The sequence below is a fragment of the Idiomarina sp. A28L genome, assembly GCF_000218785.1.
Classification (GTDB): Bacteria; Pseudomonadota; Gammaproteobacteria; order Enterobacterales; family Alteromonadaceae; genus Aliidiomarina.
The window spans coordinates 1-115,343 of sequence record NZ_AFPO01000002.1; the positions used below are offsets into that span (position 1 = coordinate 1).

The 115,343-nt window shown below is 45.1% G+C and carries 109 protein-coding genes, 2 tRNA genes and 1 pseudogene (1 of these 112 running past the window's edge); 36 read left to right on the forward strand and 76 right to left on the reverse strand.

All coding sequences use genetic code 11. The features are described from left to right. Positions 1-541 precede the first annotated feature (541 nt). From A28LD_RS01090 to dusA, 33 genes are all read right to left on the reverse strand, one after another. On the reverse strand, positions 542-1,027 hold the full coding sequence (locus A28LD_RS01090; RefSeq protein WP_007419206.1) for a YajQ family cyclic di-GMP-binding protein: 486 nt from the start codon (positions 1,025-1,027) through the stop codon (positions 542-544). Between the two features lie 175 nt (positions 1,028-1,202). After that, on the reverse strand, positions 1,203-1,604 hold the full coding sequence (rplQ, locus tag A28LD_RS01095; RefSeq protein WP_007419207.1) for a 50S ribosomal protein L17: 402 nt from the start codon (positions 1,602-1,604) through the stop codon (positions 1,203-1,205). 39 nt (positions 1,605-1,643) lie between these two features. Next, the gene (locus A28LD_RS01100; RefSeq protein ID WP_007419208.1) at positions 1,644-2,633 is read right to left on the reverse strand and encodes a DNA-directed RNA polymerase subunit alpha; all 990 of its coding nucleotides are present in this window, start codon (positions 2,631-2,633) and stop codon (positions 1,644-1,646) included. A 25-nt stretch (positions 2,634-2,658) separates the two neighbouring features. Further along, entirely contained in the window at positions 2,659-3,279 is a 621-nt protein-coding gene (rpsD, locus tag A28LD_RS01105) for a 30S ribosomal protein S4 (protein WP_007419209.1), read from the reverse strand. Between the two features lie 30 nt (positions 3,280-3,309). Beyond that, positions 3,310-3,699: a 30S ribosomal protein S11 gene (rpsK, locus tag A28LD_RS01110; RefSeq protein WP_007419210.1), complete on the reverse strand. Its 390-nt coding sequence runs from the start codon at positions 3,697-3,699 to the stop codon at positions 3,310-3,312. 12 nt (positions 3,700-3,711) lie between these two features. After that, the gene (rpsM, locus tag A28LD_RS01115) at positions 3,712-4,068 is read right to left on the reverse strand and encodes a 30S ribosomal protein S13 (RefSeq protein ID WP_040486798.1); all 357 of its coding nucleotides are present in this window, start codon (positions 4,066-4,068) and stop codon (positions 3,712-3,714) included. A 121-nt stretch (positions 4,069-4,189) separates the two neighbouring features. After that, a complete protein-coding gene (rpmJ, locus tag A28LD_RS12115; RefSeq protein WP_072155090.1) occupies positions 4,190-4,303 on the reverse strand; it encodes a 50S ribosomal protein L36 in 114 nt (37 codons plus the stop codon). A gap of 24 nt (positions 4,304-4,327) precedes the next feature. Continuing rightward, positions 4,328-5,656: a preprotein translocase subunit SecY gene (secY, locus tag A28LD_RS01120; protein WP_007419211.1), complete on the reverse strand. Its 1,329-nt coding sequence runs from the start codon at positions 5,654-5,656 to the stop codon at positions 4,328-4,330. 7 nt (positions 5,657-5,663) lie between these two features. After that, positions 5,664-6,098 (reverse strand): 50S ribosomal protein L15, encoded by a 435-nt coding sequence (gene rplO, locus A28LD_RS01125; RefSeq protein ID WP_007419212.1) that lies wholly within the window; start codon positions 6,096-6,098, stop codon positions 5,664-5,666. A 3-nt stretch (positions 6,099-6,101) separates the two neighbouring features. Further along, complete coding sequence (gene rpmD / locus A28LD_RS01130; RefSeq protein ID WP_007419213.1) at positions 6,102-6,284, reverse strand: 50S ribosomal protein L30; 183 nt, start codon at positions 6,282-6,284, stop codon at positions 6,102-6,104. Between the two features lie 6 nt (positions 6,285-6,290). Then, positions 6,291-6,791, reverse strand: a complete 501-nt coding sequence (gene rpsE / locus A28LD_RS01135) for a 30S ribosomal protein S5 (protein WP_007419214.1) — start codon at positions 6,789-6,791, stop codon at positions 6,291-6,293. Positions 6,792-6,800: 9 nt separating this feature from the next. Then, on the reverse strand, positions 6,801-7,154 hold the full coding sequence (gene rplR / locus A28LD_RS01140) for a 50S ribosomal protein L18 (protein WP_007419215.1): 354 nt from the start codon (positions 7,152-7,154) through the stop codon (positions 6,801-6,803). 9 nt (positions 7,155-7,163) lie between these two features. Then, on the reverse strand, positions 7,164-7,697 hold the full coding sequence (rplF, locus tag A28LD_RS01145; RefSeq protein ID WP_007419216.1) for a 50S ribosomal protein L6: 534 nt from the start codon (positions 7,695-7,697) through the stop codon (positions 7,164-7,166). A 13-nt stretch (positions 7,698-7,710) separates the two neighbouring features. Further along, complete coding sequence (gene rpsH / locus A28LD_RS01150) at positions 7,711-8,103, reverse strand: 30S ribosomal protein S8 (RefSeq protein ID WP_007419217.1); 393 nt, start codon at positions 8,101-8,103, stop codon at positions 7,711-7,713. Positions 8,104-8,129: 26 nt separating this feature from the next. After that, a complete protein-coding gene (gene rpsN, locus A28LD_RS01155; RefSeq protein WP_007419218.1) occupies positions 8,130-8,435 on the reverse strand; it encodes a 30S ribosomal protein S14 in 306 nt (101 codons plus the stop codon). 11 nt (positions 8,436-8,446) lie between these two features. Beyond that, on the reverse strand, positions 8,447-8,986 hold the full coding sequence (gene rplE, locus A28LD_RS01160; protein WP_007419219.1) for a 50S ribosomal protein L5: 540 nt from the start codon (positions 8,984-8,986) through the stop codon (positions 8,447-8,449). 19 nt (positions 8,987-9,005) lie between these two features. Continuing rightward, positions 9,006-9,320, reverse strand: a complete 315-nt coding sequence (rplX, locus tag A28LD_RS01165; protein ID WP_007419220.1) for a 50S ribosomal protein L24 — start codon at positions 9,318-9,320, stop codon at positions 9,006-9,008. 10 nt (positions 9,321-9,330) lie between these two features. Beyond that, on the reverse strand, positions 9,331-9,699 hold the full coding sequence (gene rplN / locus A28LD_RS01170; protein ID WP_007419221.1) for a 50S ribosomal protein L14: 369 nt from the start codon (positions 9,697-9,699) through the stop codon (positions 9,331-9,333). A gap of 194 nt (positions 9,700-9,893) precedes the next feature. After that, positions 9,894-11,174 carry a hypothetical protein gene (locus A28LD_RS01175; protein WP_007419222.1) on the reverse strand — a complete coding sequence of 427 codons (1,281 nt, stop codon included), beginning with the start codon at positions 11,172-11,174 and terminating at the stop codon, positions 9,894-9,896. Between the two features lie 141 nt (positions 11,175-11,315). Further along, the gene (gene rpsQ / locus A28LD_RS01180; protein WP_007419223.1) at positions 11,316-11,579 is read right to left on the reverse strand and encodes a 30S ribosomal protein S17; all 264 of its coding nucleotides are present in this window, start codon (positions 11,577-11,579) and stop codon (positions 11,316-11,318) included. Further along, the gene (rpmC, locus tag A28LD_RS01185; RefSeq protein ID WP_007419224.1) at positions 11,579-11,770 is read right to left on the reverse strand and encodes a 50S ribosomal protein L29; all 192 of its coding nucleotides are present in this window, start codon (positions 11,768-11,770) and stop codon (positions 11,579-11,581) included. The genes rpsQ and rpmC overlap by 1 nt, the downstream gene beginning before the upstream one ends. Further along, positions 11,770-12,183: a 50S ribosomal protein L16 gene (gene rplP / locus A28LD_RS01190; protein WP_007419225.1), complete on the reverse strand. Its 414-nt coding sequence runs from the start codon at positions 12,181-12,183 to the stop codon at positions 11,770-11,772. Before rplP ends, rpmC begins: the two co-directional genes overlap by 1 nt. A gap of 11 nt (positions 12,184-12,194) precedes the next feature. Next, positions 12,195-12,884 (reverse strand): 30S ribosomal protein S3, encoded by a 690-nt coding sequence (gene rpsC / locus A28LD_RS01195; RefSeq protein ID WP_007419226.1) that lies wholly within the window; start codon positions 12,882-12,884, stop codon positions 12,195-12,197. 10 nt (positions 12,885-12,894) lie between these two features. Continuing rightward, positions 12,895-13,227 carry a 50S ribosomal protein L22 gene (gene rplV / locus A28LD_RS01200; protein ID WP_007419227.1) on the reverse strand — a complete coding sequence of 111 codons (333 nt, stop codon included), beginning with the start codon at positions 13,225-13,227 and terminating at the stop codon, positions 12,895-12,897. A 12-nt stretch (positions 13,228-13,239) separates the two neighbouring features. Further along, positions 13,240-13,518 carry a 30S ribosomal protein S19 gene (gene rpsS / locus A28LD_RS01205; RefSeq protein WP_007419228.1) on the reverse strand — a complete coding sequence of 93 codons (279 nt, stop codon included), beginning with the start codon at positions 13,516-13,518 and terminating at the stop codon, positions 13,240-13,242. Between the two features lie 18 nt (positions 13,519-13,536). Beyond that, positions 13,537-14,361, reverse strand: coding sequence for a 50S ribosomal protein L2 (gene rplB / locus A28LD_RS01210; RefSeq protein WP_007419229.1), 825 nt, complete (start codon positions 14,359-14,361; stop codon positions 13,537-13,539). A gap of 17 nt (positions 14,362-14,378) precedes the next feature. Further along, a complete protein-coding gene (gene rplW, locus A28LD_RS01215) occupies positions 14,379-14,681 on the reverse strand; it encodes a 50S ribosomal protein L23 (protein WP_007419230.1) in 303 nt (100 codons plus the stop codon). Then, positions 14,678-15,283 carry a 50S ribosomal protein L4 gene (rplD, locus tag A28LD_RS01220; protein ID WP_007419231.1) on the reverse strand — a complete coding sequence of 202 codons (606 nt, stop codon included), beginning with the start codon at positions 15,281-15,283 and terminating at the stop codon, positions 14,678-14,680. The genes rplW and rplD overlap by 4 nt, the downstream gene beginning before the upstream one ends. 18 nt (positions 15,284-15,301) lie before the next feature. After that, on the reverse strand, positions 15,302-15,940 hold the full coding sequence (gene rplC / locus A28LD_RS01225) for a 50S ribosomal protein L3 (RefSeq protein ID WP_007419232.1): 639 nt from the start codon (positions 15,938-15,940) through the stop codon (positions 15,302-15,304). Between the two features lie 35 nt (positions 15,941-15,975). Further along, entirely contained in the window at positions 15,976-16,287 is a 312-nt protein-coding gene (gene rpsJ, locus A28LD_RS01230) for a 30S ribosomal protein S10 (protein ID WP_007419233.1), read from the reverse strand. A 506-nt stretch (positions 16,288-16,793) separates the two neighbouring features. Beyond that, a complete protein-coding gene (locus A28LD_RS01235; protein ID WP_007419234.1) occupies positions 16,794-18,002 on the reverse strand; it encodes a dipeptidase in 1,209 nt (402 codons plus the stop codon). A gap of 137 nt (positions 18,003-18,139) precedes the next feature. Continuing rightward, positions 18,140-18,559, reverse strand: a complete 420-nt coding sequence (locus A28LD_RS01240; protein WP_007419235.1) for a VOC family protein — start codon at positions 18,557-18,559, stop codon at positions 18,140-18,142. Between the two features lie 65 nt (positions 18,560-18,624). Then, the gene (dusA, locus tag A28LD_RS01245) at positions 18,625-19,608 is read right to left on the reverse strand and encodes a tRNA dihydrouridine(20/20a) synthase DusA (protein WP_007419236.1); all 984 of its coding nucleotides are present in this window, start codon (positions 19,606-19,608) and stop codon (positions 18,625-18,627) included. Between the two features lie 192 nt (positions 19,609-19,800). Here dusA and zur point away from each other — a divergent pair, with 192 nt between their 5' ends. After that, entirely contained in the window at positions 19,801-20,250 is a 450-nt protein-coding gene (gene zur, locus A28LD_RS01250; RefSeq protein ID WP_007419237.1) for a zinc uptake transcriptional repressor Zur, read from the forward strand. 79 nt (positions 20,251-20,329) lie between these two features. Here the strand turns inward: zur and alr are convergent, their stop codons facing one another. The 9 genes from alr to rnr form a co-directional block, all read right to left on the reverse strand. Then, positions 20,330-21,424 carry an alanine racemase gene (alr, locus tag A28LD_RS01255; RefSeq protein WP_007419238.1) on the reverse strand — a complete coding sequence of 365 codons (1,095 nt, stop codon included), beginning with the start codon at positions 21,422-21,424 and terminating at the stop codon, positions 20,330-20,332. Positions 21,425-21,456: 32 nt separating this feature from the next. After that, on the reverse strand, positions 21,457-22,854 hold the full coding sequence (gene dnaB, locus A28LD_RS01260) for a replicative DNA helicase (RefSeq protein ID WP_007419239.1): 1,398 nt from the start codon (positions 22,852-22,854) through the stop codon (positions 21,457-21,459). Between the two features lie 107 nt (positions 22,855-22,961). Continuing rightward, positions 22,962-23,414, reverse strand: a complete 453-nt coding sequence (rplI, locus tag A28LD_RS01265; RefSeq protein WP_007419240.1) for a 50S ribosomal protein L9 — start codon at positions 23,412-23,414, stop codon at positions 22,962-22,964. 14 nt (positions 23,415-23,428) lie between these two features. After that, complete coding sequence (gene rpsR / locus A28LD_RS01270) at positions 23,429-23,656, reverse strand: 30S ribosomal protein S18 (RefSeq protein ID WP_007419241.1); 228 nt, start codon at positions 23,654-23,656, stop codon at positions 23,429-23,431. Between the two features lie 12 nt (positions 23,657-23,668). Then, entirely contained in the window at positions 23,669-23,998 is a 330-nt protein-coding gene (gene priB, locus A28LD_RS01275) for a primosomal replication protein N (RefSeq protein WP_007419242.1), read from the reverse strand. Further along, the gene (rpsF, locus tag A28LD_RS01280; protein WP_007419243.1) at positions 23,998-24,369 is read right to left on the reverse strand and encodes a 30S ribosomal protein S6; all 372 of its coding nucleotides are present in this window, start codon (positions 24,367-24,369) and stop codon (positions 23,998-24,000) included. The genes priB and rpsF overlap by 1 nt, the downstream gene beginning before the upstream one ends. Positions 24,370-24,490: 121 nt before the next feature. Continuing rightward, a complete protein-coding gene (locus A28LD_RS01285) occupies positions 24,491-24,901 on the reverse strand; it encodes a hypothetical protein (RefSeq protein WP_007419244.1) in 411 nt (136 codons plus the stop codon). Next, positions 24,898-25,647 carry a 23S rRNA (guanosine(2251)-2'-O)-methyltransferase RlmB gene (gene rlmB / locus A28LD_RS01290; RefSeq protein ID WP_007419245.1) on the reverse strand — a complete coding sequence of 250 codons (750 nt, stop codon included), beginning with the start codon at positions 25,645-25,647 and terminating at the stop codon, positions 24,898-24,900. The genes A28LD_RS01285 and rlmB overlap by 4 nt, the downstream gene beginning before the upstream one ends. Then, positions 25,644-28,013 carry a ribonuclease R gene (gene rnr / locus A28LD_RS01295; protein WP_007419246.1) on the reverse strand — a complete coding sequence of 790 codons (2,370 nt, stop codon included), beginning with the start codon at positions 28,011-28,013 and terminating at the stop codon, positions 25,644-25,646. The genes rlmB and rnr overlap by 4 nt, the downstream gene beginning before the upstream one ends. A 259-nt stretch (positions 28,014-28,272) precedes the next feature. On the opposite strand from rnr, the gene A28LD_RS01300 reads away from it, so the two are divergent. Beyond that, on the forward strand, positions 28,273-30,111 hold the full coding sequence (locus A28LD_RS01300) for a DUF885 domain-containing protein (RefSeq protein ID WP_007419247.1): 1,839 nt from the start codon (positions 28,273-28,275) through the stop codon (positions 30,109-30,111). Positions 30,112-30,233: 122 nt separating this feature from the next. Here A28LD_RS01300 and A28LD_RS01305 read toward each other — a convergent pair whose 3' ends face one another. The 4 genes from A28LD_RS01305 to A28LD_RS11790 are packed head-to-tail and all read right to left on the reverse strand — an operon-like array spanning position 30,234 to position 38,447. After that, positions 30,234-31,928 carry a diguanylate cyclase gene (locus tag A28LD_RS01305; RefSeq protein ID WP_007419248.1) on the reverse strand — a complete coding sequence of 565 codons (1,695 nt, stop codon included), beginning with the start codon at positions 31,926-31,928 and terminating at the stop codon, positions 30,234-30,236. Next, entirely contained in the window at positions 31,925-32,308 is a 384-nt protein-coding gene (locus A28LD_RS01310; protein ID WP_007419249.1) for a response regulator, read from the reverse strand. The genes A28LD_RS01305 and A28LD_RS01310 overlap by 4 nt, the downstream gene beginning before the upstream one ends. A gap of 24 nt (positions 32,309-32,332) precedes the next feature. After that, a complete protein-coding gene (locus A28LD_RS01315; RefSeq protein ID WP_007419250.1) occupies positions 32,333-35,197 on the reverse strand; it encodes an ATP-binding protein in 2,865 nt (954 codons plus the stop codon). After that, entirely contained in the window at positions 35,190-38,447 is a 3,258-nt protein-coding gene (locus A28LD_RS11790) for a PAS domain S-box protein (protein ID WP_007419251.1), read from the reverse strand. The genes A28LD_RS01315 and A28LD_RS11790 overlap by 8 nt, the downstream gene beginning before the upstream one ends. Before the next feature lie 189 nt (positions 38,448-38,636). Between A28LD_RS11790 and A28LD_RS01325 the strand changes: the two genes are divergently transcribed. From A28LD_RS01325 to A28LD_RS01335, 3 genes and pseudogenes are all read left to right on the forward strand, one after another. Then, the gene (locus A28LD_RS01325) at positions 38,637-40,634 is read left to right on the forward strand and encodes an acetyl-CoA hydrolase/transferase C-terminal domain-containing protein (protein WP_007419252.1); all 1,998 of its coding nucleotides are present in this window, start codon (positions 38,637-38,639) and stop codon (positions 40,632-40,634) included. 95 nt (positions 40,635-40,729) lie between these two features. Then, complete coding sequence (locus tag A28LD_RS01330) at positions 40,730-41,734, forward strand: branched-chain amino acid aminotransferase (protein WP_007419253.1); 1,005 nt, start codon at positions 40,730-40,732, stop codon at positions 41,732-41,734. 13 nt (positions 41,735-41,747) lie between these two features. Next, positions 41,748-42,113, forward strand: a pseudogene (locus tag A28LD_RS01335) (DUF3047 domain-containing protein); the annotation flags it as partial. A 109-nt stretch (positions 42,114-42,222) separates the two neighbouring features. On the opposite strand, the gene A28LD_RS01340 reads toward A28LD_RS01335, so the two are convergent. Beyond that, positions 42,223-42,309 (reverse strand) — tRNA-Leu (locus A28LD_RS01340). 137 nt (positions 42,310-42,446) lie between these two features. Here A28LD_RS01340 and A28LD_RS01345 point away from each other — a divergent pair. Continuing rightward, positions 42,447-42,986 (forward strand): RDD family protein, encoded by a 540-nt coding sequence (locus A28LD_RS01345; RefSeq protein ID WP_007419255.1) that lies wholly within the window; start codon positions 42,447-42,449, stop codon positions 42,984-42,986. On the opposite strand, the gene lptG is transcribed toward A28LD_RS01345, so the two are convergent. After that, positions 42,987-44,054 (reverse strand): LPS export ABC transporter permease LptG, encoded by a 1,068-nt coding sequence (lptG, locus tag A28LD_RS01350; protein WP_007419256.1) that lies wholly within the window; start codon positions 44,052-44,054, stop codon positions 42,987-42,989. After that, positions 44,054-45,166 carry an LPS export ABC transporter permease LptF gene (lptF, locus tag A28LD_RS01355; protein ID WP_007419257.1) on the reverse strand — a complete coding sequence of 371 codons (1,113 nt, stop codon included), beginning with the start codon at positions 45,164-45,166 and terminating at the stop codon, positions 44,054-44,056. Before lptF ends, lptG begins: the two co-directional genes overlap by 1 nt. Before the next feature lie 222 nt (positions 45,167-45,388). Here lptF and pepA point away from each other — a divergent pair, with 222 nt between their 5' ends. Genes pepA through A28LD_RS01370 form a run of 3 tightly spaced genes read left to right on the forward strand, consistent with a single transcriptional unit; the run spans position 45,389 to position 50,191 of the window. Further along, positions 45,389-46,894, forward strand: a complete 1,506-nt coding sequence (gene pepA / locus A28LD_RS01360) for a leucyl aminopeptidase (protein WP_007419258.1) — start codon at positions 45,389-45,391, stop codon at positions 46,892-46,894. 3 nt (positions 46,895-46,897) lie between these two features. Continuing rightward, on the forward strand, positions 46,898-47,338 hold the full coding sequence (locus A28LD_RS01365; RefSeq protein ID WP_007419259.1) for a DNA polymerase III subunit chi: 441 nt from the start codon (positions 46,898-46,900) through the stop codon (positions 47,336-47,338). 12 nt (positions 47,339-47,350) lie between these two features. Beyond that, on the forward strand, positions 47,351-50,191 hold the full coding sequence (locus A28LD_RS01370) for a valine--tRNA ligase (protein WP_007419260.1): 2,841 nt from the start codon (positions 47,351-47,353) through the stop codon (positions 50,189-50,191). A 146-nt stretch (positions 50,192-50,337) separates the two neighbouring features. Here the strand turns inward: A28LD_RS01370 and rraB are convergent, their stop codons facing one another. From rraB to nudF, 6 genes are all read right to left on the reverse strand, one after another. Continuing rightward, on the reverse strand, positions 50,338-50,760 hold the full coding sequence (gene rraB, locus A28LD_RS01375) for a ribonuclease E inhibitor RraB (protein WP_007419261.1): 423 nt from the start codon (positions 50,758-50,760) through the stop codon (positions 50,338-50,340). Positions 50,761-50,797: 37 nt separating this feature from the next. Next, on the reverse strand, positions 50,798-51,538 hold the full coding sequence (locus A28LD_RS01380; RefSeq protein ID WP_007419262.1) for a 1-acylglycerol-3-phosphate O-acyltransferase: 741 nt from the start codon (positions 51,536-51,538) through the stop codon (positions 50,798-50,800). A 123-nt stretch (positions 51,539-51,661) separates the two neighbouring features. Then, the gene (parC, locus tag A28LD_RS01385; RefSeq protein WP_007419263.1) at positions 51,662-53,959 is read right to left on the reverse strand and encodes a DNA topoisomerase IV subunit A; all 2,298 of its coding nucleotides are present in this window, start codon (positions 53,957-53,959) and stop codon (positions 51,662-51,664) included. A 49-nt stretch (positions 53,960-54,008) separates the two neighbouring features. Continuing rightward, complete coding sequence (parE, locus tag A28LD_RS01390) at positions 54,009-55,895, reverse strand: DNA topoisomerase IV subunit B (RefSeq protein ID WP_007419264.1); 1,887 nt, start codon at positions 55,893-55,895, stop codon at positions 54,009-54,011. A 167-nt stretch (positions 55,896-56,062) separates the two neighbouring features. Then, positions 56,063-56,518 (reverse strand): DUF1249 domain-containing protein, encoded by a 456-nt coding sequence (locus tag A28LD_RS01395; protein ID WP_007419265.1) that lies wholly within the window; start codon positions 56,516-56,518, stop codon positions 56,063-56,065. Further along, positions 56,515-57,138 (reverse strand): ADP-ribose diphosphatase, encoded by a 624-nt coding sequence (nudF, locus tag A28LD_RS01400; RefSeq protein ID WP_237704235.1) that lies wholly within the window; start codon positions 57,136-57,138, stop codon positions 56,515-56,517. The genes A28LD_RS01395 and nudF overlap by 4 nt, the downstream gene beginning before the upstream one ends. Before the next feature lie 246 nt (positions 57,139-57,384). On the opposite strand from nudF, the gene tolC reads away from it, so the two are divergent. Next, positions 57,385-58,740 carry an outer membrane channel protein TolC gene (gene tolC / locus A28LD_RS01405; RefSeq protein WP_007419267.1) on the forward strand — a complete coding sequence of 452 codons (1,356 nt, stop codon included), beginning with the start codon at positions 57,385-57,387 and terminating at the stop codon, positions 58,738-58,740. Positions 58,741-58,872: 132 nt separating this feature from the next. Next, positions 58,873-59,841: an LpxL/LpxP family Kdo(2)-lipid IV(A) lauroyl/palmitoleoyl acyltransferase gene (gene lpxL, locus A28LD_RS01410; RefSeq protein WP_007419268.1), complete on the forward strand. Its 969-nt coding sequence runs from the start codon at positions 58,873-58,875 to the stop codon at positions 59,839-59,841. Positions 59,842-59,872: 31 nt separating this feature from the next. On the opposite strand, the gene glnE is transcribed toward lpxL, so the two are convergent. Both glnE and A28LD_RS01420 read right to left on the reverse strand, forming a co-directional pair. Next, a complete protein-coding gene (glnE, locus tag A28LD_RS01415) occupies positions 59,873-62,752 on the reverse strand; it encodes a bifunctional [glutamate--ammonia ligase]-adenylyl-L-tyrosine phosphorylase/[glutamate--ammonia-ligase] adenylyltransferase (RefSeq protein WP_007419269.1) in 2,880 nt (959 codons plus the stop codon). 92 nt (positions 62,753-62,844) lie between these two features. Further along, positions 62,845-63,492, reverse strand: a complete 648-nt coding sequence (locus A28LD_RS01420) for a CYTH domain-containing protein (RefSeq protein WP_007419270.1) — start codon at positions 63,490-63,492, stop codon at positions 62,845-62,847. A gap of 229 nt (positions 63,493-63,721) precedes the next feature. On the opposite strand from A28LD_RS01420, the gene putA reads away from it, so the two are divergent. Further along, positions 63,722-66,886, forward strand: coding sequence for a bifunctional proline dehydrogenase/L-glutamate gamma-semialdehyde dehydrogenase PutA (gene putA / locus A28LD_RS01425; protein ID WP_007419271.1), 3,165 nt, complete (start codon positions 63,722-63,724; stop codon positions 66,884-66,886). A gap of 70 nt (positions 66,887-66,956) precedes the next feature. On the opposite strand, the gene A28LD_RS01430 is transcribed toward putA, so the two are convergent. Further along, complete coding sequence (locus A28LD_RS01430) at positions 66,957-67,124, reverse strand: PLD nuclease N-terminal domain-containing protein (RefSeq protein ID WP_007419272.1); 168 nt, start codon at positions 67,122-67,124, stop codon at positions 66,957-66,959. 152 nt (positions 67,125-67,276) lie between these two features. Here A28LD_RS01430 and rlmD point away from each other — a divergent pair, with 152 nt between their 5' ends. Continuing rightward, a complete protein-coding gene (gene rlmD / locus A28LD_RS01435; RefSeq protein WP_007419273.1) occupies positions 67,277-68,764 on the forward strand; it encodes a 23S rRNA (uracil(1939)-C(5))-methyltransferase RlmD in 1,488 nt (495 codons plus the stop codon). Here the strand turns inward: rlmD and A28LD_RS01440 are convergent. Both A28LD_RS01440 and A28LD_RS11795 read right to left on the reverse strand, forming a co-directional pair. Next, on the reverse strand, positions 68,761-69,207 hold the full coding sequence (locus A28LD_RS01440) for a YaiI/YqxD family protein (RefSeq protein WP_007419274.1): 447 nt from the start codon (positions 69,205-69,207) through the stop codon (positions 68,761-68,763). The genes rlmD and A28LD_RS01440 overlap by 4 nt on opposite strands. After that, complete coding sequence (locus A28LD_RS11795; RefSeq protein WP_007419275.1) at positions 69,207-70,904, reverse strand: S1C family serine protease; 1,698 nt, start codon at positions 70,902-70,904, stop codon at positions 69,207-69,209. The genes A28LD_RS01440 and A28LD_RS11795 overlap by 1 nt, the downstream gene beginning before the upstream one ends. Positions 70,905-71,053: 149 nt before the next feature. On the opposite strand from A28LD_RS11795, the gene A28LD_RS11800 reads away from it, so the two are divergent. Then, positions 71,054-73,411, forward strand: a complete 2,358-nt coding sequence (locus tag A28LD_RS11800; RefSeq protein ID WP_158091777.1) for a sensor domain-containing phosphodiesterase — start codon at positions 71,054-71,056, stop codon at positions 73,409-73,411. On the opposite strand, the gene A28LD_RS01455 is transcribed toward A28LD_RS11800, so the two are convergent. The 3 genes from A28LD_RS01455 to A28LD_RS11805 all read right to left on the reverse strand — a co-directional run bounded on the left by A28LD_RS01455 (position 73,395) and on the right by A28LD_RS11805 (position 79,145). Further along, positions 73,395-74,810, reverse strand: a complete 1,416-nt coding sequence (locus A28LD_RS01455) for a sensor domain-containing diguanylate cyclase (protein WP_158091778.1) — start codon at positions 74,808-74,810, stop codon at positions 73,395-73,397. The genes A28LD_RS11800 and A28LD_RS01455 overlap by 17 nt on opposite strands. Positions 74,811-75,051: 241 nt before the next feature. Further along, positions 75,052-76,830, reverse strand: coding sequence for an acyl-CoA dehydrogenase C-terminal domain-containing protein (locus A28LD_RS01460; RefSeq protein WP_007419278.1), 1,779 nt, complete (start codon positions 76,828-76,830; stop codon positions 75,052-75,054). A gap of 158 nt (positions 76,831-76,988) precedes the next feature. Then, entirely contained in the window at positions 76,989-79,145 is a 2,157-nt protein-coding gene (locus A28LD_RS11805; RefSeq protein WP_007419279.1) for an AAA family ATPase, read from the reverse strand. A gap of 197 nt (positions 79,146-79,342) precedes the next feature. Here A28LD_RS11805 and A28LD_RS01470 point away from each other — a divergent pair, with 197 nt between their 5' ends. Then, complete coding sequence (locus tag A28LD_RS01470) at positions 79,343-80,602, forward strand: tRNA nucleotidyltransferase/poly(A) polymerase (RefSeq protein WP_007419280.1); 1,260 nt, start codon at positions 79,343-79,345, stop codon at positions 80,600-80,602. Here A28LD_RS01470 and folK read toward each other — a convergent pair. Further along, entirely contained in the window at positions 80,577-81,095 is a 519-nt protein-coding gene (gene folK, locus A28LD_RS01475; RefSeq protein ID WP_007419281.1) for a 2-amino-4-hydroxy-6-hydroxymethyldihydropteridine diphosphokinase, read from the reverse strand. The genes A28LD_RS01470 and folK overlap by 26 nt on opposite strands. A 21-nt stretch (positions 81,096-81,116) precedes the next feature. After that, a complete protein-coding gene (folB, locus tag A28LD_RS01480; protein WP_007419282.1) occupies positions 81,117-81,476 on the reverse strand; it encodes a dihydroneopterin aldolase in 360 nt (119 codons plus the stop codon). Between the two features lie 173 nt (positions 81,477-81,649). Between folB and plsY the strand changes: the two genes are divergently transcribed. Beyond that, positions 81,650-82,276 carry a glycerol-3-phosphate 1-O-acyltransferase PlsY gene (plsY, locus tag A28LD_RS01485; protein WP_007419283.1) on the forward strand — a complete coding sequence of 209 codons (627 nt, stop codon included), beginning with the start codon at positions 81,650-81,652 and terminating at the stop codon, positions 82,274-82,276. 68 nt (positions 82,277-82,344) lie between these two features. Here the strand turns inward: plsY and tsaD are convergent, their stop codons facing one another. Both tsaD and A28LD_RS01495 read right to left on the reverse strand, forming a co-directional pair. Further along, positions 82,345-83,358 (reverse strand): tRNA (adenosine(37)-N6)-threonylcarbamoyltransferase complex transferase subunit TsaD, encoded by a 1,014-nt coding sequence (gene tsaD / locus A28LD_RS01490; protein ID WP_007419284.1) that lies wholly within the window; start codon positions 83,356-83,358, stop codon positions 82,345-82,347. Positions 83,359-83,508: 150 nt separating this feature from the next. Further along, complete coding sequence (locus A28LD_RS01495; RefSeq protein ID WP_007419285.1) at positions 83,509-84,537, reverse strand: type IV pilus twitching motility protein PilT; 1,029 nt, start codon at positions 84,535-84,537, stop codon at positions 83,509-83,511. A 46-nt stretch (positions 84,538-84,583) separates the two neighbouring features. On the opposite strand from A28LD_RS01495, the gene A28LD_RS01500 reads away from it, so the two are divergent. From A28LD_RS01500 to A28LD_RS01515, 4 genes are all read left to right on the forward strand, one after another. Further along, entirely contained in the window at positions 84,584-85,297 is a 714-nt protein-coding gene (locus A28LD_RS01500) for a YggS family pyridoxal phosphate-dependent enzyme (protein WP_007419286.1), read from the forward strand. A gap of 61 nt (positions 85,298-85,358) precedes the next feature. Beyond that, complete coding sequence (gene proC, locus A28LD_RS01505; RefSeq protein WP_007419287.1) at positions 85,359-86,186, forward strand: pyrroline-5-carboxylate reductase; 828 nt, start codon at positions 85,359-85,361, stop codon at positions 86,184-86,186. Between the two features lie 64 nt (positions 86,187-86,250). Further along, entirely contained in the window at positions 86,251-86,781 is a 531-nt protein-coding gene (locus tag A28LD_RS01510) for a YggT family protein (protein ID WP_007419288.1), read from the forward strand. A gap of 76 nt (positions 86,782-86,857) precedes the next feature. Beyond that, positions 86,858-87,328 (forward strand): DUF4426 domain-containing protein, encoded by a 471-nt coding sequence (locus A28LD_RS01515; RefSeq protein ID WP_007419289.1) that lies wholly within the window; start codon positions 86,858-86,860, stop codon positions 87,326-87,328. Between the two features lie 37 nt (positions 87,329-87,365). Here A28LD_RS01515 and A28LD_RS01520 read toward each other — a convergent pair whose 3' ends face one another. After that, positions 87,366-89,096, reverse strand: a complete 1,731-nt coding sequence (locus A28LD_RS01520; protein WP_007419290.1) for a potassium/proton antiporter — start codon at positions 89,094-89,096, stop codon at positions 87,366-87,368. A 173-nt stretch (positions 89,097-89,269) separates the two neighbouring features. Between A28LD_RS01520 and rdgB the strand changes: the two genes are divergently transcribed. Next, a complete protein-coding gene (gene rdgB / locus A28LD_RS01525; RefSeq protein WP_007419291.1) occupies positions 89,270-89,872 on the forward strand; it encodes an RdgB/HAM1 family non-canonical purine NTP pyrophosphatase in 603 nt (200 codons plus the stop codon). Between the two features lie 41 nt (positions 89,873-89,913). Next, complete coding sequence (gene hemW, locus A28LD_RS01530; protein ID WP_007419292.1) at positions 89,914-91,077, forward strand: radical SAM family heme chaperone HemW; 1,164 nt, start codon at positions 89,914-89,916, stop codon at positions 91,075-91,077. Here the strand turns inward: hemW and trmB are convergent. After that, positions 91,074-91,811, reverse strand: a complete 738-nt coding sequence (gene trmB, locus A28LD_RS01535) for a tRNA (guanosine(46)-N7)-methyltransferase TrmB (protein WP_007419293.1) — start codon at positions 91,809-91,811, stop codon at positions 91,074-91,076. The genes hemW and trmB overlap by 4 nt on opposite strands. A gap of 118 nt (positions 91,812-91,929) precedes the next feature. Between trmB and mutY the strand changes: the two genes are divergently transcribed. The 5 genes from mutY (at position 91,930) to A28LD_RS01560 (ending at position 96,333) form a co-directional block, all read left to right on the forward strand. Then, entirely contained in the window at positions 91,930-93,021 is a 1,092-nt protein-coding gene (gene mutY, locus A28LD_RS01540; protein ID WP_007419294.1) for an A/G-specific adenine glycosylase, read from the forward strand. Between the two features lie 116 nt (positions 93,022-93,137). Further along, positions 93,138-93,413 carry an oxidative damage protection protein gene (locus A28LD_RS01545; protein ID WP_007419295.1) on the forward strand — a complete coding sequence of 92 codons (276 nt, stop codon included), beginning with the start codon at positions 93,138-93,140 and terminating at the stop codon, positions 93,411-93,413. 279 nt (positions 93,414-93,692) lie between these two features. Continuing rightward, on the forward strand, positions 93,693-94,811 hold the full coding sequence (gene proB / locus A28LD_RS01550) for a glutamate 5-kinase (RefSeq protein ID WP_007419297.1): 1,119 nt from the start codon (positions 93,693-93,695) through the stop codon (positions 94,809-94,811). After that, complete coding sequence (locus A28LD_RS01555; protein ID WP_007419298.1) at positions 94,804-96,072, forward strand: glutamate-5-semialdehyde dehydrogenase; 1,269 nt, start codon at positions 94,804-94,806, stop codon at positions 96,070-96,072. The genes proB and A28LD_RS01555 overlap by 8 nt, the downstream gene beginning before the upstream one ends. A gap of 185 nt (positions 96,073-96,257) precedes the next feature. Next, positions 96,258-96,333: transfer RNA gene (locus A28LD_RS01560), tRNA-Phe, on the forward strand. Between the two features lie 172 nt (positions 96,334-96,505). Here the strand turns inward: A28LD_RS01560 and A28LD_RS01565 are convergent. After that, positions 96,506-96,976, reverse strand: a complete 471-nt coding sequence (locus A28LD_RS01565) for a methyltransferase family protein (protein ID WP_007419299.1) — start codon at positions 96,974-96,976, stop codon at positions 96,506-96,508. A 139-nt stretch (positions 96,977-97,115) separates the two neighbouring features. Between A28LD_RS01565 and A28LD_RS01570 the strand changes: the two genes are divergently transcribed. Further along, the gene (locus tag A28LD_RS01570; RefSeq protein WP_007419300.1) at positions 97,116-99,584 is read left to right on the forward strand and encodes a heavy metal translocating P-type ATPase; all 2,469 of its coding nucleotides are present in this window, start codon (positions 97,116-97,118) and stop codon (positions 99,582-99,584) included. A 22-nt stretch (positions 99,585-99,606) separates the two neighbouring features. On the opposite strand, the gene A28LD_RS01575 is transcribed toward A28LD_RS01570, so the two are convergent. Next, a complete protein-coding gene (locus A28LD_RS01575) occupies positions 99,607-100,032 on the reverse strand; it encodes a VOC family protein (protein WP_007419301.1) in 426 nt (141 codons plus the stop codon). Next, complete coding sequence (locus tag A28LD_RS01580; protein WP_007419302.1) at positions 100,025-100,741, reverse strand: SGNH/GDSL hydrolase family protein; 717 nt, start codon at positions 100,739-100,741, stop codon at positions 100,025-100,027. Before A28LD_RS01580 ends, A28LD_RS01575 begins: the two co-directional genes overlap by 8 nt. 158 nt (positions 100,742-100,899) lie before the next feature. On the opposite strand from A28LD_RS01580, the gene A28LD_RS01585 reads away from it, so the two are divergent. Both A28LD_RS01585 and A28LD_RS01590 read left to right on the forward strand, forming a co-directional pair. After that, positions 100,900-102,549 carry an FAD-binding dehydrogenase gene (locus A28LD_RS01585; protein ID WP_007419303.1) on the forward strand — a complete coding sequence of 550 codons (1,650 nt, stop codon included), beginning with the start codon at positions 100,900-100,902 and terminating at the stop codon, positions 102,547-102,549. Beyond that, positions 102,546-104,276: a thiamine pyrophosphate-binding protein gene (locus A28LD_RS01590; RefSeq protein ID WP_007419304.1), complete on the forward strand. Its 1,731-nt coding sequence runs from the start codon at positions 102,546-102,548 to the stop codon at positions 104,274-104,276. The genes A28LD_RS01585 and A28LD_RS01590 overlap by 4 nt, the downstream gene beginning before the upstream one ends. Positions 104,277-104,353: 77 nt before the next feature. Here A28LD_RS01590 and A28LD_RS01595 read toward each other — a convergent pair whose 3' ends face one another. Together A28LD_RS01595 and A28LD_RS01600 are read right to left on the reverse strand one after the other, a co-directional pair. Further along, positions 104,354-105,361, reverse strand: coding sequence for a helix-turn-helix transcriptional regulator (locus A28LD_RS01595; RefSeq protein WP_007419305.1), 1,008 nt, complete (start codon positions 105,359-105,361; stop codon positions 104,354-104,356). Between the two features lie 243 nt (positions 105,362-105,604). Further along, positions 105,605-106,519 (reverse strand): LysR family transcriptional regulator, encoded by a 915-nt coding sequence (locus A28LD_RS01600; RefSeq protein ID WP_007419306.1) that lies wholly within the window; start codon positions 106,517-106,519, stop codon positions 105,605-105,607. 117 nt (positions 106,520-106,636) lie between these two features. Between A28LD_RS01600 and A28LD_RS01605 the strand changes: the two genes are divergently transcribed. From A28LD_RS01605 to A28LD_RS01620, 4 genes are all read left to right on the forward strand, one after another. Further along, positions 106,637-107,212: a cytochrome b gene (locus A28LD_RS01605; protein ID WP_007419307.1), complete on the forward strand. Its 576-nt coding sequence runs from the start codon at positions 106,637-106,639 to the stop codon at positions 107,210-107,212. A gap of 74 nt (positions 107,213-107,286) precedes the next feature. Continuing rightward, on the forward strand, positions 107,287-107,877 hold the full coding sequence (locus A28LD_RS01610; RefSeq protein ID WP_007419308.1) for a YceI family protein: 591 nt from the start codon (positions 107,287-107,289) through the stop codon (positions 107,875-107,877). 16 nt (positions 107,878-107,893) lie between these two features. Continuing rightward, complete coding sequence (locus tag A28LD_RS01615) at positions 107,894-108,361, forward strand: GNAT family N-acetyltransferase (protein WP_007419309.1); 468 nt, start codon at positions 107,894-107,896, stop codon at positions 108,359-108,361. A gap of 42 nt (positions 108,362-108,403) precedes the next feature. Next, the gene (locus A28LD_RS01620; RefSeq protein ID WP_007419310.1) at positions 108,404-109,687 is read left to right on the forward strand and encodes an anti-phage deoxyguanosine triphosphatase; all 1,284 of its coding nucleotides are present in this window, start codon (positions 108,404-108,406) and stop codon (positions 109,685-109,687) included. 90 nt (positions 109,688-109,777) lie between these two features. Here A28LD_RS01620 and A28LD_RS01625 read toward each other — a convergent pair whose 3' ends face one another. Further along, entirely contained in the window at positions 109,778-112,252 is a 2,475-nt protein-coding gene (locus A28LD_RS01625; RefSeq protein WP_007419311.1) for a DUF305 domain-containing protein, read from the reverse strand. A 245-nt stretch (positions 112,253-112,497) separates the two neighbouring features. Then, on the reverse strand, positions 112,498-113,148 hold the full coding sequence (locus A28LD_RS01630; protein WP_237704236.1) for a pseudouridine synthase: 651 nt from the start codon (positions 113,146-113,148) through the stop codon (positions 112,498-112,500). Positions 113,149-113,286: 138 nt separating this feature from the next. Between A28LD_RS01630 and A28LD_RS01635 the strand changes: the two genes are divergently transcribed. After that, positions 113,287-114,864: a cryptochrome/photolyase family protein gene (locus tag A28LD_RS01635; protein WP_007419313.1), complete on the forward strand. Its 1,578-nt coding sequence runs from the start codon at positions 113,287-113,289 to the stop codon at positions 114,862-114,864. A gap of 94 nt (positions 114,865-114,958) precedes the next feature. After that, positions 114,959-115,343, forward strand: the 5' portion of a protein-coding gene (locus A28LD_RS01640) for a lipocalin family protein (RefSeq protein ID WP_007419314.1). 155 nt of this gene lie beyond the right edge of the window; only the first 385 of its 540 coding nucleotides appear in the window; its start codon is at positions 114,959-114,961; the stop codon falls past the right edge of the window.

Sequence of the window (115,343 nt, forward strand, 5' to 3'; positions counted from 1 at the left end):
TTATTACAAAACAAAGCTGCTCAACTTTATGAATTTCTGGTTACTTATATATAAGCAACTTGTCACTCGAAAGCTGAACCTTGTTATAAAAGTAAACTTTCATAACTGCCACCGAAGTGGCGTTTGGTTGATGCTTTTCTTGCGCAAGTGCCCACACAGATTACTTGGCTTGATATATTGTTAAAGAACGTTTGCTCGGCTCAGTGGAGCTCGTAGCAGGGAAGCGAATTTTACGCGACCCGGTGAAGAAGTCAAGCACCATTTGATCTTTTTCGATCTGCCTAATGGCCGGTGTTTATCTTGCTCTTCGCGTTGCAAGGTTTGCCTGTCAACGGAGGCGCATTATAGAGATCCCGTTCACTTGATCAAGATCTTTTTTCAATAAAGTGCGTGTTCGCACACTTTTTAATCTGATCGCTGTAAATTCATTCTAAAATAAGTATTTATTCTACGGTTCTTGCTCTAACCTTGTACCCATGAATCTAATAACTCACTACGAAAATACGTCACAGAAACGATATAAACTTCCGAATTCTAGGTTTTAATCCCTAAAGTTTTCGAATTGTAGCGGTAGTTCAATCTCAGATTTCTTTAATAACGCAATTGCTTCTTGTAAATCATCGCGCTTTTTACCAGTAACTCGAACCTTTTCACCTTGAATCGACGCTTGCACTTTAATTTTGCTTTCTTTTAAAAGCTTAATAATGTCTTTAGCCAAAGGTTGATCTATACCTTGTTTAAATGTGACTAAAAAACTAAATGTCTTTCCACTATGAATAGGTGTGTCCGAAACATCTGCACCGGCCATCGAAATCCCACGTTTTGTACATTGATTTCGTAAAATATCTAATAATTGGCGAGCCTGAAAGTCAGATTCGGATTTTAGCGTTACTGTTAGTTCTTTCAACTCGATGTCTGCTTCTACACCACGAAAATCAAATCGAGTTGTAAGTTCTCGGTTGGCATTGTCAACGGTATTACGCAATTCAACCTTGTCGATTTCCGATACTATGTCAAAACTTGGCATGATGTTTATCCTTTACTATATGGCTAACTCGAAACATAAGTGAAAGTGAGTATGTATTCGTAAGCTGCAGAATATTACCACAACAAAAAAACGTTGAGCACCGATTAAGAATTTCAAATTTCCAAATAAAAACGGGACCCTAAGGTCCCGTTTCTAAATATTGAAGGATTACCACTTATTCTTCAGTAGCAAATTCTTCAACTTTTTCTTCTGCATTTACAGGTCGATCAATCAACTCGATGTATGCCATTGGTGCGTTATCACCAGCGCGGAAACCACATTTAAGAATCCGGGTGTATCCACCTGGACGCTCTGAAAAACGTGGACCAAGCTCGTTAAATAGCTTACCAACGACTTCTTTATCACGAGTGCGTGCAAACGCTAAACGACGGTTTGCAACGCTATCCTCTTTAGCCAAAGTAATCAAAGGTTCGATTACCCGGCGCAGCTCTTTCGCTTTTGGTACAGTGGTTTTGATCACTTCGTGACGAACCAATGAACTAGCCATGTTACGGAACATAGCCTGACGATGGCTGCTGTTACGGTTAAGTTGACGACCACTCTTACGATGGCGCATACCAATACCCTTCTCAGTAAATCTTCTACTCAGGCGACCTTAGTCGTTATCCATCAAGCTTGCTGGAGGCCAGTTTTCTAGGCGCATACCCAGAGACAAGCCACGTGATGCGAGAACGTCTTTAATTTCGGTCAGTGATTTTTTACCGAGGTTAGGAGTTTTCAATAACTCAACCTCAGTACGCTGAACGAGATCGCCAATATACTGAATCGCTTCTGCTTTCAAACAGTTTGCAGAACGGACAGTCAGCTCAAGATCATCCACTGGACGAAGAAGAATCGGATCAAATTCCGGTTTTTCTTCTTTCTCTTCTGGTTCGCTTACATCACGTAATTCAACAAACGCTTCTAACTGTTCAGCTAGAATAGTTGCTGCGCGACGAATTGCTTCTTCTGGGTCGATAGTACCATTGGTTTCCATATCGATAACCAGTTTGTCCAAGTCAGTGCGCTGTTCTACACGCGCCGCATCAACTGTATAAGCAATGCGTTCAACTGGACTGAAAGAAGCGTCTACCAAAAGACGTCCAATCACACGATCTTCATCTTCGTTCTGCTGACGAACATTTGCAGGGACGTAACCACGACCACGTTCAACTTTAATGCGCATTGAAAAATCAATGTCACCAGTCAAAGTACAGATTAGGTGGTCTGGATTGCATATTTCAACATCACCATCGGTGGTGATATCTCCTGCAACTACCGGGCCTGCACCCGACTTACTTAAAGTTAATGTAGCTTCGTCTTTGCCGTTCAGTTTGACAGCCAGACCTTTCAAGTTGAGCAAGATTTCAATGATATCTTCCTGCACACCTTCTTTCGTGCTGTATTCATGCTGCACGCCATCAATTTCTGCTTCAGTTACGGCACAACCCGGCATTGAAGACAGAAGGATACGACGCAGTGCATTACCCAGCGTATGACCAAATCCACGCTCCAACGGCTCAAGTGTAACCTTGGTGCGATTGGTGCTGATTTGCTCGATATCAACGAGCCGCGGTTTCAGAAATTCGGTTACAGAACCCTGCATTGTGTCCTCTCTTTATGCTGAGGCCTTACTTAGAGTAAAGCTCTACGATCAACTGTTCGTTAATTTCTGCAGACAGATCAGTCCGTTCTGGGAGACGTTTAAAGGTGCCTTGTAATTCTTTGGCATCTACTTCTACCCATAATGGTTTTTCGCGCTGTTCTGCAAGCTCTAGTGCAGCACCAATACGTGCTTGCTTTTTAGCTTTTTCACGAATGCTGACCACGTCTTCAGGCTTAACCTGAAATGATGGGATGTTCACAACACGACCGTTTACAACAATCGCCTTATGACTTACCAACTGACGCGCCTCAGCACGAGTTGACGCAAAGCCCATCCGGTAAACTACGTTGTCAAGGCGAGCCTCAAGCAACTGCAATAAGTTTTCACCGGTGTTGCCTTTTAACCGCGCAGCTTCTTTGTAATAGTTGCGGAATTGCTTTTCAAGAATGCCGAATATACGGCGAACTTTTTGCTTTTCACGCAGCTGCAGACCGTAATCAGATAAACGACCGCGACGAGCGCCGTGTTGACCTGGTGCGTTCTCCAACTTACATTTTGAATCTATCGCCCGAACGCCACTCTTTAGAAAGAGGTCTGTTCCTTCGCGACGACTCAGTTTGAGTTTTGGACCCAAATATCTAGCCATGTTCTTTCTCCAACTATCGTTTCACGCCAATTAAACGCGACGTTTTTTAGGCGGACGACAACCGTTGTGAGGAATCGGTGTCACATCGGTAATGTTTGTGATTTTGTAACCGACCGCATTCAGAGCGCGAATCGAAGATTCACGACCTGGACCAGGTCCTTTCACGAACACTTCCAGATTTTTCAACCCATATTCCTTCGCCATTTCACCAGCTCGTTCTGCCGCTACCTGAGCTGCGAACGGAGTGGATTTACGTGAGCCACGAAAACCTGAACCACCTGCGGTGGCCCAAGACAATGCGTTGCCTTGGCGATCGGTGATTGTCACGATCGTGTTGTTGAAAGACGCATGAATGTGCGCCATCCCATCGGTCACTTGCTTTTTAACGCGTTTCCGAGCGCGAGTAGGTGTTTTAGCCATTAGCCTGTCTCCTTACTTCTTGATCGGTTTACGCGGACCTTTACGAGTACGCGCATTAGTTTTAGTGCGCTGTCCACGTAGAGGTAAGCTGCGACGATGGCGTAGTCCACGGTAACAACCGAGGTCCATCAAACGCTTAATGTTCATTGATACTTCACGACGCAAATCACCTTCTACAGTGTATTTGGCAACTTGCTCACGAATTACGTCGATTTGTTCCTCTGACAACGAGCTGAGCTTTGTATCTTCAGCGAGACCACAGGCAGCCAAAATCGCTTGAGAGCGAGTAAGGCCAACACCGTAGATCGATGTTAATGCAATAACAGCATGTTTATTGTCAGGGACGTTAATGCCAGCTATACGGGCCACTAACATATCTCCTATAGTTTAATGGGCACCAGTTGAAAAGCCCGTTAGGATACTCAACCGGTATACTATTTGCAAATAGCAAATACCACAGCCCGGGAACATCCCGGACTGCGAATCTTTCTTAACCCTGCCGCTGCTTATGCTTAGGGTCAGTACAAATCACCCGGACTACTCCGTGGCGTTTGATGACCTTGCAGTTGCGGCAGATCTTCTTAACGGAAGCACGTACTTTCATTGCTAATCTCCGTAACCAACGGCCTTATCGGCCGTAGCCTTTAAGGTTCGCCTTTTTAAGTACAGACTCATATTGATGAGACATCAAGTGGGTCTGTACCTGAGCCATGAAATCCATGATCACGATGACGATAATCAATAACGATGTACCGCCGAAGTAGAACTGAACGTTCCAAGCGATCATCATGAATTCAGGAACCAAACAGATAAATGTTATATACAGAGCACCAGCTAAAGTCAGCCGTGTCATTACCTTGTCAATGTAGCGAGAGGTTTGTTCACCTGGACGAATACCAGGAATGAACGCACCAGACTTCTTCAAGTTATCTGCTGTATCGCGAGGATTAAAAACCAACGCGGTATAGAAGAAACAGAAAAAGATAATCGCTGTTGCATATAGCATAACATATAAAGGTTGCCCTGGTGAAAGGGTCAACGCTACGTTTTGCAATACTTCTGCAACACCGCCTTCACCTTGTCCAAACCAAGTAGCAATTGTACCTGGGAACAAAATGATACTCGACGCAAATATAGGTGGAATTACACCTGCCATATTAACTTTCAATGGCAAATGCGAACTCTGTGCAGCAAATACCTTACGCCCTTGTTGGCGTTTGGCATAGTTTACCACAATCCTACGTTGTCCGCGCTCTACAAATACAACAAAATAAGTAACAGCAAAAACAATGACCGCGATTAACAACAGAAGCAGCATTGGCAAGTTGCCCTGACGTGCTTGTTCTGCTGTTTGACCGACCGCTGAAGGCAAGCCTGCAACAATCCCGGCGAAGATGATTATTGAAATACCATTACCGATTCCACGTTCAGTGATTTGTTCACCTAGCCACATGAGGAACATTGTCCCCGTAACCAAACTCACAACTGCAGTGAAATAGAATGCAAACCCTGGGTTTTCTACCAAACCTGGTATCAGGTTAGGTAGGCCCGTTGCAATACCAATGGATTGCATGGTTGCCAGCACTAGGGTACCCCAACGCGTATATTGACTTATCTTGCGTCGCCCTGCTTCACCTTCTTTCTTAAGCTCTGCTAACTTTGGATGAACCACAGATAACAGCTGCATAATAATCGATGAGGTAATATAAGGCATAATACCTAACGCAAGAATCGAAGCTCGCTCCAAAGCACCACCACTAAACATGTTAAACATGGAAACAATGGTGCCCTGTTGCTGTTCGAACAACTGAGCCAATACGCTTGCATCTATCCCAGGAATCGGCACAAAAGACGCGGCACGAAACACAATGATCGCACCGAGAACGAAAAGCAAACGAGCCTTAAGTTCTGAGAGTCCGCCTTTCGCACTGTTTTTTTCCAATCCTGGTCTAGCCATGGGTCAATTATCCTTCGACTTTGCCGCCAGCGGCTTCGAGTAACTCGAGCGCGCCTTTAGTAACTTTAATGCCCTGTACAGTAATGGCACGATTGATCTCGCCAGATTTGATCACTTTCACGAACAAAATGTTCTTCTTGATCAAACCTGCTTCTTTCAACGTGTCTACAGTCGCGGTGTCACCAGCTAATTTAGCTAGTTCACTCAACGTAACTTCTGCTGTTTGCATAGCTTTACGCGAAGTAAAACCAAACTTAGGCAGACGACGTTGAAGTGGCATTTGACCACCTTCGAAACCAGGTCTGACGCTTCCGCCTGAACGAGATTTCTGACCTTTATGACCACGACCACCTGTTTTGCCTAGACCAGAACCAATACCACGTCCGCGACGCTTCTTGTCTGTCTTTGCACCAGGAGCAGGAGAGAGAGAATTCAAAAACATGTCTTACTCCTCTACCTTAACCATGTAGTTAACCCGGTTAACCATACCGCGAACTGAAGGAGTATCTTCCAGTTCAACTGTGTGGTTAATCCGGCGCAGACCCAAACCTACTAATGTTGCACGGTGCTTTGGTAAGCGGCCAATTGCACTTTTGGTTTGAGTTACTTTAATTGTCTTTTTAGCCATTGTTCACTACCCCGCAATTTCAGCAACAGATAGACCGCGCTTAGCTGCAATTTGCTCTGGTGAGTTCATAGACTCAAGAGCTTTAATTGTTGCACGAACTACGTTGATTGGGTTGGTTGAACCGTAAGCTTTTGACAGAACGTTATGAACGCCAGCTACTTCCAATACTGCACGCATCGCACCACCGGCGATGATACCAGTACCTTCAGAGGCAGGTTTCATAAATACGTTCGAGCCAGAGTGACGACCTTTAACAGGGTGTTGCAACGTGCCATGAGTTAACTCTACAGTTACCATATTGCGACGTGCTTTTTCCATCGCTTTCTGGATAGCAGCAGGCACTTCACGTGCTTTACCGTAACCAAAACCGATTTTACCTTGGCCATCACCTACCACAGTTAGCGCCGTGAAGCTAAAGATACGACCACCTTTAACAACTTTAGAGACGCGGTTTACTGTGATGAGCTTTTCCATCATTTCACCGTTTTGAGCTTCATGATTTGCCATTTTCGTCTCCTAGAACTGCAGTCCTGCTTCACGAGCAGCATCTGCCAGTGCAGCAACACGACCATGGTATTTGAAGCCGCTACGATCGAAAGAAACGGTTTCAACACCTTTTTCTTTACCACGTTCAGCAATCAATTTACCGACGAATTTAGCGGCTTCCACGTTACCCGTGTTTTTCACCTGCTCACGAATCGAACTTTCAGCTGTAGAAGCTGTAGCTAGCACTTGCGCGCCGCCAGTTGCGATCAGTTGAGCATAGATGTGCCGCGGGGTACGGTGGACCACCAGACGGGTTCCACCCAACTCTTCAATTTTCTTACGTGCGCGAGTAGCACGACGTAAGCGAGCTGCTTTCTTGTCCATCGTATTACCCTATTTTTTCTTGGCTTCTTTACGGCGCACTTGCTCGTCGCTGTAACGTACACCTTTACCTTTATAAGGTTCTGGTTTCCGATACGCACGAATATTAGCAGCAACCTGACCTACTAGTTGCTTATCAGCGCCCTTCACTACAACCTCAGTTTGAGTTGGAGTTTCAACAGAAATACCTGCTGGAACATCGAACACTACTGGGTGTGAGAAGCCTAGGCTTAGATTCAGTTTGCTACCTTGAGCTTGTGCACGGTAACCAACACCAACGAGTGTTAGTTTACGTACGAAACCTTCGGTAACCCCGACTACCATGTTATTTAACAGGGCACGTGCGGTACCAGCTTGTGCAAGAGCATTAGCTATACCTTCACGAGGAACTGTGCGCAATTCTTGATCTGCAGAAGTAATCTCTACAGCATCGTTGAAAGTGCGTACTAAAGTTCCTTGAGTACCCTTAATTGTTACTTCCTGGCCGTTTAATGCAACATCAACGCCGGCAGGGATTGCAACTGGTGCCTTAGCAACGCGTGACATATCCTACCCTCCGTTACGCTACGTACCCGATGATTTCGCCACCAAGGCCAGCACTACGTGCAGCTCGGTCGGTCATCAGGCCTTTCGACGTGGAAACAACTGCGATTCCGAGTCCGCCCATTACTTTAGGCAGTTCGTTACGCTTCTTATAAATCCGCAGACCTGGACGGCTCACGCGTTGAATAGATTCGATGACAGGTTTGCCTTCGAAATATTTCAAGGTGATTTCCAGCTCTGGTTTAACGCCAGATTCTGTTTTAAACCCGCTGATGTAACCTTCGTCTTGCAGAACTTTAGCTATCGCTTGTTTCTGCTTAGAACCCGGCATTACCACAGCAACTTTATTCGCAGACTGAGCGTTGCGAATGCGAGTAAACATATCCGCAATTGGATCTTGCATGCTCATTTTTGCTTTCTCCCGTGATTGGTGGCTTACCAGCTAGCTTTTTTCAAGCCAGGAATTTCACCGCGCATAGCTTTTTCACGAACCTTAATACGGCTCATGCCAAACTTACGCAGCACACCATGTGGACGACCAGTCACTCGGCAGCGGTTACGCTGACGTGAACGACTGGAATCACGAGGAAGCTTCTGCAATTCCAGAACTGCTTCCCAGCGCTGTTCATCACTGGACGCTGGATTGCTAATAGTAGCTTTAAGTGCGCGGCGTTTCTCAGCGAATTTAGCAGCAAGCTGCTGACGCTTGAGTTCGCGCATTTTCATAGAAACTTTTGCCATAACTCTACACCTTACTTTTTAAACGGGAAGTTAAAGGCAGACAACAGCGCGCGAGCTTCATCATCGCTCTTTGCACTGGTAGTGATCGTGATATCCAAGCCACGTACCCGATCAACTTTGTCATAGTCAATTTCTGGGAAAATGATTTGTTCACGAACGCCCATGCTGTAGTTCCCACGACCGTCAAAAGACTTCGGGTTTAAACCACGAAAGTCGCGAATCCGAGGAATCGCAATAGAGATCAGTCTCTGCAGGAAGTCCCACATGTGCTCACCGCGTAAAGTTACTTTGCAACCAATCGGGAAGCCTTCACGGATCTTGAAGCCTGCAACAGATTTTCGAGCATTAGTGCGGATAACTTTTTGACCAGAAATTGCTTCCAAGTCAGCTACCGCATTGTCGAGAATCTTTTTGTCAGTTAACGCTTCACCAACACCCATATTGAGTGTGATTTTTTCAATCCGAGGGACTTGCATGACACTGGTGTAGCTGAACTGTTTCATCAGTTCAGGAACTACAGTCTCTTTGTAAAAATCATGCAGTTTCGCCATCGTATTCTCCAAATTTCAATTAGATGATTTCATTATTTGATTTAAAGACACGTACTTTCTTGCCTTCTTCAAACTTGAAACCAACTCGATCTGCTGTGCCAGTCGCAGAGTTGAAGATTGCTACGTTAGAAACATGAATAGAGGCTTCTTTTTCAATAATGCCACCTGGTTCATTCAGAGACGGATTAGGCTTCTGATGTTTCTTAATTACGTTAACGCCTTCTACAACTACACGATTATTGTCAGTCAGGACAGAGAGCACTTTACCGCGCTTACCTTTGTCTTTACCTGCTAACACAACCACTTCGTCATCACGTCTGATTTTTGCCGCCATTGTGGACTCCTTATAGTACTTCTGGCGCCAGTGAAATAATCTTCATAAATTGCTCACCGCGCAATTCACGAGTCACTGGTCCAAAGATACGGGTGCCAATTGGCTGTGAGTTGTTGTTCAAAATCACAGCTGCATTGCGGTCAAAACGGATAACAGAGCCGTCTTGCCGACGGACGCCTTTCCGGGTGCGAACGACCACCGCATTGTAAACATCGCCTTTCTTCACCTTGCCGCGAGGAATTGCTTCCTTCACTGACACTTTGATGATGTCACCGATGTTTGCGTAACGGCGGTGCGAACCACCTAGAACCTTAATACATTGTACGCTGCGTGCGCCGGAGTTGTCGGCCACGTCCAGCATAGTTTGCATCTGGATCATCTCAGTGCTCCGCTTGAGTTAGTAAACCAGACTCTCCCGAGTCCAAATAACTTCTTTCGAATATAAGAAAGAAGACCCCATATTAAAAGGGCGCGAAATTGTAACAGATAGATTTGGTAAATGATAGGGGAATTTAGATTAAATAGAGGGTGTAGGCTGCTTAGAGAAAAGGCTTAAGCAGCCTACTGGCTTCTTTAAAAATAATAACCAAAGTTTATATTAAAACGGGTGTTAGTACTACCCCCGTCAGCGCCAGTTGACCCGCCCACGAATGGTTGATTCTGTGCTGTCACTAAATCAACATAGGTGTACATCCCTCCGGCAGTTACCGCCATTCCGAGTACGTTCATTACGGTATCATCGTTTAGGCTGCGCTTATTCGTCATAACGCTCAGGTTATTATAGAACGTTAGGTTGCTGATTGGCCCAATTTCTACAGGCATACTATACGCAATATTGGCAGTATAGAGATCTGCCTTCGACGGCATGGTATCGAAATAAGCATAAGCGCCAACTACTACACCAGCATTTTCGATATCGAAGTCATAATCGTAAGTGCTGTACTGAGCCTGAAATTGCCAAGGGCCAGTATTATATAATGCGTGGATACCGATGTTCTTTCGTTCTCCAACGTTACTTATCCCGTCATTAAATTTACCAAACTGGCCGGAAAAACCAACTTCTACGAGACGATCGTTGCCTAAATCCCATTTATGAGCGATACGCGTCATGAGAGTGTTGTTTTCACCCGCAAGCGCCGTAGGGTCATCATAAATACCTTCCCCAGGTAAACGAATTCCTACCACATCGTAATTATAACGATCTGCGGAACTCCGCACTGAGCCAGTAGCACCTCCTAGCTCGTCGTTCATAATAAATGCGAAATCGAAATCCCAAGTATCCGTTCGTTTTAAAAAGCGTAGCCCAGCGCCCGGATTATCTTCTAGCCCTACGTAAAAATTTGTACTGAAAAAATAACTTTGCGAGTTGTATGGCATTATTCCGAATGGTTGGATAACGATACCAACCTGCCCTTGCCACTCATCTGTGAAGTTGTAACCAAAATACGCATGGCGCAGCGCATCCATGTATTCAAACCACCGATACTGGGCAGAAAGAATTACATCGCCCATCTTGCCATTGAAATCCAAGCGGAAAATATCAAAATCTAAATCGCCACCACGGTTGCGTTGTTCACTATCGTAATCAGTTACCACATATTGAAATCTAACTGCACCACCAAGTGTTATACCATCTTCGCTGGCTTCGTCCGTATCAATGTCAGCCTCAGCCTCTGATATTTCATTTAACGCTTGGTTTTCTCGTTTAACAACTCTGATTTCCTCTTCCAGAGCTGCAATTCTCTCCTCTAACGACTTATCCTGATTTTCACCTTCTTGGGCATATGCCAAACCAATGTTGGACAAACCTAGAATGGCGATTGAAAGTACGCTCAGTGATTGTTTTAAATGCATAAATACTCCTGTAAGAAAAGAAATCGTGAAGATTCATATATATAACTATAGTAACACATCGGCTATTGAGCAAAAACCATGAAAAATCGGAAAAAAAAACGGCCCCTAAGGGCCGTTTTTTATGACGTTTCCGCCTACGGATTAAATTTCTGAGCTACGTTCAAGAACCTCAACCAAAGCCCATGATTTAGTTTTAGATACCGGACGAGTTTCCCGGATAGATACTAAATCACCTTCTTTGCTTGTGTTTTCTTCATCGTGAGCATGAACTTTAGTAGTCCGCTTGATGTACTTACCGTATAACGGATGCTTAACCTTACGTTCGATAGCAACAACAATAGATTTATCCATTTTGTCGCTAACTACGCGGCCTTGCAAAGTACGGATAGTATTTGCTTCACTCATTACGCATCTGCCTTCTCATTAAGCACTGTTTTCACACGTGCGATATCTTTGCGCACTTGTCTCAACAGGTGAGTCTGATTCATTTGGCCTGTAGCTGATTGCATGCGCAAATTAAATTGCTCACGCAACAAGCCCAACAACTCCTGATTCAGCTCTTCAACGCTTTTTGCTTTCAGTTCGCTTGCTTTCATCACATCACCGTCCGAATAACAAAGGTTGTTTTGAATGGCAGTTTGGCAGCCGCTAATTTGAATGCCTCCCGTGCCAGCTCTTCTGATACACCATCAATCTCGTATAAAACGCGACCTGGCTGAACCAGAGCAACCCAGTACTCAACGTTACCCTTACCTTTACCCATCCGCACTTCTAGAGGCTTCTTAGTAATTGGCTTATCAGGGAAAACGCGAATCCAGATTTTACCTTGACGTTTAACATGACGTGTCATCGCACGACGGGCAGCTTCGATCTGACGCGCGGTCATACGACCACGTTCAGTAGCCTTAAGGCCATAAGTACCGAAGCTAACTTTGTTACCCGATTGCGCTAGACCGCGGTTACGGCCTGTATGTACCTTACGAAATTTCGTACGCTTAGGTTGTAACATGGTGCTTCTCCTTACTTACGACCTTTGCCGCGCTTGTTAGCCGCCGGCTTTTCTTCAGCTACAACTGGCATACCGCCCAGTACTTCACCTTTGAAAACCCAAACCTTCACGCCAATGATACCGTAAGTAGTTGCTGCTTCTGCAGTAGCATAATCGATATCGGCACGTAATGTGTGCAATGGCACACGGCCTTCACGATACCACTCGGTACGTGCGATTTCTGCACCACCAAGACGGCCGCTAACTTCTACTTTGATACCTTTGGCACCTAGGCGCATTGCGTTTTGTACTGCGCGCTTCATAGCACGACGGAACATTACACGACGCTCCAGCTGACCTGCGATGTTTTCAGCAACTAGCTGAGCATCAAGCTCAGGCTTACGCACTTCAGAAATGTTAATCTGAGCAGGAACACCTGTCAGCTTAGCTATTTCTTGACGCAGCTTCTCAACATCTTCGCCTTTCTTACCGATCACCACGCCTGGACGAGCTGTGTGAATCGTCACACGCACACTTTTGGCTGGTCGCTCGATAACGATACGTGATACTGACGCACCTTTCAGTTTCTCTTTAAGGAACAAACGTACCTTGTGATCACTGTGTAGGTTGTCAGCGAAATCCTTGGACTCCGCGAACCAGGTAGCATTATATGGCTTGGTGATACCTAGGCGAATACCATTAGGATGTACTTTCTGACCCATAACTTATCTCCTAGCTATCCGAAACAACCACGGTAATGTGGCTGGTGCGCTTCAAGATACGATCCGCACGGCCTTTGGCCCGCGGCTTGATTCGCTTCATCGTTGGACCTTCGTCGATCATGATAGCTGAAACTTTCAACTCATCAATATCGGCACCTTCGTTGTGCTCTGCATTTGCAATTGCTGACTCAAGAACTTTCTTGATCAGCGTAGCAGCTTTCTTCGGGCTATAAGCCAGAGTTTCAAGCGCTTTTGCAACAGACTCGCCACGAATCTGGTCAGCAACCAGACGACCTTTCTGTGGAGAAAGGCGGGCAAATTTATGTTTAGCAATAGCTTCCATTGTATTCACCTCTTACCGTTTTTTCGTTTTCTTATCAGCAGCATGGCCGCGATAAGTGCGAGTTGGAGCGAATTCGCCAAGCTTGTGTCCGATCATTTCTTCTGAAACGAATACTGGAACATGCTGACGACCGTTATGAACAGCGATGGTCAAACCAATCATATCTGGAATGATCATTGAACGACGGGACCAAGTCTTAATTGGTTTCTTTTCCCCGCTTTCCATCGCTTTCTCCACCTTCTTGAGTAGGTGAAGGTCAATAAATGGACCTTTTTTAAGAGAACGTGGCATTTTAAAACCCCTTGCCTATTACTTAGTGCGACGACGCACGATGTACTTGCTAGTACGCTTATTCTTACGAGTTTTGTAACCTTTCGTAGGAACACCCCATGGAGTAACCGGATGACGGCCTCCTGAAGTCCGGCCTTCACCACCACCATGTGGGTGATCAACCGGGTTCATTGCAACACCACGAACTGTTGGACGAACACCACGCCACCGAGTAGCACCGGCTTTACCGAGCTGCTTAAGCATGTGTTCAGCGTTACCAACTTCGCCGATGGTTGCGCGACATTCTGCAAGTATCTTACGTACTTCACCTGAGCGAAGACGAACAGTTACGTACATGCCATCACGCGCTAGAAGCTGAACAGAAGCACCTGCTGAACGAGCCAGCTGAGCGCCTTTACCAGGCTTCATTTCGATTGCATGAATCACAGAACCTACTGGAATGTTGCGTAATGGTAATGTGTTACCTGGTTTAATCGGAGCATCAGAACCTGAAGCTACTTTATCACCAGCAGTTAGGCCTTTAGGGGCCAAGATGTAACGACGTTCACCATCTGCATACAAAACTAAAGCAATATTGGCAGACCGGTTAGGATCGTATTCAATACGCTCTACAGTTGCTGGAATACCGTCTTTGGTGCGTTTGAAATCAACCAAACGATAGTGATGCTTATGACCACCACCAATGTGACGAACGGTAATCCGGCCATTATTGTTACGGCCACCATTCTTGCTGTTTTTTTCCAGCAAAGGGGCATAAGGCTTGCCTTTGTACAGGTCTTGGCCAACGACTTTTACGACGTGACGACGACCCGGGGACGTAGGCTTACATTTAACAACAGCCATCTTGATAATCCTCCTGTTTACTCAGCGCCGCCGACGAAATCGATGTCAGCACCTTCACCCAAGGACACGTAAGCTTTTTTCCAATCGCTCCGTTTACCTGTGCGCGCACCGAAACGCTTAGTTTTACCCTTCACGTTAAGAGTACGTACGCCGGTTACTTCGACTTCGAACAGTTTTTCAACTGCAGCTTTAATTTCTGATTTAGTTGCGTCTGTAGCTACTTTGAAAACCACTGTGTTTTGGTTTTCAGCTGCCATAGTTGCTTTCTCAGAAACGTGAGGTGCCAGAATTACTTTCAGCAAACGTTCTTCGCGCATCATAATAATGTCTCCTCAAGCTGCTTAACTGCGTCCGCAGTGAACAGAACTTTATCAAACGCGATCAAACTGACCGGATCGATACCCTGTACATCACGAACATCAACTTTATGCAGGTTGCGTGAAGCTAGAAACAAATTCTCATCAAGATCTTTAGTGATGATAAGAACGTCGTTCAACTCCATGTCTTTCAACTTAGCAACCAACTGCTTGGTTTTTGGCGAATCAATACCGAAACTTTCAACCACGATCAAACGATCTTGGCGAACTAGTTCAGAAAGGATGCTCTTAAGCGCTCCACGGTACATCTTCTTGTTAACTTTTTGTGCATGGTCCTGTGGCTTCGCTGCGAAAGTTACACCACCAGAACGCCAGATTGGGCTACGAATCGTACCCGCACGAGCACGGCCAGTACCCTTCTGGCGCCATGGCTTTTTGCCACCACCAGAAACTTCTGAACGTGTTTTCTGCGCTTTACTACCTTGACGTGCGCCTGCTGCATAGGCAACTACTACCTGATGCACCAAAGCTTCATTGTATTCACGTCCAAAGGTAGCTTCGGAAACTTCAAGAGCGCCTTTCGCGTCTTTTAATGCTAATTCCATCACTAATCTCCTCAGACGTTACGCTTTGACCGCAGGCTTAACGATTACGTTGCCACCGGAAGCTCCAGGGACAGCACCTTTAACCAGAATCAAGTTGCGCTCAGCGTCAACACGGACGACTTCCAGGGACTGAACAGTAATCTGTTTGTTACCCATTTGGCCGGCCATTTTCTTGCCTTTAAATACTTTACCAGGTGACTGGTTTTGACCGATAGAACCTGGAGCACGATGCGACAAAGAGTTACCATGCGTCGCGTCTTGCATGCTGAAATTCCAGCGTTTTACGGTACCAGCGAAACCTTTACCTTTTGACGTGCCAGTGACGTCAACGAGTTTTGTGTCCGCGAAGATATCTACAGTCAGCTCAGATCCAACCCCAAATTCAGCGCCTTCATTTTCATTCAGACGGAATTCCCATACACCGCGACCGGCTTCTACGCCAGCTTTAGCGAAGTGACCAGCCATAGGCTTGGTTACACGGTTGGTTTTCTTGCTGCCAGTAGTCACTTGAAGTGCTTGGTAACCATCTGTGTCTAAAGTTTTCACTTGAGTAACACGGTTTGCCAACACTTCGATCACAGTCACAGGAACTGAAGCGCCATCTTCTTGAAAGATGCGAGTCATTCCTACTTTCCGACCGACTAGACCAATAGCCATTGTTAAAACCTCTTATCTAGAATCTTGTTTCTCACTTAGCCCAGGCTGATTTGTACGTCAACACCAGCAGCCAAGTCCAAACGCATCAAAGCATCAACAGTTTTTTCTGTTGGCTCGATAATATCGATAAGACGCTTGTGGGTGCGGATCTCGTACTGATCACGGGCGTCTTTGTTCACGTGCGGAGAAATAAGCACGGTGAAACGTTCTTTGCGCGTAGGTAGTGGAATTGGACCACGAACCTGTGCACCGGTACGTTTCGCTGTATCTACGATTTCCGCTGTAGACTGATCGATCAATCGGTGATCGAAAGCTTTTAAGCGAATTCGAATTCTTTGACCAGACATAAATCAAAGCCTCATATAAAGAGCATTTAAAAAAGAGCATAAAAAAACTCGCCTCTTGAACAACCCTTGGGTTGAAAGAGGAAGTGATTTTAACCACCATTCGGCCCCCAATCGGGACCGCTGTTGAAGTGCCTTAAACTATCTACTTAGTTCCTAAAACAAACTAAGCTTCCCGCTTAAGATACTTAATCGCACTAACTACGTACTGCGCCCAAAAAGACGTGTGCAAGATTATACGGATTTATTAGGGAGAGTCAACTAGAACGAGCGATAAGTAATAACTACACTCGTTGTTTTTAGTACTAGTACAGATTGAACAGAAGTTCGATATAGATATTAAAAAGTGTATCAGCACCCAAACAAAACGCCTTTGTAGATTCTTTAGTTTAAAAACATTAACTTAAAGGATGCTCTACAAAAGCGTTTATACAATTGTTATGGTTTAACTACTGTTATGGTTTAACTACTGTTATGGTTTAACTACTGTTATCGCTAACTAATTAAATTTAATTGGCCTGCGCTGCAAATGCCTCCGCTGCACGCCATACGCGAATAGTATTGCCAAAAAGAATTTTATCGATATCTTCTTCTGAATAGTTTCGGTCGAGCAAGCCTTGAATCAAGTTCGGAAAGGTTCGAACATCTTTCAAGCCAACGGGTAAAGTATCGCCTACACCATCGTAATCAGAACCAATACCCACGTGATTTATTCCTACCAAGTCAACGATATGGTCGATGTGGTCAAGAACATCTTTCAACGTGGCAAATGGATATGGGTTTTCTTCACGTATTTTTGCAATTTCAGCTTGAGCTCGTGTTGTACCCTCACCTAAACGCTCGTTAATTTCACGCACTAAACGCTGAATACGAGCCCGATGCTGATTAGCACGCGTGGTTACGAAAGTTGAGCCGAATGTCACTTGAATCACGCCATCATTTTCGGCTAAAGCCTTAATCATGTCGTCGTTCATATTCCGCTGCCAACCTGGCGTAAATTTACGCGCCGAAGAATGGGTGGCTATTACTGGAACCTCGGTAATTTCTAAAACATCATAGAATGCTTTATCAGAGATATGTGATACATCCACCATCATGCCTACACGGTTCATCTCTACAACTAATTCTTTACCGAAAGGGCTTAAGCCACCCCAGGTGCCGCGAATATCATACGAGGAATCGGAAATATGGTTATCTTCCGAATGCGCTAACGTGATGTAGCGCACACCGCGCTCGAAGAAGTGATGCAAATTATCTATTTCACCTTCGATAGGCGCGCCGTTCTCCATACCCATCGCCAACGACATCAAACCCGCTTCTTTGTGCGCGAATAGATCATCTGCTGAATGCGGAATAGCAAACTTTTCCGGAGCCCGATAAACCAAAGCCTCCATGAAATCGATTAGGTGGTTAGCAAGCGTATAAGCACCGTTATCTTCGTAGCTAGAAGGAATATAAATAGCCATAAAAGGCGCATTCAAGCCACCCGAGACAGCACGTTCGTAATCGAAATCGCCGCGTTCGGTTGCTTTACTTACATCTTCCCAATCATTAATTAAGCGGTAAGGCACATCAATATGTGTATCGATAATCATCGATTCTTGAGCTATACGAATAGCCCGATCGCTTGCAGTTATTTCTGTAGCTTGAGCGCTTAAGCCCAAACTGAACATGGCTAACGTTAAAGCCGTAAACGAAAAACGTGTTACTTTTTTCATGATACCTAATCCGTATGTAATTATTGTTCGAGTATTCAATCGACAATAGCAAAGAAGCATTTATGGTGCTAGTTAGTTACTGCGGCTTCAGCTGATTTGCCATACTGTTGGCCGAAAGCGCCCTGTTACTTAAAGAATCACCAACTACCTGTGTTCTCCATTGATGCCCATGGCTCACTTGGCTTTAGAGCATCACCTTTTTGCAGCAGCTCGATTGAAATACCATCTGGTGAACGAACAAATGCCATATAGCCATCACGAGGAGGCCTATTGATAGTAACGCCCATATCCTGCAAGTGAGCACAAGCCTGATAAATATCATCCACTCGAAAGGCTAAATGACCAAAATTTCTGCCGCCAGCGTAGGTTTCAGGATCCCAATTATAGGTAAGCTCAAGTTCGGCTTCTGGGCTTTCCGGCGCAGCCAGAAACACCAGAGTGAATCTGCCTTGGGGCACCTCTTTTCGGCGAACTTCTTTTAAGCCTAAACCATCGCAGTAAAAGCGTAACGAATCATCTAAATCATTTACACGAACCATAGTATGTAGATATTTCATTACCAAGCCTTCCTTTTAAGATGCCGCTATTCATATACTTACAGCGAATAAATTAATTAATAACTCTATACAAGCTGTTCTCGTTCAGCTGCCCGTACCTTTTCCGAATCAATAATGCCCTTCGCAATTAAAAGCGGTGAACAATCATTCGCTCGTGGGCCAAGCTCACTTAGCGTTCTACGCCACTGCCGTGCGCCTGGGCAATTCTGATATAAACCCAGCATGTGTCGAGCTACATGCCAAAAGCGGCCACCCGCTTCTATATGCTGTTCAATGTAGGCGATCATTTGCTGGATAACCTGCTCTTTCACCGGCGCAGTTTCAGCCGCGCCAAACAAGGTATCAACTTCCGCTAAGAGCCACGGGTTAGAGTATGCAGCTCTACCGAGCATTACACCATCTACTAACTGCAAGTGTTCTTGCGCTTCCGCTAAAGAATTCACGCCACCATTTAAGTGCACCTGAAGAGCAGGATAATCACGCTTAACCTGATAAACACGTTCATAGTTTAATGGTGGTACTTCGCGGTTCTCTTTTGGGCTCAAACCGTTAAGCCAAGCTTTGCGAGCATGCAAAATAACCCGTGGGCAATCAATAGCAATCAATGGTTCTATTAACGCTTGAAGGAATTCGTAGCTATCAAAGTCATCAATACCTAAACGTGTTTTTACCGTAACTGGAATATTTGGCGCTGCATCTTGCATAGCTTTGATACAATCAGCCACTAATAGCGGCTCGGCCATTAAACATGCACCAAAACTACCATTTTGCACTCTATCTGAAGGGCAACCAACATTCAGATTTACCTCATCATAACCCCGTTCTGCAGCCAGTTTGGCACACGCGGCCAGATCGCTTGGGTTACTACCACCGAGTTGCAATGCCACTGGATGTTCAGCTTCGTTGTACGCCAAAAAATCTTGTTTGCCATGAATAATGGCGCCGGTTGTAACCATTTCGGTATACAGCAACGCTTGTTGAGATATTTGCCGATGAAAAAATCGACAATGCCGATCGGTCCAATCCAGCATTGGGGCAACAGATATCATGGTGTACTCCTAAAATTTGAGCTTGCATTTTACGTTAATTAAGGGAAAAACTACAGCGAGCCGATATCAAAAAGCGAGTTACGCTTCCCTGTTTGAAAAAGAAAACGTATGCTCTACTTATAAGTAGTTTTTAACCCTGAAATATTTTCCGGTTTCAATGAAACTATCGGGGTGTAATTGATAGGTAACACAATGCATAAACAAGCAACGGAACAATTACTGAAACGAGCAGAAATAATGTGTCAACGGCGTGGTGTTCGAATGACACCAACGCGTCGTGAAGTGTTCGCAATACTTACCGAGCAAGAGGGTGCCGTTGGTGCCTATGATCTGCTCGATCTTTTGAAGGCCGAGGTGCCAAACGCGAAGCCCCCTACGATTTATCGAGCGCTCGAATTTTTACAAAGCCAAGGCTTCGTGCATAAGGTTTCTTCATCGAACAGCTACGTTTTGTGCTCGCATTTTGAGAAACAGCATCCGGTACAAATGCTAATTTGCACCCATTGTGGCAATGTTCAAGAAATTCACTCTTCCGGCGTGCATCAAGCATTTGTTGAGCAGGCAGAAAACCAAGGGTTTACAGTACAACAACAAACGGTTGAGGCACTTGGTATTTGTAGCAACTGCCAACATAGCCAGTAGTTCGAGCAACAACGCAAAAAAACAAAGGCTCAGTATAGGTTTTCTATACTGAGCCTTTTACGTTCTTAAACTCTGCACATTAATCGAGGTAATCGAGCTGCACCCTGCGAGCCACGTTACATAACAACTCGTATGGAATAGTACCAACCGCTGCAGCTACTTTTTCAACCGGCAGCTCTCTACCCCAAAGCTGGGCTGTATCGCCTAACTCAACGTTCAGCTGCGCTCCTAAATCAACCGTAATCATATCCATAGCCACTCGCCCTACTAATGGGTAGCAGCGCCCGCCAATCCAAACTGGCGTACCCTGTGGTGCATGCCGTGGATAACCATCACCATACCCAATAGCCACAATACCGATATAAGTATCTTCAGCCGGCGCCCAAGCTGCACCATAACCTACCGGCTCTCCGGCTTTAATTTTGCGCACCGATATCATGCTCGCCTGCAAATTCATAACCGCTTGCAGCGCATAATCGCTGCCTACAGTGCCGGCGAATGGGCTCACACCATACAATGATAATCCAGGCCGCACCCAATCATATTCGCTGCCAATACCAGCAAACAGAGCGGCACTGTTCGCCATCGAGGTTACTGAATCTTGATAAGGGTGAACCAACTCGGCGAACTTATTAAGCTGCTTAACATTTTGTGCGTGCTCGGGTTCATCAGCGCAAGCAAGGTGAGTCATTAAAATCGGTGGGCCATTCACCTGCGGCATATTTGCTAACTGTTGGTAGCAAGCACTTACTTGCGAAGGCTCAATACCAAGGCGATGCATACCAGTATCTATTTTCAGCCACACACGCATTGGGTCTGAAACATGCTCCGCAGCAGCAAGCTGTTCTAATTGATGCAAATTGTGAATCACAGGTTGAATGTTACTTGCAGCTAAAATAGGAATTTGTTCCGCTGCAAAAAAGCCTTCGAGTAAAACAATCGGCCGAGTGATGCCAAAATTACGAAGCTGCAAGGCTTCATCTACCCGAGCCACGCCAATTGCATCAATATCGGCAAGTGCTTGAGCAATGCGCGTAAGGCCGTGGCCATAAGCATTGGCTTTTAAAATGCCAAGAATACGGCGATTGCCCGCCAGTTTACGAATAACTTGCGTATTGTGTTGTAATGCTTGCAGATCTATTGCTGCCCAAGCCGGACGCATCGCATTAGCCATTTATGTCTACCACAGCGTTTCCGCCTAGAGCTTTAATAATCATCATCTAATTGCTCACCAGTATAATTATCAAAACGTGAGTACTGGCCATGAAACATAAGTTTCAGGCGGCCAATTGGCCCGTTCCGTTGTTTACCGATAATGATTTCACCGAGGCCCTGGTCGTTCGAATCAGGGTGATAAACTTCATCGCGATAAATAAACATAATCAAATCGGCATCCTGCTCAATTGAACCTGATTCACGTAAATCTGAATTCACTGGCCGTTTATCAGAGCGTTGCTCTAGTGAGCGGTTTAACTGTGAGAGAGCAACAACAGGAACTTTTAATTCTTTTGCGAGCGCTTTTAGTGAACGGGAAATTTCCGCAATTTCTAATGTTCTATTTTCCGATAAGCCAGGCACCGTCATTAACTGTAAATAATCCACCATAATCATGCTAATACCATCGTGCTCCCGCGCAATGCGCCGGGCTCTTGAACGCACTTCAGTAGGCGTTAACCCTGAGCTATCATCAACAAATAATTTAGCCCGTTCTTTTAGCACGATCATGGTTGAGGTAATACGATCCCAATCTTTATCATCAAGCTGGCCTGTTCGTACTTTGGTTTGATCTACCCGGCTTAGTGAAGCGAGCATCCGCATCATAATTTGCTCGGCAGGCATCTCGAGGCTGAATACCACAACCGGCTTTTCTTCATGCATCATGGCATGCTCAACCAAATTCATAGCGAAGGTGGTTTTACCCATTGAAGGCCGTGCGGCTACTATAATCAAATCTGAAGGCTGTAAACCGGCTGTTTTTTTATCTAAATCGTGAAACCCGGTAGATACGCCAGTAACACCACTGAAATTCGCTTGTTTACTTAGATACTCGATGCGATCGAGTGTTTTATCTAATATACCAATTAAACCTTGCGGGCCTTCATCGCTGCTACTGCGCTTTTCAGCAATTTGGAATACATGTTGCTCAGCAAAATCTAGCAGCTCTTTGCTATCTCGGCCTTGCGGATCAAAACCTGCTTCTGCGATTTTATTGGCAACGCCAATCATTTCCCGCACCAATGCGCGTTCACGAACGATATCGGCATAAGCTAATATATTCGCAGAGCTAGGAGTGTTTTTCTGAATTTCTAATAGGTAAGCTGCGCCGCCAGAACGTTCAAGCTCGTCATTTTGCTCTAAGCGCTCTGAGAGCGTTACAAAATCAACCGGCTTCCCTTCTTCACTTAAGCGAGCCATGGCACCAAAAATAAAGCGATGAGAAAGCAAATAGAAATCGTCTTGAATTACGCGCTCAGAAACATTATCCCACGCTTGGTTATCAAGCATTAAGCCGCCCAAAACTGATTGTTCCGCTTCAATAGAATGCGGGGGTGTTTTTAGCGCATCGAGCTTTGCATCAGATGATTTTTTATTATTAGTTGCCACAGTATTCCATCAGCATTATTGGTAATAAGAATCTTTGATGATACACAGACCATAAAAAAAAAGCAGCACCTAAGGTGCTGCTTTTCATTTAAAGAGATTGTAATCCCTTACTCGCCAGCTTCTACCTTCAAGGTAATAGCTGCAAGTACGTCTGCATGTAATTGCAGTTCGATTTCAAATTCGCCAACTTCACGAATAGTGCCATGTGGCATTAAAATCTCGCTCTTTTGAACAGCAGCGCCAGCAGCAGTAACTGCATCAGCGATATCGCGAGTACCAATTGAACCGAACAATTTACCTTCATCACCTGCTTTAGAGGTAATAACGATAGCGTCCAGTGCATTGATAGCTTCTGCACGTTCTTCAGCAGCTTTCAGATCTGACGCTAATTTAGCTTCAAGTTCTGCACGGCGCTGTTCGAACATTTCGATATTTACTTTGTTCGCTGGAACGGCTTTGCCTTTAGGGAACAAGAAGTTCCGAGCATAGCCAGATTTCACGTTTACCTGGTCGCCCAGGCTGCCCAAATTTGCAACTTTATCTAGTAAGATAATATTCATCGTTCAAGTCTCCTTTACTTGTGGCCATCAGTGTATGGCAGCAAGCTCAGGTAACGGGCACGCTTAATTGCGCGAGCCAGCTGACGCTGATACTTTGCTGAAGTACCGGTAATACGGCTTGGAACAATCTTACCAGTTTCAGTAATATAATTTTTCAGCGTAGCGATATCTTTGTAATCGATCTCTTTTACGCCTTCTGCCTTAAAGCGGCAGAACTTACGACGACGGAAAAAACGAGCCATGGTGTTCTCCTGTTAAACCTGTTTTATGTTCTGAGCGTGAAGTACTAAGCGTGGAATTCCATTTGCGTTTTCATGACGCTGAATAAAACCCGATACTTCAATTTCACTACCCAGAGAAAGTTTCGTTGACCAAGATTCTGCCCAATCACCGCTAACCACTACCTGAATTCTTACATAACACTGCCGTGTTAAATCTGCTTCTTGCTGCAAAGAACGATGTTCTAACGCTAGAAGGAGATGAGAAATGCCGGCTGGGCTGCGTTTCATTCGTGGCGGCTTAACTATGCTACCGCGAATAATTAACTGGTTAATGGCAGAGCCTTGAGCTGTTGTAGCCGACATCACTCAGCAGATTCGGTCTCTTCAGCTCGCGAATCACGACGTTCTTCACGCTCTTTTGGCTTACCAAAAGGTGAAGGTTCGCTGATCGCTTCGTCTTTACGCATAACCAGGCTGCGTAGAACCGCATCGTTGTAGCGGAAAGTAGTTTCTAACTCATCAATCACTTCTGTTGTAGCTTCTACGTTCAAAAGAACATAGTGAGCTTTATGCAGCTTGTTGATTGGATAAGCTAGTTGGCGACGGCCCCAATCTTCTACACGGTTAATAGTGCCACCGTTAGAAGTAATAGTTTCGCTGTAACGCTCAACCATACCTGGAACCTGTTCACTCTGGTCCGGATGAACCATAAATACGATTTCATAATGACGCATAATTGCTCCTTATGGATTAAAGCCTAAGTTCAGCTCAGCCCGGCTGACATGTAAGCAAGGAACTTGAAATTAACTTTAAATAGTTAGTTGGGCTGATTCAAGCCGGCGAATTGTACGCGAACTAACCAGCGATAACAAGCTCTGAAAGTGCATTATTCACGAGGGAAAACATTTTTGCGGAAAGGCTTAAAGCAACTTCAGCCGGGCCTTCTACTATAATAGGTTGGCCATTCACATTAGCAGTGATTTTAATTTCATCATTCCCTAAGCGCTCAATATTGATCTGCACACTTGCTACCGGATCACCGGTTTGTGATGTTGCCAAGCGGTATTCATGGTGCGTTTGCATACGATACAAAATATCGTCCGCCACCCGCTTCTGCATACGATCATTCTCGGTGTATTCCATTTCTAACCCGATAGGCGGGCGAAACTGGTTCACCGTTGAATCCGATGAACCGAGCCATGACATTACTGCAAAAAGCATTACCGCCACACCAATTAACAATAGCGGTAATATTTTTTTCATCATTTACCGGCACTCCGCTGCCGCACTACTTCAAATAAACATACACCCGCAGCTACAGAAACGTTCAAGCTACTTACGGAACCCGCTAACGGAATCGAAATTAAATCATCGCAAAGCTCACGAGTAAGCCGACGCATGCCCGCTCCCTCAGCGCCCATAACAAGTGCAACTGGGCCAACAAATTTATTCTGATATAGGGTTGCATCAGCTTCGCCAGCAGTGCCGGTAACCCACACGCCTTCATCTTTTAGTATGCGAATTGCACGTGCTAAGTTTGTAGCGGTAACTAAAGGCACTATTTCAGCTGCCCCACTTGCTACCTTACGAACCGTTGCGTTCAAGCCAGCCGCTTTATCTTTCGGCACAATAACCGCAGTAACAGCGGCCGCATCGGCGGTACGCAAACACGCACCTAAATTGTGCGGGTCGGTTACTTGATCAAGAATCAGAAACAACGCCTTTTGCCCAGCGTTTTGCGCAAGCTCTGGCAGATCATTTTCTTGATATACACGCCCTGGCGTTACGATAAGCAATACACCTTGGTGGTTGCCCTCTTGCACTCTATCATCGAGCGTTTTGCGTTGGCAAAACTGTGGGCGAACACCGGCAATACGAGCTGCTTTCACAATCTCTTGAATTGCGGGATCATCTCTATCTTTCTGTACAAATAATTCTAATGCTCTCTCGGGAGCATGTTGCAATAGCGCGCTAACCGAATGAATGCCAAATACTGTTTCACTTTTACTCATCGCGAACGTTTCTTCCTAGTTGAATTTTTCTTGCCTGCCTTTGCAGCGCCTGGGGATGCAGCTTTAGGTTTCGTACCTGAGGTTTTTTTATCACCCCTAGCTTTACTTGAGCCTTTGCCTCTTCCCTTGCTTGGTCCGCGCTTTTCTGAATGCTTCTGCTTAACTCTGCGCTTCGGTGCCAATGCATCCGAGGTTTGTTCTACATGCAATAGTTCAAAATCAATTTTGCGCTCATCTAAGTTAACCGCAGCTACTTTTACGCGAGCCTTATCACCAAGCCGGTATACACTGCCACTCGATTCACCGATTAATAAGTGGCGTTCCGCATCAAAGTGGTAATACTCACTTTTCAGGTTCGATATGTGCACTAAGCCATCAATCATGTAATCGGTTAACCGCACGAACAAACCAAAGTTCGTAACCGCTGAAATTACGCCTTCAAATTCATCACCAACGTGATCTTGCATGAACTCACACTTCAGCCATTCATCAACCTGGCGGGTGGCATCATCTGCACGGCGCTCAGTTTGTGAGCAATGCGGGCCAAGCTCTGCAAGTTGTTTAGGCTCATAATGATGTGCGCCTTCCAAACCCGGCATACCACGATGCTGTTCAGCAAGAATGCGCTTAATTTCTCGATGTAAAACCAAATCTGGATAACGGCGAATTGGCGATGTGAAATGCGCGTAGGCTTTCAACGCCAAGCCAAAGTGCCCACGATTTTCAACCGTGTAAATGGCTTGCTGCAATGAACGCAACAGCATGGTTTGAATCAGTTCCCGATCTGGCCGATCTGCTACTTGTTTTAACACTTCGCCAAAATCAGCTGGGGCTGGTTCATCACGAAGCGGCATAGTTAAGCCCATTTCGCCCAACACCATACGGAACGCCATCAGGCGATCTTCATCAGGTAAATCATGCACACGGAACAGTGCTGCGCCTTTGTTCTTTTCAACAAAATTAGCAGCGGCCACGTTGGCCATAATCATACATTCTTCAATCAGCATGTGCGCTTGATTGCGGTGCACCGGTTCTATACGCTCAATTTTGCGTTCTGCATTGAAAATAAAGCGTGTTTCCACAGTATCAAAATCAATAGCGCCACGGCGTTCGCGGCTTCCGCGTAAAATTTTATACAATCCCTGCAAATTCTCGATGTGTGGAACCACCGCCTGATATTGGCTACGGAGTTCTTTATCACCATCTAAAATAGCCGCCACCTTGGTATAGGTTAACCGCGCATGAGAGTTCATCAATGCCGGGTAAAAGCTCGATTCCAGTAGCTTGCCGCGCGGCCCAATTACCATTTCGGCAACCATACACAAACGATCTACTTGCGGGTTTAATGAACACAGGCCATTTGATAATGCCTCTGGGAGCATTGGAATTACATGATTTGGAAAATATACCGAATTACCACGGCTGAGCGCTTCTTTATCGAGGCCGTTTCCCGGGCGAACATAATGGCTTACATCAGCAATGGCTACCCATAACCGAAATCCTTTATCGTCTGGCTGGCAGAAAACCGCATCATCGAAATCTCGCGCATCTTCACCATCAATCGTTACCAACGGCAAACGGCGCAGATCTACTCGGCCTTTTTTATCTGAATCAGGCACTTCTGCTGGAATTGATTTCGATTCTTGCTCTACTGCCGCTGGCCATTCGTGTGGAATATTGTGTTCGCGAATCGCTACTTCAATTTCCATACCCGGCGCCATATGATCGCCGATAATTTCAACTACTTTAGCCAATGGCGATGAACGCCGGCTTGGCCGCGACATAATTTCCGCAACTACAATTTGGCCATGCCGAGCACCATTAGTGTGCTCTGGTTGGATAATTAAATCTTGGCTTACGCGGGTATCATCTGGCACCACTAAAGCAATACCATCTTCGAAGAAATAGCGGCCTACTATCTGCCGAACCTCATCATTTAGTGTTCGTACTATTCGGCCTTCTTTGCGCCCTTTGGCATCGGCGGCGCCAGCTTTCACTAACACTCGATCGCCGTGCATAACGGTTTGCATTTGATGAAACGGTAAAAATAAATCAGGCCCGCCTTCATCTAAACGCACAAACCCGAAGCCATCTCGGTGGCCAATTACAACGCCTTTCTGCAAATCCATGCGCTCAGGCATGCCATAGGAATCATTGCGTGTATAAACCAGTTGGCCATCGCGCTCCATAGCGCGCAAACGCCTCTTCACCCCAATATGCTGGCGCTCATCGGTTAACTTAAAATGGCTCAAGATATCTTGGTAAGCTACCGGCTTGAGCGCATTTTTCACCACCTCTAACATGGCCTCCCGCGAAGGGATTTCCACATCATGCTGCGGTTGTTCTGGAGTTGTTTTGTCATTCATATCGATAATAACTTTTTCTCTTGTTTTGCTGGCTTTAAAGCCGTTTAGGTATGGCTGTAGTATATCACTGTGTTGTAATTTTAGATAATAGCGGTATTTGATCTTTATTTGGCTAATATCACTGACTAACTCGAGCCGTAGTCAGCATGTAAAAACGTGCTAGGATATTATTTAGTAAACCACCAATATTTTTGTGCGCCGTTCTGGCAACGTAGTTTCGCCCCGGCATATTTCAATTGAATGATAGAGGTTATCTCCAATGCGTAAATTACTATTTGCTGGGGCGCTTATAGCCCTACTCAGCGCGTGCAGCGATGCACCACCTTCGCAGCCTGACGCCGAGTTAACGGAATCAGAGCGCTTAAACCTATGGCTTGATGAGAAGTTTGAAGAACGGCTGCAGATGACACCCATGCAACTCACGATGCTGGGGCGTAAAGAGCAATATGATCGCTTAAACGATGTAAGCGAAGCAGGCCAACGGGAAATGGTAGATTGGTCTCAGGCCACTGTTACTGAGATGGAACAGAATTTCGATTATGGCAGCCTTGATCAAGAAGCAAAAACTTCCTACGACCTTTGGGCTTACCAAGTAGAACGCGATACTCGGGCTTTTGAGTATCGTGATATGGCATACATCTTCCACCAAATGTCGAGTATTCACTCTGCTCTTCCGCAATTCTTAATTTCATTTCATGCGGTAGATAATGAAGATGATATGCGCGCTTATATTGCACGTTTACAACACCTCGAAGTATCTATTGATACGCTCTTACAGATGGCGCAAGAGCGTGCTGAGAATGGTATTCGTGTACCTGATTTTGGCTACCGCGGCGCTTTACGGCAAGCACGCGCATTAATCGATGGCACCCCCTTCACTGAAGGCAATGAATCAGCACCCTTATTTGAAGATGCAGGAAATAAGATTGCTGAATTATTAGAATCAAATGCTATCGATAGCCAGATAGCTGAATCGCTTGAGAATGAAGTTCGTAGTGCGCTCATCAATCATGTTGGCCCCGCTTACCAGCGCTTAGTGGATTGGTTAGAAGAGGATATGGTGAATGCGGATAGCAATCCTACCGGTGTAGCCAAATATGAAGGTGGGCGTGATTACTACAACTTTATGCTGTGGTTCCATACCACCACCGATTTAACAGCGGAAGAAGTTCACCAAATTGGTGTTGATGAAGTAGCTCGAATTCAAGAAGAAATGCGCGTAATTCAGGAGCGTGTTGGTTTTGCTGGTACCTTGCAAGAATTCTTTGATTTTGTGCGTACTGATGAGCAATTCCTATACCCCAATACTGATGAAGGCCGCCAAGCTTACATAGATGATTCAACGGCTTATCTTGATGGTATTGCCGATCGCCTTCCTGATTTCTTTGGTATTTTGCCAAAAGCTGATTTAGTGGTGCGCCGCGTTGAAGCCTTTCGCGAAGAAGATGGCGCACCGCAACATTACTTTCCTGGCACTCCCGATGGTTCGCGCCCAGGTATCTATTACGCACACCTTTCCGATATGAGTTCGATGCCAAAAGTAGATATGGAAGCCGTTGCTTATCATGAAGGTAATCCTGGCCATCACATGCAAATATCAATTGCTCAAGAATTGGAAAACATTCCACAGTTTCGCACTCAAGATCGGCATACGGTATATGTAGAGGGCTGGGCGCTGTATTCTGAGTTACTTGCCAAAGAAATGGGTGGTTATCGCGATGATTATTCTGATTTTGGCCGTTTAACCGCTGAGATTTGGCGTGCAGTTCGCTTGGTAGTTGATACGGGCATGCATGCCCTTGGCTGGAATGAAGATGAAGCCGTAGCTTATTTCCTTGAAAACACCCCGATTACTGAAGGTTCAGTTCGCGCCGAGGTTCAGCGCTATTTAGTTTGGCCTGGCCAGGCTACCGCATACAAAATTGGTATGCTACGCATTCAAGAATTGCGCGCACAAGCTGAAGAAGAGCTCGGTGATCGCTTTGATATTCGCGGCTTCCACGATACGGTTTTAGGCGGAGGTTCATTGCCTTTACCGATATTAGAACAACGTGTGCAGCAATGGATTGAAACCGTAAATAATGGATTCACAAACTAGTTCGAAGTAAATTAGCTTTTAACTAAGAAAATAAGCACCGCTCGGATTCTAGAAATAAAATTGAGCGGTGCGATGAAAAATTCTTATTAATGAACATCCATGCTAAATGGCGCTCTTGCTCGTCAATCAAGATCACTTCTTGCTGTAACTCGGTTTCGCCCGTTGTTTTTGCTACTGTAGAGCGCTTCATCTGCAGCTTCGATTAATTCAGACAAATCACTATCCGCGAATAAGGAAGATTCCACGCATCCTGCGGACAGAGAACAACTAAATTGTACGTCCTGATATCTAAATTGCATCTCATTAAACGCAAGGCGAACTTCATTAATAATTTCGCAAGCTGAACGTTCCGTTGTTTGAGGGAGGATAACGAGAAACTCCTCTCCTCCATATCGTCCAATCAAATCGGTTTGCCGAAGTCGATGGCGTAAGAGTGTAGCCAACGAAGAAATAACCACATCACCAGTTGAGTGACCATATGTATCGTTAACCTTCTTAAAATGATCAATGTCGAGCATAACAATAGATACAGGGTACGATTCTCTTCTTCCCCTTTGTAATTCACGGGCTCCTGAATCTTTGATTGAGCCGTGCTTCAGCAAGCCGGTTAAGCTATCTTTACTAATTAATTTGTCTAGCGATCTTGCTCTTTGGACCCTTGAACGAATTGACGATATCAATCTTGGTTTTGATATCGGTTTAGTTAAGAAGTCATCAGCGTCAAACGACAACGCTTCTGATTGCTTACCTAAATCTTGTTCGGCAGATAAATATACAATTGGAATACTCTCAAATTGAGGGTGCTGCCGAATTAAAACCGCTATATCTATGCCAGAGTAATCAGGCATCTCCATATCGAGTAATATTAACTCTGGTCGAAAATCATTCATTACATCTACAATTTCATTAATCTGAGTTAATACTTTTACTTCAATTCCTTCTGATTTCAACATGATCTCAAGAAATGCTCGCAACTCGTGGTCATCGTCCACCAACAGCACCCGCTCATAGCTAGCCTGCGCACTTTCTAGATATTTTTCAATATGATGAATGAGAGTCGGAATATTTATCGGCTTGGATACAAAGGCAGTAGCGCGGAGCTTTGCCGCATATGCCCGTTTCTCAAAGCTGTCGTCATTTGATAGTGCGATTAGTCGCCGAGGCCTATAATCCCCAGCGGTTAAAGTCAAACGCATATTATTCTTTCTGCCTAACTCTCCTCCATCTAAATCAATCATAGTTACCGGTGGCCATCCACTTGTATTTGCGATAGCCAATGCATCACTTAAATTTAAGGTGCGAATATGAAAATTAAAGTTACTGATATGTTCAGAGAGCTGATTGGCTAATTCTTCGTCCTCTTCAATCAACCAAACTTCTGTCGTACTTCCAGTTTCTTCTGATTTATCAATAATTGGTGCCAGTAAGTCTTCAGGATGCCGCTCCGATAGAGCCTTTAAATCACTATTTTGAAACATCTCATCTAAAAAGTTACAAAACGCAATAACTGAAGTTCGCAGATGAATATTGCTAAAATCTTTGCTCTCTTGTTCAAGCGCATTAAAAGATGAAATAACAATCTCATCAGCTTTTTGTGCTTCCTCACTAGCTTGGTGAAGCCCGAACGTTCCCGCGGAGCCAATAATAGAGTGCAAAATCCGGTGAATATCCTCAATAACTGTTTTATCAATCCGGGAGGCTAGATCTGAAACAAGCCTACGTAACTTTGATTCATCACTTCTTAGGCGCAGTAAATACTGTGCGCGTATTTGCGCAATTTCTGTATCAAGATTCATATCCAACGCTTTATTGCTCATTGGCTTCTTCTCCAGATATCTTCAAGTATCGACGGTAACTTCATTGGATCAAAAGGCTTAGAGATAACATCGAAAGCTCCACAGCTATGTAACTCCTCAATTTCTTTATCAAGCACTTTTGCCGTAAAAAAAACTACAGGAATGTTGGTTACTAACCCCTTCTCTTTCAATATGCTTAGTGTTGCGGGTCCATCTAGGCCTGGCATCATAACGTCGAGTAAGATAATGTTCGGAGCAAATACCTGCACTTTATCAATTGCCTCTCTACCAGATGAACATATCAAGGTTTCTAATCCCCCAACACGCTCCAATGATAGCTTTGCGATAGCTTGAATATCTTGTTCATCATCAACCACAAGCACTCGTTCTAATTTTGTCATGTAAATTTCCCTGCGCTCATTTTTTTAGCACATTAAGCTCTGAATCAAATCTATAAGCTTCTTTTGAGTAAATTGTGCTTTACCTAATACAGCATCAACTCGAGGAAAGTCGACGTTTGAAAAATCGTAATCCGAAACTACGATAATTTTGATGTTAGAGTTCAACAACTTCACTTCGTTTAAAACCTCCAAGCCAGAACCATCAGGCAAGGCGATATCTAGCACCATCAGTTCATATTGAGTCTTTTCCAATTTGGCTCTTGCTTCGTGAACTGTTGAGGCACAGTCAATCCGATATTTATTTTTCAAGCTGGTAGAAACGATCGTAGCAAAATCAGCGTTATCCTCGACATGAAGAATCTTCGGCTTTCGCTCTAGCTTTTTGTCTTCGTTTTTATCACCCGCCAGTAACTCCTCTGGTTCTGCAACTTGTTTAGGGGCAACCACAATAGGAAATGAAAACCAGAATATAGTTCCTTCATCTGATTCGCTATCAAACCCGATCTCCCCATTCATTTGCTGAACGATAGCTCGGGTAATTGACAATCCTAGCCCAGTACCACCTTTCTGTTTGCTATCCGAAGAATCAGCCTGAGCAAAGGGTTGAAAGATTCGATTCTTGAATGTTTCCGGTATTCCTGCGCCTTGGTCTATAACTTTAATGACAACAATTGAATCTCGGACTTCAACTGCTACCTGAATAGATGTTCCATGAGGAGCATATTTTGCAGCATTCGAGAGCAAGTTACTCATAATTTGCATGAAACGAAGTTCATCAACACTTATTAATGTTCTCTCGTCTATCGAGCACTTAAGTGTAATACCAACATTATATTTCTTTGCATAATTTGAGTTGTCAGCGATAGCTTTCTCAATAAGTTCACTAACAACGAAATTCTTCATATTTAGCGATAGGCTTCCGGAAGTAGTCTTTTCCATATCTAACAAGTCATTAATAAGTAGCGTTAACCGCTGGCTATTTCGAGTCGCTAAATTTAGAACACTTTTCGTATCGTCAGAAAAATCAGTTTGATCTAGCGATATTAGAGAGAGTGCACCCGAAATAACAGAAAGCGGAGTTCTCAGCTCATGGCTTACGGTAGATAAAAACTCAGATTTTAGCTTTTCAGCTTTCTCAGCTGCCTCACGCGCAAATACTAAACCTGAAATATCAATCATAGTCCCTAGCATTGATACTGGAACTCCTATTTCATCACACTTAATAATTGCGTGACCTTTCATCCATCTTAATTCACCACTGTTCTCTTTTATAATCTGGAATGTGGTTTTTAATGGAACGGGAGGGTTTTCTATTGGCAGATGTTGATTCGTTTTCTCAATTAATTTGTACAAATACAAATTAAAGGGTTCAAGATAATCAGAAGTTAATAAGCGCTCGATGTTTTCATAGCTGCCAGTAAAATCAGAGCTTGAAACGCCGGTTAACTCAAACATTTGCTCATTCCAGAGCATTTTCTTGCTAGACAGATCAAGCTCCCAAACCCCTACCTGAGCTACTGCAGTGGCCGCTTCTAATCGTTCTTTTAATTCGCGAGTTATATTTTGATTGTGCAAACGCTCACTAACATCTGCCGCCAAAGCTAAATAGCCACTGGCATTTCCATTGCTATCAAATTCTTTAGTTACAGTTAATTCTACAGGGATACGAGCTCCTGATTTGGTGATATACGTCCATACACGCTTTTCTGAACCCTTCAAATCTGGAATAACTGTAAAAACAGAAAAACCGGACACATTTCGCGATAATGCTCGGCTTAGCTCTTCGGCTCTTTCATCAATTTCACTTGCCTCATGAAAGAGACCAGGACTCTCGTTACCAATCAAATCAGCCGCGCTATAGCCCAACATTCGTTCAGCGCCTTTATTGAAAACGTTTATAATACCCTGATTGTCGGTTGCAATAATTGCCGTTTCACTTGCTGCTTGTAAAACATTATCGAGCTTTCGAAAGGCTTTTAGTGATTCGTTCGTTTTTTCTTCAACTTCACTTGCAAGTACTGCCACTAACTTATTTTGATACAGATATCGAGTCACGTAAGAAAGCCCTGAAACACCCAGCAAAATTAATACCCAGGCTACTATTCTAGCTGGCCAAACATTAGCAACCTCAAACTCTGCAGCTACAGCAAGTTCCCACTGCCCCCCAGGAATATTAACAAGAGCGAGAGTGCTTCCTGGCGCAAAAGCCGAAGGCGCTCCAAAAAACGCCTCTCCATACTCCGAGTTTTCTTCTATTTTTCTGAGTCCCACAGATAGCCTCTGCCCAGCTAAATTTGCTTCTTGTTCTATAGACGAGAATAAACTTTCTGCATCGATAACAGCACTTACCATTCCCCAATAGAGATCATCAATGTATAACGGAGAGCGGTAAATTAAGCCCATATTGCCTTGAACTAACTCTACAGGCCCGATTAACTTAGCTGCGCGTGAATCTATTACTGTTTTAATATCAGCCCACTGCCCGGGTAGCTCCTCATAACGAATACCTATTGCTAATTCGTTACCTTCTAGAGGGAAAACCCAACGCAACTCATTTCCCGGAGCAATTCCAATATTCCGAAAATAAGCACTAAATGTATAAACTTGATTCAGTATTGATTTGATCTCGCTTGGGACAACCTCCCCATTACGCGCTAACACATACGCTTCAATGCCGTGAGTTAGAAAAATAAGGCCATTCAACTCAGATTCTAATTGCGACTTTGTTCTTGTCACGTACTCCGTTACGGTTTGTTCAGCTTGGTATTTTTCATATCGTTGGTAATCCCAAATCAAATATTCGGCAACGGCAACAAAAAAAACAAAAACAAGAGCAGCAATCCACTTCAAGTGCTGCCCTGATGCACTATAATACTCTGACCTATCCATTATTTTCCCCTAAAGTTTTGTTTCTGTAGGGGAAAGTAATATTAAATACCGTACCGCCGGGATTCGATTCGAAATCAATAGTTCCACCTAATTGTTCAACGATTTCCTTGCAGATTGATAAACCAAGGCCAGTACCACCCGTTTTTCTAGTGTTGCTGGCATTTGCCTGAGCAAACTTTTCAAAAACGCGCGGGTGAAATTCTTCGGGAATACCCTCACCTCGATCGATAATCGAGATCCGAACCCCTAACTCTTCTTTTTTAGCATTTAGCGTGACAATATCTCCTGAAGAAGAAAATTTCACAGCATTTGAGAGTAGGTTAGTAATTACTTGCTCAAATCGTTGAGCATCAACATCAATCTCCAGAGCAGGATCTATATCCTCCACGCTAAGGGTTACATTATGCCGTTTCGCAAACGGTTCATTTCTCTCAATAATATCTTTAAACAATGAGTGTACGGATAACGTTTCTATGCTCCACTCAATTCTACCCGCTAATAGTTTTTCCAAATCTAAAATATCATCGATTAATAAGCTTAAACGACTACTATTCTTGAGTGCTATGGCTATCATCTCAACGGCTGATTTTGGCAGCTCTCCGGTAGCGCCACCTAACAAAAGCTGAAGTGAGCCAGTAATAGAGCTAATGGGAGTTCGCAATTCATGGCTTACGGTTGAAACAAATTGATTCTTGATCTCGTCATTCCGTTTACGTTCAGAAATATCCTCAATAATCGACCAAATAAGCTTACGACCTGAATTGTCTTCAACAAGCATCCCATGTAAACAAACAGGATATCTACTGCCGTCTTTTCGTATGTACTCCTTTTCAAAAGGCCCATACCTCGATGTCGTATCCAACATCTTAAGTTGCTTAAACTCCTCAGCTTCATATTCTCGCGGGGTAACATCCCAATAACTTAGGGATATAAATTCATCTCTTGTGTATCCGGTGGATAAAAGGAGCGCCGCATTCAGATCAACAAACGCCCCTGTTTCATAATCATTCAACGCTATTCCGATCGGAGATAGCTCAAACAAACCTCGAAGCCTCTGCTCGCTTCTTTCAAGGGTGGCCTGTTGGTTTTTCAATTCAAGCGTTGTAGATACCCACCGAGCCATCAATCGTATAAATTGCTTCTCAGTTTCTCTGAACGAATTCTCTCGCGACGTTGTTGAAGAGAAGCTTAATGTTCCGAAGCGCTTACCCTCAACATATAAAGGAACACCGATGTAAGACTCTAAAGTAAACGACTGATAACAAGGGTGTCCTCGATATTCTGAACTTTTCATTTCATCGATAGTAATAACATCGTTAGCGTTTAGGGTGATATCACAGTAGGTATTGCTAAGCGCAAAAGTTTGTCCATTTTTCAATTCAGCATTTTCGGGGGCGGTAAAAGCAACTACTTTGTATTCAGATTCTTGGATTTGACTCACTATACCTAATTCTAATCCAAGATATGATGAGCCCAAAGCCAGAGCTAAGTTCAAGCGCTCCAAAGTTTCGGTTCCCGCTATTGATGAGATATCGTTTAAAGCTTTAAAAGCTGACAACTGGTTTTCAAGTTCAATTCGATTAGATTTATCATCAGTAACGTTTAGGATAAATCCATCAAGATGCTCAACGTCACCATTCTTATCGTAAACTGGCCGCCCCTTTTCTTTTGCCCATTGAACTGAGCCATCACGGTGAAGTACTCTGTATTCTATGAGCCAATCCGTGTGTTCCTCAATCGCTTTTTCTACTGCAATACTCGCCATTTTTTTGTCGTCAGGATGAATTACGCTATCGTAAGATCTAACTTTATTTTGGATAAAATCAGATGCTGGATAACCTGAAAGTGGGTCAACCTTGTCACTGAGGTAGAGCATTGTCCATTCCTCATCATATCGGCATCGATAAGTCACTCCCGGCATATTATCAACCAACGAACGAAATTGAGCCTCGCTCTCTCGTAATGCTTCTTCCAGTAAAACCTGCTGAGTAATATCTCGTACGGCAAATACATACTCCGTTTCACCAAATGCGTTAAGTAGCGGAGCACCATTAACCGAAAGCGCCTTCCACTCCCCATCTGGCCAGCGAATAGCGTGCTTAATATCTTTTACGGGCTGCTTTGTCCTACTAACAACTGCAAAAGGAAGCTTGTCGTTTGGGAACTCACTACCGTCAATATTCGTTATGTGCCACCTTGGGTCATCAAAAGTTGCTTCATTATCTTTCGGCGAATCATTTAGTTGTAACCCAAGAACTCGAATTGCTTCATTATTCGCATAAGTAAAGCGGCCATCCTCATTAATAACAATAAAGGCTGATACATCACTATTAAATATGTTTTCTAGAAAAAGGCGTTGTGATTCAAGTTCCTGTTTAGCTTGCATTTGTAGCGTAATATCAGCATGAGTTCCAGAAACAATAAGTGGCTCACCATCATCTGTTCGAGAAACAACGCGTCCTCGATCGTGAACCCAAATCCAAGAACCATTTTTATGCCGCATTCGAGCTTTACAATCATAAAACTCCAACTCACCAGAGAAATGCTTATTTAGTAACTCCCCGGAATGCTCTAGATCATCGGGATGAGCTAGAGACATCCAAGTGTCAATGGATATGGGCTCAAGCTCACTTAAGGTGTAACCAACGATTTCAGCCCAACGTTCATTAAATACCGTATCCCCAGTTTGAACATTCCATTCCCACGTTCCTATATTGGTTCCTTCGAGAATAGAGAGCAGTCGCTGTTCATTGCTTTGCACTTCCAACGACAGTGACGTTTGCACTTCACTCGAAATTGACTCTGCTAAAAAATCTAATAACTCTCTTTCATTAGCGAGCAAAACACGGGGGCTTTTATTTAGAACCCAAAAAAAACCAAGTCTCCGTTGGTTTTGGCCAATTAGAGGTATTGCACTATAAGAGCGAATATAGGAGTGATTCTTAATAGCTGGGTAATCAGTTAATCGAACGTCTGATTCCGTATCGTTAACCTCAAGTATATTGTTCTCGAGTATTGTGCGGGAAAAAGAATCAAAAGAACTTAAAAATTGAGGAATGTCAGGCCCCGAATAATACTGAATGTATTCCCTACCTTCTTGTACTAGAGAAATAAAGGCAATGGGTACATTAAGAGTGTCCTGTGCTATTCGCGTTAATCTAGCAAATACAGCTTTCGATACTGGGGCTAACTTATTGAGCTTGGCAGATTCGTTAAGTATTTTGTTTACACTAGAGTTTTTCGGATTCATTAAGGGAGTACTCTTTACAGATGAGTTATAAATCATCATAGACATCAGCCACTGTATACTCAAGCTCCTAAAAGAGCTAAGTTCGAACACTTACTTGATTTCTCCATATTTACAGCTAAAAACAAACTATTGGAACGATGGTGACAATTACTATTTGAAAACAAATACCTTAAACATAAAGAGTGCCTCATGAACCATGCTCACCCTTATCGAACCCAACAAAGCAACAGATGCGTTGAAGAAGTAATTCAGCGGGTAGGTAAAAAAATAACATTGGGGCTTCCCCTTGGCCTAGGGAAGCCTATTCATTTCGTTAATGCGTTATACCAATACGCCAAAGAAAATCCTGAAATTGAACTCCACATAGTTACAGCACTTTCACTGTTACCACCCGTTCCTACAAAGGGCCTTGAACAACGTTTTATGGGCCCTTTTTTAGAGCGCATGTATGGTGATATACCGGAACTCGAATACGCAAGAGATGTGCTCGATCATAAGCTTCCAAGCAATGTAAAAGTATCTGAGTTTTTCTTCCAAGCGGGTAATTTTTTGCATCACAATGAACAGCAACGGCGTTATATCTGCACTAATTACACCCATGCCATGCGCGATCTATTGGCGCTCGGTGTGAATGTTATTGGCCAGCTTGTGGCTCCAGATACCAATCCTAATTACCCAGAGCAATTTAGCCTGAGCTGTAATCCAGATTTATCATTAGATTTATTTGTAAATTTACGGGCCGCCGAAACGGCAGAAAACCCTGTTGCACTGGTAGCTGAATGTAACAACAATCTGCCATTTTTTGGCCGCGATGCGGCTGTGCCTATTTCTACTTTCGATGTAATACTGGAAAATAAAGAAGCTGAATACCCACTCTTTTCAGCCCCTCATTCTCCTATTAGTGCACAAGACCACATCATTGGTTTTTACGCCAGCACACTGTTGAAAGATGGCGGCACCTTGCAGGTGGGCATCGGTTCGTTAGGTGCAGCGTTAATTTATGGCACGCGCTTACGCCATGAGCACAACGATGATTGGCAACAGCTCTACCGAGATTTGGAGGTTGCCAAGCGATTTCCTGTCGCTGAAAAATATGGCGGCGTTAAGCCTTTTAAAAAAGGTTTATATGGTTGTAGCGAAATGATGGTTGATGGGTTTATCTACCTTCTAGAAGCGGGAATATTAGCTCGAAAAGTTTACCCTGATGTTGATTTGCAAGAAGCAATCAACAAGGGTGAACTAGACCCAGCGCAAACTGATGATGTTCGTTTGCAAGGTGGCGTTGTGATGCACGGCGGCTTTTATTTGGGCCCGCGTAACTTCTATAAAAAATTAGAACAGCTAAGTGATGAACAACGCGAACTTATTTGCATGAGCAGCGTGAATTATATTAATGATCTTAACGATCACCGCTTTGGTAACCAACGCCTTAAGGTTGCACAGCGAGTTTCTAGCCGTTTTATTAACTCCGCAATGCAATGCACTCTAGATGGCGCGGTAGTTTCCGATGGGCTAGAAGATGGCCGCGTGTTAAGCGGTGTTGGCGGGCAATATGATTTTGTTTCCATGGCTCACGATCTCAAAGGGGCCCGCTCTATTTTAACCATTCGCAGTACTCGCATGTCCGGCAAGAAAGTTCATTCGAATATATTGTTCTCCTATGGCCATTGCACTATTCCCCGGCACTTACGCGATATTATTATCACCGAATACGGTATCGCTGATCTTCGTGGCCGCGCTGATGAGCAGGTTTATTTAGCGTTGATTCGAATCGCCGATTCTAGATTTCAAGCAAAGCTTTTAAAACAAGCTCAACAAGCGGGTAAAGTAGATTCGAACTTTTCACTGCCCGCAGAATGGCAGAATAATACACCTGAATATGTAACCAGCAGCCTCGATAATTTCCAGAAAAAAGGTTTATTTCCCGCCTTTCCTTTCGGTACCGATTTCAGTAAAGATGAATTAAAAATTGGCAAAGCTCTAAATCGTTTGAAAGTAGATACTTCTACCCATTTAGGAAAAGCCAATATTTTGTTGCAAGCTCTGCTACTTGGCAATGCTAGTGAGCAATACAAACCCCTATTAAAACGCATGCAATTTACTGAGGTGAGAGGATTTAAAGATTGGCTAGATCGTCGTTTGTTCGTTTTGGCTTTAAAAAGAGCTGAATCTGCATCGCGAAAATGACCGTGAACTCCTTTGTTGGAACACAAAGATTCAGCCTTAGATAAACTTAATGTATCCTCGATACCATTTTACAAGTAAACCTTAAGGAAACACTGATGGCAGCATTCGGAACTCAGTTCATGCCAAATATGGCTGTGGCCACTTTTAAAGATAACGCGTGGAGCAACCCGCAAATAGTTAGTAGCAACAGCATATCACTACATCCCGGTGCCCACGTATTACATTACGCCAGCACCTGTTTTGAAGGGCTAAAAGCATTTAAGCATGAAGATGGCTCGGTGTATGTTTTTCGCATGGATAGAAATATCGCACGCATGCAGCAAAGCACCGAACTGTTGCATTTACCAAAGTTTCCAGCCGAGCTTCTTGAAGGCATGATTCTAAGCAGTTTAGCCGATGTGGTTAACGATATTCCGGCACCGCCAAGCTCAATGTATATTCGGCCAACACATATAGGCACCGAGGCTGCTATTGGTAAAGCGGCATCGCCTTCAAATAGCTCAATGTTATATGTGCTGTTATCGCAAGTGGGCGCCTATTTTTCGGGTGGCGACGTTGCTTTACGTTTGCTCATTGAAGAAGATAGCATGCGCTGTGCAGCGCACATGGGCATGATTAAAAGCGGCGGCAACTATGCGAGCGCAATGGGCCCGATTCTTCGTGCAAAGGAAAAATATCAGGCAGATCAGGTGCTCTTCTGCCCACAAGGTGATGTGCAGGAAACTGGTGCAGCTAACTTTATCTTAATCGACGGCAACGAAGTGATTACCAAATCTCTTGATTCATCGTTTCTGCATGGCGTAACGCGTGATTCTATTCTCACCATTGCCCGCGATCTTGGCATGGATGTGCAAGAACGCGCTCTGAGTGTAGAAGAGCTGTTAGACCGCGCCAGCAAACCCGGATGTGAAGCTGCGTTATCGGGCACAGCTGCGGTGTTAGCACCTGTTGGAACATTAATCCATGAAGGCAAAGAACATGTTATTGGTAACGGTAAACCTGGGCCGACAACGTTAAAGTTGCGTGCAACATTGAACGAAATTCAATGGGGCAAACGCGAAGATAGCCACGGCTGGTTGCGCCAAGTAATAAAGGCGTGAGTTTCCGCAAGTAGGAAATGAGCGCGAAAAAGATGGTGATGATTATGCTGCTCGCATTTATGTAGTGCGTGAGCATTCCATTCTTCGCTGGCGTACGCGCGCTGTAAACTATGTATGGAGCCAACAAAGCGAGGTAGGTGCAAACTGGCCCAACCCTTTTGCTAAGCAAGCACATATGCTAGCAACGCGCTCTGGTAAACAAGAAAGTGACCAATGGCAAACTGAAACTCGAGATCTACAAGCTGATTTCGAGAACTTTCATGGGCAAGCACCTGATAAAATTAATGCGATTGCGATTATGACGGATTGCGACAACAGCAATTCATCGGCATCCGCTTCGTACCGCAGAATTCGTTTACACGCTCGTGATACTGATTAATTTTGCTCTAATCGAAACTACCTTGAGCCACTTTAGGCCTATAAGATAAGTGCGTTTGAGCAACAGAGAACTTCTTAGCTTGCGGAAATGATCACATCATTAAAAGTTGTGGTGCCCGGGGCCGGACTCGAACCGGCACACCATTTCTGGCGGCGGATTTTGAATCCGCTGCGTCTACCAATTTCGCCACCCGGGCATTTCTTCGGAGGCTGCATCTGAATCAATCAGACGCAGCGCATTATACCCATGCCGGCGCTTCTTGCAAGCATGTATGATAAAAAAGAATACTTCGTGATATGATCTTGCAATCGTTCGTTCAGGATTTATACAAAAATGGCAAACTCCCCTTCTTCTAGCGCTCAGAATAGCGCCAATATTTCAACCGAGAACCTCGAGTACGCTCCCGTTCCAAGAGCCGGCTTCGGCCGCAGAATATTAGCTATCGTTTATGATTCTCTGGTTGTGGCTGCAGTAATTATGTTTGCGTTCGCGGTTTTACTAGCGGCACTCGGCCTCTTAACTAAAACCGGTGTGATAACCCTCGCTGAAGGTGAGGATCATGCTGCTCTATTGCAAGGTAACCCACTTACCAGTATTTATTTAGTTGCGGTTTTACTCTGGTTTTACGTAGGGTTTTGGGTGCGTGGGGGGCAAACGCTCGGCATGCGCACCTGGCGGTTACGAGTTCGTAATACCGATAATTCACGAATCACTAAGAAACAAGCGCTGATTCGAGCAGTAACTGCGTTATTCGGTTTGGGGAATATTTGGGTGTTGTTTGGCAATGAAAAATTGGCGCTGCAAGATCGCATCGCCAAATGCGAAGTTGTTGTGCTAAGCAAAGAAGCAAACCAATTTATTAACTGGAAGTAGCTAGATTCGGTTTCGGCTCAATATATAAAGCGCTGCAGCCGCAAAGAGCATTCCAGGCAATACCGCACCTAACAACGGTGGTAAGTTATAAACCTGCGATATCGGCGCAAAAACCTCATTGAATACATGGAAGGTAAATCCGGTTATTACGCCTAGCAGTACACGAGCTCCCATCGTAGTTGAGCGCAAAGGCCCAAAGATAAACGAGAGCGCCACGAGCAACATAACCGTTACCGTAAACGGTACTACCACTTTACGCCAAAAGGCGAGCTCGTAGCGGCTCGCATCTTGACGGTTAGATTTTAAATAGTTTACGTATTCTTTCAAACCAGTGATAGAAAGTGATTCAGGCCGCACGGTTACTGCACCAAGCTTGTCGGGTGTTAACGTGGAACGCCACGACCAGCTCGCAAGTTGGTAGTTAGCAACACGCTCTGGGGTTACTTCCGTATACTGAGCATCATGAACAAACCAATCAGGCCCCACATAGGTTGCCCTTCCTCCATGCACCACTTTTTCCAGTTCGCGGCCGTTAAATTCATATATGGTTACGTTCTCTAAAGTACCGGTATCGAGTACCTCACCAATATGAATAAAACGATTGCCATCTTTGGCCCATATGCCCTGTTCACCTGAAATTAAACTGCCTCCAGATATCGCTTGAGCGCGCAATTGCCTTGCTTGTGCCTCAGTGTTCGGCGCCACCCATTCGCCAATAGCGAGTACTGCAAACATCATAACAATGGCCGATTTCATAACTGAGCCGATAATATTTAGGCGCGAGAGGCCTGCGGCCATCATTACCGTGAGCTCGCTGCTACTGGCGAGCAGCCCCATACCAATTAGGCCGCCTAGCAAGGCAGCCATGGGGAAGAACATTTCTACATCACGAGGAATGCTGAGTAACACAAACACCAGAACATCAGACATTTCATAGGTGCCACGGCCAATTGCGCGAATTTGCTCAACAAACCGAATCAAACTGCTTAACCCGGTTAATACCGAAAGGCTTAAAAGCGTGGTGAGCAATACTGTTTTGCCAATGTAGCGATCGAGAATACTGAACATTATCTTCGCCCTCGCAACGCAGCCCGCATTCGATAGCCAGCTGGGCGTTCTTTCAGCAACAAAGAAATGCCGATTACGGCTAAACTAAGGTGTATCCACCAGAGCCCAAGTTCAATCGGCAATGAGCCATCGGCTAGCGCCCGCTTGGTTGCCATTAAGACCATAAAATAACCAAGATAAATCAGTAATGCCGGTGCAATTCGCGCAAATTTACCTTGTCGCGGGTTTACTCGGCTTAACGGTACAGCAATGAGAATTAGTAAAGGCATCGCCAACGGAATAGCAAGGCGCCATTGTAATTCGGCAGCGGCAGCATAGCTTGAATCGCCCCAGAGTTCGCGTGTTGGAATGGCTTCTTCGCGGCGGCCAGTACTATCTACTTCCTGCTCACGAATTTGAATTTGATACTGATCGAATTCCATCACTTGATGATCAAGGTTGGTAAGCGATTGTGAATAGCGCCTCCCTTCATCGAGTACCATTTGCTGGGCGCCATTTGGCAAAGTTTCAATGCGCCCGCGAGCTGCCATTACTACACTGGCCCGAACATCTCCGGAAGCCATTTCACCGCGCGCTGGCAATTGAGCAACGAAAACTTCTTCAAGCTCACCACTTTCAGATTGGCTTTCAATAAAAATAACCGCGCGTTGCTGGGCTGCTTGTTGAAAACGGCCTGATTGTAAAACCGAAACGCCCGCTTCGGCTCTTAATCGATCGGCTATGGTTTGCTCCTGCGCCAACGCCCATGGGCTAAGCCAGAGCGTGAGCAAGGCGGTAATTACGGCAAGAACACCGGCAAAAGCGAGAGAAACACGGGTGATATACCATTCACTCACGCCACAGGCGTGAAACACGGCCATTTCATGATCCGCATACAGACGCCCTTGGGCCATTAAAACCCCAAGGAAAAGGCTTATAGGAAGCAGCAATGAAGCTAACCCAGGTAACTGTAACCCAAGCACTAACAAAATGAGTTGCGCAGGAATTTGCCCTTCTGAAGCTTCCGTGAGAATCTGGACAAATTGCTGGCTAACGAAAATGGTTAGCAAAACCACAAAGATAGCCATTTGTGCTTTGAATGTTTCACGAATGATGTAACGAAATATGAGCACAGGCCCAACCCTTAACTTCGCTTTTTACTGGAAATCACTGAATATTTCAGTAAACTTTGTGTTTTGACAAGTTTGATCTGCGATTCTAAGGCTATATCATCGAATTTGCTTCCTTTTTTCCAAGGAATCTTTCGATTCAAGGCGATTAACTACGGCCTGCCGCCTTAGATTATTGCTAATAATGCCACGACCGGCATCAATAAACCAGAAATGGGAGTACCTATGGAATTTAGCGTAAAAAGCGGTAGCCCAGAAAAGCAACGTTCAGCATGTATTGTAGTGGGTGTTTTTGAACCTCGCCGTTTATCTCCGGCGGCTGAGCAGATTGATAAAATAAGCGATGGGTACTTAAGCAATATTCTACGCCGTGGCGATATCGAAGGAAAGCCAGGGCAAGTGCTGCTCCTCCACAATGTTCCAAATCTTCTGAGTGAACGAATTTTGTTAGTTGGGTGTGGTAAAGAGCGTGAACTGGATGAACGCCAATATCGCCAGATTATCAGCAAAACCATTGCTACCCTAAATGATACTGGCGCCATGGAAGCCGTTTGCTTCTTAAGCGAGCTGCATGTGAAAGGCCGAGATACCTATTGGAAAGTGCGCCACGCAATTGAAGCGGCACAAGGTAGCCTTTATGTATTCGATCAACTTAAAACCCATCGTGAAGAACCCCGCCGGCCGTTGCGGAAGCTTATTTTTAACGTGCCTTCTCGGCGTGAGTTACCTGTAGGTGAGCGAGCGGTAAGCCACGGTTTAGCAGTAGCTAAAGGCGTAAAGCTGTGCCGCGATGCAGCAAACATGCCGCCAAATATCTGCACCCCAATCTGGCTCGCAGAACAAGCGGAAGCACTAGCCGAGAATTATAGTAATTTAACCGTAGAGCGGGTAACTGAAACCGATATGGCTGAGCTTGGTATGAATGCATATCTTGCAGTGAGCCGTGGTTCAGATAACCCTGCGGTAATGACACTCATGCACTACCAAGGCGTGGATGATAATCGGGCACCTATCGTTTTAGTGGGCAAAGGCTTAACCTTTGATTCCGGCGGTATTTCGATTAAACCATCAGAAGCGATGGATGAAATGAAATACGATATGGGGGGTGCTGCAGGTGTTCTCGGAACCATGCAGGCACTAGCGGAATTGAAACTGCCCATCAACGTAATTGGCATTTTAGCTGGCTGTGAAAATATGCCAGATGGCCGTGCCTATCGCCCTGGTGATGTGATTAAAACGATGTCGGGGCAAACCGTAGAAGTACTCAACACAGATGCCGAAGGCCGTTTAGTATTATGCGATACCCTCACCTATGTTGAGCGTTTTAACCCTGAAACGGTTGTGGATATTGCTACCTTAACTGGCGCATGTGTTATTGCCTTGGGCGCGCATGCAACCGGCATGATGAGCAACCATAATCCATTGGCGCATGAGCTGCTTGGCGTTTCTAAACAAAGTGGTGATCGTGCTTGGCAACTGCCGTTATGGGATGAATACCAAGATATGCTGGATAGCCCATTTGCAGATATGACCAACCTTGGTGGTCGTCCTGCAGGTACTATTACAGCCGCTTGCTTCTTATCGCGCTTCACCAAAAAATATCATTGGGCACATTTAGATATTGCCGGTACCGCTTGGAAAGGTGGCAAAGATAAAGGCGCTACTGGTCGGCCTGTGCCTATGCTCACACAATTCCTCTTAGCGCGCTCAGGCGCTGCACAGAGCGAATAGGCTGTGGCTAGAGTAACTTTTTATGTTGTGAATAATGCGGCTCCGGCCGCATTGCTTAATGCTGTTTGTAAATTAATTGCACAGCAGTTTAATCAGCGCCGCCGTATTGTTATTTTCGGCCAAGATCAGGCACAAGCGGAAGCGGTTGATGAGCTACTCTGGCAAATTCCAGCTGAACGCTTTATTCCCCACAATTTAGTGGGAGAAGGCCCAATTGCTGGAACACCAGTATTAATTGGCTGGGATCAACCAGCAGGTGAATTAAGCAAACAACGAAATGTAGTATTTAATTTGCGCCACGAAGTGCCCGAATTAACTCGCCACATTCAAGAAATTATTGATTTCGTTCCTGCCGATGAAGCAGGCAAGGAACTTGCGCGTGAGCGCTATCGTCATTATCGGCAGCTGGGTATGCAAATGGCTACCCTACCTGCTCCGGAATAATTGAAGGACACCATGGATAAAACCTACTCCCCACAAAATATTGAGCAACGCCTTTACGAGAACTGGGAACAGGCGGGTTATTTCCGTCCATCTGGGCAAGGCGAATCTTATTGTATTATGATTCCGCCACCGAACGTGACCGGCAGTTTGCATATGGGCCACGCTTTTCAACACACACTTATGGATACTCTCACTCGTTATAAACGAATGGATGGGTATAACACGCTTTGGCAAGTGGGTTCTGATCACGCAGGTATTGCCACGCAAATGGTGGTAGAACGCAAATTAGCAGCCGAAAACTTAGATCGCCATAGCCTAGGCCGTGAAGCCTTTATTGATAAAGTTTGGGATTGGAAAGCTGAATCTGGCGGCACCATTACCCGACAAATGCGCCGCTTAGGTGATTCAGTAGATTGGGAACGTGAACGTTTCACTATGGATGAAGGCTTATCGAAAGCGGTGCAAGAAGTATTTGTGCGCTTGCATGAAGATAACCTTATTTACCGTGGTAAGCGCTTAGTAAACTGGGATCCGAAACTAAAAACAGCTATTTCTGATTTAGAAGTTGAGAACAAAGATACCAAAGGCAAAATTTGGCATTTGCGTTACCCCCTTGCCGATGGCGCTACAACTGCTGATGGTAAAGATTATGTGATTGTAGCCACTACTCGGCCAGAAACTATGCTTGGCGATTCTTGTGTTGCAGTGCACCCAGAAGATGAGCGCTACCAAACGCTACAAGGTAAATTCATTGAATTGCCACTTACCGGCCGCAAGATCCCGATTATTGCTGATGATTATGTAGATCAAGAATTCGGCTCTGGCTGTGTAAAAATAACGCCGGCACACGATTTTAATGATTACGAAATTGGTAAACGCCACAATCTGCCATTAATTAATATTCTGAGCGATTCTGCGCACGTTCTTGCCGAAGCTGAAGTGTTCGATATCAAAGGCCTTCCGCGCACCGACGTTGATACTAGTTTACCCGCTGAGTTTGCAAGCCTTGAGCGCTTTGCTGCGCGTAAAGCCGTTGTTGCTGCTATGGAAGCCCTAGGCTTGTTAGAAAAAGTTGCTGAGCACGATAACAAGGTGCCGTATGGCGATCGCTCTGGTGTAGTTATAGAACCGTTCTTAACTGATCAGTGGTATGTACGTGTAGCACCATTGGCCGAAACGGCAACGAAAGCTGTGGAAGATGGCGAAATCGAATTTGTGCCGAAGCAATACGAGAATATGTATTTCAGTTGGATGCGCGATATTCAAGATTGGTGTATTTCCCGCCAACTTTGGTGGGGCCACCGAATTCCCGCTTGGTACGATGATGAAGGCAATGTTTATGTTGGCCGCAGTGAAGCCGAAGTTCGTGAAAAGCATGGGCTCGGCGAACGCGCTTTACAGCAAGATAACGATGTATTGGATACTTGGTTTTCTTCAGCGTTATGGACATTCTCAACCTTGGGTTGGCCAGAGAATACCGAAGCCTTAAAAACCTTCCACCCAACCAATGTTTTGGTTACTGGCTTTGATATTATTTTCTTCTGGGTAGCACGCATGATCATGATGACCATGCACTTCCTGAAAGATGAAGATGGTAAACCTCAGGTGCCATTTAAAACAGTATATGTAACCGGCTTAATTCGGGATGAGCAAGGCGATAAGATGTCGAAATCGAAGGGGAATGTTATTGATCCTCTGGATATGATCGATGGTATCGGCCTCGAAGAGCTACTCGAAAAACGCACCAGCAATTTGATGCAAGAAAAACTCGCAACACAAATTGCCAAACGCACGAAAAAAGAGTTCCCTGAAGGTATTACCGCCCACGGCACCGATGCGTTGCGTTTTACCCTTGCGGCGCTCGCCTCAACCGGGCGCGATATCAACTGGGATATGAAACGCCTTGAAGGTTATCGTAACTTCTGCAATAAACTTTGGAACGCCAGCCGCTATGTGCTGATGAACACCGAAGAAAAAGATTGCGGATTGAACGGCGGCGAAATGCAGCTTTCATTGGCTGATCAATGGATTATTGAACGCTTTAACGATACCACCAAGCAGTTTCGCCATGCACTCGATACCTACCGTTTCGATCAGGCTGCGGCAATTGCCTATGAGTTTACCTGGAACCAATTCTGCGATTGGTATTTAGAGCTTACCAAACCAGTATTGTTTAGTGGCAGCGAAGCCCAGCAACGTGCCACACGCCATACCTTGGTAACGGTTCTCGAACAACTTCTGCGCCTATTGCACCCGTTGCTGCCGTTCATAACCGAAGAGATCTGGCAGCGCGTAGCACCGTTAGCAGGAGCCCAAGGCGATACCATTATGCTACAAGCGTATCCACAAGTTCAGCCGGTAAAGTTTGCTGAAGCGCAAGCGGATATGGAATGGCTGAAGCAAGTTATTGTTGCAGTGCGTAATATCCGCGGTGAAATGGATTTATCGCCAAGCAAAGCATTGCCGGTATTGATTGTTAATGCCGATACAACTGCTACACGCCGTTTAAATGAGAACGCAAGCTTCCTAAGCGCGCTTGCTAAGCTTGAATCCCTTACCTTTATAGCAACGGATGAAGAAGCACCTGCAAGTGCTACAGCGCTTGTTGGCCGCATGGAAATTCATATTCCTATGGCAGGCTTAATCGATAAAGAAGCAGAACTTGCTCGTTTAGATAAAGCGATTGATAAAGCCCAAAAAGAGTTACAGCGGGTTTCTGGAAAGTTATCGAATGAGAAGTTTGTGAGTAACGCACCGGCCGATGTCATTGCCAAAGAGCGTGAAAAACAAGCTGAAGCCGAAGAGCTAGTAAAGCAGCTCGAGCAACAGCGCCAGCGTATCGCAACGCTGTAGTTGTTCTGAAAGCTAATATTAAAAAACCCGATTCCTGTGAATCGGGTTTTTTCTTAGCTTTTATTAAAGCTACATTCCTTTTCCGCTAACGAGGCTGTTGCAGCGAAAAAATCCCACTAATGCGCTGGTAAACGCTGTGGTGGCTTTCAATCATCTAGATCGGAATCGTCGTAATCATCCCAATCTACTTCTTCAAGTTCGTCTTCATCGAGTTCACCTTCCTCGTCATCACCAAGGTAGGTACCCCAGCCATCGTATTCAACACCACAGGCATCCGCCACTTTAGTTATTTCTTTAGTTTGCGTAGCCAGCAATGCTTTATCGAGCGCACATTCAACAACGGCGGCAAAGTAAAAACATGGCTTACCATCATCAAGCTCAAACTCTTCAGCTTCATCAACGTGATAACCTAGCTTAACAAGCTCTACGGCCGCTTTTTCCAAGCGGCTAAAATCACTACTCACCAAGTGATGTTCGATATCAATTTCATCTTCAGCGCTTAAACCAGCTTCAAGAATGGCATCAATCGTTTCATCGCTTTGCGCTAATAACGCTTCTAAATCGTTCACGAGAATAATTCTCCTTCGGCCTGCTTTAGGCTTAACTTTAGGCTAAATTTTGGGCGTGCGCATCGTTATTTACTTCCTCATCGATCGCCGCGATTTTCCCGAGCATTTGCCCGTAAACATCAGCAATCAATGGCCGAACACTTTCACGGGTATAGGCATCAGTAGCAACCGGTGGCAGCATTTCAATAATAATTTTACCATTATTCCAACGGTTCAGCTTAATCTTTTCGTGAGTGGTGCTCATACAAACTGGAACAATAGGCACTTTAGCTTGAATAGCCGTATGAAAAGCACCCGTTTTAAAAGGTAGTAAGCCACGGCCATAACTGCGCGTTCCTTCCGGAAACATCCAAATTGATAAAGAATCTTTTTTAATTGCTGATACCGCCGAACCAATAGTACCGTGTGCACGGGAGCTGTTTTTTCTATCAATCAAAATGTTTCCCGAAAGCCAATAAAGTTGGCCGAAAAATGGCACCCACTTCAAGCTTTTTTTACCGATTGTTACCGTACCTGGCAATAATGAACCACTCATGGTGAAAATATCCCAGCTATTTTGATGGTTCGCCACATACACAAATGGGCCTCCGGCTTTTACACTTTCCGGTACACGGATTTCTATACGCGTTCCTAAAATTCTGTGCATGCTACCAAATACATGGCCTGCAAGTGCCGTATTATTGCGGTGAAATGGGCGTAACAAACAAAATAACGAGCCAAAAAAACCGGCTATGATTACAAATACACCTAGAATGAAAATACGAATTACAGCTAACATGTGTTCACTCAAAATTAAAAAATGAGCGCATAGTATAACCCGCTAGCGGCCTAATTTTCCAAAAAAATAAGGCCTCGCTGGTATAACCAGCAAGGCCTTTGAGCGTACAGTTGTTTTTAAAGCTTATTCAGCGCTATCGTCGGCAACGCTACCTTGATGATTCTCTTGCGCTTCTGCTGAATTTTGCTCCACTAGAAGCGCATCAACACGCTGTAAACCTCGCGGTAATTTATTACCTCGCCGCCCACGCTCACCCCGATAATGCTCTAAATCAGAGGCCTTTAATTGCAATTTCCGTTTACCGGCAATTACCGTTAGCGCACTATTCGGAGGCATAACTGCCAACACTTGCACGTATTCTTCTCGAAGTTTTGCCCGGCTACCCGGAATACTTAAAATTTTATTCCCTTTGCCTTTGCCTAATTGCGGTAGATCTTTAACCGGGAATACTAACAAACGCCCCTCGTTAGATACGGCAACCAACAAATCTTCCTCCAAGTTAGTAATTCGCTGTGGTGGTAACACTTTCGCGGAACTAGGTAAGCTAATTAGCGCTTTACCGTTCTTAACCCGACTCTGCATTTCACTAAATTTAGTGATAAAGCCATAACCCGCATCCGAGGCCATTAACCACAGCTGTTCCTCTTTACTCATTAAAACTTGGCTAATACTTTCGCCAGCCACTAAGCTAAATCGGCCCGTTAATGGTTCGCCATGGGTTCGTGCTGAGGGTAGCGTGTGTGCTTCACAACTAAAGCTACGGCCCGAGCTATCAATAAATACTACGGGCTGATTGCTCCGCCCAGAAGCTTGCCCAAGGAACGCATCTCCAGCTTTATAACTTAAACTCGTGCCTTCCACATCATGGCCTTTGGCACAACGCACCCAGCCTTTTTGCGAGAGCACAACCGTAACTGGTTCAGAAGGCGTTAAATCACGATCGGATAATGCCCGCGCTTCTTTCCGTTCAATCAATGGCGAACGGCGTGCATCACCATATTTTTCTGCATCGGCCATTAACTCTTTGCGCACCATAGTTTTTAATCGGCGCTCCGAATTCAAAACTAAGTTTAATGCATCACGTTCTTTAGCCAACTCATCTTGCTCACCGCGCAACTTCATTTCTTCAAGTTTCGCTAAATGGCGTAATTTCAAATCAAGAATAGCTTCGGCTTGGATTTCCGATAAGTTGAAGCGCTTAATCAATTCAAGTTTTGGCTCATCTTCTTGGCGGATAATCTCGATTACTTCATCGAGATTTAAATACGCAATGAGCAAGCCATCAAGAATATGCAGGCGGCGTTCTACTTTATCTAAACGATACTGCAAACGACGCGTTACCGTTTGTAGGCGATATTGAATCCACTCTTTTAAAATACTTAAAAGCGGTTTTACTTGCGGCCGGCCATCGAGCCCAAGCATATTCAAATTTACTCGGTAACTTTTTTCTAAATCGGTAGTGGCAAATAAATGTGCCATCAACTGCTCGGTATCTACTCGATTAGAACGCGGAACCACTACCAAACGCGTTGGATTTTCATGATCTGATTCATCGCGCAAATCAGAAACCATTGGCAATTTCTTTGCCTGCATTTGCGCAGCGATTTGCTCCAGAATACGGTTACCTGATGCCTGATGAGGTAGCGCATCAATGATTATTTCACCATCATCAAGAACATAACGGGCACGCATACGAATACTGCCACGCCCAGTTTCATAGATTTTTTCAATATCTTCTGCTGGGGTAATTATTTCAGCATCGGTTGGATAATCCGGGCCTTTCACGTGCTCCAACACATCACTGAGTGTTGAACTTGGGCTATCCAATAACATGGCGCAGGCATTGGTTATTTCCCGAACGTTATGCGGGGGAATATCGGTAGCCATACCTACGGCAATACCCGTAACCCCATTCAACAAAATGTGAGGCAAACGGGCTGGTAATATTTTCGGCTCTTCCATGGTGCCATCAAAGTTTGGCACCCAATCCGAAGTGCCCTGCCCGAGCTCACTTAGCAGCACTTCACTAAAGCGCGATAACCTAGCCTCGGTGTAACGCATAGCAGCAAATGATTTCGGGTCGTCTGCCGAGCCCCAGTTTCCTTGGCCATCAACTAACGGATAGCGATAGGAGAACGGTTGCGCCATTAACACCATAGCTTCATAACAAGCAGAATCGCCGTGCGGATGGAATTTACCCAACACATCACCCACGGTACGAGCCGATTTTTTGTATTTTGCGAGTGCCGATAAGCCTAGCTCTGACATGGCGTAAATAATTCGCCGCTGTACAGGCTTTAAGCCATCACCAATATGCGGCAATGCACGATCCATGATCACGTACATTGAATAATTTAAATACGCATCTTCGGTAAATTTATGCAGGGGCTGCTGCTCGATATTCTCGATAGGTACACTCATGAACTATCCCGTTCCTTTCTTCTTATTTATCGATTTGATCTGCTAGCAATTACGCAAGCTCTACCAAATTACCCTTACTTTCTAACCATTCGCGGCGATCTGATGAACGCTTTTTCGCCAGCAACATATCCATCAAGAGTTCGGTATCTTGAGTATCATCTACTGTTAGCTGCACTAGCCGGCGCGTGTTCGGGTCCATTGTTGTTTCGCGCAGTTGCAATGGATTCATTTCACCCAAACCTTTAAAGCGCTGTACATTCACTTTGCCTTTGCGTTTCTCAGCCTCAATGCGATCTAAAATACCTTGCTTTTCGCTTTCATCGAGCGCGTAAAACACTTCTTTACCCACATCAATTCGATATAAAGGTGGCATAGCCACAAAGATATGCCCCGCTTCTACTAACGGCCGGAAATGCTTTACGAATAATGCACAAAGCAATGTAGCAATGTGTAAACCATCAGAATCAGCATCCGCTAAAATACATAACTTGCCATAACGCAGTGCCGTTAAATCTAAGGCTCCTGGATCAACCCCCAGAGCTACTGAAATATCATGAATTTCTTGCGAACCTAAAATTTGATCAGGATCTACTTCCCAAGTGTTCAAAATCTTTCCACGCAGTGGCATAACGGCTTGAAATTGGCGATCACGGGCCTGTTTAGCTGAACCACCCGCAGAATCACCCTCTACCAAAAATAATTCACTACGTTCTGGATCTTGGCTGGCACAATCGGCAAGCTTGCCCGGCAGAGCCGGCCCTTGAGTAACACGTTTACGAATTACTTTTTTAGCCGCTTTCATGCGCCGTTGTGCACTTGATATACAAAGATCAGCAATTTGCTCAGCTAAATCTGTGTGTTCATTGAGCCACAAACTAAACGCATCTTTCACCACACCAGACACAAACGCCGACATTTGCCGGGAGCTCAAACGCTCTTTTGTTTGCCCTGAAAATTGTGGGTCATCCATTTTTACGGAAAGAATATAACTACAGCGATCCCAAACATCTTCCGGCGTTAACCGAATGCCCCTTGGTAATAAATTACGGAATTCACAGAATTCTCGCAGGGCTTCAAGCATACCTTGACGCAAACCATTTACGTGGGTTCCGCCTTGTGCGGTAGGAATTAAGTTTACATAGCTTTCGCCAATCCCTTCACCGCCTTCCGGTATCCAAGTTACCGCCCATTGCGCCGCTTCTTCAGTTGCATTAAATTCGCCAATGAACGGTTCTTCCGGCAAGCGCGGTAAATCGTTTAGGCCTTCAACCAAGTAATCGCGTAAACCGCCCTCATATAACCAAGTAACACTCTCGTTGTTTACGTGGTCTTTAAAAATAATCGTAAGGCCTGGGCACAGAACTGCTTTGGCGCGTAGCTGATAACGTAACCGGGTTACCGAAAATTTTGGGGAATCGAAATATTTTGGATCTGGCCAAAAGCGCAGCCGAGTGCCGGTATTTCGTTTACCAACCGTGCCAGTTACTGTGAGATCAGAAACTTTATCACCATTCTCGAAAGCCATTTCAAATACTTGCGCATCGCGCCTTACACTCACATCTACTCGAGTAGAAAGCGCATTTACCACGCTAATACCAACACCATGCAAACCACCAGAAAACTGATAGTTTTTGTTTGAAAACTTACCGCCTGCGTGCAACTTCGTCATGATCAATTCAACCCCAGGAATACCTTCTTCCGGGTGAATATCAACGGGCATACCACGGCCATCATCAATAACTTCCAGTGATTGGTCGGCATGCAAAATAACTTCAATGGTTTGTGCGTGCCCCGCCAATGCTTCATCAACACTATTATCAATAACTTCCTGGCCGAGGTGATTTGGCCTCGTAGTGTCTGTATACATACCTGGCCGGCGCTTTACCGGTTCTAGGCCGTTAAGAACCTCTATCGAATCCGCTTTATAATCTGTCATAGCTAGCAATACCCGCGATGTTTTTGTTCTTTTCGCTATCCTGAAATGTTCCCTTAAAAAAGGCAAGCTCGATTATCCGATTATCCGGAATTTGCTGCATTTATCTTTAAGGAAAATCGAAACTAGTTGTGTGCGTATGTATTTAGTTGCGCCTGCAATCACCGGTGCTAATTCACGAACTGCAATTGCAAAGGAACTCGGCCTTGCCGAAAGCAGAGCCGCAACCACTCGGCCAAATGCCGGTTTAATTGAAATTTTTCATCTTTTTGATGGCGCGCTTGTTCAAGGTTTGCAGGATGCAACGCCGTTAATCGCTCTTGGCCCTGATAATCAATAATCTCAGCCATTTTCGCATCATGGTACAAACGCACTAGGAACCGCGCTTGTAAATAATCAGCTACGTCGGGTGCCACTTGGGTTATCACCAAATCGGTGGTGTAGCGTGCTTCCGCTTTTCTAACCACCGTAAACGCTAATTGCTCGCCAACATGAATATGCTTTGCTAGCTCGGGCTGCATGTTTTCAGCTGTTGAACGTTCACCCAAGAGCCGCGCAAACGCCGCATAATTGCGTTCAGCCAAGCTATGAATCTCTTGTAAATTTGGCACATAACGCTTCTTCATTTAATACCCTCAAAACCCCACTCTTGGCGGAATCGATTTAGGTGTAAACCCAACCATTGCAAACCAATTACTGTTGCTGCGTTATCTACCTTACCCTGTTCAAGCATTTCCATCACCTTCTTCCGAGGCAACGCTTCAACCTTTATATCTTCATTTTCGCTACTTAAGCCACCAAATTTACTTGCTTTGGTGCCATCAACTCGCGCTAGATAAATATAAATACGCTCGGTCATACCGCCGGGGCTGGATAAATAACTCAACGCATAATGCAAAGATTCAGCTTGAAGCCCTGATTCTTCTTCAAGTTCTCGGTGCGCCACGGTTTCAACCTCTTCACCGTTTTCAACCATGCCTGCCACTAGCTCGCGCAACCATGGCGTTTCACCAGTAGCCATAGCTCCCACTCGGAATTGCTCAAGCATTACAATCTTATCGGTGGCTGGATCGTAGGGTAACACAACTACTGCGTGCCCTCTGTCCATGATCTCGCGCCGCAGGTTGGCACTCCAGCCACCCGCGAATAAACGATGCCGCAGATTAACTACCTCTACATGAAAAAAACCTTCGTAAACTCGTTCCGTACTAAGGATTTCAACGTCTTTTTGGGTAAATTGTGACAAAATTTCTCCCTGTTTATGCTCTAAAACGGCAATGTGTGCGTAACCATCGGAGTTCATTGAATATACACGCATCGCAGGAATGCGGCATGTTAACGACTTCAGATAAACTCTGGCAAATATTCTGTTACACTTCGTATCAATACAAATGCAGCTGCGGGCTTACTTATGCGCGTTTCTCAGGCTAGAATAGCAGCAGTTTAATATCGAAGTTAGCTGTACCTTTTACAATAAAGGAAAAAGATACTCATGAAGATTAAATTTTTGGCCGTTGCGCTCTCTATGGGGCTAGGCTTAAGTGCCCTTCCAGCTCAGGCAACCGACCTTACCGATATCTACCGCCTAGCGCTGGAGAACGATCCACGCTTGTTGCGTGCTGCAGCAGAACGTGATTCAGCTAAATCTGGCGTTGATATTTCGCGTGCTGATTGGTTCCCACAAATCAATTTTGGCATGAGCTACAGTGACAGCCGTTCTGATAACGTAACAACTACCGAATCTGGATTTATAACCGGCACAACAAATTCTTCTTCTTTCAGCCAAGAAGTATCCTTGTCGCAAACGGTATTTAATCTCGGCACATGGAAAGCAACTGCAATCACTGAAAAACAAGCTTATCAAGCCGAAGTAAATTATCTACTGGCGCGCCAACAATTGATGCTCCGAGTAACCGATGCTTATTTTGCGGTTTTACAAGCACAAGATAGCCTAGAATTTGTGCAAGCAGAAAAACGTGCTATCGAGCGTCAATTAGAGCAAACCAAACATCGCTTTTCGGTTGGCTTAACGGCCATTACAGATGTACACGAAGCGCAAGCGCAATTCGATAATGCCGTTGCTCGAGAAATTCAAGCCGAAAACGCTGTAGAAATTGCCCTAGAAGGGTTACGCGAAATTACTGGCCGCCAGCATGCAGGTATAGCTCGCTTAAACACTAATCGTTTCGATCCAGTTCGGCCTAATCCGCGTGGCGTTGAGCAATGGATTCAGTTAGCTCACGATCGCAACTTACAACTGTTGATTAGCCGCAGCGGCTTAGAAATCGCAGATCAACGCATTGAATTAGCACGCACCGGCCATTACCCGCGAGTTAGCTTAAGTGCAAGTTATTCAAATCGTGATCAAGATACCAGCCGTGGCAGCACATCAACGAACCTTAATGGCTTAAACAGCCGCAGCGTTGGTTTACAGCTTACTCTTCCTTTGTATTCCGGTGGCCGTACTATTGCTAGCACGGAACAGGCACGCAACGATTATATTGCCGTAAGCCAAACTCTTGAAGAGAACCGCCGCTTAGTTGAACGCACTGTACGTAGTTCGTATTTCGATGTGGTAGCGAGTATTTCAAGTATTCGCGCTTTTGAACAAGCCGTAGTTTCAGCAGAAAGTGCATTGAATGCTACCCAAGTAGGTTTAGAGGTAGGTACACGTACTATCGTAGATGTGCTTGATAGTACACGTAACCTTTTCAACGCCCGCCGTAACCTATCGGAAGCACGCTACACGTACGTAAACCGTATCCTAGCGCTTTATCAGGCTTCGGGTATTATCTCTGAAAGCGATTTGATCACCATCAACGATGGTTTATCACTGGAAACAGAATAAGTTTTAATAGCCCGACACCACGGCTTGCTACCTACTAGCAAGCCGTTACCGTAAAAGCCGACCCTGTGGTCGGCTTTGCTTTTTCTAGCGCCTCTCAGTTACAATCAAGCCAAATTCAAAAAGGTAATTTCAGTGACAAAGCCTACCTCAGATCAAGCAAACGCAGCCGAACATTCAGTAGAACTCCCTCGTTTTCGCGCCTACTTTTTACACCCAAAATTTTGGGCTACTTGGCTTATGGTGAGCGTTCTATACTTGATTTCGTGGCTACCCTTTCGCCTGCAACTACTAATGGGCCGCGGCTTGGGGAAGATATTGTTCAAACTTATGCCGAAACGAGTAAAAGTTGCGCGCAGAAATCTTGAGCTGGTATTTCCTGAACGTTCTGCAGCCGAAAGAGAACAAATGTTGCATGAAAACTTTGCTAATAACGGCATTGCACTATTTGAAACAGGAATGGCGTGGTGGTGGCCAGATTGGCGCATGAACCGCAAACTTTCAGTTGAGGGGCTAGAATTTTTAGAACAAGCTGATGCCGAAGGCAAAGGTGTGTTTCTAGTGCTCTTCCATTTCCTTAGCCTGGAAGTACATGCCCGTATGTTTGGGCTTGTGCGGCCATCGGTAGGCCTTTATCGCCCGCATAATAATGCTCTAATGGAATACCTACAAACCAAAGGCCGTAACCGCAGTAATAAATATATGATTCGTAAGAAAGATGTTCGCGGCATGCTAAATGCCCTGAATGCCGGCGAAGTATGTGGTTACTTGCCGGATCAAGATTATGGCCGAAATCGTTCAGTGTATGTGCCCTTGTTTGCAGTTCCCGATGCGGCAACCACTACCGGCACAACAATTTTTGCTGCTGGTGCTAACTGCACAACATTAATCAGCACAATTGAACGCTTGCCCGGAGCGAAAGGTTACAAGTTAAAGATAATGCCGCCGCAGCAACCTATTCCAAGTGGTGATGAAACTGAAGATGCACGGCGTGTTAATAAAGAAGTAGAGCGCGCGGTAAACCAATTCCCAGCCGCTTACATGTGGGTGCACCGCCGTTTCAAAACTCGGCCAGACGAAACCATGCCTAGCTACTACAAATAAGTTTCTACTGCTCCTCGTGGCGGTGTTAAGCCTAAACTTCCGTAAACAGCCGTTGCCAAACTTCAGTTACGTTAGCGATATCTGCTTGAAAATCACGCTCACTTAAACGCCCTGCTTCGGCGAGTGCTAGCCGATGAATTTCAGCACGATAATCTTGATACGATGAAATGAGGCCTTGTGCCTCTTTATCGCTTAACAATTTTAGCCGAGCAGCAATTTCTAGAATGCGAATATTATCCGTCCAAATTGCTAGATCTGGATATTTCTGGGCACTTTTGAGCACCAAATACTGCGTAATAAACTCAATATCGGTAATGCCACCTGGCATCTGTTTTACATCATATTTTTCAGGCTGATTTTGCCACAAGTGTTCACGCATTTTCTCGCGCATCTGCAAAATATCGTGACGTAGCTCATCATCTTCGCGCTGATAACAAAGAGTATTTGTGCGAATACTTGCAAACCGATCACGAAGATAAACTGCACCATATACCATCCGCGCCCGCACCAATGCTTGCAGCTCCCATGTCCAGGCATCATTCTGCAGATATTCCTCATAAGTGCTCATTCGCACTACCATCAACCCTGCTTGCCCAGAAGGACGCAGGCGCATATCAACATCGAACAGCACACCACTCATGGTTCTAGTGGTAAATAGGTGCAATACACGCTGTGCTAACCGCAAATAGAATTGCTGTACCGCAAGCGGCTTTTCGCCATCTGTTTCACCATTAATATCATCATCACAAAGAAATACTAAATCGAGGTCGGAGCCATAACCAAGTTCATAACCACCCAATTTCCCGTAGGCTACTACCGAAAAGCCAGTATCATTTTCATCACGGCCCGGTGGTGCTCCATGGCGCTCGCATAATTGCCGCCAAGCTAAGCTAACAACTTGCTCAATCATAGCTTCCGCTAGATAAGTAAGATGATCACTCACCCGCATTAAGTGCACACCAGCATTTAAATCAGCAGCGGCTACTTTCATCTGAAAAATCTGTTTTACTTGCCGTAAGGCATCCATTTGCGCTTCGGCATCATCGTTCGGTAACCGCATTAAATACTCTGATACTCGCGAGCGGTAAGATTCCACATCAGGGAGTTCATAAAGTTGCACGGGATCAATAAGCTCATCGAGTAGCAGAGGGAATTTAGCAATTAGATGAGCAATCCACGGGCTTGCACCGCAAAGAAACAGTAGTTGTTCTCGTGCATCAGAATTTTGGCAAAGTAACTCTAGATAGGTGGTGCGTGAGCTTATCTGTGCAAGCACTTCAAAACTACGTTGCAAAATGAGGTGAGCATTCGGCTCTTGCAAAGCCGATTCAATTAAAGCCGGAATAAGTAACGCTTGTAACTCTCTTCCCCGCGGGCCACTTGGGCGTTTGCGCAATAACATACGAAAATCCTGAATCACTTGCCAGCATGCTTCCGGCTCTTCAGCATTCGCCTCGCGTAAAATATCGAGAGCCGTATCATCGGCTAATAGATCTTGCCACAAAATGGCATATTCACTATCTTCGCCCGCCAACATATCTTCTTCACCACCGATAACATCTAAAAATTCGCGATGAATACCGGCCATAGCCGCTTGCGTAACTTCCTGAAACACCTGCCAACCCTGTTCCGATTGGGCATGCCCTGAAGCCGCTAAGATGCGCATGCGCGTTAGCCTATCTTGGGGTAATTGCTGGGTTTGTTCATCGTTGATTTCTTGCAAGATATGCTCAAGCTTGCGTAAGTAAGCATAGCCTTCGAGTAGCTTAGTAATTGCAGGCTCTGATAAAGTGCTATGGCGGCCACAAGCATTCAAAGCAGATAACAAAGAATGCGTTTGAAACTCCTGCTCCCTGCCACCTCGAATCAATTGGAACACCTGCGCCACAAACTCTACTTCGCGAATACCACCAAGCCCCAGTTTAATATTTTCAGCAACACCTTGGCGGCGCGCTTCTTGATTAATCAATAGTTTCATTTTACGCAATGCATCAATTGCACTGTAATCAAGATATCGCCGGTAAATAAACGGCCGTAACATTTTTTGCACGTACTGCGCTAGTTCATAATCAGTATTCAGAACTCGCGCCTTGATCATGGCGTAACGTTCCCACATTCGCCCCTGCTCATGGTAATAATCTTCCAGCGCCGATAAGCTTGAAACTAATGCGCCCGATTGGCCAAAAGGCCGCAAACGCATATCGATTCGAAAAGCACGGCCATCAACCGTTGGCTGATCTAGAAGCTTGATCAGCCCCTGCCCAAGCTTGTTGTAATACATTGAAAAATCGATACTCTGCCGGCCACCACGGGTTTCCCCTGAAGTTGGATAAGCAAAGATTAAATCAATATCAGAAGAAAAGTTAAGTTCGCTCCCACCCAATTTTCCCATTGCTAAAACAATAAGCGGTAACACGTTATCGGAATCATCTAATGCATGGCCATAACGCGGAGCTAGCTGGCCACAGATATACGCAATGCCAGCCTCAATTAGCATATCAGCGAGCGCAGAGTTTTCTTGCAACATTCTTCCTAACGGCATATCACCTAATAAATCTTGGCTGGCAATACGTGCCATTTCGATATGTCGAAATTTACGCACGATAATCATCGCATGGTTTTCATCGCGCGCCTGCGCAAGTTCAGTGTTGATAACTTCTGGCACCGCGGCCATGGGGGTAAACATTCGCTGAATAGCTGTTTCACCATAACGGCAAACCACGCGGCCGATAAACGGGCTCACCTGCACCAACCAATACAGCTGAAGCTTTTGCTCTTCAGTTATATGGAAGCCTGCGCTATCACTGAATATTTCATTAAGTTGCTGAATCACATCAAGGCTATCGTTTTCAATAGCAGAATGAAGCTTGTAATCCTGAGGTTTTTGCGGCGGCAACGGTAGTTGAAACATTAAAAATCCTTTCGCTAATGGTGCGCGTTTTCTTTGCAAACTATAGCTTTGTAGCCAACAGGTTTATTAACAACCGAAATACCAAAAGCGATTTATCCATCTATTTTTTCCGCCAACATAAAGCCTCGTTGCGCTTTACTTAACGGGCCCGGCTCTAAGGTAAATTCTTTTGTTAATATCTCAGAAAACTGTAGAAGATCAGTGATGCTGCCGCTGATCAACTCCGCTTCTAATTCGCAAATAGGTTCCTGCCAAACTTGTTTGGAGTTAATCTTTTTTGCCTCGGCGAAAATAGCACCCTGATCAATTGCCACTTCAATAGTGCTGGAACCGATATCAATTAGCCAACGTTGACGCTGAAAATCAATTCTAAACTGTTCCCGCAGCTCTCCTTGCAACGCTTCGGTGTTAATTGTTTGCGGCCAAATATCGCTCGGAAACAAATCAAGTTTAGGAATCATGCCCGCATAATTAACATTATATTCTGGCCGCTGGCTCATTGCGCCAATTTGCGTTCCTGCCATTTTTACCGTTTGCTCCGACTGGTCATTCCAGCGCCTAATACGCAAACCAATCTTATGCTGATGAAGATCTTTATTCGCAGTATCAAAATAATAATTCGCAATTTGTATACACTCAGTAGGTTTTCCTAAGCGCTCAAGGAAGCCTGCAATATCTTCAGAATCTTTTTTATTTATCAGGAACTTAAGCTCAACTTCTTGGGTTTGTTTATTTGCCACTTTGGGCCCCTTTTCGCAAATTGCTTTTCACTATTCTGACCACTTAACGCTACTACGGTCAACTCTCAGATTACATTGAGTAATAGTTAACCGTTCAGCCATGTAGATAAAGTTCAAAAATCGGATCGACAAAGCTTTACGCGGCGCAAAATAACCCTACAATGGCGACGATATCCTATTCGGATTGCGGTATCGGTTTTCGAACCGAATTTTGGTTACAGGAGACGCAATGTTCAAAGCCAGCACAGTGTTAACACAACACTATCAGGCGAGCCAGCTTCAAGAGCTTAAGCAAGCTATCACGAATAATTATTCTGTAGATGAGAACGCTTACCTTGAAGAACTGATCAAACTGGTTCCAGAAGATAAAGAAGCCGTAGAAACGCTTACTCAATCAGCACATGATCTTGTTCATCGCGTACGCGATAAAACGCAAGGTGGTGATGGTGTTGATGCCTTTTTACAGCAATATAGTTTGGATACAGCTGAAGGCATTATTTTAATGTGTTTAGCTGAAGCACTGTTACGAATCCCTGATAGCTTCACAGCAGGTGCCTTAATTCAAGATAAACTTGGCAAAGGTGCTTGGAACGATTACATGAAGAAAAGTGAATCGTTGCTGGTGAACACCGGTACGTGGGGTTTAAACCTTGCGAATAACGTAATCAACCCGAAAGGCCGCAGCAGCGATGCCGCAGTTCCCCGTTTCCGCCGTTTGGTAAAACGCTTAGGCGAACCCGTAGTTCGAAAGGCAACCTATCAAGCAATGCAACTGATGGGAAAACAGTTTGTACTCGGCCGCAATATTGAAGAAGCGCTAAAAAATAGCCGCGATAAACGCGAAATTGGCTATACCCACTCATACGATATGTTGGGTGAAGCGGCATTAACTAGCAAAGATGCTGAACGCTATAAGCAAGCTTACGTAAACTCAATTCAGCGTGTGGGCAAAGAAGATTTTGTGAATCCAGAGGTGCCACGCCCGAGTATTTCAATTAAGCTTTCGGCTTTGCACCCGCGCTATGAAGTTTCTAATCGTGAGCGCGTTCTTACCGAACTTGCAGCCACTCTAACTGATCTAATAACGCTTGCGAAGCAAGCCAATGTTGGGATTAGTATTGATGCTGAAGAAATGGACCGCTTAGAATTATCGCTGGAATTGTTTGAAAAAGTGTACCGCAGTGGTGTCTGTAAAGATTGGCCATATTTCGGGCTTGTTGTACAAGCCTACTCGAAACGTGCACTGCCAGTACTTTGCTGGATCAACGCTCTGGCTAAAGATGGTGGCGATGAAATTCCAGTACGCTTGGTAAAAGGTGCATATTGGGATACCGAAATTAAACATTGTCAGCAATTTGGCACATCGGGTTACCCAGTGTTTACCCGCAAAGCAAGCACCGATGTTTCTTATATGGCATGTACTCGTTACTTGCTCAGTGACGACACCAACGGGAATATCTACCCGCAGTTCGCTACGCATAACGCGCAAACTATTGTAACCGTGCAAAGTTTGGCGGGCGATCGCCGCTATGAGTTCCAACGCTTACATGGCATGGGCAAAGATCTTTACGATGAGTTTTTAGTGAAGAACCCAGGCCGCACAGTGCGCATTTACGCTCCTGTTGGCGCACACAAAGAATTATTACCATATCTGGTTCGCCGCTTACTCGAAAATGGCGCAAATAGCTCCTTTGTTCACAAGCTACTCGATCCGAAAGTACCGATTGAAAGCTTAGTAGAGCACCCGCTAGTAAATCTGCGGAAGAAGCCAAGCTTGGCGAACGATAAAATTCCTCTCCCGGGTGATATCTTCGGGAAACGTAAGAATTCTATGGGGTTAAACATGAATATTGAATCTCAAAGCGCAGAGTTTTTTGAAAAAGTGCGCAGCTTCCAAAATAACCAATGGCAAGGTGGCCCAATTGTTAACGGCAAACTTGTAGAAACCGGCCAGCGCGTGGGTGTTACCTCTCCACAGCAGAGCACACATCAAATTGGTACTATCGGTTGGGGCGATGCTGATCTTGCCGCTGAAGCTTTAGCATTAGCTAACAGCGCACAAACACGCTGGAGCGATACCGATGTAAACATTCGGGCTGAAGCATTAGAAAAGCTTGCTGATTTACTTGAAGAAAATTTACATGAGCTAATTGCTTTGTGTACCTTAGAAGCTGGTAAAACCCTGCAAGATGGTATCGACGAAGTACGTGAAGCTGTCGATTTTTGCCGCTACTACGCATTACAAGCACGTAAGCTTATGGGTAAAGGCGAGAAGATGCCTGGCCCTACCGGTGAAACCAACGAACTGTTTGCTCAAGGCCGCGGAACCTTTATTTGTATTAGCCCATGGAACTTCCCACTTGCAATCTTCCTTGGCCAAATCAGTGCTGCACTAGCTACCGGCAATAGCGTTATCGCTAAACCTGCCGAACAAACTGGATTGATCGCTTATCGAGCGGTACAGTTGGCGTTAGAGGCAGGGATTCCAGGTGATGTGTTGCAATTTTTGCCAGGCAAAGGCGCTGAAGTTGGTGCTTACTTGGTGAGCCAAGATGAAATTGGTGGTGTTTGCTTTACCGGCTCAACCAACACGGCACAAGCGATTAACCGCGCATTAGCTGCCCGTACCGGAGCACTGGTTCCATTGATTGCGGAAACTGGCGGCCAGAATGCCATGCTAATCGATTCTACGGCGCTTCCTGAGCAAGCAGTAACCGATATTGCTGATAGCGCGTTCAAGAGCGCTGGACAGCGTTGTTCAGCCTTGCGAGTGCTATATGTACAAGATGATATTGCTGATCGCATTATTGAGTTGCTCAAAGGCGCTATGCAAGAGCTATTGGTTGGCGATCCAATCGAGTACAAAACCGATGTGGGCCCAGTTATTGATGGCATTGCGAAAACCAACCTTGAACAGCACATCATTGATATTCAGCACGTGGGTAAGTTAATTGCAGAAGCGCCAATGCCTGATTTCACAAGCAACGGTACCTTCGTTACACCTACAGCTATTGAAATTGATTCAATCAGCCAGCTTGTGCGCGAGAACTTTGGCCCAATTCTGCACATTATTCGCTTTAAACGTGAAAATTTAGATGCCGTAATTGAAGATATAAACAATACCGGGTTTGGTTTAACTTTTGGTATTCATAGCCGTAACGAGAGTTTCGCTTATGATGTAGCAAAGCGTATCAAAGCAGGTAATGTGTATATAAACCGCAACCAAGTTGGCGCTGTTGTTGGTGTGCAACCATTTGGTGGCAGAGGTTTATCAGGTACCGGCCCGAAAGCAGGCGGCCCACATTACTTGTATGCTTTTATGACCGAGAAAACATTCACTGATAACATTACCGCTGTAGGCGGCAACGCTACATTGTTATCACTTGGTGATTAATCCAACACGAGCATGAAAAGGGAGGCTATAAAGCCTCCCTTTTCAATTATTCTTAGCGAATAGATTCTAGCTAGCCTTTCGGCCCTAACAAGAACCACAATACAAAACCGATTACAGGCATAAGAAGTATAATCACAATCCAAAGTACTTTGTTACCGGTACTCGCACCGCTTTGAACTGTGCCAACAATCGCGTAGATATCTAATATAAGTACAATTAAACCTAAAAGTCCTGTCACATCCACCCCCACTGTTTGCTTCTTTAATAACCAAATTAATTATCAATAACTTAGCTTCCAGTATTAAAAGTAGCACAACCCAAGCGATTAGATAGTTAATTTAAGGTAAACTAGTGATTGCCCCTTAAATTTTACGGAATGTATTAGCACTTATGGCTTCATTGTTCGATCGTTATCAGAAAGAAAAGCGCTTAAAGAAAAACGCGCAAAACGTAAAAGCCAAAAAGCAGGAAGTTCCTGAGCAGCCTGCTCCTAAAAGCGATCTCAATGTTAGCAATGGCCTTACCATTATTCGTTTAAGCCATGAAGGTAGGGGCGTTGCCCGCGATGCTCAAGGTAAAACTATGTTCATTAGTGGTGCTTTACCGGGAGAAGAAGTAACCGCTCAGGTAACTCAGAGCCGCAGCAAATACAACAACGCTGTAATCAGCACCTTACATAGCGCTAGTGAAGATCGTGTAGAGCCACCTTGCCCGCATTACGAGCAGTGTGGCGGATGTAACTTGCAGCATTTTGAGCATTCGGCACAGATAGCTTTCAAACAAAGTGTGATTACTGAACACTTAAAACGCGCTGATGTATTTACCGATTCAACTCAGGTATTCCCGGCAATTGATTCAGCACCCTATGGCTATCGGCGAAAAGCACGATTAGGGGTTACGCGCACCAAATCACAAGGGTTAGTGCTGGGCTTTCGCGAGCGCAACAGCAAGCGTTTAACCGCTATCCAACAGTGCCCAATATTAGTGCCACAATTGCAGCCACTTATTAGTGAATTACAGAATTTATTACCTCGCCTGCGTGGCCAAGGCCACATTGGTCACATCGAGCTCATAGCCGAAGCACAGCAAGCTAATATTATCGTACGCATTACTCAGCCTTTGCACGAAGGCGATCAACGAACTTGGTTTGATTGGGCTGAACAACTAGGTGTTCGCCTTATCGTTGCTAGCACTGCTTCCTCAGCTAACACTCCAGTTGATAACGAGCAATTCAGCATTGATGGACAAAGCGAACAGCCAGAGCGTTTACACTATGAACAGTTACACCCAACAAATACCGAAACTCCGCATTTTAGTTATGCACTAAATGATCTAACCATCGATTTTAGCGCCAGCGATTTTCTGCAGGTTAACTCAAAGGTAAACGAACAGATGGTTAGCCAAGCAATCGAATGGCTTAATCTTAACGGCAACGAGCAAGTGCTTGATTTGTTCTGTGGCTTCGGGAATTTCACTCTGCCATTAGCGCAACAAGCAAAACGAGTAACCGGTATTGAAGGTGTCGCTAGCCAAGTAGCTCAAGGCACCGCAAATGCTGAAAAAAATCAGCTAAATAATGTAGCTTTTCTCTGCACCGATCTTAACAAGCCAATAGCGAACTTTAGTTGGTCGAAAGAAACCTTCGATGTGGTGTTGCTCGATCCACCAAGAGCTGGCGCTGAAGAAATTTGCGCGCAGCTGAATCATTTGGGCGCACAGAAAATATTGTATGTTTCTTGTAACCCAATAACGCTGGCTAGAGATGCGGCCATACTCAAAGAGCAAGGCTATCAATTAACACGCTATGGCATGCTTGATATGTTCCCGCAAACAGCTCATATGGAAACTATGGCACTGTTTACGAAGTTACACGCTTAGGCATTGCGAGCTAAAATTCTATCTAGATGATCGGCGAAATTTTTTCGATCGGTTTGGCTTAGTGGTGGTGGCCCACCACTTTGCACACCGCTGGCACGCATGGTATCCATAAAATCACGAATATTTAAACGAGCACCAATGTTTTCTTTGGTGAATAGCTCACCTCTTGGGCTTAGAGCTTGTCCGCCTTTCGCAATAATATCAGCGGCTAACGGAATATCACTGGTGATTACTAAATCACCGGGCGAAACCAAACGAACAATTTCATTATCAGCCACATCAAATCCAGCACCCACCACCAAAACTTTTATCCACGGCGAAGGTGGTATTTTTATCCGTTGGTTTGCAACCAAGGTTAGTTGCATTTTTTTCCGTGTAGCCGCTCGAAACATCACATCGCGAATTTGTACGGGGCATGCATCGGCATCAATCCATAAATTCATTAATTTACTCGCGCTTCAAGTTCAGTAATACGAAGCTCACCCTGAACCCAAACTGATTCTTGGTAACTACCTACCCAAATATCATACACTCCGTTACGTGCACTGTTGAATTTTATGCTTGGATTGCGTGTGTTGCTGTTAGCATCATCATTGCAATACCAGCTTCCATCAGGAGCGTTTACAACCAATACCGGGTCTAAAGCGCTATCTTCAGCAATAAAATAAAACTGCAATAAGCTACTAGCACCCTCCCAACGCAAGCGGAAATCAGGCTTTTCACTCACATAACCCACGCAGTTTTCGATATTCGTCTGAGCTATATTTATTGAGCCACCGCCCATAATATCAACTCTATGAGGGTCTGGTGTAAAGCCTCTTACCAGGCTGGCTTCACCGTAGTATGGCACTCCGCTTATATCTAAGCTTGCTGTTAAATTTGCTGCCGTTAGTACGGTAACATTCGATAACCCTAAAGTGCCGGTAATAAAACGATCGGCTAGATAACTACCTACCCAAATATCATACTGGCCAACGGCAGCATTCTCGATAACAACCCCCGGATTCAAAGAGGTATTTTCGTAGTCATCGTTGCAATGCCAATCGCCATTCGGTGCGTTTACTAAAAGCGAGGTATCATCTGATGCTTCATTGCTTACAAAGCTAATGAACAGGTTCGCTTGTGCTTCCGTAAGCATCATTCGGTAATCAGGTGCAGATGCAACGTAGCCCAAGCACTCGCCACCTAAATATCGCGAGTTAATATCGCCTCCCGAGATAACTTCATGCTGGTGCATAGCAGCCAAAGCAGCACTATCCAAAGAAACGGAACCAAACCCTGGCTCCTTACTGAAATTCAAGCGTTCATCATCGCTTCTTGTCGCTAGCGCCCAATCGCTTAGCAAATCTGCTTCGTTGTCGATTATGGCTAGGGCAAATTCAGCCGCAAACAGAGAACCTAAGCGGCTTCCTGTTACTTCCTGATTAGCAACATAGGTTGGGATTCCAATAAACTCACCACGGCTGTTTACAACGGTTCCTCCGCTGTTGCCCGGGGATATTTCCGCATTAGTTCGATACCATAACGGCAAACGTTCACCTTTATATTCACCATACTGCACAGCCGAAATTATTCCGGTGGTATACACCATTTCATTTTCAACGGCTCCAGGGTAACCAAATACACCAACGTGCTCGCCTCTGCGCGCGGTTGCCTCAGAAGCTGCCATTGTTAATTCACTAAATGGAAATCCATATTGTCCCCGTAATAACTTTTCTGCAGTTACCAAATTTCCTTCCAAATCACTTACGATGCGCAGAACAGCGATATCGTACTCATCAGAAAAACCTTTCAACTCAGCCTTGAATTTCAGTTCAGCTGGTGCGTTTAAATCAGAAAGAACAGCAATGTTAACTTCAGTAAAACCCTCAACCACATGCTTATTGGTTATTACCAAAATCTCGTTATTGCGAATAAGAATGCTGCCCGAGCCGGTTCCGTCATCTACCTTCACCTGCACCACAGCACGAGAAATTTTATCAATATCATAATCTTGGGCAAGCGCGAGAGGCACAACATTCAACCAGAAAAACAATAGAGCAAATACGCCCATAGCAATGGCTTTGTATCGCCGTTGCAAAACTACAAAGCTCTTCCCCGGGAAAGTGCGAAGATTCATAAATTTAAGATTGTTAGCCATACTGATTCCAAGGAAGCGAATAATTCTGCTATTGTTATATTGCCAGCAAGAAAAAACAACAATTTCCACACGCAGTGATAATAAAAGTATAGATTGTCTTTTCAACTGGAAATATCAGGTTTTCTTATTACCTTAGGTATATGTATATTTTGCGCAATTTAATGCCTAAGCTGCTTACCTGGCGCAATTACAATAAAGTTCTCAGTAAAAAAGTGAGCCCAGTGAAGCTAGAAAAGCATAGTACACAATTGAGCTTCTACAAAATGATGGCGTCGATATCGGCACAGTTTGTGGCAGCCAAAAATGAACACATTGATGCGGCTATTAATAACGCACTCACCCAAATCGGCGAGTTTTTTAACGCCGATCGAAGTTATGTATTTTCTTTTAGTGAAAATCACCACGTGGCTGATAATACCCATGAATGGTGTGCAGCCAAGGTAACACCCCAACTTAATGAGTTAAAAAATATTCCGCTTGATGCCTACGGCGGTTGGTACACTTCATGGCAAGCAGGAGAGATAACCTGCATTAGTGATATTGCCGTTCTTCCCAGCGAATCACTAGAGCGAAAATTGCTAGAGCCACAGGGCATTAAAAGCGTGATTATGATTCCCTTGCGCACGGAAGATAAATTGTTGGGAATGTTTGGTTTAGATATTGTAAAAAGCTATGCGGAATGGACTGAAGAGCACATATCGCTGCTGAGCATTATTGCAGAAACAATTGCCAACTCATTATTGCGAAAGCGTTCAACGCTATCCATACACCTACAGCAAACAGTGGGGCAAATTACTGTTCGTTTCATTAATTTACCGGTAGCCTTGATTGATAACACTATAAATAATGCGCTTACTCAGCTGCGAGAGTTTTTCGATTTTTCCCATGCATTACTCCTTGAAGCAGAATCCGTACCGGCAAACTATGGCGAACCTAACTCTCGAAAGCCCAACAGCAAGAAAACCATTTACGGTTTCGCTAACGATTTTCTTCCAAACTTAAAGCCCGAGTATTATTACCACACCTGTGTATTATTTCCGATCGTGCATGGTAAGAAGCACTATGGATATTTAACTATGGTGCACGAAAATAAACTGATTTTTGATAATGATCAGCATATCGAATCATTGTCATTAATCGCGGAGGTTATCGCGGGTACTTATGCGCGCAGAGATACCGAAAAGCAAAATGAGTATTTGGCGTTTTATCATCCGGTTAGTGGCTTACCCAACCGAAGGTTCCTAGATAAACAAATAGAGCAGGTTGTGGCTGGCTGTGATCGCGAGCAAACCTGCTGTGCTATTGTTTTTATCGATATCGATCATTTCAAACATACCAACGATACTCTCGGTAGAGAGCTATCCGATAAACTACTACAGCATATTGGCCAGCGTGTTCAGCAGTTTATTGAAGCTGGCGATACTGCCGCTCATCTTGGGGCAGATCAGTTTGTTTTAATTATAGAGCAACTAGGTACTGATATTGATTCAGCTCTACGAAAACTGCAACGCGCGAGTGTGGAATTCAAAAATAATCTCGAGCAGCCTTTCCAATTAGAAAATAAATCTATCACAGTTTCTGCATGTATCGGCGTGAGCTTCTATTGTGGGGCAGATCCTCATGAACTCGATATTCTCAATCAAGCCGAGCTGGCTATGTTCAAAGCAAAAAGTTTTGGCCGGGGAAGCTTGCGCTACTTCGATCCGCAGATGCAAGAAAGTGCTAGCAAGCGCGCCTTGTTATACGACGATCTAAAAGTTGCGATTACCGAGAACCAATTTGAAATGTATTACCAATTACAGGTAAATCGGAAAGGCAAAGCAATCGCTGCAGAGGCGCTAGTTCGTTGGCATCATCCGGAGCGCGGAATGGTTTCTCCAAATGAATTCATAGATTTTGCCGAAGAAACTAATCTCATTGAAGATATTAGCGAACAAGTGATTGCACTTTCCTGCAAACAGCTCGCCGATTGGGGTGGGCACCCTGTTATGAACGACCTTGAACTGTCTATAAATATCAGCGCTCAACACATGTTAAAAAGTGATTTTATGGACACTTTGCAGGCTATATTGCAGATGACCAAGGCTCCCACTGAGAAGTTAAAGTTTGAGATAACCGAAAGTGCTTTAATCGCCGATACCACAGCAATTGTGAAGCTCATGAAAGAGCTTAACCAACTTGGTATTCGTTTCTCCCTTGATGATTTTGGTACCGGTTACTCTTCACTCTCTTACTTAAAAGCATTCCCTATAACTGAACTCAAACTCGATTTGCGTTTCGTTCACGATATGGTAACGAACAACCGCGATTACGCGATTGCAGCCGCTGTTATCATTTTAGCGAAAGAGCTCGATTTAATTGTGGTTGCAGAAGGTGTTGAAACCAATGAGCAGCGAGATTTGCTACTTGAGCTTGGCTGCGATTCTCTACAAGGCTACCTGTATTCTCGCCCGCTCCCTGCAGAACAAGTTGTGGCCTTAACGGAAGAAATCAACGCAAAGTTCTAGAATAGATATTTTCTTTTGCTTTTTTTTGATGCAACGATTCAGATACCCGCTGCACTGCATTATCTACCGATTCGTTCGGCTTGATTTCAATTACCGAATACTTAACGTTCAGCGGTTCTTTTAACCGTTCAATATTGATATAACTCAGTTTTAACAGCATTTGCTCGGCAAATCGCTTCGCCGAATCTAGTGGCAGTGCAGGCATTAGTAACATAAATGAATTACTACTTACCCGGCCAATAATATCTGATTGCCGCAGCTCTGTTTGCAAACATTTCGATACCTGAACCAACACCTCATCGCCAACCATATGACCATAGTTATTGTTAATCGCCCGAAAATGACAAATATCGAAAACCAAAAGGCAAACGGGAAATTCGTTACGGTAACTGCGCTCAAATTCTTCCTCGGCTGAATCTAAAAAGTAACTGCGATTGGCAACACCGGTTAAATGATCATTTTGCGTCTGATATTGTAAGTTCTGTGATTGCGAGAGCATCAAGGGAACCGCAAGGCCGTAGTAAACGGTAATGGCAATAACTGAAACCGCAAACTGATAAATAATGGCGCTCTCATCAAGAGAGAATAAAGCCACGCCTAAAGCAATCGCAACACAAAAAATCGTAAGGCTTAAAACAGCCCGCAACGCGTTTTCCGTGTATGCAATCCACATTTGCGGAATCACTAAAAAGAAAACACCAAAGGCTACATCTGGATTTTCAAACCACCAAGAAAGCACAATAAAACACAGCAGTAGTGTTAAGTTCACTGTCACTTTCATCGCGTAACGATATATTGGTGCCGGTTGGGTACTAATGCGTAACCGCCGCAACCAAGCTGAGTACATCGGTGTTTTCCAAACTAATAGAGCGAGGAAAAGTGGCGTAAGTACTAATACACCCACCATATCTCCAACCCACCGTAGCAGCCAATCATTGTAGAGATTGAAAATGGACAATGTTCCGGCGCTGATCAGCACCTGAATTCCGAAGAATGATGCTAACAAGGAAGTGATAAACCCGAGGGCTAAAAATCCTAAAATAATTGCTGGCAGGGTTCGAATAACATGCATGCGAATAAACTGACGCAAAAATAGCGCGCCAACCGCATAGGAGAAAACGTGCGCCAGGGTAGACGATGTACTGTTAAAGAACCATGCGAGCAAATCAGAATCTAGGCCATACATAGCGTCTATCCAGAACGCAGTGATGTAACTGGCAACTATAACCGGCACCATACCTCGCCAACCATACAGAACAATAGCGGCAAAGCTTAACCCGGCGGGAGGATACCAAATACTCGTAAATGGCGCATATTCAAGCACGAACGAAACTCGCCAAAGTAAAACCCAAGCGATACAAATAACAATTCCGCGCAACCAGCTCAATTGTTGTTCCACTGGTTCCGGGGGCTGTAAGTTACGCAATTTACTAAAGGGAGAATCGATCATAAGTGTGTAGTATGAGTATCCTTAATAACAACAAAGTTAAAATACGCTATCCACTTCGCTCTGGCAACTTTGTTGTATGGCAAGTTAAACACCAACTTGGGGGTACAAAAAACCCCCGAAACATCGCTTCAGATGTCCGAGGGTTTTCGCTTACTAAAACTCTAAAACAGTTCTAAAATAGCGAGCCCAGTTAAAACTCACTGGTATTTAAATCAAACAAACTTTGCGAACCTGCATCGATCGAAGCAACAATTCCGTGAATGCGTGGCAGAAGTTTAGCAAAATAGAACTTTGCAGTTTTAACTTTACTGGTGGCAAAATCACCAAGTTCATTGTTTGCCTCTGCAACTTGCGCCATGCGTAACCACAAGTAACCATAAGCAACATAACCAACAAGATTTAGGTAATCAACCGCCACACTGTTGATAAGGTTTTCATCATCACGGAAATTAGTTAACACATCTTTTGAAACACGCTCAAGCTCAATTACCGCCGAATTTAGCTGCTTGAATTCAGCAGACCACTGGCCTGGCTCTTGCGCTAAAAAGGTTCTAATCTCTTGTGCTAGCGGCTGCAATAGCGCACCACCTGAACCTACAATTTTACGGCCAAGCAAATCAAGCGCTTGAATGCCGTTAGTACCTTCATAGATTTGCGCAATACGGCAATCGCGAACCCACTGCTCTTGGCCCCACTCGCGAACAAAACCATGGCCACCCAATACTTGTTGGCCAGCAATCGTAGCCTCTAAGCCGGTATCTGTCATGAATGCCTTGGCTACAGGTGTTAACAACTGCACCAAAGCTTCAGCTGCTTCACGCGCCTCGGCGGTTTCAGCATATTTAGCGCGATCGAGCTGCTGGCCTACATAACTAGAAAACGCCCGGCCACCTTCAACAAAAGCTTTCATCGTTAACAGCATGCGGCGAACATCGCCATGCACGATTAGCGGGTCGGCTTCTGCATTACTCTCTTGAGTTGCTTTCGCACCTCGCCCTTGGCGGCGATCTAACGCGTAATCTAGTGCTGTTCCATAAGAGCGAGCCGCAGCACCTAAACCTTGAATACCAACACCTAGGCGCTCGTAATTCATCATTGTGAACATAGCCGCCAATCCACGGTGTGGTTCGCCTACCAACCAGCCTTGAGCGCCATCAAAGTTCATCACACAGGTAGCCGAAGCATGGATACCCATTTTATGTTCCACAGAACCGGCCTTTGCTGCGTTCCGTTCGCCCAGTGAACCATCTTCATTAACCAAAAATTTTGGTACTACAAACAGAGAAATACCTTTGGTTCCCGCCGGTGCATCGGGTAACTTCGCGAGCACTAAGTGAATAATGTTTTCGGTAAGATCGTGCTCACCACCGGTGATAAATATCTTCGTGCCGGTAATGCTATAGCTATCGTCATTGTTTGGAACGGCTTTAGTGCGGATAATGCCTAGGTCAGTACCTGCATGAGGTTCCGTTAGGCACATAGTTCCTGTCCATTCTCCCGCTACTAGGCGAGGCAGATAAGTATCTTTCAGTTCGTCACTGGCGTGCAAATCAAGCGACATAATCGCGCCAGCTGTTAATCCAGAATAAAGAGAAAATGAAATATCGGCAGCGCACATCATTTCTTCATACTGCGCAGAAAGCACTTTCGGCATGCCCATACCACCAAAATCAGGATTAGCAGTTACGCCCACCCAACCGCCTTCGGCAAGTTGCCGAAATTGTTCTTTGTAACCTTGCGGTGTCGTTACTACGCCATCGGCAAACGAAATACCTTCTTCATCGGCAGCGCGGGCATTTGGTGCGATAAGGGTAGAGGTTAACTTCGCCGCTTCATCAAGAATAGCGCGAGCGGTATCAGGATCGATAACTTCGCTCATCTTTGGCATTGCAGCCCAATCATCACCTACTTTTAAAACATCATGCAGTACAAAATTCATATCTTGTAATGCCACGCGATAATCACTCATAACAAACTCCCGTTGATTGTGCCTGAAACTCCGAAGAACAGGCTATCTGCGTCTATATCGCCTATACACTTAGCTAAAAGCTTCATCTTAGGCTATTTTCAAACGCTTGTTTAATTTGAGTGTATCATCGCAAAGGTACAACCAGTTCGCAAGTGTTTCTAATCAGTTAAATCCTCAAGTGCTTCAACACGAAATAAAATTTCTCGAAAGCCAAATATCGTGTGTGCCGCTTCTATCTGTACCACGCGCAAATCACCAAGCCGATCGCCTTCGCGGAGCATTCTATCGTTGATCCGAATCCATCGTTCCTGAGTGCGGCCGCTAAACATGTGCGAGTTATATTGAAAGCGCGGTAAACTTCTGCGTTCTGCTGCCGTTAGCTCATGCAACTGCCGCAATGCTTGAGTATTTGTTTGTGAACGCTGAGCATCTTGAATGCCTACTTCCGCAACGGCCTCATCAAAAAGTGCTCGAATTCGTGGTGAAACATCATCAAGGTTGTTGCTCTCCGATACATTCACTTGCTGCGTAGGCAAACGTTCGCCTTCTTCATTCATGCCTGGTTGCGTAGCTGCAACCTCAATTTCATTCTGCCCAAAACGTGCGGGTTTTCCTTCATTAGCTTCAGCCAACAGCTGCCGTGGAATCGCTAGGCCTTGCTGAGGAATAATTAATTGTTCCAAAGTATCCGCGGCCCCTAGGTAGGTTACCCGTGGCTGCGTTACCTTGTTAAACTCGGAAACGCGTATATCAGAATCACGTAACCGTGGCCGCTGCTGATAGTGAGCACTGCTTAACAAAGCTAACTCTACGGCAGTAAGTTTGTTTGATTCTGGCGTTTCTAGTTCAATTTCCTGAATGCGCGCAGCTTGGCTTTGCCGCAACCATTGCAGTTGCCGTTCCACCGAGCGGTTTTGCAATGAATATGGCACACGATCGGCCAAACCATTTCTGATTACTTCGGCAAGATCATCATAAGTAGGCACTTGCCAAAGCAGTAAGGCCTCTCCTGAATAAAGCGTATTGAATTGATTATCAGAAAGGTTATGCAGGCGTTTACCATTCCAAACTTGCCAAGGGTTGGAATCATGTGTGTAACCCAGTAAAAGGTAGAATTGGCCAACCCGCTCAGCAGCACCTTCAAATATCATTGGCGTATCGAGTTGAGCTACTTCTGGAATGCTAAATTTAGCGCGTAAACAAGCAAGGTCAACATCGAGTAGCTGCTGGCACGGCTCACTTGCATTAGCGAAGCTGGCAACATCCCACCTTTCCGCCAATGCCTCTATTGCTGGCAAAAGAGGCATGCCAAGCCCAACATCTGCCTTTACTGTTGTTCCTGAGCTCCGCGTTTGCTGAGTATTAGTTTCAGCACTGGAATCATTATCCCCAACAAAATATTGAGAGCCTGCCCAGCCAAGGAAAGCCAGAGTAACCGCAAATATTACAGTTGCTGCAATAGAGGATAGTTTCAAACTAGCGCTGCGCTGGCGATTTTGCACTGATGGCGCGAAACTTAATGAGCTCGCCGCCTCAGATACGTGTTTACCGGTTACTTGCCGCTGCTCTTCCCGTGCGGCAATTTGTAGCGCGCGATCGCATACCAAGTTAATTAAACGCGGTGTTCCTTTCGAAAAATGCCAAATTGCTTTTAGTGCTGCCGTATTAAAAATATTTTCAGTTGCTTCCACCCGATTCAGACGATGTTGAATATATTCGTTTGTTTCAGCAATGGTGAGGGGTAATAAATGGTAGCGAGCAACGATACGCTGTGCCACTTGCCGCAGTTCTCGACGCTGCAGCAGCTCTTGTAACTCGGGTTGACCAATTAACACTACGCTTAGAAGTTTGCGAGAATCAGTTTCTAGGTTTGTAAGCAAGCGAAGTTGCTCTAAAACAGAAGGTAAAAGGTGTTGCGCTTCATCAATTAACACAACAGGGTTTCGCCCTTGCTCTCCTGCTTCCTGAAGAAATCGGCTCAAATGATCTGTTAAACGCTTCAGTGAGGCTTTTTCATGGCGGCCTGGGATATTAAATTGATCACATATAGTGGCCAACAACTCTCGTTCGCTTAACATTGGATTCAGCACGAAGGCAACATCGAGTGAATCACCTAGTTCAGCTAAAATAGCTCGTGATAGTGTAGTTTTACCCGTGCCCACTTCGCCGGTAAGTAATAAAAACCCACCGCTCCCCGTAAGGCCGTTGCGCAAATGAGCCAAACCTTCGCGATGCCGGGGCCCGAGAAACAAAAAATCAGGATCTGGCGCGATAGAGAATGGCACTTGCGTAAAGCCAAAAAAATCATGGTACATAGTGTTAGGAACCTACACATAAAAATGCAAACAGGAGTACAGCAAGGTAGCAGCCTGCTACAATCCTTGCAATCACCACGAAGATTGGCAATGATTCTGAGTAATAATTTTGCCTGATAATGGTACGCGCTAGTGCTCCGTGTTAGTGCTCCATGCTAGGGGCTCGATAAATTGAGTAATGATCATCTAGGAACTTTATGAAGGTTTTTGTTGTTGGCGGCGCCGTGCGCGATGAATTACTTGGATTACCCGTTGCTGATTACGATTATGTAGTAGTGGGCGCTACCCCTGAGCAGCTTATTGCCGAGGGTTATACCGCCGTTGGTAATGATTTCCCAGTTTTCCTGCATCCACATACTCATGCTGAATATGCCCTTGCTCGAACAGAGCGTAAATCAGGCCCCGGTTACACTGGATTCACCTGCTATGCGGCACCCGATGTTACCTTAGAAGAAGATTTGCTGCGCCGCGATTTAACAATCAATGCCATTGCAAAAGATGAGCATGGTAACTTTTACGATCCTTACAACGGTGTTGCCGACATCAAAGCCCGTAAGCTACGCCATGTATCTGATGCATTTCACGAAGACCCGCTACGTGTGCTCCGCGTTGCTCGTTTTTTAGCGCGCTTTCACGAAATGGGTTTCAATATTGCCGAAGAAACCATGGCGCTGATGCAAAAAATGGTGGCTTCTGGAGAACTTCAAGCGTTAACCGCAGAGCGTGTTTGGCAAGAAACGTATAAAGCTCTGTTAACTGCGAACCCTGAAGTTTACTTGCAAACACTACATAAAGTTGGAGCGCTCAGTGTTCTCCTATCTAAAGATGCTGATGCCGATAGCAAGCAAAATGCTAATAACCCTTCGAGCATGAACCTCACGGCCACAAGCCTATTGCTAGCACAATTACAAAAGCTAAGTGGCAAATCGCTTCAAGATTTGCCGGCAGAAGCCCGAGAAGAGAAGGTATTACAGCGCTACGTTATGCTTTGTATCGATTTGCATACAGAGCTTTCCGAGAACATAGATATAGCAAGTGCTTTTAAAGTACCACAGCGTTTTCAACGTACTGCAAAGGAAACTGAATTGCTCGTTTCTCAGTTACAAGGTACTGAGTTGCAAGGTACTGAGTTACAAGGTACTGAGCCAGAAAAGCCTGCGCTAAACGCGAAGCAATTACTTACTATTTTTCAGAGAAACGATAGCTGGCGGCGGCCCGAGCAATTCAATTCAGTACTGCAATGTTTACAGATTATCTTTGGTGGCAGCGATATTCGGCAGCGGCCTGATTTCCGGGCGCTTGAAAACGGCCTTGCGGCAATGGCCAATATTGATGTGCAAAAAATCATGGCAGCAGGCTTCCAAAATCAAGAAATAAGCCAGCAACTTAATTTGCAACGTGAGCAAGTTCTCGAGCAGTTGTTAACTTCTTTTACCAGCGAAACGAAACAACCGTAAGCGCTTGCTGTTGGCCTTCATCGCTGTGCAGGAACAACTTCCACAATTCCTGAAAGCTTTGTTTTTTGGTGGGGTGCCTGTGCAATGGATGAAGATCCGCAAGCGGCTTTAACACAAATGCGCTGGTTAAAATCTCTGAACGTGGCAAATCAGGTTCACCGTTAGCGGAATTTTCTTGCACTCGATCACCAAACATTAAAATATCCAAATCGAGCGTTCTTGAGCTGTACTTTTCAGTTTCTGCCGGGCGCCCAAAACTTTCTTCGATATCTTTACACTGCTGTTGAACTTCCAAAAGCGTATTGCTGGTAAAAAAACTCACTACCAAATTATAAAACGGTGGCCCGGTGAAGCCCAAAGCTTCCGATTCGTATACAGGTGAAACTTGCAACAGCGGGTAATGCCTAGAAAGATGTAAAACAGCCCCGCGAATATTTGCTTCACGATTGATGTTACTACCTATACCGATACTAATTAGCTTTTCAGTAGCCATGTTGTTCATCAGCCCTTGTTATCATTCTTCACGTTTACGGAAAATGGTTACCGCAACCGTCTTCGCCGCAGCAACTGCGGTTGGCTTTGCTACTCGAACTTCAAGTTCAGTAACGCTAAATTCTTCCATAATGCGCGCCGCAAGCATTTCTGCTACTTCTTCAATTAGCCCCCAAGGCTTTGCAGAAATCCAGCTAGTAGCTGCTTTTCGCACAGCATCGTAATCAAGGGCATCTTCAATAGCACCACTTTTTGCAGCTGGGCGATTATCCCAGGCCATTTTTAAATCAATGATTAGCGGCTGGGTTATTTCTTGTTCCCATTCAAAAATCCCAATCACTGCCAAAACTTCTAAGCCTTCAACACTCACAAAATCTCGCACGCGCAATTCCTACTCTTAAAACATTGTTACAATTTAGTTTCTATATTAAGCCACTTTTCGCGCGTTGATGCTCGCTTCGATTAGCTTTTACGGAAAAAAAACTTTATTCTGCTGATATTCTGTTCTGCAGAACAACTTTAATCTTAACGCAACAGGAACGCGCAAAAAAGCTAATGTCTGCCCTCGCCCTTCTTATGATCGTGTTTGCTTATCTACTTGGTTCTTTAAGTAGTGCGATTATTGTGTGTAAAGCATTTCGTCTCGACGACCCACGCTTACGCGGGTCGGGTAACCCCGGAACCACCAATGTATATCGCCTCGGCGGCCCTGTTCCCGCAGGTTTAACACTACTTGGCGATATTCTAAAGGGCATGATTCCTGTTTGGGCGGCATATTATCTTGATTTGAGCCCCATTTTCTTGGGCTTGGTTGCAATTGCTGCCTGCTTAGGCCACATCTATCCCCTATATTTCAAATTTCAGGGTGGAAAGGCCGTTGCTACTGCGCTTGGTGCGATGTTCCCAGTAGCTTCAGAAATGGCGATTTTACTCATTGTTACTTGGATAATGGTATTTTGGGCAAGCCGAGTATCGTCACTAGCAGCCCTCATTACAGTTGCCCTTTCGCCAGTTTATGCATGGCTCATCAAACCCCAGTACACCATTCCAGCGCTCATGTTGGCAGCTCTTATCATCTGGCGGCATCGCACTAACATCGTGCGTTTATGGCGAGGAACCGAAGTGAGCTTTCAGAAAAAAACGAAGAAAAAACCACCCACAAATAACAAATCTTCGGAGTAGCCTTTTGTTCGTCTATTAGTTGTTGGTTAAGGCAACTGATAAACGTTAAGAATGGGATTAAGGTAAAACTAGAGCGGAGCTAATTCTGTAAGTGGCCAGCGCGGCCGAACCTTCACCTCTAAATCGGCTGTTTGCTGAGCTACTAAGCGCTGCGCTCCGGCGAACGCAATCATCGCACCGTTATCTGTACAAAACTCTGAGCGCGGATAGAACACTTCGCCACCGCGTTTATGCATAGTTTCTTCTAGCATGGCGCGTAAACGCACATTCGCACTTACACCACCAGCCACTACTAAACGGTTTAAGCCCGTTTGTTTGAGCGCTCGCTGACATTTAATAATTAACGTATCTACAACTGCATCTTGAAATGCTCGAGCGATATCTGCTTGCGTTTGCGCATCTTTGCCATTCTTTGCAATCGCCTGCGCCGCCGCAGTTTTTAAACCACTAAATGAAAAATTCAGGCCCGGTTTATCGGTCATTGGCCTTGGAAATACAAAGCGGTCGGCAACGCCTTTATCGGCCATTGCCGCAAGCCGAGGCCCGCCTGGATAATCAAGGCCAAGTAACTTTGCGGTTTTATCAAACGCTTCACCAGCTGCATCATCCACTGATTCACCCAACAAGATATATTCACCAATACCATCCACTTGCACCAATTGAGTATGGCCGCCAGAAACCAAAAGCGCGATAAATGGGAATTCAGGTTGTTTTTCTTCTAACATTGGCGCCAGTAAATGCCCTTCCATATGGTGCACGCCCACAGCAGGAACGTTCCAACCAAATGCTAAGCTACGCCCAATAGTTGCACCTACAAGTAAAGCCCCAATTAAACCCGGCCCGGCAGTATAAGCAACACCATCAATATCTGCAGCGGTTAGGTTAGCATCAGCTAACGCTTTACGAATCAATGGTAGGGTTTTGCGCACGTGATCGCGCGAGGCCAGCTCAGGCACTACACCACCATAATCAGCATGTAGTTTTACTTGGCTATATAAAGCATGGGATAACAACCCTTGCTCGGTATCATAAATCGCAATACCGGTCTCATCACAAGAGGTTTCAATTCCCAAAACACGCATATTATTTTTGCCTCAAAATTTACCGCAGAACTCGCAATAGTAACCACGGAAGCACTTATGCGGCAATGAAATTAGATCGTTATTTAAGGCCCGTATTCTAACGAAAAACTAAGCTAGCGGCACTAGCTGTTTTAACATAAGTTGAGTGCCCTAAGTAATTTGCCCCAACTTACCTTTCACTTGATCTTGATTAATTTCACCATTTTCCGCTAACCGATTCAGCGCTTGCTCCATGGTTTGCATACCAATTGCGGCACCAGTTTGAATCGAAGAATACATTTGCGCCACTTTATCTTCGCGGATTAAGTTTTTAATCGCTGGAGTAGCCAACATTATTTCATGAGCAGCAACGCGGCCACCGTTGGGCTTTTTAATCAAAATTTGCGAAACCACAGCGCGCAACGATTCAGAGAGCATCGAACGCACCATTGATTTTTCATCACCCGGAAATACATCGATAATTCGATCAATAGTTTTTGGTGCTGAGGTGGTATGTAAAGTACCAAACACTAAATGGCCTGTTTCTGCGGCTGTAAGAGCCAAACGAATGGTTTCTAAATCACGCAATTCGCCAACAAGAATAACATCCGGATCTTCGCGCAAAGAAACGCGTAAAGCATTACTAAAGCTGTGCGTATCTCGATGCACTTCGCGCTGATTAATCAAACTCATCTTATTTTCGTGCACAAATTCTATTGGATCTTCAATAGTGAGCACATGAAACGGATATCTGCGATTAATATAATCAACCATGGCGGCGAGTGTGGTTGATTTACCCGACCCTGTTGGCCCAGTAACTAAAACAAGGCCACGCGGGTATTCGGAAATACGGCCCAATATTTCTGGTGCGTTAAGCTCTTCAAGGCTGAGCACTCGATCAGGAATGGTGCGGAAAACTGCAGCGGGGCCATGTTGCTGCATAAATACATTAGCCCGAAAACGCGCCAGCCCTGGCACCGAAAACGAGAAATCGACTTCCAGATCTTCTTTGAATTGGGCTAACTGCCGCTCATTCATTACCGACGTAACCATTGCTTCGATTTGTCGAGAGTCGAGCAGGTCTGTGTTAATCTTACTGATATCGCCATCGATACGGCACATAGCCGGTGCATTTGCCGAAAGGTGCAAATCAGATGCTTTATTATTCACGCTGTGTTCAAGTAATTGTTTGATATCCATATAAAACTCTTATTCAAAATTAACTGGAAGAAGACAACTTAAGCCAATGCCAACATCAACAGAAATATCACACTCTGCATTGCACACGCATTTCGCCGAGGTAAAACAACAAATTAAGCATGCCGCCGAGGCTGCAAACCGCAGCATTGACAGTATCGCACTTCTTGCGGTCAGTAAAACGAAACCAGCATCCGCTATCGCCGAACTCTACGGTGCCGGCCAGCGCCAGTTCGGTGAGAATTATGTGCAAGAGGCTCTTGATAAAATCACCGAACTCCATGAGCTCACTGATATTATCTGGCACTTTATTGGCCCGTTACAATCAAATAAAACAAAAGATGTAGCCGAGAATTTCGATTGGGTACACAGCATAGATCGCGAAAAACTCGTTCGTCGGTTAAATGATCAACGGCCAGCTAAGCGCGGCCCTTTAAATATTTTAATTCAGGTCAATATAGATAATGAGGCCAGTAAAGCTGGTGTTGGTTTGCATGATATTAATGCTCTAGCTGCCAGCATTGCATCGGCAGACAGGTTACAATTGCGCGGAATTATGGCTATACCTAATCCTGAGGCCACTGCAAAAGAGCAAGAGCATAGTTTTCAGCAACTTCAAAAAGCGTACCGGCAACTGCAGGAACAGCATTCTGAAGTTGATACTTTATCCTTGGGTATGAGTAATGATTTAGAGTTGGCAATAAAGTATGGCTCAACCATGGTAAGAGTTGGAACAGCCCTATTCGGAGCAAGAAATAAATAGTTAGCTTCAGCGAAAAACAAATAATTTGCTAAAATTTATCGAAAAGAAGGAAATAATTATTATGAGCAACAATACACGTACCATTGGTTTTATCGGTGCAGGTAATATGCCGCAAAGTATTCTGGGTGGCATGATTAAAGGTGGGTATCCCGCCAGCTCAATAATTGTTAGTAACCCCAGCCGGCCAAAACTAGATATGCTGGAAGAAAAGTATGGCATTGTCACTAGCCAAGATAACCATGAAATAGCGGCCAAAGCCGATGTTATTGTGCTCTCGGTTAAGCCCCAGTTAATGCGCGATGTATGTGAAGATTTGCAACAAAACGTTCCTAACTTGGATAAAAAATTAATTATCACCATTGCGGCAGGTTTGCGCATGGATAGCTACTACGAGTATTTCAGCAAAGATATCGCCTTGGTTCGTGTGATGCCAAACACCCCATCGTTGGTAGGTGAGGGTGTTTCCGGTTTAGTTGCCGATACAAATACAACTAACGCAGACCGCGATTTTGTTACCCAAGTATTCGATTATGTGGGTATCACTATTTGGCTAGAAGATGAAGATGCTATTGATGTGCTTGGCGCTGTTGCCGGAAGTGGCCCTGCTTACTTCTTTGAGTTCATGCATAGCTTACAAAGAGCCGCAGAAGATCTTGGTTTTGATAGTGAGCAAGCCAGAGCAATGGTGCAACAAACATGCTTGGGAGCTGCAAAAATGGCGAGCGAAAGTGAGCTTTCGCTGGTAGATTTACGCAAGCAAGTTACCAGTAAAGGTGGCTCAACCGCCAAAGGCGTTGAGGTGTACCAACAGGCTGAATTAAATAAAATTTCCAAGCGCGCCGTGGAAGCAGCTGTTGCTCGCAACCAAGAAATGGCAAAGCTTTTTTAAGCAGAGTTTTTGTAAACTTAGCTACTCTATATTTAGCTACGTTAATTTATGAAAGGAAGAAACAATGGGTAATGGCGCGCAATTTTTAATTACAACCGCATTTGATATATACATTATGGCGGTGATTTTACGCCTATGGATGCAGCTCGCGCAGGTTGATTATTTTAATCCTGTATCGCAATTTATAGTAAAAATAACAGCGCCAATATTAAACCCGTTGCGCCGTGTGTTTCCTACTATCGGCCGTTTTGATATTGCCGCAGCGTTCTTAGTCTGTGCCCTTGCTGCATTGAAAATCTTCATTTTAATTCATCTGCAACTGGGTAGTTTCCCATACACTGTGCTGAATTTGGTGTTAGCCGCATTACATAGCGTAGCACTCACCACATTAACCCTTATTTTCTGGGTACTTTTAGTACGCGCTATAATGAGTTGGTTTAGCCAAGGCCGCCACCCTATGGAATTTGTTTTGGCTCAGCTTACCGAACCAATGCTCTCACCCATTCGGAGAATTATCCCACCGATCGGCGGGCTCGATCTTTCCGTACTAGTATTAATTATTATTGTGCAGTTTATCCGTGTGAGTATTAGTTAGTTTCGTTTTAGCTAGCTGCATACGGTTTCCCATTAGGCCTGCATCACTTGCGCGCCTTACCATTGGAGAAAGTGAAATGAACATCTTAAAAGGTTTAGCTTTAACCGTTATCTGTGCAGGAACGATGTTGCTTTCAACATCAACTTCAGCACAAGAAACGGGGCAAGAACAAGTGCAGGGTGGGCAGTATCAAAATTTCGGTAACTGGCAGGTGCATTACAGCGCATTTCCAAGCACTATGCTGCAACCTGAAGTTGCAACGCGCTACAACATTCGCCGTAGTAACGCTCGTGGGCTTGTTAATATTTCAGTATTAGATACGGCTCGAGAAGATAATCCGGCACAACGGGTGGCAATTCAGGGCTACGCGCTTAACAGTTTAGGCCAACGTATTAACCTGCAGTTTCGCCGTTTTGTAGAAGAGCCTGCTATTTATTATATTAGCGAAGTTGGCCACGACAACGATGATCGCCTGCGCTTTTTTATCACGATAACTCAAGGTGATAGAAACGAAGAGCTTCGCTTCACGCACACATTTTATCGTTAAGTGGATTAGGCCCGATTTAATCAAGCGCAAGCCGTAACTAACTTGTTGCGGCTTTCACGCCTACTTTCAAAATCGTGCCATCATCTGCAATTTCTCGGGCAGTAAACACTAGATTACCCAAAACAACATGATCACCTATAACCACTCTTCTGTGGAAGCGGCGCACAAATATATCACTAATTTTAGTATCTAATTCCTCACCGCCCTCTTCCGGTAACACGTAGAAACCAGCTAAATCCGCTAGTGTTATATCCGCATTCAACACGAAATCACCAAAGAACGATTTACGGTTAATTCGCTTACTGGTTCCGGTTGAAGCCAACACTTCACTGATCTTGCTAACATCATCAGAAGCGGCCATAACCATTAACGAATCACCCGCTTTCAATGTTGGATCTGAAGCACTTCGTACCCACACACCATCACGAATTAAACCGATAAAATCAGCATCTCTAGGTAAGTTTATTTCACCCCAGTGGTGCTCTGCAGCAGCCGAATCGTCGGTAATTTCATACACTACAACTTCCAACACATCTTTAGAGTGAATACTATCGAGCGGCATTCTGTATTCAGGCTCTGGCTCGGCTGGTATTTCTAAACCTAGTTTGCGGGCTATCCAACTAATACTCCAACCCTGAACTACTAAGGAAACAAGCACTACAACAAAGGCGATTTCAAAATACAGCTGCTGGTTTTCAAGCCCCGCTATCCAAGGGAATAGGGCTAATACGATAGGAACCGCCCCGCGCAAACCAACCCAGCTTATAAACAGCTGATCGCGCCACGGGAATCGAAACGGCGCCAAACTTATAAACACCGCAAGCGGGCGAGCTACAAAGATAAGCACTACCGCTAAAATAAGTGCAGGAACAAGAATATCCAGTATCGAAGACGGCGTCATAAGCAAGCCGAGCATTAAGAACATCACAATCTGCGATAACCAAGCCAACCCATCGTGCACCCGAAGAATATGAATAACTTGTGGAAGCCGCGCGTTGCCAACGATATAACCCATTAAATAAACGGCAAGGAAGCCGCTACCCCCAAACTGAGCCGTTAAACCGAATACGGTAACTGCGCCTGCTACCGCAAGTAGCGGAAAAAACGAAACGTGCAAATCGAGCTTCTTACAACCGTATACAAAAACCTTGCCGCTTAAGTAGCCTACCAAAGCCCCCACCACAGCCTGCTGCAGAAAAGTTAACACTACCCAAGCATCAAGAGGCACATCAGGCTGAGCCAGAACTGCAACTAAAGTTACGGTAAGCATAACCGCCATTGGGTCGTTACTTCCCGATTCAATCTCAAGCGTTGAGCCTACGCGTTCTTTAATCCTCAGTTTTTGCGATTGGAAAATTGAGAACACGGCCGCGGCATCGGTAGAACCTAAAATAGCGCCAAGCAGCAATCCTTCTATCCAGGAAAAACCGAACAGCCATGCTGCCGCCAAGCCAGTAATTAAACAAGTAATGAGCACGCCTAACGACGCTAAGGTTGCTGCAGGCCGCAGAGCAACACGAAAACGCTCGGGATGCGTGCGCAAGCCACCATCGAAGAGAATGATAACCAACGCTACCGAACCTATAAGTAAAGCTACATCTGGATTATGGAATTGCAGCCCAAGTACCCCTTCCTCGCCGGCAAGCATACCTACACTTAAGAAAACTAAAAGCAGCGGCGCACCAACCCGCACAGAAAACTGCACAGCTAAAATGCTCACAACTAGTAATGCACCCGCAATCAGAATAAGTAGGTTTACAGCTTCCATTAGAGATTCAGGCTTCCTTCTTTGGCTAATTCATTCTTTAGAAATTTTCTTTTCGGAATGGTGTAACCATTAATTATTTAACAATAACGATTCAGCTTTCGATAATAACACAGCCATCGAAGTGCGCTATAATCGCCGCGAACTTAATTCTAGGATGTTAGCTGAGGTGATAAATGCAGGGTAAACAATCATTAGAGCTCGTGCTCGCTACAGGCAACAAGGGGAAGGTAGCTGAACTTTCCGAGCTGCTGGCACCCCTTGGATGGCAAGTAACACCACAAACAGAGCTTAATGTTAGCGATGCCGATGAAACCGGTTTAACCTTCATTGAAAACGCCATCATTAAAGCTCGGCACGCTTGTGAAAGCACAGGTTTACCTGCGCTCGCCGATGATTCCGGGCTAGCGGTAAGGGCGCTTGGTGGCGCCCCAGGTATCTACTCTGCGCGCTACGCTGGCGAAAATGCCACTGATAACGATAATGTTGAGAAACTTTTAGCCGCTATGCAGGGTGTTCCCGCCGAACAGCGGCAAGCTGAATTTCATTGTGTATTAGTATTCATGCAAAGCGCCAGCGATCCAACTCCCATCGTTTGCCATGGCCGCTGGGAAGGAATGTTAACTGAAAAGCCAGCAGGCGCAGGTGGATTTGGTTACGACCCAATATTCTGGGTGCCTGAGCGTAATTGTACTTCTGCCGAACTTAGCAAAAGCGAAAAACAAGTGCTTAGCCATCGCGCCAAAGCATTAAAATTACTAGTGAAGCAGCTAACGTAAACTAACCAAATCGATTACACATTTTTCAACTGGAAAACTTCATGATAGTAAGCGAAATGCAACTTCCACCTCTGAGTTTATATGTTCACATTCCGTGGTGTGTGCAAAAGTGCCCCTATTGTGATTTTAACTCCCATGCGCAACCAGAAGTAATTCCTGAGGTGCAATATATAGCCTGCTTGCTTGATGATCTTGATGCTGATTTACACTATGCGCAAGGGCGTGAGCTACAATCTATTTTCATTGGTGGCGGTACACCCAGTTTATTCTCCGCTGAAGGAATTCAGCGTTTACTAACAGGTATTCAAGCGCGCATCCCCTTCAGCGCGAACATCGAAATTACCTTAGAAGCCAACCCTGGCACTTTTGAAACCGAGCGTTTTGCTGGTTTTGCCAACGCCGGGGTAACACGCTTATCTATTGGTGTACAGAGTTTGCAGCATCAGCAACTAAAGCGTTTAGGAAGGATTCATAATCCAGAACAAGCCGAAACAGCGGCGAAGCATGCTAGCTCATTGCCACTAAAAAGCTTTAACCTTGATTTAATGCATGGGCTGCCAGAGCAAACCTTAGCTACGGCAATGGCTGATTTAGATGGCATTATTGCGCTTAACCCGCCGCACATATCTTGGTATCAACTTACCATTGAGCCCAACACTATGTTTGCCAGTAAACCACCCGTGTTACCAAGCGATGATGTGCTTTGGGAAATCTATGAACAAGGCCACATTCGCCTCGCGGCGGCAGGTTATGAGCAATACGAAGTGAGTGCTTATGGCAAGCCCGGCCATCGTGGCCAACACAACCTCAACTATTGGCGCTTTGGTGATTACCTAGGAATAGGTTGCGGTGCTCATGGGAAAATTACGCTTCCAAACGAGCAGAAAATTATACGTACCGAGAAGGTAAAGCACCCGCGCGGTTATCTGGATTTAACCCGCAATTTTACCTTTAAACAATGGCAAGTGGAGCCCGATGAACGCGTTTTCGAATACTTTATGAATCGCTTGCGCTTGCTTGCAGCTGTGCCAAAAGCTGAGTTCACTGCGTTTACAGGTTTACCGTTAGAAATGGCCGAAAAAGCACTCGCCGATTCAATAAATAAAGGTTTTATCGAAAGTACAGCTGATACATGGCAAACCACTGAAACCGGGCGTTTGTACTTAAACCAGGTGCTCAGTGATTTGCTCACTGAAGATTCTTAAATAGCAGTATATTTCATATCCCAAACACCATGCCCAAGGCGCTGGCCACGTTGTTCAAACTTAGTTAATGGCCGCTCTTCTGGGCGAGGAATATAAGTGCCGTCCGTTGATTGGTTGCTATAGCTGGGTGCTTCGTTCATCACTTCGAGCATGTGCTCAGCATAGTTTTCCCAATCAGTAGCCAAATGCAACACACCGCCTTTTTTCAACTTTTTGCGCAGTAACGCTACAAAATCAAGTTGAATTAAACGGCGCTTATGGTGGCGCTTTTTATGCCACGGATCAGGGAAGAATATTTGCACGCCATCGAGGCTGTTATCCGCAACCCATTCTTTTAGAACTACTACGGCATCGTGCTCTATTACTCGCAGGTTACTCACCTCTTGTAATTCAGCTTCGAGTAAACAAGCCCCCACACCCGGAGTATGCACTTCTACACCAATAAAGTTCTTTTCTGGCGCAGCTTTTGCCATGGTCACCAAAGATTTGCCCATACCAAAGCCAATTTCGAGTATCACCGGATTACTATTGCCAAAAATAGCGTCGAAGTTGAGTAGTTCGCCTTTGAAATCAATACCCATTTTCGGCCATTGCCGTTCCATGGCACCCGCTTGGCCCTTGGTTAACCGCCCTTCGCGAAGAACAAAACTACGCACTTGGCGCATGTAGCGGCCACTTTCAGTTTTTTCTGGCGTTTCTCCACTACTTTTATGCTGTTCTGGTGTTTTGCTCATATCTACCTCTGTGATTCAAAATTCTTCGGCTAACCGCATGGCGTGCTTATTAACGAACCTGCTACACTCAACGGGCCGTTATTATCCAACCTCTTGAAGGAAAAACAAGCAAACTCGCATGCAAGAATCAAATAAAAGTAAAAACCACCTGAATCTGAGCGAATTCGCTGATACCGTTCTAACTTGGCAAAAAAACCATGGCCGCCACGATTTGCCATGGCAAAAGCCGGCCACGCCCTACCGCGTATTAGTTAGCGAGATTATGCTGCAACAAACTCAGGTTGCCACAGTTATCCCCTATTTTCAGCGCTGGATGCAGGCCTTCCCAACCCTCGATAGTTTAGCAAACGCTAGCGAAGATGAGGTTATGGCGCTTTGGCAAGGTTTGGGCTATTACTCGCGCGCTCGAAACTTGCAAAAAGCTGCGCGCTACATAGTTACCGAGCTTAATGGTGAGTTTCCAAACGAGTTAACGGCTATCGAGAAGATCCCTGGCGTTGGCCGTTACACTGCTGGTGCTATTCGCTCTTTTGCCTACGATGCCTATGGCCCAATTGTTGATGGCAATGTGCGCCGATTATTTTGCCGCCTTTTTGGTATTGAGGGGCAAGCTACATCAAGTGCGGTAAATAAAGCATTGTGGCAACGTGCTGAAGAATTAACACCACAAACGGATAACCGTAGGTTTGCTCAAGGGCTTCTCGATCTCGGTGCAACCCTTTGTAAGAAGCGCAATCCAGATTGCTACAGTTGCCCATTTTCTAATGCCTGCACAGCCTATCAAGAAAATAGAATAGAAGAACTCCCTACCCCAAAAGCGAAAAAACTAACGCCCACTAAACAGGGCCACTTTATTTGGCTTGAAGATGATGCTCTAGTTCTCGAAAAACGTCCTAGTAAGGGTATTTGGGCTTCATTATGGAGTTTGCCAGAAGTTTTGGTAGCGCCAAAAGGTGCCAAATTAAAAGGAAAGTTCAAACATGTATTTAGCCATTACAAACTCGAAGCCATGGTTTGGCAGCTCCCCGTGCCTGGCGGCGCAGAAAAGCTGTTTGAAGCGTTAGGCGAAGAGCAGGCGCGGTATGAAAGCTCGAATCAACAAATAACCCGCATTACCAGCCGAGAGGAGTTTTTAGCGTTGGGTTTACCAGCGCCGATTCGGGTGTTTATTGAAGAGAATTGGCTCGGCACAAGCAAGCCTAGCGAGTAAACTAGGGGCTGTGCTAATATTCAGCGTGAACATTCGATATTTTTAGCACTGGTATTTAAGTTGGCAGTTCAACTGGCACTCGAGCTAAAAACAACATTTAAAAACTGGAGTAGAAAATGGCCCGCACCGTATTTTGTGAATACCTCAAGAAAGAAGCTGAAGGCCTTGATTTCCAGCTATATCCCGGTGAGCTTGGTGAAAAAATATTTTCCAGTATTTCCAAAGAAGCTTGGGCTGAATGGCAAAAGAAACAAACCATGCTAATCAATGAAAAACGATTAAACATGATGGATGCCGATGCTCGAGTATTTTTGGAGCAACAAATGGAAGCGTTTTTGTTTCAAGGAAAGGAAGTTGATGTCGAAGGATACACTCCGCCGGAAGCAAAATAAGCAAATTCTCGGTAAAAACAACAAATTCATTATATTAAAAAACTCAGTTTTTAGTGCTTATTCAAACCGCCAGAAATGGAGTTTATTGCGCTTTAATTGAATAATTATGCTGATATCCAACTAGCCATAACATACCTACCTCATTCGCTTTATAAATACATTTAATACCTCCCATTCATGATGGAAATGGCTTATCTAGGCCTTTCAGAATGGGCTCGGTGGAGGTTAACCCCCGTTTATGTTAGTATGTACGCTTCGTTAGTTCAGTATGGAGTTCATATGAAAATCCCAGCCTGGCGAAGAGCAGTGATAAAAGTCGGCAGTGCTCTAATCGCGCCAGATGGTAACGGATGCAGTTCAAAATATCTTCTCGCCATCGCTCGCTTCATTAATGAATGCCGTGAGCGCGGACAAGAAATTGTCCTGGTGTCATCAGGATCCGTTGCAGCAGGCCGACATCATTTTAAAGTAGAAAGTACACAAGTTCCGGTTGTTCTTAAAAAAGCCATGGCGGCTGTAGGACAAACCCAAGTTATGGAAAGCTGGTCACGCTTTTTTGATTTCCCCTGTGCCCAAGTTCTCATGACTCACGACGATCTTCGTGATCGCGAACGCTACATAAGCATTCGTAACACCGTAAATGCGCTTCTCGAAAATGGCATTATGCCAATAGCAAACGAGAACGATGCATTAGCTACCGATGATTTGAAAGTAGGCGATAACGATAACTTAGCGGCCATGGTTGCTACCGTTGTTGATGCTGATGCTCTCTTCATTTGTTCTGATATCGATGGTTTATTCGATAAAGATCCAAACAAAAACAAAGATGCCACCCTACTTCCGGTAGTTGAAGAAATTGATCAGAGTATTTATGCCCTGGCCGGGGGTTCTGCAAGTGCCGTAGGCACAGGCGGAATGCGTACTAAGGTAGAGGCTGCCGAGAAGGCAACCGCTCACGGCATAGACACTTACATATTAAACGGCCGTAAGGGCAGTAAGTTCGAAGTGTTACTTCGAAACGAAAACCCGGGCACGCTATTTAAAGCAAAAGAAAACCCGTTAAGTAATAAGAAGCATTGGTTACGCCATACGCTAATTGCACAAGGCGAAATCTTAGTCGATTCCGCTGCTGTAGATGTAATTCGCAACGAAGGCGAATCATTACTCACCTCGGGTATCGTCGGTATAGAAGGTAATTTCGATCGCGGCGATGCAGTGCTCGTTCGGAGCGCAGAAAACATGGAAACGATCGCTAAGGGTATTTGCCGCTACAGCTCCCATGAATTAATTCATATTAAAGGGCAATCGGGCAGTGCCATCGCTGAAGCATACGGGTATAGCCCTATCAGCGAAGTCATTCATCGCGACGATTTAATGTTATGGAGAAAAAATGAGTAACCAAATTAGTAATACAGAGTTAGCTACTGAGATTTCGAAACGTGCTGCAAAAGCGGCTCGTTCAATTGCAACTTTATCTACCGAAGATAAAAATGCAGCCTTACAACGCATGGCCGATAGCATTCGCTCTCATCAAGAACAAATCTTATTGGCTAACGCCAAAGATTTACGCGAAGGTGAAGAGAAAGGCTTAGATGCAGCCATGATGGATCGTTTAGCTCTTGATGCCGATCGCATTGAAGATATGGCAAAAGCGATTGAAGAAATTATCGCTCTGCCCGATCCAGTTGGTGAAAGCTACCTATTGGAAGAGCGCCCAAACGGTATGCGCATCGATAAAATGCGTATTCCATTAGGTGTGATTTGCATGATTTATGAGGCTCGCCCAAATGTAACGGCCGATGCAGGTGCTTTATGCTTTAAATCAGGCAACGCTGTAATTCTGCGTTGTGGCCGTGAAGCCATTGGTACTAGTAAAGTAATTGCTGAAGCAATGCACAGTGCTATTGAAGCCAGCGGCTTGCCAAAAGATGTGGTAACTGTTGTGCCCTCGCCTGATCGTGATTTGATGGGTGAACTGTTAAAGCAAAGCGATTACATTGATTTAGTAATTCCACGCGGCGGCGAAGGCCTAATTCACTATGTAAGTGATAACAGCAAGATTCCAGTGATTCAGCATTACAAAGGTGTATGCCACTTATATGTTGATAAAGATGCAGATCTGGATAAAGCATTAGCGTTGCTGCTGAACGGCAAAACCCAACGTACAGGTGTGTGTAACGCCCTTGAAGCGGTGTTGGTGCATAGCGAAGTAGCCGATAAGTTCTTGCCAATGGCAGCTAAAGCACTAGCTGAAAAGAAGGTTAAGATTCACGCCTGCTCGGGCTCACTAGAATATTTTGAAGGTGCTGAACACATTGCCGATGATGCCTTCGGTGAAGAATACCTAGCCTTAGAGCTGGCGGTTCGGAAAGTGAATGATTACAACCATGCGGTTGAACATTTACATCAGTTCTCGAGCGGCCACACCGATGTTATTTGCACTGAGAACGAGCAAACTGCGCGCAAATTCATTGGCGATATCGATTCAGCTGTAACCATGTGGAATACCTCTTCACGGTTCTCTGATGGCGGCCAGCTAGGTTTAGGTGCAGAAATTGGTATCTCTACCTCTAAGCTCCATGCGTATGGCCCTATGGGCTTACAATCGCTAACTACCGAGAAGTTTGTAGTTACCGGTAATGGGCAAGTTCGCCCTTAAAATTTAACTCGTTTCGCAAACAGTGCGTTTCATAAGCGCTGCCTAGTATTAAAAAGGCTTCTAGTAATAGAAGTTTCAATAAAATACCACCGCAGCCTTGACACCTAACCGCAAAACGAGTTTAATACCCGCCGCATTGAGATGTTGCTGCAACAAAGCAACGAAATAGGCACAATGCGCGGTTTGCCCGGATAGCTCAGTCGGTAGAGCAGGGGATTGAAAATCCCCGTGTCGGTGGTTCGATTCCGCCTCCGGGCACCATTATTTGAAAGGCCCTGCTAGCAATAGCGGGGCTTTTTGTTTTCTGGCTTTGTACCAAGTAATTCATTAATTATCATTGGTTTTTTCTGTCATAGCGAGGTGAGATTACCGTCCGATCCAGTCAAACTCAGCAAAGTTATCTTATTTTTCACGAAAACCTCTTTGTTTAAATTTATACCCAGCGGCGAACTTGTTGCATGTAATCTGCATAGGGCTTGCCAAAATTATCGAGCAAAATCCGTTCTTCTGGGATAATTTGGAAACGCGTTAAAAACCACAAATAAACGGGCAACATTACAAATGCAACCAAGTTCCCTAACCATAGCGCAAAGCCAAGCAACAGGAAGAAAAAACCAAGATACATTGGGTTGCGGGTAAACCGGTAAACACCGCTCTTTACAACAGCAACACTTTCTTTGGGCTGCATGGGGTTTACCGTTGTTTTATGCTTACGAAACTCAAGCACACCCAGTACCGGCAATAGAACACCAAAAGCGATACTCAGCCACAAGAGCACTGCGGGTGTTAGAAATAGCCACCCCAGCTCTAACCAACTGCCAAATATCCAACTTAATAGCCACATATCGGTGGCAATAATCAATACTAGAACGAGTGGTGGAATTTTTAACTCTAAACTATTCATTTCCTGTGCCTTCTCTATTTATATTTCTGCGCACCTTTCTGCACACCTTTCTGCACATGTGTAACCTTGATGTTCATTTAGCTATTTCAACAAATAAGGTATAGTTTAAGCATCATAGCTTAGATTCTTAGAGGGTGGTATGAGCCAGGTTATTCAAGCGCCAATTACCAAACTTTCCTGTGCCGGCTGTGTGAGCCGAGCCACGAAAGCCATACAAGAGAGCGAAGGCATAATCGCTGCCTCGGTAAACCTTGCCAACGAAAAAGCTGATATTGAATATAACGATTCTGAGGCGCTAGCCAATGCAGTAAGTAATTTGCAAAAGGCTGGTTACCCTGCCCGTATTGAACGCATAGAGCTTGATTTAATAGGTATGCACTGCGCTTCGTGCGTGGGCAAGGTTGAAAAAGCACTCCAAAATGTAGCGGGCGTTTATAAAGCACAAGTTAACTTAGCCAGTGAAACAGCTGTTGTCGAATTTATTAGCGGCAGCGTTGAACCAAAGCAGCTTCAAAGCACAGTAAAGGCTGCTGGCTACCAAGCCGAAATTAAATCGGATGATCATGATGCTACGCACGCTACTAATGCCACAGCAAAAGACCACAAAGCCATTGAATTAAGATCGTTGCAGCAAAGTTTTTGGTTTGCTGCACTGCTTACCTTGCCGGTTTTTATTCTAGAGATGGGCAGCCATTTTATTCCCAGCATTCATCATTGGGTAGAGCAAAACCTTGGGCAAAGCCTTAATTGGCAACTGCAATTCGTGCTCACTACCTTAGTTTTGGCTATACCCGGCCGGCGTTTTTACAAAGTAGGGTTCCCTGCTTTAGTAAAAGGCTCGCCAGATATGAATTCTTTAGTAGCACTGGGCACTAGTGCGGCTTGGCTATTTTCGGTAGTGGCTACATTTAGCCCCGGCATTTTACCCGCTGGTACCACAAACGTTTACTACGAAGCGGCCGCAGTAATAGTTACCTTAATTTTGCTCGGCCGCTTACTAGAAGCGCGAGCAAAAGGCCACACAGGCGATGCCATTAAACGTTTAATTGGGTTACAAGCGAAAACGGCACGGGTAAAAAGAAACAATGAATGGCAAGAGCTTGCCATTGCTGATATTGAATTAGGTGATTTAATTCAAGCCAAACCCGGCGAACGCATTGCTGTAGATGGCGAAGTAACTAGCGGTGATTCATATGTGGATGAATCGATGCTCACGGGTGAACCTATTCCGGTAGCAAAAAATATCGGCGATATGGTATCGGCCGGAACGGTAAATAGTAATGGCTCACTTACCTTTAAAGCTACGAAAATTGGTGCCGATACTCTGCTTGCGCAAATTATTAAAATGGTGGAACAAGCACAGGGAGCAAGATTACCAGTACAAGCTTTGGTCGATAAAGTAACTGCAATATTTGTCCCTATCGTAATGGCCATTGCAGTGCTTACAGTAATTGTATGGCTTTTCTTTGGGCCAAGCCCTGCCCTCACCTTTGCGCTTGTGAATGGCGTAGCGGTTTTGATTATTGCATGCCCCTGCGCAATGGGTTTAGCTACTCCCGTATCCATTATGGTGGGTACCGGCCGTGCGGCTGAGCGCGGTGTGTTATTCCGCCAAGGCCAAGCGCTGCAAACCCTGCGCGATAGTAAAGTAATAGCCCTGGATAAAACAGGAACTCTCACTGAAGGTAAACCAAAGCTAACCGATTTCGAGGTGGTTGAAGGCTTTACAGAAATTGAAGTATTAGCTTTAGTTGCTGCGGTAGAGCAACAATCAGAACATCCAATTGCCAATGCGATTGTTGTTGCTGCACTCGATAAAGGTATCGAAATTGCTGAATGCATCGATTTTCAATCAGTTTCTGGTATGGGAGCTGTTGCAAAAGTTACCGCTAATACAAAACATAACACTCAAGTACACATTGGTGCCGATCGCTATATGCAGAAGCTGGATATCTCGGTTGCTATTTTTAGCGACACCGCTAAGCGCCTAGCGAACGAGGGTAAAACTCCGCTTTATGCGGCTGTAGATGGCAAACTCGCTGCTATTATTGCTGTGGCGGATACCATTCGCGAAAGTACTCCTGAAGCTATCAAGGCCTTTCATTCTCTTGGCCTACAAGTAGCAATGATTACTGGTGATAACCAAGCAACAGCGAATGCAATCGCGGCTAAGCTCGGTATCGATAAAGTAATTGCCGAAGTTCTACCCGATGGCAAGGTTACCGCCGTTCAGCAATTACGTGATGAATTTGGCCCCGTGGCATTCGTGGGTGATGGTATTAACGATGCGCCCGCACTTGCTGAGGCTAATACCGGCATAGCGGTAGGCAGCGGCACTGATATTGCCATTGAATCGGCTGATGTGGTGTTAATGCGTGGTGATTTACGCGCTGTGGTGGCGGCGATAGAAATTAGCCAAAAAACCTTACGCAACATAAAGCAAAACTTATTTTGGGCATTTGCTTACAATGCAAGCTTGCTGCCGGTTGCGGCGGGCATTTTATATCCGGTATTTGGCATTTTACTATCGCCAATATTAGCGGCTGGTGCCATGGCCTTATCGAGCATTTTTGTTCTTACAAATGCGTTAAGATTAAAGCGCGCCTAAAGCGGATTTTGTTGAGCGATTATCAGGCGCTATCGTGAGGGTTCCAAACAACCTCCCACAGATGGCCATCAGGATCTTGAAACACGGCGCCATAGCCACCCCAACCAAAGCTCTTCGCGGGCCTTACAATAGTGGCGCCAGCATTAATAACCTGCTGCACAATGGCATCTACCGCAGCTTCATTGGCTACATTATGCGCCAGCATGAAGCCAGCCGAATCAGGTGTACCTAGAGGCACACCACATTCCTCGCTAATACTTTTACGCGGCCACAAGGCAAGCTTTAGGCCTGGCTGAAAATCAAAGAAAACTACCGCACCGTTATTGAATTCTTCGCCAAAAATCCCCTTCGTAGCTAAACCTAAGCCATCGCGATAAAACGCTAATGAGCGCTCTAAGCTATCAACTCCAAGCGTGATATAGCTAATCGAATTTGAAAACTTAACCATGAGTATCCTCTATCTTGCGCACTATTGCCTGCGCCCATAGCTTATAGCCGATAGAGCCCGGATGGAAACCATCGCTGGCAATTACATCCTCATCCATAGGAAAGCTTACATCGAGTACTTCGCAGCCATGATTCACAGCCGCTACAGTATCTAGCTCATGCGTTAGCCTGCGTGCTTGTTGGCCAAGAAACCAACGTAGTGGTTGCGGCAAAGCTGGAAATAGATGCATGGGCGGTAATGCCGTTAAAATGATTTGCGATGCATGAAATTTTTCCTGCAGCAATTGCACAATTGCTTGTTGGCAATCGCGAAACTGTGCTGTTGGCACATTTCCGGTTACATCATTAACGCCCAGGGAAGTAACCACCACATCAAACTGCTGCGCGGCTTTCAAATGCAGCTTAGTTAGCGCAACAGCACTGTTATCGCCATTTTTCGCCCACAAATGCCATTCTATATGCCGCAAAGGGAAACGCCGCTGTAACTCAGCCACCAATTGCCCCGACAGGGCTTGATGCTGTGCGGCAACCCCTACTCCGGCAGCCGCTGAATCTCCACAAATCAATACTCGCAACGCTGGTTTTTCGCCACAAATCACACCACTGCGTTCGCCCTCAGGCTCGGGCAAGCGCGGTGTATTTAAACGCACTCGCTTGCCTTGCATTAGCAGCATAGGAGCAAGCGCAATCTTGCTAACAGTTATCAACATAATTGCCTTAATAAAACGATTGTTTCTGTGTTTAAGCCGCTATTCTCTATCACGCCACGAATTGAATGGTTTTAGTTTTAGCGCGGAAAATGTATAAAATTCGTTAACGATATCTGGTAAGTTTACTGCTATTCGATAGTTTTTACATGGTGTAATCAATGAATTCTTCCGAGGCACAGATTTATCGCGCCGATACTCTCGTTATTGGCGGGGGGTTAGCCGGCATAGTGAGCTCACTGGAACTGCTCGATTCGGGCAAATCGGTGATATTAGTTGATGCCGAACCCGAAGCTAATTTTGGTGGCCAAGCAAATGATGCCTTTGGCGGTATGCTATTAATTAACACCAACGAGCAACGGAAAAATGGAATCAAGGATTCACCCGAGCTATTACTCGCCGATTGGCTTAGAGCCGCAGAGTTTAACGCAAATGATATGTGGGGCCAGCGCTGGGCAAAAGAGTATGCATATGCCTGTAAAACTGATGTTTATGATTGGCTGCAACAACACGGCATTCGCTTTTTCCCTGCCGTTCAATGGGTTGAGCGGGGCAATGTTGGCAACGGCAACTCATTACCCCGCTATCATATTGCGTGGGGTTGTGGCCGCGGGGTTGTGCAAACATTGATTGCGAAATTGCGCACGCATCGGCATATCGATAAGTTAAAAATATACCATAAACATCGCGTGAACAGTTTCATTCGCGATGTGCAAAGCGGTGCTATTGGAGGATGTATAGGAACCGGAACTTCCGATAGCTCAACATCTTTTGATTTTCAGGTTCAAGCCAAGGCCACTATCGTTTGTAGTGGCGGCATTAACGGCAACCTTGATCGTGTTCGCGAACATTGGGATTCCATTTATGGGCCATTTCCTGAAAACATTCTGAACGGGGTTTCGCCAGCCGCCGATGGTGCTCTGCATGATGAAGTTCGAAACGTAGGCGGGCAAGTGGTTAACCTCGGGCAAATGTGGAATTACGCGGCGGGTATCGCTCACCCTAAACCAAAATTTCCGCGCCATGGATTAAGTTTAATTCCACCCAGATCGGCGCTTTGGCTAAACGCAAAAGGCGAGCGCATTGGCCCCGCCCCCATGGTAACCGGCTTTGATACCCACGATTTGTGCAAACGCACTGGCCATTCGCCGGGGCAATATACTTGGCAAGTAATGAATTGGAAAATTGCTGCCAAAGAAATGGCGGTATCTGGCACCGATGAAAACCCATTGTTCCGCGATAAAAAGCTCTTGAAAATCATCTGGCAAACCTTACGGGGTAACCATGCGCTGGTAGAATGGATGGTGAATGAATGTGAAGATGTAGTATGCGCAGATACCCTGCCTGAGTTAGCCGAAAAAATGCAAAAACTGGCTAATGATGATCAGTTAGACATAGACGCCATGCAACGCGATGTTGCCAATTATGATAACAACATTCGCCGCGGGCCAAATTTATGGAACGATGATCAACTTAGAAAGATTCAGCAGTTACGGCAATGGCGTAGTGATAAATTAAGAACTTGCGCGTTTCAGCCGATAGTAGATAGGAAAGCAGGGCCGCTGATTGCGATACGTGAGCGCATTGTGAGCCGCAAAAGTATGGGTGGCATGTTAACCAACCTCGATTCTTCAGTGCTCGATCTGCAAGGAAAGCCTATTCCTGGCCTTTATGCGGCAGGCGAAGCCGCGGGCTTTGGCGGCGGTGGCATTAGCGGTATTCGCTCCCTTGAAGGCACTTTTTTATCTAATTGTATTTTGAATGGCCGCCGGGCCGCGCAGGCGATAGCACGGCAAGAGGAAATAAAATGAACAAATCAGGTGCAGCATTAGCGCGTTATGCGCTAGAGCAACTCGGTGTGAAACATACTTTTGGTATTCCTGGAGTACACAACACCGAGCTTTACGATGAACTAAATGCCTCGGATAGCATACAACCTATTTTAGTAGGCCATGAAGGTGCAGGTGCGTTTATGGCCGATGCGGTGAGCCGCATGGGCGAGAGCATTGGTACTATGGTTATAGTTCCCGCGGCTGGTGTAACCCATGCAGCGAGTGGTATAGGCGAAGCCGGCCTCGATGGTATTCCAATGCTGGTGATATCGGGTGGTATTCACACTGAGAGCGGGCATAAATACCAATTGCACGATATGGATCAACACACCTTGCTTTCACCCATTACCAAGGCAACCTTTCGCATCGAATCGCATGCCGAAGTAATACCAACGATTTATGAAGCCTATCGTATAGCTACTTCTGGTGAACCTGGGCCGGTATTCGTTGAGCTGCCTTACAACATTGGTAACTTTCTCGGCCAGGTTGAGGGAATGCAGGCATTTGATGCCGATTCCGCGGCACAGCAGGTAGATAAAACACTGCTTAAACAAGCCGCTGAAATGTTAGCTAACGCTAAAAAACCCGGCCTATTTGTGGGCTGGGGAGCGCTCGGCGCGAGTGCTAAATTAATTGAGCTTGCTGAGCATTTGGGCGCGCCCGTATGCACTACATTGCAGGGATTAAGTGTATTTCCTGGAAATCACCCGTTACACACCGGAATGGGCTTCGGCGAATACGCGGTGCCAGCTTCCGAACATGCGTTTACCGATTGCGATTGCTTACTAGCCATTGGTGTTCGTTTTGCGGAAATTCCAACGGGCAGCTACAGCATGCCTGTACCAGAAAACTTAATTCATCTAGATATCAACCCAGAAGTGTTTAGTGCTAATTTTCCAGCCAAAATAGCGATTACCGGTGATTCGGCTCGTTCGGTGCCACTATTATTAGAATACCTACAAACACAGAGTAAACCTCGCGATAGCGCTGCCCTTGTGAGCACGATAAAAGAGTGGAAGCACAAATACAACGAAGAGTGGTTAGCCCACAAAAGCGGCGATCGGGTTAATCCAGCAGTGTTTTTTAACGCCTTACGCTCTGAGCTAGATGATGATGCCGTTTTAGTAGCCGATGATGGCAACCATACTTTTCTAATGGCCGAATTAATGCCTATTCACGGGCCGCGAAAGTTTATTTCGCCTAGCGATTTCAACGCTATGGGTTACTGCATTCCGGGCGTGATTGGGGCCAAGCTAGCGAAACCTGATACCCAAGTTGTGGGTGTGGTAGGTGATGGTGCATTACGCATGACCGGGCTAGAAATGGCCACGGCCAGCGAATTAAACTTAGGTGTGCCGGTGTTCGTGTTTAACGATGGCGAGCTTTCTCAAATCTCCCAAGCTCAGCAAATTCCCTATAACCGAAAAACATGCACCGTTTTGAAGCCGTTAAACATTAAAGCCCTAGCTGAAGCTACCCACTGCACTTTCATTTCTATCACCAACAACGCAGAGTGCGCAAAAAAAGTAGCTCAAGCCATTAACGCAGCAAAAAGTGGTGAAACTGTATTAGTAGATGTTCGCATTGATTATTCGAAGCGCACTCGGTTTACTAGTGGCGTAGTGAAGAGCACCTTAAAACGCTTCTCTTCGCGCGATAAAATGCGGGTTATAAGCCGCGCTCTGCTGCGTAAAGTAACAGGGTAGATATAGTGAGCACGCACAAAAAAGCCGGCTGCACATGCAACCGGCTTCATTTGTACTAGCTGTTATCTTAACGATTGCTAATCGGCGTAACGTTCAGCTGCTAGAGCAAGCCTGCGGGCCGCCTCGGCGCGTAACTGCTCTGGCGCCAACACTTCAACAAGCTCCGCATATGAGAGTAACCACCATCGCACTTGCCATGAATCTTTAACATTGGCAATTAGCACAGCACCCTCTTCATCCGCTCTAATTTCTTGTTCATCACTAATCGGGCTTTCCGTTAATGATCGCACAACATCGTCTGAAAACAGCCTCACTTTCAATACTATATCTTTACCTGAATCGAACTTCAGAGCACTTGAATCAAGATAGTTTTGTAATGAAAAGCCATCGGGCGCAATAGCCTTACTATCAGTTAATTTTGCTTTTTCTATACGTTGCAGCGCAAATAGGCGCGGTTGTTCATAGGGCTCTGCTGAAGCTACCAAATAAGTAACTGCGGCACGTTGCACTAACCCAAGAGGGTGCAGCCGTAAGTTACTCATATCTTGCTTACGCATAGATTGGTATTTTACTTCTAACACATTTTCATGGACCAACCCATTTTGTACGATTTCCAGCACCTGTGGTTTAATAACCGGAGGCTGCTGCAAATTTGCCGGCACATGCGCTACCTTTTCCGTCCAGCATGAGAGTTTTTGCGGATTCTTCAACCCATTCAACGTTTTCTTTGCTTGCCGGAAACGGGGCTGCACTGAATCCATCACCGATTTCGGTATCAATGGCTTCATTATTTGCTCAATTAATGAGAGCGATAACGCTTCCGCAACCGAGATCCCCGGCATGTCAATGCTTGCATCTTTTGCCCAATACCAGCCGTAAGGTTTCCCTTTGGCGTTGCAGATAATTGGAAACAAGCGGCTCAATTCCGATAAATCTCGCTCAACGGTGCGTTTGCTCACTTCAAAGCCTTCGCCAGAAAGTGTTTGCTCCAAATCACGCGAGGTAGCCCCCGGCGGGCGATTTGGTAGCAACTTTAACAGCTCCCACTGTCTGGTGATGGTCATTCGAGCGCTGTTAGTAGTCATGCAAACTCCTTTTTTTTTCCGCATTCCTAAGCTAACTTTACCGACAGACGAACCAATGAGCAACAAAGATATAAGCCCTCAAGATAGAATATTTTAGTTGATTTTTATTTATCACCCAATACTGCGACAGCCCGTGTCGCAGCTAGCTTTTTTAAGTTTTTAATGGCTAACTAAAATAGAAAAAACAGGGCTAATAAAACAGCTAAGCGAACTACATTTTAACCTGCCGAATCCTCTCAAAAATCAACTAAGTGTTGCCGAGAGTTGCTCCCGAACCCAAATCATTCGAGGGTCGTTGTGGTAACGCTCATGCCAATATAGATAAAACCGCACAGAACTCGCTTTTAGTGGTGCCGGTAGTGGCCGAATTACTAATCTTCGTCCCTCTGCAATTCGTTCCGCCAATCGTTCAGGTAGAGTGAAGATTAAATCACTATCTTCGAGGAAATCAGCTACCGATGTGAAACCCGATAGGCGTAACGCAACTCTGCGTTGTAAGCCATGCTGCGCAAGTACATTCTCCATCGTGCCTGGCCCACGGCCAGTAATAGAAACTAAGCCGTGAGGGTTGTTTGCGTACTGTTCAGCTGTCATGGGGCAATGCGCTAAAGGGTGGTTTTCAGCCATTAAGCAAACAACCTTCATCTCTTGCAGCATTTTCCGATGCAAACTGTGCTCCGCGCTCATAGGAGCTAACCCACTTAAACTAAAATGTACATCGTCACGCTCTAACATTGGAAAACTATCATGCTCTTGGCGCACTACTTCAAAGCGCATTAGCGGCGCCAATTTCCGTAGCCGCTTTACTAAAGCTGGAAAATACAAACCAATTTCCATATCTAAACCAGTTAAGCGAATTAAACTATCATCAGTGCTAGGGTTGAAGTTTGGTGGTTCAATAACGCGTTCAATATCTCGCAATGCGATATCCAGCTCACCTCGCAGCAGTACAGCTCGAGAACTCAGCGTGAAACCCGATGCAGTACGAATCAATAGCGGGTCGTTCAGTGTTTCTCGCAAGCGCCCAAGCGCCCTGCTCACCGCGGGCTGACTCATATTCAGCCGCTCCGCGGTGCGAGATACATGTTGCTCGGCAAGCAATACATCCAAAACAACCAACAAATTCAAATCGATATTTCTAAGTTTTAAGCTTCTCATTATGCACCTTGCGCATAGCTTTTATTTAAATCATGCATTTGCTGAATAAGGGTTAGTAGGCTAACCTTTATTCAAGTTAAAACAAAGCGAAAATTTAGAATATTGCAGGAAGCACTAATGGCGTTTACCCACAGAATCAGAAATAGCAAAACCCAGTACGGGTGGCCAAGTATTGTTATGCATTGGTTGGTGGCACTAACCGTTTTAGCTATGTATCCGCTTGGCCTATATATAGTTTCGTTGGGTTACTACGATCCGGGTTACAGAATTTATCCGAATATTCACCGCAGTATCGGCCTTATACTTGCTGCTTTAGTTGCGTTTCGGCTCACTTGGAAGTTTTTAAACCCATCGCCAAAAATGCTTGCGCAAAAGCCAATTGAGCGCTTTGCCGCGCACGCAGGCCACATAGCGCTGTATATACTGCTAGCTGTAGTATTTAGTAGCGGCTATCTATTATCTACTGCCGATGGCCGAGGAATAGCCGTGTTTGATTGGTTCACAGTGCCAGCAATTCAAGCGCTGGCAAACCGGCAGGAAGATTTCTGGGGTACGGTTCACTTCTATGCAGCTACAACCATGATGGTGTTGACCGCAATTCACATTCTTGCAGCGTTGAAGCACCATTTTATAAATAAAGATGCCACTTTGAAACGGATGGCTGGTGTTATTGATAAGAACACGAACGATTAATAAAAGTTAGATAGCGAAAACTAAACAAAAATTTCCGAATACATTTATCACTACTCTCTTCAAGGAGAATTACTATGAAATTATTCAACCTTAAAAACATTGCTCTTGCCTCGATCATCGCTGGTTCTGCTACTTTAAGTACCTCAGCAATCGCCGCTGATTATGTTATCGATACCGAAGGAGCGCATGCATCAATCAACTTCAAAATAGACCACTTGGGTGTTAGTTATGTTGTTGGCCGTTTTAATGATTTCTCAGGCACTTTCACTTATGATGAAGCTGACCCAAGTAAGAACAAAGTTGAAGTGACGGTGAATACAGCATCTGTTGATTCCAACCACGCAGAGCGCGACCGTCATGTACGCAGCAGTGATTTCCTAGATGTAGATAAATATAACCAAGCGAAGTTCATAAGCACTAGCTATGCCGACCACGGTGATGGCAAAGGGGCGATAACCGGCCATTTAACTTTGTTTGGTGAAACACGTGAAATCACGATTGATGTTGAAAAGTATGGCCAAGGTGACGATCCTTGGGGTGGATACCGCGCGGGCTTTACCGGCACCGTAGCATTAAACATCTCTGATTTTGGTATGGAATTCAATCTAGGTCCGGCAGCGCAAACTGTTTACATGGATTTAGTAGTAGAAGGCATTCGCCAGTAAATTAACTAGGAAACGAATGAATATACGTTTTGCAAAAGCCGCTGATATGCCAGCATTAACAGCTCTGGAATATCAGCATTATGAGGCCGAGGGATATCCCTCGGCTTTTCTATTTCAAGCTTACAGGCAGTGGCCTCGTATGTTTTGGGTGGCACAAACAAACAGGGAAATCTGCGGCTATGTTCTGGCCGCGCCGGGTGAAGCTAAAAACGAAGCGTGGATCATGTCTGCACTTATTGGCGCCGATTACCGAGGCCAAGGGGTAGGTTCTATATTGTTGCAGCATGCCCTCGAAGAATTAGTTTCTCAGGGCTTTAAGAGCATTCAGCTCAGTGTTGCACCAGAAAACACTAATGCCCTCAAGCTGTATGAGAAACTTGGCTTTGTCATCGCAGAGCGAAAAGACAACTACCTTGGTATTGGTGAGCATCGGGTGATTATGTGCTTTAACGCAAGCTTTAGCACTTGCTCAAACAACGCATAGCCACGTAACATAAACACTCAATTTTCAGCTTTGCGAGTTTTCATGGAAACTATTTGGCAGCAACGACGTTCGGGAGCAGCACCTGCTCGCCCCGGTGATTTACGAAACCCCTGGCAGCGAGATCGAGCGCGAATTCTTCACTCAGCTGCATTCCGCCGTTTGCAATCGAAAACACAAATCATGAATATCGGCGAGAATGATTTTTACCGCACTCGCCTCACTCACTCTCTTGAAGCTTCGCAAATTGGTTCATCATTAATAAACCAGCTCGCGCATGCAGGTTCCGATTCAGTGCGTGCTCTTTTGCCTGATGAGAACCTAATGGAAGCTTTGTGCTTAGCCCATGATATTGGCCACCCACCATTTGGCCATGGCGGCGAAACCGCTCTTAATTACAAAATGCTAGGTTCTGGCGGTTTTGAAGGGAACGGCCAAACATTCCGTATAGTGGGCCGGCTTGAAGCCTACCATCAAGATCACGGCATGGATCTTACCCGCCGCACTTTACTCGGATTATTAAAGTATCCGGTACTTACTCCGGATTCTCCAAGGCCAACGGAAGAACACCCAAAGAGCCTATCTCAGTGGAAGCCCACTAAAGCCGTATTTACCGCAGATGCCGATTTACTTGATTGGGTTTTAGAACCCTTGAGCAAAGATGACCGCGAAATATTCCAAGCCGTGAATGTTCTGGATAAAGCCCCGTGGCAACGTTCAAAGCACAAATCTTTTGATGCCTCATTGATGGAGCTAGCCGACGATATAGCATATGGCGTCCATGATTTAGAAGATGCAGTAGTAACCGGGAATTTGAACCGCCAGCAGTGGGATGCACATATTCCAGCAGTACTGCAAAATCTTAACTCAGATTTGCGTGCATTAATGCAACAATTAGAACATGAGTTATTTTCCGATACCCACCATCAGCGAAAAAACGCGATTGGTGCGATGGTAAATATTTTCGTTACGGCAGTAAGAGTAAGAGAAGTATTGCCCGATGCGGAAGAAGCTTTGGTAAAAATGAATGCCATTTTGCCAGATGATGAGCGAGTTTTACTAGATGGTTTGAAAGCTGTAGTTTTTGAGCACGTTATTAATCAGCCCGCTATTCAACAATTACGGTATCGAAGCCAGAATATGCTGCTTAATCTTTTTTCAGCATTTCATGCAGAACCACAGCGCTTGCTTCCGCGCAATACTCGCGGTCGCTGGCTGCAAGCGTATGAGCAAGATGGGCAAGTAGCCGCTGATCGCGTTTTATGCGATTACATTGCCGGCATGACAGACGATTACGCAGAACACATGTATAAGCGTTTATTTATTTAATCAAACCTCACAAACAAAAAATCGCGCTTTCAATCTGATTACAACTTCAAATTGAAAGCGCGAGATCATCTAAAACCATACTGCAACTAATTATCGTAAACGTGCAGCAACACCATCTAACGTTTTGCTAAGTTCACTCATACGCTGCCGATCAAGGCCTTCGTGTTTACGAGCCGCTTCGCTGAAATCGCTAGCCAAGCCACTCAAGCTTCTCGCAAGGCGACGATTTTTAGTACCAGAATCAAGAGCTTGTTCAGCCCGCTCCAATAAACTGTTCATCTGTGTTATCTGGTCGCTGCTTAACTTGTTATCACGTTCGAGCTGGTCCTGAAAAGCACGGGCGACAACAGGATCTGTTGGCCAGCTTAAAAAAGATTGAAGCTGAGGGTTAAACGCTTCACCTTTATCCACCAGCATAGCTGCTGCCAATTCATTTTCGCTTAAATATTCGCTTGGCAGTAACGAGAGCACATCAAGGCCGCGCACGATTTCAGTGCCATAAACAGCGCCACGATACCAATAAGCAGACCAGTAGCCACCGGTAACTAGCGCTTTTTCGTCAATTGGCCCACGATCAAAGTAAGCGATTTCCATCGGGTTGCTTGAATCGGTAAAATCAAACACAGAAATACCACCCTGATACCAAGCTTGCACCATAATATCGCGCCCTGGCACTGGCAGTAACGAACCGTTATGCGCTACACAGTTCTCAGTTTCAGTTTGCGGCGCAGGCATTTTGTAATAGCTTTGGAACACTAGCTTCTGATCAACAATATCGTAAATCGCATTCGCACCCCAAGTTAGCGGATCTGAAGCTTTACAACGTGGCCGCGTACCGCCACCCCATTCATCAGTGAAAATCACTTTGCTACCATCATTGCTAAAGGTAGCTGAATGCCAATATGCAAAGCCAGGATCAACAACAGCATCGATACGTACAGGATTTACTGGATCTGAAATATCAAAAAGGATCCCGTTTCCTGAACAAGCGCCAGCCGCAATGTTGGCTTCGGGATACACTGTAATATCATGGCAGTGGTTTGTTTCACTCGTAGTTTGCGTGCCTGGGCCGTGATCTCCACGTTCCCAAAGGCCTGCAAGATTTCCACTTTCTGGGTCTGCGAATACAGCAGGGCTGTGAATAATCCGTGAATCTTGCGGGCTATCAACCGGAATTTCAATTACATCAATACGGAAAAGCGCCGTACGCTCATCTCGATAAGGGTTTTCATTCAAGCAACCTTCGAGTTCCTCGCCCTCACGCACAAAGCTGGTAGCCGAGTTGTAAACAATAAGGCGATTCTCTTCATCGGGCCCCGAAACCACAGTATGCGTATGTGAACCACGGCAAGTTTGCACCGCGCCTACTTGCATAGGCATCGCTAAATCGCTGATATCAAAAATACGCAAACCACGGAACCGCTCCTCACTAACCGTTCCTGCTACACCGGTTAAACCACAATCAAGCCGGCCTTGGCCTTGCTCTACCGACATAATGAGCAAATCGCCCACAACCGACACATCACCTTGCCCACCAGGGCAAACAACAGCACTAATTAATTCTGGCTGCCCTTGCTTGGCGATATCGTATATTTTGAAGCCATGATAGCTTCCTACCACTAGCGTGTTACCCGAAAAGGCCATATCAGTATTGGCAAAATCAAGCAGCCCTGGGCGGTTTGTTGATGCTTCGCTGTTACCTTCAGCTTCGGCATCAGTGCTTTCGCCATCTGCAGCTTCTTTTGCAAGCTCGCGCAAGCGGCTTTCAGGTAATCCTGCAGGGTTATCAATATCAAAGAAACCCGCAGGTTTTGGTAAGGCTGCCAACAATTCCATATTCCAGATTGCTTCCTCAGCATCACGGAAGCCAGCGGCAAGGCCCGCACGAGGATCGGGTGAATAGCCCGCTAACATCACTAACATTCGCTCGATTTCGGCTTTCTGGTCGTTATTGATGTCATTTACAAACTCAAACATTTCCGGCACTTGTGCTGAACCCCGTTGCCGGAGCAGATCGTTAACCATGCTTAATGCACCCTCGTGGTGCTTAATCATGAATTCAAGAAACATGCGATCAAAATCAGGGCCACTTGCGGCTTCTAGCTCTGCCATTTGCTCAGGCGTCGCCATACCCTTCATGTTTTGATGATTGTGATGGCCGTGATGCCCCTCGTGTTCGCCACCTCGCCAATCAGTGCTTGGTACATCTTCACCCCGTTCCTGCAACCATTGCTGCATAAACTCAATCTCATCCTTTTGAGTTCGCTCGATACGGTCTGCAAGTTCAATCATTTCATTGCTGCTAGTGCGCTGCGCCAGCAATACTGTCATATCTAACGCTTGCTGATGGTGCGGCAGCATGCCCTGCATAAATTTAACATCAGCATCTGAGTAGCGAGCACTTACTAGTTGTATAGCTTCATCAGAACTAATTTGACGGCTAGGCTGACCTGGCGCTCCGGGCTGAATTATTGGAACATCAGCGAGCGCAACAGAAAAACAAGACGCTGCAGCAATAGCAATTAGCAGCGGTGACGGGCGGAGAAGACGGCGGGCTTGAGACATAACACTCTGTTCCTTTGTGTAAAAGCAAATAACCAATATACAGGTTACAAGTTCTACCACCAGAAAGCTTGCGTTAAAGCGCTAAAAGTTCAGGACGAACTCATTTATAAAACATGCAAGTAGCGGCTAAATTCTGAACAGTATCTTTACAGATCTTGCTCAGAATTCAGCCCATAAAACACGTTAACGTTAACTCGTACCAATAGTTATGAGAACAAATAAAGAGAGAATATAATCATGACAGATTAAAACAAAGCCACTTCTTCAGCGGTTAGTTCACGAAATTCACCCGATTTTAAATCACCCAAAGCGAGTTCGCCGATTTGCTCACGATGTAAGGTTTCAACTTTATTACCAATAGCAGCAAACATTCTGCGCACTTGGTGATAACGCCCTTCTGATACGGTAACTAAAGCTTCGCGCTCAGAAATAATCTCTAGCTCTGCAGGCTCAGTTAACTTTGGTTCATCGTGTAATTTCAAGCCACGTTTAAAAGATTCAATGTTCTTTTCTTCTAACGGATCGGCCACTACAGCTCGATATACTTTTTTACAGCCATGTTTGGGCGAGGTAATGCGGTGTGTCCATTTACCATCATTGGTTATTAACAGCAGCCCCGAGGTATCTAAATCAAGCCTGCCCACAGTATGGAATTTATCTGGGTTGGGTAAATCTAAATAAGAAAACACTGTCATGTGGTGCGGATCATCGTTGGCACAAATACAGCCAACTGGCTTATGGAACATCAAATAGGTGGGGCCTAGAAGCTGTAAATGCACACCATTAAAACGCACTTCAGCACCTTCTGGAACATGGTTAGCGCCTTTCTTTTCAACCTCGCCAGCTACGGTAACTTCGCCACGATGTAATGTGCGGGTTGCTTCTTTTCGGCTCATGCCTGTTGTTTCTGATAAAAATCGATCTAATCGCATAGCTTTACAAACCAGTTTAGGTATTTCCGCGTATTCTACACTACCGTGATAGTAGATGTGATCTCTTCTCGCACAGCATATTCATTAAATGGAGTTTTATCGATGGCGCTTTGGTTAAACCTAAAGGATATCCCGAGCAATAAGCTGCAAGGCTTTCGCGAAATACGTTTAATTCTTGGCGATCAACTCAACGCCAAGCACTCTTGGTTCCAGAACAATGATAACGTACTTTACGTTATTCTTGAGATGCAGCAAGAAACCAATTATGTGCGCCACCACAAACAAAAAGTACTCGCCTTTTTTGCCGCTATGCGTGCGTTTTCCAAAGCTTTGGCAAGCCGAGCTGATGTTCTATACTGGCAACTTGATAATGCCGAAAACCTGCATTCGCTCACCGATAATCTTAACTTTATTTTTAAGCACACCGAAGTACAAAAGTTCAGCTATCAGGAGCCTGATGAATATCGCTTAATGAAGCAGCTAGAAACCTTTGAGGTACCGGAAAACATTGCCATTGAATGTTGCTCAACCGAGCATTTTTTGATTTCTCGGCAACAGGTAAATGATTACTTACCATCCAGCAAAGCGCCACTGATGGAAACGTTTTATCGCCGTGTGCGCAAAGAAACTGGCTACTTAATGGAGGGTGATAAACCCACTGGCGGGAAGTGGAATTACGATCACGATAACCGCAATAAGTTACCTGATAAAGTTTCTGTGCCAGAGCCTATGTATTTCGATAATGATGCTACCGAAATCGATACTATGCTGCAAAACGCTGATATCAAAACAATGGGTTCTGCTGTGCCTGAGAAGCTTGATTGGCCGGTTAATCGGCAACAATCGTTGCAGCTATTAGAAGCCTTTATGAAAGAGCGCCTACCCTATTTTGGCCAATATCAAGATGCCATGAGCCGGCGCTGCTATCTGCTTTTCCATTCGCGCCTTTCATTTAGTTTAAATACTAAAATGCTCAGCCCAAAAGAGGTAGTGGAGGCTGCGTTAGCGGCTTATGAAGAAAACCCCACGCTGATTTCACTAGCACAAGTTGAAGGTTTTATCCGGCAAATTATTGGTTGGCGTGAGTTTGTGCGCCTGATTTATTGGCGAGAAATGCCAAGCTATAAAACACTGAACCACTTTCAACACGAAAACCCGCTACCGGAATTCTATTGGAATGCCGATACGAAAATGAACTGCGTGAAACATGCGGTAGAGCAATCACTCGAAACCGCTTACGCCCATCATATTCAGCGTTTAATGATCACTGGTAATTTCGGTTTATTGGCCGGTGTTCACCCCGATGCTATGGACGAATGGTATCTCGGTATCTACATCGATGCTATTGAGTGGGTAGAGCTTCCTAACACACGTGGCATGAGCCAATTTGCTGATGGCGGCCTACTTGCAACAAAGCCTTATATTTCTTCAGGTAACTACATCAACAAAATGAGTAGTTACTGCAAAGATTGCTACTACAAGGTATCGGCAAAAACCGGCCCACGTAGCTGCCCATTCAACAGTTTGTATTGGCATTTTTTGGATAAGCACAGGGGTAAATTAGCGAACAACCCACGCATGGGCATGATGTATCGACAATGGGAGAAACAAGATACTGCTGCGCAAGAAGCTATTTTAGCCCAAGCTAAGCATTATCTAGCCAATATTGATTCACTGTAACGGCTTGGCTTATCGGTAATTAAACAGCGCTAGACATTCACTGATAAAAGTTAGATGCTGAATGTCTTGAATGGATACTCTTAAGGGCTCGCGCATGAAAAAGCTTCTATTGTTAATAATCGTAATTGTTGCCGCTGGTTGGGCTTATGTTTACTATTCTAGCCAACCCGATCCTGCCGTTAAACCAATAGAAAACCTCGACCCTGAACGCTACATGGGTACCTGGTATTCAATTTTGCGCCTCCCCCATCGCTTTGAAAAGGATTTAGACAACGTTACCGCTGAATATCGCCTTAATGAAGATGGAACTATTCACGTAACCAATAAAGGCTACAATCGTTCTAGCGGAGAATGGAAAACAGCTACAGCTACGGCAAAGCCGGTGCCGGGTATGAACGCAGGTTTTCGAGTTACCTTTTTCTGGCCGTTCAATGGCGGTTATTACGTGGCAGAATTGGGGAGTAATTACGAGTACGCGG

Excerpts from the sequence above, each read along its gene's own strand:
- A28LD_RS01315 (WP_007419250.1), bottom strand. The coding sequence starts at position 35,197 with ATGGATAGGTCAGAGTATTATAGTGCATCAGGGCAGCACTTGAAGTGG.
- rpmC (WP_007419224.1), bottom strand. The coding sequence starts at position 11,770 with ATGAAAGCAAGCGAACTGAAAGCAAAAAGCGTTGAAGAGCTGAATCAG.
- secY (WP_007419211.1), bottom strand. The coding sequence starts at position 5,656 with ATGGCTAGACCAGGATTGGAAAAAAACAGTGCGAAAGGCGGACTCTCA.
- A28LD_RS01580 (WP_007419302.1), bottom strand. The coding sequence starts at position 100,741 with ATGTTGATAACTGTTAGCAAGATTGCGCTTGCTCCTATGCTGCTAATG.
- proC (WP_007419287.1), top strand. The coding sequence starts at position 85,359 with ATGAGCAACAATACACGTACCATTGGTTTTATCGGTGCAGGTAATATG.
- A28LD_RS01605 (WP_007419307.1), top strand. The coding sequence starts at position 106,637 with ATGGCGTTTACCCACAGAATCAGAAATAGCAAAACCCAGTACGGGTGG.
- A28LD_RS01610 (WP_007419308.1), top strand. The coding sequence starts at position 107,287 with ATGAAATTATTCAACCTTAAAAACATTGCTCTTGCCTCGATCATCGCT.
- rpsK (WP_007419210.1), bottom strand. The coding sequence starts at position 3,699 with ATGGCTAAAACACCTACTCGCGCTCGGAAACGCGTTAAAAAGCAAGTG.
- rplN (WP_007419221.1), bottom strand. The coding sequence starts at position 9,699 with ATGATCCAGATGCAAACTATGCTGGACGTGGCCGACAACTCCGGCGCA.
- lptG (WP_007419256.1), bottom strand. The coding sequence starts at position 44,054 with ATGTTCAGTATTCTCGATCGCTACATTGGCAAAACAGTATTGCTCACC.
- A28LD_RS01330 (WP_007419253.1), top strand. The coding sequence starts at position 40,730 with ATGGCAGCATTCGGAACTCAGTTCATGCCAAATATGGCTGTGGCCACT.
- hemW (WP_007419292.1), top strand. The coding sequence starts at position 89,914 with ATGATAGTAAGCGAAATGCAACTTCCACCTCTGAGTTTATATGTTCAC.
- A28LD_RS01565 (WP_007419299.1), bottom strand. The coding sequence starts at position 96,976 with ATGAATAGTTTAGAGTTAAAAATTCCACCACTCGTTCTAGTATTGATT.
- rpmJ (WP_072155090.1), bottom strand. The coding sequence starts at position 4,303 with ATGAAAGTACGTGCTTCCGTTAAGAAGATCTGCCGCAACTGCAAGGTC.
- A28LD_RS01570 (WP_007419300.1), top strand. The coding sequence starts at position 97,116 with ATGAGCCAGGTTATTCAAGCGCCAATTACCAAACTTTCCTGTGCCGGC.
- rplX (WP_007419220.1), bottom strand. The coding sequence starts at position 9,320 with ATGGCGGCAAAAATCAGACGTGATGACGAAGTGGTTGTGTTAGCAGGT.
- rplF (WP_007419216.1), bottom strand. The coding sequence starts at position 7,697 with ATGTCACGCGTTGCTAAGGCACCAGTTGCAATCCCTGCCGGCGTTGAT.
- A28LD_RS01090 (WP_007419206.1), bottom strand. The coding sequence starts at position 1,027 with ATGCCAAGTTTTGACATAGTATCGGAAATCGACAAGGTTGAATTGCGT.
- rnr (WP_007419246.1), bottom strand. The coding sequence starts at position 28,013 with ATGAATGACAAAACAACTCCAGAACAACCGCAGCATGATGTGGAAATC.
- A28LD_RS01100 (WP_007419208.1), bottom strand. The coding sequence starts at position 2,633 with ATGCAGGGTTCTGTAACCGAATTTCTGAAACCGCGGCTCGTTGATATC.
- A28LD_RS01235 (WP_007419234.1), bottom strand. The coding sequence starts at position 18,002 with ATGAAAAAAGTAACACGTTTTTCGTTTACGGCTTTAACGTTAGCCATG.
- A28LD_RS01370 (WP_007419260.1), top strand. The coding sequence starts at position 47,351 with ATGGATAAAACCTACTCCCCACAAAATATTGAGCAACGCCTTTACGAG.
- mutY (WP_007419294.1), top strand. The coding sequence starts at position 91,930 with ATGCAAGAATCAAATAAAAGTAAAAACCACCTGAATCTGAGCGAATTC.
- dusA (WP_007419236.1), bottom strand. The coding sequence starts at position 19,608 with ATGATATCTGTTGCCCCAATGCTGGATTGGACCGATCGGCATTGTCGA.
- rpsQ (WP_007419223.1), bottom strand. The coding sequence starts at position 11,579 with ATGAGTGAAGCAAATACTATCCGTACTTTGCAAGGCCGCGTAGTTAGC.
- A28LD_RS01305 (WP_007419248.1), bottom strand. The coding sequence starts at position 31,928 with ATGAGCAATAAAGCGTTGGATATGAATCTTGATACAGAAATTGCGCAA.
- rpsD (WP_007419209.1), bottom strand. The coding sequence starts at position 3,279 with ATGGCTAGATATTTGGGTCCAAAACTCAAACTGAGTCGTCGCGAAGGA.
- rlmB (WP_007419245.1), bottom strand. The coding sequence starts at position 25,647 with ATGAGTAAAAGTGAAACAGTATTTGGCATTCATTCGGTTAGCGCGCTA.
- A28LD_RS01460 (WP_007419278.1), bottom strand. The coding sequence starts at position 76,830 with ATGAGTGATTATCGCGTGGCATTACAAGATATGAATTTTGTACTGCAT.
- parE (WP_007419264.1), bottom strand. The coding sequence starts at position 55,895 with ATGACAGATTATAAAGCGGATTCGATAGAGGTTCTTAACGGCCTAGAA.
- rplP (WP_007419225.1), bottom strand. The coding sequence starts at position 12,183 with ATGTTACAACCTAAGCGTACGAAATTTCGTAAGGTACATACAGGCCGT.
- A28LD_RS01380 (WP_007419262.1), bottom strand. The coding sequence starts at position 51,538 with ATGTTAGCTGTAATTCGTATTTTCATTCTAGGTGTATTTGTAATCATA.
- A28LD_RS01625 (WP_007419311.1), bottom strand. The coding sequence starts at position 112,252 with ATGTCTCAAGCCCGCCGTCTTCTCCGCCCGTCACCGCTGCTAATTGCT.
- A28LD_RS01470 (WP_007419280.1), top strand. The coding sequence starts at position 79,343 with ATGAAGGTTTTTGTTGTTGGCGGCGCCGTGCGCGATGAATTACTTGGA.
- A28LD_RS01310 (WP_007419249.1), bottom strand. The coding sequence starts at position 32,308 with ATGACAAAATTAGAACGAGTGCTTGTGGTTGATGATGAACAAGATATT.
- A28LD_RS01440 (WP_007419274.1), bottom strand. The coding sequence starts at position 69,207 with ATGAATTTATGGATTGATGCCGATGCATGCCCCGTACAAATTCGCGAT.
- A28LD_RS01555 (WP_007419298.1), top strand. The coding sequence starts at position 94,804 with ATGAGTAACCAAATTAGTAATACAGAGTTAGCTACTGAGATTTCGAAA.
- rpsC (WP_007419226.1), bottom strand. The coding sequence starts at position 12,884 with ATGGGTCAGAAAGTACATCCTAATGGTATTCGCCTAGGTATCACCAAG.
- A28LD_RS01395 (WP_007419265.1), bottom strand. The coding sequence starts at position 56,518 with ATGAAGAAGCGTTATGTGCCAAATTTACAAGAGATTCATAGCTTGGCT.
- A28LD_RS01595 (WP_007419305.1), bottom strand. The coding sequence starts at position 105,361 with ATGACTACTAACAGCGCTCGAATGACCATCACCAGACAGTGGGAGCTG.
- rplC (WP_007419232.1), bottom strand. The coding sequence starts at position 15,940 with ATGGCTATTGGTCTAGTCGGTCGGAAAGTAGGAATGACTCGCATCTTT.
- rplQ (WP_007419207.1), bottom strand. The coding sequence starts at position 1,604 with ATGCGCCATCGTAAGAGTGGTCGTCAACTTAACCGTAACAGCAGCCAT.
- rpsH (WP_007419217.1), bottom strand. The coding sequence starts at position 8,103 with ATGAGCATGCAAGATCCAATTGCGGATATGTTTACTCGCATTCGCAAC.
- A28LD_RS01545 (WP_007419295.1), top strand. The coding sequence starts at position 93,138 with ATGGCCCGCACCGTATTTTGTGAATACCTCAAGAAAGAAGCTGAAGGC.
- trmB (WP_007419293.1), bottom strand. The coding sequence starts at position 91,811 with ATGAGCAAAACACCAGAACAGCATAAAAGTAGTGGAGAAACGCCAGAA.
- rplD (WP_007419231.1), bottom strand. The coding sequence starts at position 15,283 with ATGGAATTAGCATTAAAAGACGCGAAAGGCGCTCTTGAAGTTTCCGAA.
- rplO (WP_007419212.1), bottom strand. The coding sequence starts at position 6,098 with ATGTTTTTGAATTCTCTCTCTCCTGCTCCTGGTGCAAAGACAGACAAG.
- A28LD_RS11805 (WP_007419279.1), bottom strand. The coding sequence starts at position 79,145 with ATGTACCATGATTTTTTTGGCTTTACGCAAGTGCCATTCTCTATCGCG.
- rpsJ (WP_007419233.1), bottom strand. The coding sequence starts at position 16,287 with ATGTCTGGTCAAAGAATTCGAATTCGCTTAAAAGCTTTCGATCACCGA.
- A28LD_RS01575 (WP_007419301.1), bottom strand. The coding sequence starts at position 100,032 with ATGGTTAAGTTTTCAAATTCGATTAGCTATATCACGCTTGGAGTTGAT.
- zur (WP_007419237.1), top strand. The coding sequence starts at position 19,801 with ATGCATAAACAAGCAACGGAACAATTACTGAAACGAGCAGAAATAATG.
- rpsS (WP_007419228.1), bottom strand. The coding sequence starts at position 13,518 with ATGCCACGTTCTCTTAAAAAAGGTCCATTTATTGACCTTCACCTACTC.
- A28LD_RS01325 (WP_007419252.1), top strand. The coding sequence starts at position 38,637 with ATGAACCATGCTCACCCTTATCGAACCCAACAAAGCAACAGATGCGTT.
- A28LD_RS01515 (WP_007419289.1), top strand. The coding sequence starts at position 86,858 with ATGAACATCTTAAAAGGTTTAGCTTTAACCGTTATCTGTGCAGGAACG.
- rplR (WP_007419215.1), bottom strand. The coding sequence starts at position 7,154 with ATGGACAAGAAAGCAGCTCGCTTACGTCGTGCTACTCGCGCACGTAAG.
- tolC (WP_007419267.1), top strand. The coding sequence starts at position 57,385 with ATGAAGATTAAATTTTTGGCCGTTGCGCTCTCTATGGGGCTAGGCTTA.
- A28LD_RS01615 (WP_007419309.1), top strand. The coding sequence starts at position 107,894 with ATGAATATACGTTTTGCAAAAGCCGCTGATATGCCAGCATTAACAGCT.
- rplW (WP_007419230.1), bottom strand. The coding sequence starts at position 14,681 with ATGATGCGCGAAGAACGTTTGCTGAAAGTAATTCTGGCACCTCACGTT.
- rpsN (WP_007419218.1), bottom strand. The coding sequence starts at position 8,435 with ATGGCAAAAGTTTCTATGAAAATGCGCGAACTCAAGCGTCAGCAGCTT.
- A28LD_RS01345 (WP_007419255.1), top strand. The coding sequence starts at position 42,447 with ATGGCAAACTCCCCTTCTTCTAGCGCTCAGAATAGCGCCAATATTTCA.
- rplV (WP_007419227.1), bottom strand. The coding sequence starts at position 13,227 with ATGGAAGCTATTGCTAAACATAAATTTGCCCGCCTTTCTCCACAGAAA.
- priB (WP_007419242.1), bottom strand. The coding sequence starts at position 23,998 with ATGTCGGCTACAACAGCTCAAGGCTCTGCCATTAACCAGTTAATTATT.
- A28LD_RS01520 (WP_007419290.1), bottom strand. The coding sequence starts at position 89,096 with ATGGAAGCTGTAAACCTACTTATTCTGATTGCGGGTGCATTACTAGTT.
- rlmD (WP_007419273.1), top strand. The coding sequence starts at position 67,277 with ATGGCTTCATTGTTCGATCGTTATCAGAAAGAAAAGCGCTTAAAGAAA.
- rplE (WP_007419219.1), bottom strand. The coding sequence starts at position 8,986 with ATGGCGAAACTGCATGATTTTTACAAAGAGACTGTAGTTCCTGAACTG.
- rplB (WP_007419229.1), bottom strand. The coding sequence starts at position 14,361 with ATGGCTGTTGTTAAATGTAAGCCTACGTCCCCGGGTCGTCGTCACGTC.
- A28LD_RS01630 (WP_237704236.1), bottom strand. The coding sequence starts at position 113,148 with ATGAGCCGAAAAGAAGCAACCCGCACATTACATCGTGGCGAAGTTACC.
- rdgB (WP_007419291.1), top strand. The coding sequence starts at position 89,270 with ATGCAGGGTAAACAATCATTAGAGCTCGTGCTCGCTACAGGCAACAAG.
- pepA (WP_007419258.1), top strand. The coding sequence starts at position 45,389 with ATGGAATTTAGCGTAAAAAGCGGTAGCCCAGAAAAGCAACGTTCAGCA.
- proB (WP_007419297.1), top strand. The coding sequence starts at position 93,693 with ATGAAAATCCCAGCCTGGCGAAGAGCAGTGATAAAAGTCGGCAGTGCT.
- A28LD_RS01500 (WP_007419286.1), top strand. The coding sequence starts at position 84,584 with ATGCCAACATCAACAGAAATATCACACTCTGCATTGCACACGCATTTC.
- A28LD_RS11790 (WP_007419251.1), bottom strand. The coding sequence starts at position 38,447 with ATGAATCCGAAAAACTCTAGTGTAAACAAAATACTTAACGAATCTGCC.
- glnE (WP_007419269.1), bottom strand. The coding sequence starts at position 62,752 with ATGTTTCAACTACCGTTGCCGCCGCAAAAACCTCAGGATTACAAGCTT.
- A28LD_RS01240 (WP_007419235.1), bottom strand. The coding sequence starts at position 18,559 with ATGAAATATCTACATACTATGGTTCGTGTAAATGATTTAGATGATTCG.
- A28LD_RS01600 (WP_007419306.1), bottom strand. The coding sequence starts at position 106,519 with ATGAGAAGCTTAAAACTTAGAAATATCGATTTGAATTTGTTGGTTGTT.
- folK (WP_007419281.1), bottom strand. The coding sequence starts at position 81,095 with ATGGCTACTGAAAAGCTAATTAGTATCGGTATAGGTAGTAACATCAAT.
- A28LD_RS01510 (WP_007419288.1), top strand. The coding sequence starts at position 86,251 with ATGGGTAATGGCGCGCAATTTTTAATTACAACCGCATTTGATATATAC.
- A28LD_RS01175 (WP_007419222.1), bottom strand. The coding sequence starts at position 11,174 with ATGCATTTAAAACAATCACTGAGCGTACTTTCAATCGCCATTCTAGGT.
- rpmD (WP_007419213.1), bottom strand. The coding sequence starts at position 6,284 with ATGGCTAAAAAGACAATTAAAGTAACTCAAACCAAAAGTGCAATTGGC.
- A28LD_RS01620 (WP_007419310.1), top strand. The coding sequence starts at position 108,404 with ATGGAAACTATTTGGCAGCAACGACGTTCGGGAGCAGCACCTGCTCGC.
- A28LD_RS01285 (WP_007419244.1), bottom strand. The coding sequence starts at position 24,901 with ATGATGAAAAAAATATTACCGCTATTGTTAATTGGTGTGGCGGTAATG.
- rplI (WP_007419240.1), bottom strand. The coding sequence starts at position 23,414 with ATGAATATTATCTTACTAGATAAAGTTGCAAATTTGGGCAGCCTGGGC.
- tsaD (WP_007419284.1), bottom strand. The coding sequence starts at position 83,358 with ATGCGTGTTTTGGGAATTGAAACCTCTTGTGATGAGACCGGTATTGCG.
- rpsR (WP_007419241.1), bottom strand. The coding sequence starts at position 23,656 with ATGGCTCGTTTTTTCCGTCGTCGTAAGTTCTGCCGCTTTAAGGCAGAA.
- A28LD_RS01590 (WP_007419304.1), top strand. The coding sequence starts at position 102,546 with ATGAACAAATCAGGTGCAGCATTAGCGCGTTATGCGCTAGAGCAACTC.
- A28LD_RS11795 (WP_007419275.1), bottom strand. The coding sequence starts at position 70,904 with ATGGCTAACAATCTTAAATTTATGAATCTTCGCACTTTCCCGGGGAAG.
- A28LD_RS01585 (WP_007419303.1), top strand. The coding sequence starts at position 100,900 with ATGAATTCTTCCGAGGCACAGATTTATCGCGCCGATACTCTCGTTATT.
- A28LD_RS01300 (WP_007419247.1), top strand. The coding sequence starts at position 28,273 with ATGCGTAAATTACTATTTGCTGGGGCGCTTATAGCCCTACTCAGCGCG.
- alr (WP_007419238.1), bottom strand. The coding sequence starts at position 21,424 with ATGGCTAATGCGATGCGTCCGGCTTGGGCAGCAATAGATCTGCAAGCA.
- plsY (WP_007419283.1), top strand. The coding sequence starts at position 81,650 with ATGTCTGCCCTCGCCCTTCTTATGATCGTGTTTGCTTATCTACTTGGT.
- rpsF (WP_007419243.1), bottom strand. The coding sequence starts at position 24,369 with ATGCGTCATTATGAAATCGTATTTATGGTTCATCCGGACCAGAGTGAA.
- A28LD_RS01495 (WP_007419285.1), bottom strand. The coding sequence starts at position 84,537 with ATGGATATCAAACAATTACTTGAACACAGCGTGAATAATAAAGCATCT.
- putA (WP_007419271.1), top strand. The coding sequence starts at position 63,722 with ATGTTCAAAGCCAGCACAGTGTTAACACAACACTATCAGGCGAGCCAG.
- rpsE (WP_007419214.1), bottom strand. The coding sequence starts at position 6,791 with ATGGCAAATCATGAAGCTCAAAACGGTGAAATGATGGAAAAGCTCATC.
- A28LD_RS01635 (WP_007419313.1), top strand. The coding sequence starts at position 113,287 with ATGGCGCTTTGGTTAAACCTAAAGGATATCCCGAGCAATAAGCTGCAA.
- parC (WP_007419263.1), bottom strand. The coding sequence starts at position 53,959 with ATGAGTGTACCTATCGAGAATATCGAGCAGCAGCCCCTGCATAAATTT.